This window comes from Enterococcus viikkiensis (assembly GCF_005405345.1).
GTDB lineage: Bacteria > Bacillota > Bacilli > Lactobacillales > Enterococcaceae > Enterococcus_A > Enterococcus_A viikkiensis.
In genome coordinates this window covers 1-115343 of record NZ_BJDW01000006.1, presented here as the reverse complement: position 1 = coordinate 115343, position 115343 = coordinate 1, and the positions used below count along the sequence as shown (strand labels likewise).

Annotated in this window: 119 protein-coding genes and 2 pseudogenes (1 of these 121 running past the window's edge); 106 read left to right on the top strand and 15 right to left on the bottom strand. The window is 40.2% G+C overall.

The genetic code is table 11. The features are described 5' to 3' along the window. From FFM67_RS05035 to FFM67_RS04915, 25 genes are all read left to right on the top strand, one after another. Positions 1-374, top strand: the 3' portion of a protein-coding gene (locus tag FFM67_RS05035) for an SAM-dependent methyltransferase (RefSeq protein WP_137613500.1). It extends 790 nt beyond the left edge of the window; the window shows 374 of its 1164 coding nt (coding positions 791-1164); its start codon lies beyond the left edge, outside the window; its stop codon occupies positions 372-374. A gap of 260 nt (positions 375-634) precedes the next feature. Then, positions 635-1075: a fatty acid biosynthesis transcriptional regulator FabT gene (gene fabT, locus FFM67_RS05030; RefSeq protein ID WP_137613499.1), complete on the top strand. Its 441-nt coding sequence runs from the start codon at positions 635-637 to the stop codon at positions 1073-1075. After that, entirely contained in the window at positions 1072-2031 is a 960-nt protein-coding gene (locus FFM67_RS05025) for a beta-ketoacyl-ACP synthase III (RefSeq protein WP_137613498.1), read from the top strand. Before fabT ends, FFM67_RS05025 begins: the two co-directional genes overlap by 4 nt. A gap of 52 nt (positions 2032-2083) precedes the next feature. After that, positions 2084-2311 carry an acyl carrier protein gene (locus FFM67_RS05020; RefSeq protein ID WP_071860953.1) on the top strand — a complete coding sequence of 76 codons (228 nt, stop codon included), beginning with the start codon at positions 2084-2086 and terminating at the stop codon, positions 2309-2311. A gap of 64 nt (positions 2312-2375) precedes the next feature. Then, positions 2376-3302 carry an ACP S-malonyltransferase gene (gene fabD, locus FFM67_RS05015; protein ID WP_137613497.1) on the top strand — a complete coding sequence of 309 codons (927 nt, stop codon included), beginning with the start codon at positions 2376-2378 and terminating at the stop codon, positions 3300-3302. A gap of 45 nt (positions 3303-3347) precedes the next feature. Beyond that, entirely contained in the window at positions 3348-4079 is a 732-nt protein-coding gene (gene fabG / locus FFM67_RS05010; RefSeq protein ID WP_137613496.1) for a 3-oxoacyl-[acyl-carrier-protein] reductase, read from the top strand. Between the two features lie 17 nt (positions 4080-4096). Beyond that, positions 4097-5323, top strand: a complete 1227-nt coding sequence (gene fabF, locus FFM67_RS05005) for a beta-ketoacyl-ACP synthase II (RefSeq protein ID WP_137613495.1) — start codon at positions 4097-4099, stop codon at positions 5321-5323. Positions 5324-5325: 2 nt separating this feature from the next. Further along, positions 5326-5784: an acetyl-CoA carboxylase biotin carboxyl carrier protein gene (gene accB / locus FFM67_RS05000; RefSeq protein ID WP_137613494.1), complete on the top strand. Its 459-nt coding sequence runs from the start codon at positions 5326-5328 to the stop codon at positions 5782-5784. Positions 5785-5806: 22 nt separating this feature from the next. Beyond that, the gene (fabZ, locus tag FFM67_RS04995) at positions 5807-6229 is read left to right on the top strand and encodes a 3-hydroxyacyl-ACP dehydratase FabZ (RefSeq protein ID WP_137613493.1); all 423 of its coding nucleotides are present in this window, start codon (positions 5807-5809) and stop codon (positions 6227-6229) included. A 6-nt stretch (positions 6230-6235) separates the two neighbouring features. Beyond that, complete coding sequence (locus FFM67_RS04990) at positions 6236-7600, top strand: acetyl-CoA carboxylase biotin carboxylase subunit (protein WP_137613492.1); 1365 nt, start codon at positions 6236-6238, stop codon at positions 7598-7600. Between the two features lie 11 nt (positions 7601-7611). Beyond that, positions 7612-8481 (top strand): acetyl-CoA carboxylase, carboxyltransferase subunit beta, encoded by an 870-nt coding sequence (gene accD, locus FFM67_RS04985; RefSeq protein WP_137613491.1) that lies wholly within the window; start codon positions 7612-7614, stop codon positions 8479-8481. After that, positions 8478-9263: an acetyl-CoA carboxylase carboxyl transferase subunit alpha gene (locus FFM67_RS04980; RefSeq protein WP_137613490.1), complete on the top strand. Its 786-nt coding sequence runs from the start codon at positions 8478-8480 to the stop codon at positions 9261-9263. Before accD ends, FFM67_RS04980 begins: the two co-directional genes overlap by 4 nt. A gap of 157 nt (positions 9264-9420) precedes the next feature. Beyond that, complete coding sequence (locus FFM67_RS04975) at positions 9421-10227, top strand: transporter substrate-binding domain-containing protein (protein ID WP_137613489.1); 807 nt, start codon at positions 9421-9423, stop codon at positions 10225-10227. A gap of 165 nt (positions 10228-10392) precedes the next feature. Then, complete coding sequence (locus FFM67_RS04970; RefSeq protein ID WP_137613488.1) at positions 10393-11235, top strand: transporter substrate-binding domain-containing protein; 843 nt, start codon at positions 10393-10395, stop codon at positions 11233-11235. 11 nt (positions 11236-11246) lie between these two features. Then, positions 11247-11936, top strand: a complete 690-nt coding sequence (locus FFM67_RS04965) for an amino acid ABC transporter permease (RefSeq protein ID WP_137613487.1) — start codon at positions 11247-11249, stop codon at positions 11934-11936. Between the two features lie 18 nt (positions 11937-11954). After that, the gene (locus FFM67_RS04960) at positions 11955-12689 is read left to right on the top strand and encodes an amino acid ABC transporter ATP-binding protein (RefSeq protein ID WP_137613486.1); all 735 of its coding nucleotides are present in this window, start codon (positions 11955-11957) and stop codon (positions 12687-12689) included. Positions 12690-13127: 438 nt separating this feature from the next. Further along, on the top strand, positions 13128-13652 hold the full coding sequence (locus FFM67_RS04955; RefSeq protein ID WP_071860965.1) for a YqeG family HAD IIIA-type phosphatase: 525 nt from the start codon (positions 13128-13130) through the stop codon (positions 13650-13652). After that, positions 13653-14762, top strand: coding sequence for a ribosome biogenesis GTPase YqeH (yqeH, locus tag FFM67_RS04950; protein WP_137613485.1), 1110 nt, complete (start codon positions 13653-13655; stop codon positions 14760-14762). A 37-nt stretch (positions 14763-14799) separates the two neighbouring features. Continuing rightward, a complete protein-coding gene (yhbY, locus tag FFM67_RS04945) occupies positions 14800-15111 on the top strand; it encodes a ribosome assembly RNA-binding protein YhbY (RefSeq protein ID WP_137613484.1) in 312 nt (103 codons plus the stop codon). A 90-nt stretch (positions 15112-15201) separates the two neighbouring features. Beyond that, positions 15202-15783 (top strand): nicotinate-nucleotide adenylyltransferase, encoded by a 582-nt coding sequence (locus FFM67_RS04940; protein ID WP_246042935.1) that lies wholly within the window; start codon positions 15202-15204, stop codon positions 15781-15783. Further along, positions 15773-16369 carry a bis(5'-nucleosyl)-tetraphosphatase (symmetrical) YqeK gene (gene yqeK, locus FFM67_RS04935; RefSeq protein ID WP_137613525.1) on the top strand — a complete coding sequence of 199 codons (597 nt, stop codon included), beginning with the start codon at positions 15773-15775 and terminating at the stop codon, positions 16367-16369. Before FFM67_RS04940 ends, yqeK begins: the two co-directional genes overlap by 11 nt. Positions 16370-16402: 33 nt before the next feature. Further along, positions 16403-16759, top strand: coding sequence for a ribosome silencing factor (gene rsfS / locus FFM67_RS04930; protein ID WP_281279091.1), 357 nt, complete (start codon positions 16403-16405; stop codon positions 16757-16759). Continuing rightward, positions 16759-17490: a class I SAM-dependent DNA methyltransferase gene (locus FFM67_RS04925; protein ID WP_137613481.1), complete on the top strand. Its 732-nt coding sequence runs from the start codon at positions 16759-16761 to the stop codon at positions 17488-17490. Before rsfS ends, FFM67_RS04925 begins: the two co-directional genes overlap by 1 nt. Before the next feature lie 61 nt (positions 17491-17551). Further along, positions 17552-18691, top strand: coding sequence for a nucleotidyltransferase (locus FFM67_RS04920; RefSeq protein WP_137613480.1), 1140 nt, complete (start codon positions 17552-17554; stop codon positions 18689-18691). A gap of 72 nt (positions 18692-18763) precedes the next feature. Continuing rightward, the gene (locus tag FFM67_RS04915; protein WP_071860973.1) at positions 18764-19483 is read left to right on the top strand and encodes a YebC/PmpR family DNA-binding transcriptional regulator; all 720 of its coding nucleotides are present in this window, start codon (positions 18764-18766) and stop codon (positions 19481-19483) included. 51 nt (positions 19484-19534) lie between these two features. Here the strand turns inward: FFM67_RS04915 and helD are convergent, their stop codons facing one another. The 3 genes from helD to FFM67_RS04900 all read right to left on the bottom strand — a co-directional run bounded on the left by helD (position 19535) and on the right by FFM67_RS04900 (position 23263). Continuing rightward, on the bottom strand, positions 19535-21814 hold the full coding sequence (gene helD, locus FFM67_RS04910) for an RNA polymerase recycling motor HelD (RefSeq protein WP_137613479.1): 2280 nt from the start codon (positions 21812-21814) through the stop codon (positions 19535-19537). 157 nt (positions 21815-21971) lie between these two features. Next, positions 21972-22835: a VOC family protein gene (locus FFM67_RS04905; protein WP_137613478.1), complete on the bottom strand. Its 864-nt coding sequence runs from the start codon at positions 22833-22835 to the stop codon at positions 21972-21974. A 17-nt stretch (positions 22836-22852) separates the two neighbouring features. Then, positions 22853-23263 carry a VOC family protein gene (locus FFM67_RS04900; RefSeq protein ID WP_137613477.1) on the bottom strand — a complete coding sequence of 137 codons (411 nt, stop codon included), beginning with the start codon at positions 23261-23263 and terminating at the stop codon, positions 22853-22855. Positions 23264-23408: 145 nt separating this feature from the next. Between FFM67_RS04900 and FFM67_RS12245 the strand changes: the two genes are divergently transcribed. The 8 genes from FFM67_RS12245 (at position 23409) to FFM67_RS04865 (ending at position 31175) form a co-directional block, all read left to right on the top strand. After that, complete coding sequence (locus FFM67_RS12245) at positions 23409-23582, top strand: transcription termination/antitermination protein NusG (protein WP_170177988.1); 174 nt, start codon at positions 23409-23411, stop codon at positions 23580-23582. 78 nt (positions 23583-23660) lie between these two features. Continuing rightward, positions 23661-23837 carry a 2-hydroxymuconate tautomerase gene (gene thmT, locus FFM67_RS04895; RefSeq protein WP_071860977.1) on the top strand — a complete coding sequence of 59 codons (177 nt, stop codon included), beginning with the start codon at positions 23661-23663 and terminating at the stop codon, positions 23835-23837. A gap of 479 nt (positions 23838-24316) precedes the next feature. Further along, entirely contained in the window at positions 24317-26263 is a 1947-nt protein-coding gene (gene thrS / locus FFM67_RS04890) for a threonine--tRNA ligase (RefSeq protein WP_137613476.1), read from the top strand. A gap of 429 nt (positions 26264-26692) precedes the next feature. Continuing rightward, the gene (locus FFM67_RS04885) at positions 26693-28816 is read left to right on the top strand and encodes a penicillin-binding transpeptidase domain-containing protein (protein ID WP_137613475.1); all 2124 of its coding nucleotides are present in this window, start codon (positions 26693-26695) and stop codon (positions 28814-28816) included. Positions 28817-28892: 76 nt separating this feature from the next. After that, the gene (locus FFM67_RS04880; protein WP_137613474.1) at positions 28893-29366 is read left to right on the top strand and encodes a glutathione peroxidase; all 474 of its coding nucleotides are present in this window, start codon (positions 28893-28895) and stop codon (positions 29364-29366) included. Positions 29367-29488: 122 nt separating this feature from the next. Beyond that, positions 29489-29638, top strand: a complete 150-nt coding sequence (gene rpmG / locus FFM67_RS04875) for a 50S ribosomal protein L33 (protein WP_010740369.1) — start codon at positions 29489-29491, stop codon at positions 29636-29638. A 425-nt stretch (positions 29639-30063) separates the two neighbouring features. Beyond that, positions 30064-30447 (top strand): hypothetical protein, encoded by a 384-nt coding sequence (locus FFM67_RS04870; RefSeq protein ID WP_137613473.1) that lies wholly within the window; start codon positions 30064-30066, stop codon positions 30445-30447. Then, positions 30444-31175 carry a DUF6681 family protein gene (locus FFM67_RS04865; protein WP_137613472.1) on the top strand — a complete coding sequence of 244 codons (732 nt, stop codon included), beginning with the start codon at positions 30444-30446 and terminating at the stop codon, positions 31173-31175. The genes FFM67_RS04870 and FFM67_RS04865 overlap by 4 nt, the downstream gene beginning before the upstream one ends. Positions 31176-31235: 60 nt before the next feature. Here FFM67_RS04865 and FFM67_RS04860 read toward each other — a convergent pair whose 3' ends face one another. After that, a complete protein-coding gene (locus tag FFM67_RS04860; protein WP_137613471.1) occupies positions 31236-32162 on the bottom strand; it encodes an ABC transporter substrate-binding protein in 927 nt (308 codons plus the stop codon). Positions 32163-32321: 159 nt separating this feature from the next. Between FFM67_RS04860 and FFM67_RS04855 the strand changes: the two genes are divergently transcribed. The 11 genes from FFM67_RS04855 (at position 32322) to FFM67_RS04805 (ending at position 42143) form a co-directional block, all read left to right on the top strand. After that, positions 32322-33110, top strand: coding sequence for an ABC transporter ATP-binding protein (locus tag FFM67_RS04855; RefSeq protein ID WP_137613470.1), 789 nt, complete (start codon positions 32322-32324; stop codon positions 33108-33110). Between the two features lie 3 nt (positions 33111-33113). After that, complete coding sequence (locus tag FFM67_RS04850; protein ID WP_137613469.1) at positions 33114-34097, top strand: FecCD family ABC transporter permease; 984 nt, start codon at positions 33114-33116, stop codon at positions 34095-34097. After that, a complete protein-coding gene (locus tag FFM67_RS04845) occupies positions 34094-35074 on the top strand; it encodes a FecCD family ABC transporter permease (protein WP_137613468.1) in 981 nt (326 codons plus the stop codon). Before FFM67_RS04850 ends, FFM67_RS04845 begins: the two co-directional genes overlap by 4 nt. A gap of 49 nt (positions 35075-35123) precedes the next feature. Then, entirely contained in the window at positions 35124-36119 is a 996-nt protein-coding gene (locus FFM67_RS04840) for a GDSL-type esterase/lipase family protein (RefSeq protein ID WP_137613467.1), read from the top strand. A 55-nt stretch (positions 36120-36174) separates the two neighbouring features. Beyond that, positions 36175-36711 carry a 5-formyltetrahydrofolate cyclo-ligase gene (locus FFM67_RS04835; RefSeq protein ID WP_137613466.1) on the top strand — a complete coding sequence of 179 codons (537 nt, stop codon included), beginning with the start codon at positions 36175-36177 and terminating at the stop codon, positions 36709-36711. A gap of 33 nt (positions 36712-36744) precedes the next feature. Further along, the gene (locus FFM67_RS04830) at positions 36745-37413 is read left to right on the top strand and encodes a rhomboid family intramembrane serine protease (RefSeq protein ID WP_137613465.1); all 669 of its coding nucleotides are present in this window, start codon (positions 36745-36747) and stop codon (positions 37411-37413) included. A gap of 247 nt (positions 37414-37660) precedes the next feature. After that, positions 37661-37867: a YqgQ family protein gene (locus tag FFM67_RS04825; protein ID WP_137613464.1), complete on the top strand. Its 207-nt coding sequence runs from the start codon at positions 37661-37663 to the stop codon at positions 37865-37867. 1 nt (position 37868) lies between these two features. Next, complete coding sequence (locus FFM67_RS04820) at positions 37869-38825, top strand: ROK family glucokinase (RefSeq protein ID WP_137613463.1); 957 nt, start codon at positions 37869-37871, stop codon at positions 38823-38825. Positions 38826-38850: 25 nt separating this feature from the next. Continuing rightward, positions 38851-39252, top strand: a complete 402-nt coding sequence (locus FFM67_RS04815) for a rhodanese-like domain-containing protein (RefSeq protein WP_137613462.1) — start codon at positions 38851-38853, stop codon at positions 39250-39252. Positions 39253-39432: 180 nt separating this feature from the next. Beyond that, the gene (gene yidA / locus FFM67_RS04810) at positions 39433-40242 is read left to right on the top strand and encodes a sugar-phosphatase (RefSeq protein WP_137613461.1); all 810 of its coding nucleotides are present in this window, start codon (positions 39433-39435) and stop codon (positions 40240-40242) included. A 128-nt stretch (positions 40243-40370) separates the two neighbouring features. Further along, positions 40371-42143, top strand: a complete 1773-nt coding sequence (locus FFM67_RS04805) for an FAD/NAD(P)-binding protein (RefSeq protein ID WP_137613460.1) — start codon at positions 40371-40373, stop codon at positions 42141-42143. 42 nt (positions 42144-42185) lie between these two features. On the opposite strand, the gene FFM67_RS04800 is transcribed toward FFM67_RS04805, so the two are convergent. After that, positions 42186-42353 carry a DUF3042 family protein gene (locus FFM67_RS04800; protein ID WP_137613459.1) on the bottom strand — a complete coding sequence of 56 codons (168 nt, stop codon included), beginning with the start codon at positions 42351-42353 and terminating at the stop codon, positions 42186-42188. Positions 42354-42500: 147 nt separating this feature from the next. Here FFM67_RS04800 and galE point away from each other — a divergent pair, with 147 nt between their 5' ends. The 10 genes from galE to FFM67_RS04750 all read left to right on the top strand — a co-directional run bounded on the left by galE (position 42501) and on the right by FFM67_RS04750 (position 53490). Beyond that, entirely contained in the window at positions 42501-43490 is a 990-nt protein-coding gene (galE, locus tag FFM67_RS04795; RefSeq protein WP_137613458.1) for a UDP-glucose 4-epimerase GalE, read from the top strand. Positions 43491-43501: 11 nt separating this feature from the next. Continuing rightward, positions 43502-44983 (top strand): UDP-glucose--hexose-1-phosphate uridylyltransferase, encoded by a 1482-nt coding sequence (gene galT / locus FFM67_RS04790; protein ID WP_137613457.1) that lies wholly within the window; start codon positions 43502-43504, stop codon positions 44981-44983. A 12-nt stretch (positions 44984-44995) separates the two neighbouring features. Next, positions 44996-45979, top strand: coding sequence for a LacI family DNA-binding transcriptional regulator (locus FFM67_RS04785; protein ID WP_137613456.1), 984 nt, complete (start codon positions 44996-44998; stop codon positions 45977-45979). A gap of 189 nt (positions 45980-46168) precedes the next feature. Then, a complete protein-coding gene (gene tsaB, locus FFM67_RS04780) occupies positions 46169-46876 on the top strand; it encodes a tRNA (adenosine(37)-N6)-threonylcarbamoyltransferase complex dimerization subunit type 1 TsaB (protein ID WP_137613455.1) in 708 nt (235 codons plus the stop codon). Then, positions 46860-47420, top strand: coding sequence for a ribosomal protein S18-alanine N-acetyltransferase (gene rimI, locus FFM67_RS04775; protein WP_137613454.1), 561 nt, complete (start codon positions 46860-46862; stop codon positions 47418-47420). The genes tsaB and rimI (FFM67_RS04775) overlap by 17 nt, the downstream gene beginning before the upstream one ends. Then, positions 47421-47861, top strand: coding sequence for a ribosomal protein S18-alanine N-acetyltransferase (rimI, locus tag FFM67_RS04770; protein ID WP_137613453.1), 441 nt, complete (start codon positions 47421-47423; stop codon positions 47859-47861). It abuts the gene before it with no gap. Continuing rightward, positions 47854-48876 carry a tRNA (adenosine(37)-N6)-threonylcarbamoyltransferase complex transferase subunit TsaD gene (gene tsaD / locus FFM67_RS04765; protein ID WP_137613452.1) on the top strand — a complete coding sequence of 341 codons (1023 nt, stop codon included), beginning with the start codon at positions 47854-47856 and terminating at the stop codon, positions 48874-48876. Before rimI (FFM67_RS04770) ends, tsaD begins: the two co-directional genes overlap by 8 nt. 173 nt (positions 48877-49049) lie before the next feature. Further along, a complete protein-coding gene (gene argF / locus FFM67_RS04760) occupies positions 49050-50063 on the top strand; it encodes an ornithine carbamoyltransferase (protein WP_137613451.1) in 1014 nt (337 codons plus the stop codon). Positions 50064-50623: 560 nt separating this feature from the next. Continuing rightward, positions 50624-52315 carry an arginine--tRNA ligase gene (argS, locus tag FFM67_RS04755; RefSeq protein WP_137613450.1) on the top strand — a complete coding sequence of 564 codons (1692 nt, stop codon included), beginning with the start codon at positions 50624-50626 and terminating at the stop codon, positions 52313-52315. 122 nt (positions 52316-52437) lie between these two features. Beyond that, complete coding sequence (locus FFM67_RS04750) at positions 52438-53490, top strand: BMP family lipoprotein (RefSeq protein WP_137613449.1); 1053 nt, start codon at positions 52438-52440, stop codon at positions 53488-53490. A 76-nt stretch (positions 53491-53566) separates the two neighbouring features. Here FFM67_RS04750 and FFM67_RS04745 read toward each other — a convergent pair whose 3' ends face one another. Next, positions 53567-54043 (bottom strand): arginine repressor, encoded by a 477-nt coding sequence (locus FFM67_RS04745; RefSeq protein WP_137613448.1) that lies wholly within the window; start codon positions 54041-54043, stop codon positions 53567-53569. A gap of 325 nt (positions 54044-54368) precedes the next feature. On the opposite strand from FFM67_RS04745, the gene rpsB reads away from it, so the two are divergent. The 18 genes from rpsB (at position 54369) to ribF (ending at position 76281) form a co-directional block, all read left to right on the top strand. Continuing rightward, positions 54369-55166: a 30S ribosomal protein S2 gene (rpsB, locus tag FFM67_RS04740; protein WP_071861007.1), complete on the top strand. Its 798-nt coding sequence runs from the start codon at positions 54369-54371 to the stop codon at positions 55164-55166. Positions 55167-55244: 78 nt separating this feature from the next. Continuing rightward, entirely contained in the window at positions 55245-56129 is an 885-nt protein-coding gene (gene tsf, locus FFM67_RS04735; protein ID WP_137613447.1) for a translation elongation factor Ts, read from the top strand. Positions 56130-56258: 129 nt separating this feature from the next. After that, a complete protein-coding gene (pyrH, locus tag FFM67_RS04730) occupies positions 56259-56981 on the top strand; it encodes a UMP kinase (RefSeq protein ID WP_071861009.1) in 723 nt (240 codons plus the stop codon). A 1-nt stretch (position 56982) separates the two neighbouring features. Then, positions 56983-57540: a ribosome recycling factor gene (gene frr / locus FFM67_RS04725; RefSeq protein ID WP_137613446.1), complete on the top strand. Its 558-nt coding sequence runs from the start codon at positions 56983-56985 to the stop codon at positions 57538-57540. A 565-nt stretch (positions 57541-58105) separates the two neighbouring features. Beyond that, the gene (gene uppS / locus FFM67_RS04720; RefSeq protein ID WP_137613445.1) at positions 58106-58909 is read left to right on the top strand and encodes an undecaprenyl pyrophosphate synthase; all 804 of its coding nucleotides are present in this window, start codon (positions 58106-58108) and stop codon (positions 58907-58909) included. A 54-nt stretch (positions 58910-58963) separates the two neighbouring features. Continuing rightward, positions 58964-59758 carry a phosphatidate cytidylyltransferase gene (locus FFM67_RS04715; RefSeq protein ID WP_137613444.1) on the top strand — a complete coding sequence of 265 codons (795 nt, stop codon included), beginning with the start codon at positions 58964-58966 and terminating at the stop codon, positions 59756-59758. Between the two features lie 145 nt (positions 59759-59903). After that, positions 59904-61172, top strand: a complete 1269-nt coding sequence (gene rseP / locus FFM67_RS04710) for an RIP metalloprotease RseP (RefSeq protein WP_137613443.1) — start codon at positions 59904-59906, stop codon at positions 61170-61172. Between the two features lie 99 nt (positions 61173-61271). Beyond that, positions 61272-65615: a PolC-type DNA polymerase III gene (locus tag FFM67_RS04705; protein WP_137613442.1), complete on the top strand. Its 4344-nt coding sequence runs from the start codon at positions 61272-61274 to the stop codon at positions 65613-65615. Positions 65616-65781: 166 nt separating this feature from the next. Beyond that, positions 65782-66255 carry a ribosome maturation factor RimP gene (gene rimP, locus FFM67_RS04700; RefSeq protein ID WP_137613441.1) on the top strand — a complete coding sequence of 158 codons (474 nt, stop codon included), beginning with the start codon at positions 65782-65784 and terminating at the stop codon, positions 66253-66255. A gap of 210 nt (positions 66256-66465) precedes the next feature. After that, complete coding sequence (nusA, locus tag FFM67_RS04695) at positions 66466-67653, top strand: transcription termination factor NusA (RefSeq protein ID WP_137613440.1); 1188 nt, start codon at positions 66466-66468, stop codon at positions 67651-67653. A gap of 18 nt (positions 67654-67671) precedes the next feature. Next, on the top strand, positions 67672-67968 hold the full coding sequence (gene rnpM, locus FFM67_RS04690) for an RNase P modulator RnpM (protein ID WP_071861045.1): 297 nt from the start codon (positions 67672-67674) through the stop codon (positions 67966-67968). After that, positions 67961-68263: a L7Ae/L30e/S12e/Gadd45 family ribosomal protein gene (locus FFM67_RS04685; protein ID WP_071861024.1), complete on the top strand. Its 303-nt coding sequence runs from the start codon at positions 67961-67963 to the stop codon at positions 68261-68263. The genes rnpM and FFM67_RS04685 overlap by 8 nt, the downstream gene beginning before the upstream one ends. Positions 68264-68275: 12 nt before the next feature. Beyond that, positions 68276-70891 (top strand): translation initiation factor IF-2, encoded by a 2616-nt coding sequence (gene infB, locus FFM67_RS04680; RefSeq protein ID WP_137613439.1) that lies wholly within the window; start codon positions 68276-68278, stop codon positions 70889-70891. 97 nt (positions 70892-70988) lie between these two features. Continuing rightward, a complete protein-coding gene (gene rbfA, locus FFM67_RS04675; RefSeq protein ID WP_071861026.1) occupies positions 70989-71336 on the top strand; it encodes a 30S ribosome-binding factor RbfA in 348 nt (115 codons plus the stop codon). Between the two features lie 546 nt (positions 71337-71882). Further along, on the top strand, positions 71883-72173 hold the full coding sequence (locus FFM67_RS04670) for a hypothetical protein (protein ID WP_137613438.1): 291 nt from the start codon (positions 71883-71885) through the stop codon (positions 72171-72173). Between the two features lie 4 nt (positions 72174-72177). Further along, a complete protein-coding gene (locus FFM67_RS04665) occupies positions 72178-74253 on the top strand; it encodes a cation:proton antiporter (protein ID WP_137613437.1) in 2076 nt (691 codons plus the stop codon). Positions 74254-74412: 159 nt separating this feature from the next. Continuing rightward, complete coding sequence (gene truB / locus FFM67_RS04660) at positions 74413-75336, top strand: tRNA pseudouridine(55) synthase TruB (RefSeq protein WP_137613436.1); 924 nt, start codon at positions 74413-74415, stop codon at positions 75334-75336. 3 nt (positions 75337-75339) lie between these two features. Beyond that, positions 75340-76281, top strand: coding sequence for a riboflavin biosynthesis protein RibF (gene ribF, locus FFM67_RS04655; RefSeq protein ID WP_137613435.1), 942 nt, complete (start codon positions 75340-75342; stop codon positions 76279-76281). Between the two features lie 89 nt (positions 76282-76370). On the opposite strand, the gene FFM67_RS04650 is transcribed toward ribF, so the two are convergent. Continuing rightward, positions 76371-76757 (bottom strand): hypothetical protein, encoded by a 387-nt coding sequence (locus FFM67_RS04650; RefSeq protein WP_137613434.1) that lies wholly within the window; start codon positions 76755-76757, stop codon positions 76371-76373. A 338-nt stretch (positions 76758-77095) separates the two neighbouring features. On the opposite strand from FFM67_RS04650, the gene FFM67_RS04645 reads away from it, so the two are divergent. Continuing rightward, positions 77096-78262, top strand: coding sequence for a pyridoxal phosphate-dependent aminotransferase (locus FFM67_RS04645; RefSeq protein ID WP_137613433.1), 1167 nt, complete (start codon positions 77096-77098; stop codon positions 78260-78262). Between the two features lie 80 nt (positions 78263-78342). Here the strand turns inward: FFM67_RS04645 and FFM67_RS04640 are convergent, their stop codons facing one another. Next, positions 78343-78543 (bottom strand): DUF4649 family protein, encoded by a 201-nt coding sequence (locus FFM67_RS04640; RefSeq protein WP_137613432.1) that lies wholly within the window; start codon positions 78541-78543, stop codon positions 78343-78345. Positions 78544-78831: 288 nt separating this feature from the next. On the opposite strand from FFM67_RS04640, the gene FFM67_RS04635 reads away from it, so the two are divergent. Next, positions 78832-79710 carry a phosphate ABC transporter substrate-binding protein PstS family protein gene (locus FFM67_RS04635; protein ID WP_137613431.1) on the top strand — a complete coding sequence of 293 codons (879 nt, stop codon included), beginning with the start codon at positions 78832-78834 and terminating at the stop codon, positions 79708-79710. A gap of 53 nt (positions 79711-79763) precedes the next feature. Here the strand turns inward: FFM67_RS04635 and FFM67_RS04630 are convergent, their stop codons facing one another. Both FFM67_RS04630 and FFM67_RS04625 read right to left on the bottom strand, forming a co-directional pair. Further along, positions 79764-81500, bottom strand: a complete 1737-nt coding sequence (locus FFM67_RS04630; protein ID WP_137613430.1) for a sensor histidine kinase — start codon at positions 81498-81500, stop codon at positions 79764-79766. Continuing rightward, a complete protein-coding gene (locus FFM67_RS04625; protein ID WP_137613429.1) occupies positions 81497-82192 on the bottom strand; it encodes a response regulator transcription factor in 696 nt (231 codons plus the stop codon). Before FFM67_RS04625 ends, FFM67_RS04630 begins: the two co-directional genes overlap by 4 nt. A 293-nt stretch (positions 82193-82485) precedes the next feature. Here FFM67_RS04625 and FFM67_RS04620 point away from each other — a divergent pair, with 293 nt between their 5' ends. The 6 genes from FFM67_RS04620 (at position 82486) to FFM67_RS04595 (ending at position 87499) form a co-directional block, all read left to right on the top strand. Next, complete coding sequence (locus FFM67_RS04620; protein ID WP_137613428.1) at positions 82486-82947, top strand: 2-thiouracil desulfurase family protein; 462 nt, start codon at positions 82486-82488, stop codon at positions 82945-82947. Continuing rightward, positions 82947-83285, top strand: a complete 339-nt coding sequence (locus FFM67_RS04615) for a putative DNA-binding protein (protein WP_137613427.1) — start codon at positions 82947-82949, stop codon at positions 83283-83285. The genes FFM67_RS04620 and FFM67_RS04615 overlap by 1 nt, the downstream gene beginning before the upstream one ends. Before the next feature lie 58 nt (positions 83286-83343). After that, a complete protein-coding gene (ffh, locus tag FFM67_RS04610; protein ID WP_137613426.1) occupies positions 83344-84759 on the top strand; it encodes a signal recognition particle protein in 1416 nt (471 codons plus the stop codon). Positions 84760-84859: 100 nt separating this feature from the next. Further along, the gene (locus tag FFM67_RS04605; RefSeq protein WP_137613425.1) at positions 84860-85426 is read left to right on the top strand and encodes a DNA-3-methyladenine glycosylase I; all 567 of its coding nucleotides are present in this window, start codon (positions 84860-84862) and stop codon (positions 85424-85426) included. Between the two features lie 76 nt (positions 85427-85502). Then, on the top strand, positions 85503-86912 hold the full coding sequence (locus FFM67_RS04600; protein WP_137613424.1) for a C69 family dipeptidase: 1410 nt from the start codon (positions 85503-85505) through the stop codon (positions 86910-86912). Positions 86913-86986: 74 nt separating this feature from the next. Continuing rightward, positions 86987-87499 (top strand): dihydrofolate reductase family protein, encoded by a 513-nt coding sequence (locus tag FFM67_RS04595; RefSeq protein ID WP_137613423.1) that lies wholly within the window; start codon positions 86987-86989, stop codon positions 87497-87499. Between the two features lie 30 nt (positions 87500-87529). Here the strand turns inward: FFM67_RS04595 and FFM67_RS04590 are convergent, their stop codons facing one another. Continuing rightward, complete coding sequence (locus tag FFM67_RS04590; protein ID WP_137613422.1) at positions 87530-88177, bottom strand: GNAT family N-acetyltransferase; 648 nt, start codon at positions 88175-88177, stop codon at positions 87530-87532. A gap of 92 nt (positions 88178-88269) precedes the next feature. Continuing rightward, complete coding sequence (locus FFM67_RS04585) at positions 88270-88824, bottom strand: NADPH-dependent FMN reductase (protein ID WP_137613421.1); 555 nt, start codon at positions 88822-88824, stop codon at positions 88270-88272. A 224-nt stretch (positions 88825-89048) separates the two neighbouring features. On the opposite strand from FFM67_RS04585, the gene rpsP reads away from it, so the two are divergent. The 20 genes and pseudogenes from rpsP to FFM67_RS04485 all read left to right on the top strand — a co-directional run. Continuing rightward, positions 89049-89324, top strand: a complete 276-nt coding sequence (gene rpsP / locus FFM67_RS04580) for a 30S ribosomal protein S16 (protein ID WP_137613420.1) — start codon at positions 89049-89051, stop codon at positions 89322-89324. A gap of 11 nt (positions 89325-89335) precedes the next feature. Next, positions 89336-89581 (top strand): KH domain-containing protein, encoded by a 246-nt coding sequence (locus FFM67_RS04575; protein ID WP_137613419.1) that lies wholly within the window; start codon positions 89336-89338, stop codon positions 89579-89581. 79 nt (positions 89582-89660) lie between these two features. Continuing rightward, entirely contained in the window at positions 89661-90509 is an 849-nt protein-coding gene (locus FFM67_RS04570; RefSeq protein WP_137613418.1) for a hypothetical protein, read from the top strand. A 23-nt stretch (positions 90510-90532) separates the two neighbouring features. Beyond that, a complete protein-coding gene (rimM, locus tag FFM67_RS04565) occupies positions 90533-91057 on the top strand; it encodes a ribosome maturation factor RimM (RefSeq protein ID WP_137613417.1) in 525 nt (174 codons plus the stop codon). Continuing rightward, positions 91047-91781 (top strand): tRNA (guanosine(37)-N1)-methyltransferase TrmD, encoded by a 735-nt coding sequence (gene trmD / locus FFM67_RS04560; RefSeq protein WP_137613416.1) that lies wholly within the window; start codon positions 91047-91049, stop codon positions 91779-91781. Before rimM ends, trmD begins: the two co-directional genes overlap by 11 nt. An 80-nt stretch (positions 91782-91861) precedes the next feature. Next, positions 91862-93127 carry a TIGR00341 family protein gene (locus tag FFM67_RS04555; RefSeq protein WP_170177987.1) on the top strand — a complete coding sequence of 422 codons (1266 nt, stop codon included), beginning with the start codon at positions 91862-91864 and terminating at the stop codon, positions 93125-93127. Between the two features lie 141 nt (positions 93128-93268). Then, the gene (rplS, locus tag FFM67_RS04550; protein WP_137613414.1) at positions 93269-93616 is read left to right on the top strand and encodes a 50S ribosomal protein L19; all 348 of its coding nucleotides are present in this window, start codon (positions 93269-93271) and stop codon (positions 93614-93616) included. A 370-nt stretch (positions 93617-93986) separates the two neighbouring features. Then, on the top strand, positions 93987-94649 hold the full coding sequence (locus FFM67_RS04545; protein WP_061724797.1) for a hypothetical protein: 663 nt from the start codon (positions 93987-93989) through the stop codon (positions 94647-94649). Between the two features lie 81 nt (positions 94650-94730). Next, on the top strand, positions 94731-97958 hold the full coding sequence (gene fss3, locus FFM67_RS04540) for a fibrinogen-binding MSCRAMM adhesin Fss3 (RefSeq protein WP_137613413.1): 3228 nt from the start codon (positions 94731-94733) through the stop codon (positions 97956-97958). A gap of 113 nt (positions 97959-98071) precedes the next feature. Next, positions 98072-98386, top strand: a complete 315-nt coding sequence (locus FFM67_RS04535) for a YdcP family protein (protein WP_010708789.1) — start codon at positions 98072-98074, stop codon at positions 98384-98386. A gap of 12 nt (positions 98387-98398) precedes the next feature. Further along, positions 98399-98773 carry a YdcP family protein gene (locus FFM67_RS04530; RefSeq protein WP_104866909.1) on the top strand — a complete coding sequence of 125 codons (375 nt, stop codon included), beginning with the start codon at positions 98399-98401 and terminating at the stop codon, positions 98771-98773. Beyond that, complete coding sequence (locus tag FFM67_RS04525) at positions 98774-99127, top strand: type II toxin-antitoxin system RelB/DinJ family antitoxin (RefSeq protein ID WP_097529477.1); 354 nt, start codon at positions 98774-98776, stop codon at positions 99125-99127. It begins immediately after the preceding gene. Between the two features lie 68 nt (positions 99128-99195). Further along, on the top strand, positions 99196-100563 hold the full coding sequence (locus FFM67_RS04520) for an FtsK/SpoIIIE domain-containing protein (RefSeq protein WP_104866910.1): 1368 nt from the start codon (positions 99196-99198) through the stop codon (positions 100561-100563). Positions 100564-100608: 45 nt separating this feature from the next. Then, the gene (locus FFM67_RS04515; RefSeq protein ID WP_069017683.1) at positions 100609-101751 is read left to right on the top strand and encodes a DNA cytosine methyltransferase; all 1143 of its coding nucleotides are present in this window, start codon (positions 100609-100611) and stop codon (positions 101749-101751) included. Next, complete coding sequence (locus tag FFM67_RS04510) at positions 101741-102031, top strand: hypothetical protein (RefSeq protein WP_061724789.1); 291 nt, start codon at positions 101741-101743, stop codon at positions 102029-102031. The genes FFM67_RS04515 and FFM67_RS04510 overlap by 11 nt, the downstream gene beginning before the upstream one ends. Before the next feature lie 256 nt (positions 102032-102287). Beyond that, complete coding sequence (gene mobT, locus FFM67_RS04505) at positions 102288-103472, top strand: MobT family relaxase (RefSeq protein WP_104866911.1); 1185 nt, start codon at positions 102288-102290, stop codon at positions 103470-103472. Continuing rightward, positions 103469-103606 (top strand): DUF3789 domain-containing protein, encoded by a 138-nt coding sequence (locus FFM67_RS04500; protein ID WP_086269450.1) that lies wholly within the window; start codon positions 103469-103471, stop codon positions 103604-103606. The genes mobT and FFM67_RS04500 overlap by 4 nt, the downstream gene beginning before the upstream one ends. 4 nt (positions 103607-103610) lie before the next feature. Further along, the gene (locus FFM67_RS04495) at positions 103611-103832 is read left to right on the top strand and encodes a hypothetical protein (protein ID WP_061724786.1); all 222 of its coding nucleotides are present in this window, start codon (positions 103611-103613) and stop codon (positions 103830-103832) included. Positions 103833-103844: 12 nt separating this feature from the next. Next, a complete protein-coding gene (locus tag FFM67_RS04490) occupies positions 103845-104348 on the top strand; it encodes an antirestriction protein ArdA (RefSeq protein ID WP_069017679.1) in 504 nt (167 codons plus the stop codon). A gap of 64 nt (positions 104349-104412) precedes the next feature. After that, a pseudogene (locus tag FFM67_RS04485) lies at positions 104413-104751 on the top strand (abortive infection family protein); the annotation flags it as partial. A 61-nt stretch (positions 104752-104812) separates the two neighbouring features. Here the strand turns inward: FFM67_RS04485 and istB are convergent. Both istB and istA read right to left on the bottom strand, forming a co-directional pair. Beyond that, positions 104813-105574 carry an IS21-like element helper ATPase IstB gene (gene istB / locus FFM67_RS04480; protein WP_003129321.1) on the bottom strand — a complete coding sequence of 254 codons (762 nt, stop codon included), beginning with the start codon at positions 105572-105574 and terminating at the stop codon, positions 104813-104815. Between the two features lie 10 nt (positions 105575-105584). Next, positions 105585-106811 (bottom strand): IS21 family transposase, encoded by a 1227-nt coding sequence (gene istA / locus FFM67_RS04475; RefSeq protein ID WP_005237732.1) that lies wholly within the window; start codon positions 106809-106811, stop codon positions 105585-105587. A gap of 104 nt (positions 106812-106915) precedes the next feature. On the opposite strand from istA, the pseudogene FFM67_RS04470 reads away from it, so the two are divergent. Then, positions 106916-107416, top strand: a pseudogene (locus tag FFM67_RS04470) (abortive infection family protein); the annotation flags it as partial. A 6-nt stretch (positions 107417-107422) separates the two neighbouring features. Here FFM67_RS04470 and FFM67_RS04465 read toward each other — a convergent pair. Continuing rightward, the gene (locus tag FFM67_RS04465; protein ID WP_061724782.1) at positions 107423-108151 is read right to left on the bottom strand and encodes a hypothetical protein; all 729 of its coding nucleotides are present in this window, start codon (positions 108149-108151) and stop codon (positions 107423-107425) included. 63 nt (positions 108152-108214) lie between these two features. Between FFM67_RS04465 and FFM67_RS04460 the strand changes: the two genes are divergently transcribed. From FFM67_RS04460 to FFM67_RS04440, 5 genes are read left to right on the top strand one after another with little or no spacing between them, the layout of a single operon-like run. Further along, positions 108215-108604, top strand: coding sequence for a conjugal transfer protein (locus FFM67_RS04460; RefSeq protein WP_061724781.1), 390 nt, complete (start codon positions 108215-108217; stop codon positions 108602-108604). Further along, complete coding sequence (gene tcpF, locus FFM67_RS04455; RefSeq protein ID WP_061724780.1) at positions 108591-111038, top strand: conjugal transfer ATPase TcpF; 2448 nt, start codon at positions 108591-108593, stop codon at positions 111036-111038. The genes FFM67_RS04460 and tcpF overlap by 14 nt, the downstream gene beginning before the upstream one ends. Before the next feature lie 4 nt (positions 111039-111042). Then, positions 111043-113166, top strand: a complete 2124-nt coding sequence (locus tag FFM67_RS04450; RefSeq protein ID WP_104866912.1) for an FUSC family protein — start codon at positions 111043-111045, stop codon at positions 113164-113166. Next, on the top strand, positions 113163-114167 hold the full coding sequence (locus FFM67_RS04445; protein ID WP_137613412.1) for a bifunctional lytic transglycosylase/C40 family peptidase: 1005 nt from the start codon (positions 113163-113165) through the stop codon (positions 114165-114167). The genes FFM67_RS04450 and FFM67_RS04445 overlap by 4 nt, the downstream gene beginning before the upstream one ends. Positions 114168-114185: 18 nt before the next feature. After that, complete coding sequence (locus tag FFM67_RS04440) at positions 114186-115097, top strand: conjugal transfer protein (RefSeq protein ID WP_104866913.1); 912 nt, start codon at positions 114186-114188, stop codon at positions 115095-115097. Positions 115098-115343 lie beyond the last annotated feature (246 nt).

The following is a 115343-nucleotide window of genomic DNA, read 5'->3' as shown; positions in this document are numbered from 1 at the left end:
GAACCGCACTGATTCACGGAATTAGCCGCCAACAAGGTGGCGCAACAAATGCATGGATCAACCAATACATTTTCCCTGGTGGCTATATTCCTGGCGTGACAGAACTCGTTGGACATATTACTGAAAATAATTTGCAATTGATCGATCTAGAAAGTTTGCGCCGTGATTATCAATTGACGTTGGAACATTGGACACAAAATTTCCACCAAGTCGCTGCACAAGTGATGGAACAAAAAGATGAAGCCTTTTATCGAATGTGGGATTTGTATTTACAAGCCTGCGCCGCTTCATTCCAAGCCAGCAATATTGATGTTATTCAGTATTTACTGGTTCGTCCAAATAATAATAGTATTCCGATGCATCGGAATGTCTAATTTTAAAAAAAGAAAAGTCAGCTGTGTTCCGACAGCTGACTTTTCTTTTTTTTTAAAGGTGGGAATAATCACTCAATAAAGCCAAACTATCCAACAATATACTTTGATTGCCAAAGTATTAGAATAGACGACTATTAATTGATCGTTTGTTTAAATCATTAATTTTTAATTAATTAAAAAAATCTTGTTGCATTCAGAAAAAAAATAAGATATAGTTTGAACATCAAATGATTTGATAATCAAACTAATTAGGTGATGACATGGAAAGAAACTGGGAAGAACTGAATACCTATTTAGTTTCAATTTTCAACGACGTTTTGTCGATTGAAGAAAACGAACTAAAGAAATCGCAATTTAGCGATTTGACGATTACTGAGATGCACACCATCGACGCTATCGGGATGTATAAGAAGAAAACGACAACCGAAGTCGCTAGAGAATTACTGGTGACAGTTGGTACACTTACAACCTCGATCAATCGTTTAGTAAAAAAAGGATACGTCGAACGAATCCGTAGTGAAGATGATCGCCGGGTAGTGAAGTTGGGCTTAACTAAAAAGGGCAGACTCGTATTTCGGGTTCATCAGCATTTTCATCATGAGATGGTGAAACGTGCCATCAAGGATCTGGACACGGATGAGCAGGAAGTATTCTTAAAAGCTTTAGTTAATCTATTTAGTTATTTAGAGGAGATAAAATGATGAGCTTCGGAAAAATTCGCGCGACAGCCCGTTATCTACCTGAAAAAATGGTCACGAATGACGACTTAGCTAAATGGATGGATACCTCAGACGAATGGATTCAATCACGCACGGGGATCAGACAGCGACATATAGCAGAGGCTGAAAATACTTCGGACTTGTGTTTCAAAGTGGCGGAAAAACTGATTGCCAAAACGGAAATTGATCCGTTGAGCTTAGACTTTATTATCGTGGCTACAATGTCACCGGATTATACCTCACCTTCTGTTGCTTGCCAGGTGCAAGGTCAATTGGGTGCGAAAAATGCGATGGCCTTTGATGTATCTGCAGCTTGTGCGGGCTTTGTTTATGCGTTAGCGACTGCGGAGAATTTCATGCGTGGTGGGATGCAGCGAGGAATCGTGATTGGTGGCGAGAAAACATCGAAGCTTTTAGACTGGCAGGATCGGTCTTCAGCCGTTCTTTTCGGTGACGGAGCCGCAGGTGTTTTATTGGAAGCCAGTAAAGAAGCTTCTATTATAAAGCAAATGTTGCGAGCGGATGGGGAACGAGCGAATGCGTTGACTGCTGGTTTTCGTCTGAACAATAATGTTTTTCATGAAAGTCCTGAAATTAGTACAGCTTTAGTCATGGATGGCCGCGGAATTTGGAATTTTGCCTTAAATGATGTGACTAAAAGCTTGAAAGAATTTATCGGCGAAGATTCTGTAGATTACTATCTACTGCATCAAGCCAATAAACGAATCATTGAGAAAATCGCTCGCAAAACGAAAGAACCGATTGAAAAATTCCCGATGAATTTAATGAACTACGGGAACACTTCAGCGGCGAGCATTCCGATTCTATTGGATGAGCTCGTTGAAGCAGGGACTCTAAGTTTAAACAGCAATCAAAAAGTGGTATTGACAGGCTACGGCGGCGGATTGGCATGGGGCAACCTATTGATCCAGCTGTAAGTTTGTTAAAAATATAAAACTAAAACTTAAAAATTATCGGAGGAAACAACTTATGACATTCGAAAAAATTCAAGACATCATCGTGGAAGAACTAGGAGTAGAGAAAGACGAAGTAAAATTGGAAACGAACATCCAAGAAGACTTAGAAGCAGATAGCTTAGATTTATTCCAAATCATCAACGAAATCGAAGACGAATTTGACGTGAAGATCGAAACAGAAGACGGCATCAAAACAGTTAAAGATTTAGTTGAATACGTTGAAAAACAACAAAACGCTTAATTAATAAAATTTTGGGAAAAGGCTAGGCGTAAGGCCTGGCCTTTCCTGCTATTAGGAGACGATCATGAAAACAGCATTCTTGTTCAGCGGGCAAGGCGCGCAATATGTCGGCATGGGTAAAGAGTTATATCAACAAGAAAAACGTGTAAAGGAAACTTTTGAAGAGGCCAGTGACCTTTTAGGCTTTTCAATGGAAGATTTGTGTTTTGAAGAAAACAATCGGCTAAATGAAACTAAGTACACGCAGCCAGCAATCTTGACAGTCAGCACCGCCTTTTTACGGGTCTTGAAGGAAAAAGGTTTCCATGCGGATGCCGTTGCTGGCCTAAGTTTAGGGGAATACACGGCTTTAGTTGCCTCAGGTGCATTAGCCTTTAGCGATGCTGTTCAGCTAGTTCATCAGCGGGGACAATTTATGAGTGAAGCAGCCCCAACTGGTAGCGGGAAAATGGTAGCGGTCATGAATACAGACGCTGAGGTGATTGAAGCGTGTTGTCGTGAAGCTTCGGCTTTAGGAATTGTTTCACCAGCAAACTATAATACTCCGCAACAGATCGTGATTGGCGGCGAAGTAGCCGCAGTCGAGAAGGCGGAAGAATTATTGCAAGCGGCAGGAACAAAACGGATGATCCAGCTAAATGTCAGCGGTCCATTCCACACGGCATTGTTAGAGCCAGCCAGCAAACGATTAAACGAAGTTTTGCAGACGATTTTGTTTAAAGAAATGGAAATTCCAGTCATTTCAAATACTACTGCAAAAGTGATGCCTCAAGCAGAAATTGTTTCATTGCTGACGAAGCAAGTCATGTCGCCAGTACGCTTTAGTGATAGTGTTCAAACCTTTAAAGAACTTGGTGTGACGCGATTAATTGAGATCGGTCCAGGGAAAACATTAACTGGCTTTATCAAAAAAATTGACCGTAGCTTAGCTACTAGTCGAGTAGAAGATGCCAAAACTTTGGCTGAGACGATCGACTTTTTAACTGAATGATTGATCGAATGATGAGAAGAACACTGAATGAATTAGGAGGTCCGAATGGAATTAACCAATAAAACTGTCTTTATTACCGGCAGCAGTCGTGGAATCGGCTGGGGCATTGCAAAAGCTTTCGCCAAAACCGGAGCGAATATTGTTTTGAATGGTCGGAAAGAGATTCCGGCAGAAAAAATCGCTGAGATTGAAGCCTTAGGAGTGAAATGTACGTCTATTTGCGGCGACATCAGCTCTTTTGAAGACGCAGGGAAAATGATCAAAGACTGTGAAACCAATCTAGGGACGATCGATGTCTTGATTAACAATGCAGGAATCACAAAAGATCAATTGCTTTTACGGATGAAACCGGAAGACTTTGATGCGGTATTAGACATCAACTTGAAAGGGACATTCAATATGACCCAACAAGTTTTGAAACAAATGATGAAAAAACGTGCTGGTGTGATTATTAATCTTTCCAGTGTTGTCGGTTTGATTGGTAATGTTGGTCAAAGCAACTATGCCGCCAGTAAAGCCGGTGTGATTGGTTTTACTAAAGCTGTCGCTAGAGAAGTCGCCCCTCGTGGGATCACATGCAACGCGATCGCTCCTGGATTTATCAAAACAGATATGACAGATGAATTGAATGATAAAGTTAAAGAACAAATGGAAGGTCAAATTCCGCTGAAATGCTTCGGCAGTGTGGAAGACGTGGCAAACGCTGCGTTGTTCTTAGCCCAAAACAGCTACATCACCGGTCAAGTCTTGAACGTTGATGGCGGAATGGTCATGTAAAGAAAGGACGGAAGAAAATGAATCGTGTCGTAATTACAGGCTTTGGTGTTGCCTCACCAATTGGTAATGATGAAGAAACATTTTTAAAGAATTTAAAAGCAGGAAATCATGGTTTTGGACCAATCACACGCTTTGATGCCAGTGAAACAGGTATTACTTTAGCTGGTGAAGTCAAAGAATTTCCTTTAGAAAAATATTTTGTTAAAAAAGATACGAAACGGATGGAAACATACTCACTGTATGCCATCTATTCAGCGCTTGAAGCGTTAGAAATGAGCGGCATTAACACGGAAGAAGAAAATATGGAACGTTTCGGCGTGATGATCGGTTCTGGTGTTGGAGGTTTAGGAACGATTCAAGACCAAGTCATCAAAATGGATGCTAAAGGACCAGGTCGTGTTTCACCAATGTTCGTACCACTTGCTATCGTGAATATGGCGGCTGGAAATGTCGCGCTACGAATTGGAGCAAAGGGAATTTGTACTAGTACCGTAACGGCTTGTGCTAGTGGAACGCATTCTATTGGAGAAGCCTTCCGTAATATTAAACACGGTTATTCTGATGTGATTATTGCCGGCGGAGCGGAGTCTTGTATTAATAAAATCGGGATTTCTGGCTTTGCGGCTTTAACGGCTTTAAGCACCTCAGAAGATCCAACACGTGCATCGATTCCTTTTGATAAAGAGCGTGATGGCTTTGTGATGGGTGAAGGTGCTGGCGTTTTAGTGCTTGAATCATTAGAGCATGCCCAAAAACGCGGGGCAACTATTTTAGGCGAAATTGTTGGTTATGGCGCTACTTGTGATGCCTACCATATGACGGCCCCATCACCAGATGGTGAAGGCGCAGCACGAGCAATTAAAGAAGCAGTCAAAGAAGCGGGGATCGAACCAGCAGAAGTCAATTATGTAAATGCCCATGGTACGAGTACCCAAGCCAATGACAAAGCAGAAAGTAAAGCAATTGAAGCAGCTTTAACAGAAAATGCATATGTCAGCAGTACGAAATCATTGACCGGCCATTTATTAGGCGGAGCCGGCGGTGTGGAAGCCGTAGCATCACTGATGGCACTGCAACATCAATTTATTCCGCCAACTGCAAATATTCAAGAAGTCGATCCAGAAGTCAAAGCCAATGTTGTGGTCAATGAAGCTAAAGAAACGGCAGTTAATTACGCAGTAAGCAATTCTCTAGGCTTTGGCGGACACAACGCTGTGATCTGCTTGAAACGCTGGGAGGCATAAGTATGGAAATCAATGAAGTCAAAGAACTGTTGAAGCAGTTTAATGATTCAAACTTAACCGAGTTTGATTTGCGCGAAGGCAGCTTTGAATTGTATATGAATAAAAATCAAACGAGTCGACAAACAGCGACACCTGTACAACCGGAGTCGGTTACTGAGACCGTAGCAGCACCAGTTCCAGCAACAGAAACGGACAGCGCGCCGCCGACTGTAAAAAGCACTGAGGAGGGGCAAGTGATTACGTCACCAATCGTTGGGATCGTGTATTTGCAACCTTCACCAGAGCAACCAGCCTTTAAATCGGTTGGTGAGACGGTAAAACAAGGTGAGACCGTTTGTATCATTGAAGCAATGAAATTATTGAATGAAATCACCAGTGAATTCGATGGAACGATTACCGAAATCTTGGTTGAAAACGAAGATGTAGTTGAATACGGACAGCCTTTGTTCCGTATTAATTAATTCAGATTGGAGCAAATAAGATATGTTAACGATTGAAGAAATTAAAGAAATCATCCCACATCGCTATCCGATGTTATTGATTGATCGTGTTGAAGAATTAGAAGCAGGAAAAAGCATCAAAGCAAAGAAAAATGTTTCCGTCAATGAACCATTTTTCCAAGGCCATTTTCCTCACGAACCTGTGATGCCGGGTGTGTTAATCGTCGAAGCGATGGCTCAAGCCGGTGCGGTTGCTTTGTTATCAATGGAAGATTTTAAAGGGAAAACCGCTTATTTTGGCGGGATCGATAAAGCGAAGTTCCGTAAAAAAGTAGTACCTGGCGATACTTTAGTCTTAGAAGTTGAATTAACAAAAGTCCGTTCTTCAGCAGGTTGCGGCAAAGGCATCGCCTATGTCGATGGTAAAAAAGTAGCCGAAGCAGAACTAACTTTTATGATTGGATAGATGCCGATGTTTTCAAAAATTTTGATCGCCAACCGTGGCGAGATCGCTGTACGAATTATCCGTGCTTGTCGTGAATTGGGAATTCAGACAGTAGCGGTTTATTCTGAAGCGGATAAAGAAGCGTTACATACGGAAATGGCCGATGAAGCGATTTGCATTGGGCCTGCCCGTTCGAGTGAATCTTATTTGAATATGCAAGAGATTTTAAGCGCAGCAATTGTGACCAATGCTGAAGCGATCCATCCAGGTTTTGGGTTTTTGTCCGAAAATAGTTTATTTGCGACGATGTGCGCCGAATGTAATATTAAATTTATCGGGCCTAGTGAAAAAACCATCGATGCGATGGGAAATAAAATTCATGCTCGTCAATTAATGCAAAAAGCCAGTGTTCCAGTAATTCCTGGTAGCGATGGCGCAATTGCCACACTAGCTGAAGCCGAAATACTAGCCGAAAAAATTGGTTATCCGGTGATGCTAAAAGCAGCAGCTGGCGGTGGCGGAAAAGGGATTCGTAAAGTTCCGACTAAAAGCGAACTTGAAAAAAATTTCTTGTCTGCAAAATCCGAAGCAAAAGCGGCTTTTGGTGATGACTCAATGTACATGGAAAAAATTATTTATCCAGCACGTCATATCGAGGTTCAAATTTTAGGTGATCAACAAGGCGACGTGATCCATTTAGGAGAACGGGATTGTTCATTGCAACGGAACAATCAAAAAGTCTTGGAAGAAGCGCCCTCGGTAGTCATTGGCGAAGAAACCCGTAAAATGTTGGGGGATATCGCTGTCAAAGCGGGAAAAGCCGTAAATTATGAAAGTGCCGGAACGATTGAATTTCTACGAGATGAAAATGGAAATTTTTATTTTATGGAAATGAATACGCGAATTCAAGTCGAACATCCGATTACGGAAATGGTGACTGGAATTGATATTGTCAAAAAACAAATCAAAATCGCAGCTGGCGAACCATTAGGTTTGAAACAGTCTGATGTGAAATTTCAAGGCCATTCTATCGAGTGCCGCATCAACGCAGAGAATCCGGCCTTCAATTTTGCACCGTCTCCTGGTAAAATCAAAACGTTGCTATTGCCAAGTGGTGGTTTAGGTTTACGGGTGGATAGCGCGATGTACAGTGGAGTGACAATTCCACCATATTATGATTCAATGATTGCAAAGATCATCGTTCATGGCGAAGACCGGTTTGATGCGTTGATGAAGATGCAGCGGGCATTAGGGGAATTCGTTTCAGATGGCGTGATTACAAATGTGGAATTTCAAATGGATCTAATCAGTCATCCAAGCGTCTTGTTTGGCGATTACGATACCAGCTTTTTACAAAAAACATTTTTACCTGAGTGGCAACAAAGCGAGTAGGAGGAATTTAAGTGGGACTTTTTAATAAGAAAAAAAACTACATTCGGATCAATCCTAACCGCGATAGTGCGCCGACAACGAAGCCAACTGTACCAGATGATATGTGGGCGAAGTGCCCGAATTGTAAACGGACCTTGTACAAAAAAGAAATGGGTGCCGAAAAAGTTTGTCCGCATTGCGGCTACAGTTTCCGGATCAGTGCTTGGGAACGTTTGGCGCTAACGATTGATGAAAAAAGCTTGATCGATTGGAACAACGACTTACCTCAGAAAAATCCCATTGATTTTCCGGATTATTTAACCAAGATCGAAAAGACTCGTGAGACAACCGGTTTGGACGAGGCTGTTCTGACAGGAAAAGCCTCGATCAATGGTGAAACGGTCGCTATCGGTGTGATGGATGCCAACTTCATTATGGGAAGTATGGGTACCGTCGTAGGGGAGAAAATAACTCGCTTATTTGAACAAGCTGTCAGTGAAAAATTACCAGTTGTACTCTTTACGGCTTCTGGTGGTGCCCGCATGCAAGAAGGGATCTTTTCTTTGATGCAGATGGCAAAAATCTCTGCGGCTGTGAAACGTCATAGCAATGCGGGGCTTTTATACATCACGGTCTTAACTGACCCAACAACTGGTGGGGTAACAGCCAGCTTCGCAATGGAAGGTGATATCATTCTTGCTGAACCGCAAACTTTAGTCGGTTTTGCTGGACGTCGGGTTATTGAACAGACGATTCGCCAGCAATTACCCGATGATTTTCAAAAAGCGGAATTTTTATTGCAGCATGGATTTATTGATCAAATCGTTCCTCGTTTAGAGCTACGGGACCGTTTAACACAATTATTAGCACTTCATCAACAGAAAGGCTGGGGTGAAAAATGAGTCTGACTGCTGGAGAAATTGTAAAATTAGCGCGACACCAAGAGCGCTTAACCAGCCTTGATTATTTCGAAAAAATCTTTACTGATTTTCAAGAATTTCATGGGGATCGCTCCTTTGGCGATGATCCTGCAATTGTTGGCGGAATAGCTAAGCTGGCGGGAAACCCAGTGACGGTCGTTGGCATCCAAAAAGGCGCAAACCTGAAAGAAAACATGGATCGCAATTTTGGTCAACCGAATCCCGAAGGTTATCGTAAGGCATTACGCTTGATGAAGCAGGCGGAGAAATTCAATCGTCCGGTGATTTGCTTTGTCAATACACCAGGTGCCTTTTGTGGGGTTGAAGCCGAAGAGCGGGGAGAAGGCGAAGCGATTGCACGTAACTTGATGGAAATGTCCGATTTACGCGTACCAATCATTTCGATTGTGACTGGTGAAGGCGGCAGTGGTGGCGCATTAGCTTTAGCTGTTGCTGACGAAGTTTGGATGATGGAATACAGTATTTATGCGATTTTATCGCCAGAAGGCTTTGCCTCGATTCTTTGGAAGGATGGCAAGCGAGCCGATGAAGCAGCCGAGCTGATGAAAATCACCGCTGCTGAATTATTGGAGCTAGATGTGATCGATCGAGTGATTCCCGAAACGCTAAAAGGTAAAAAACTTAGCGAAGACAAAATCATTCGCATGATGCAAAAGGCTTTAATTGAAAAGCTGACGGAGTTAGCACGATACTCAAAAGAAGAATTAATCGAGAAACGTTACCAACGTTTTCGTAAATTTTAAGCGACGGCAGAAGCCGTCGCTTTTTTAGGCGTCAAAATGAATATAAATCTAATCATGACTATCTTTTTTGCGAAAATTTAAATAAATATTCATTTATATCTGTAAATAGTGAAATAATATGCTATACTGTTTTCAACATAGTAATGGAGGTCTGTAAATGAAAAAAATGATGAAGGTTGTTTTAGCGGGAGTAATTTTATTGTCATTAGCGGCCTGTGGCAGTAAAAAAGAAGCGGACAAATTGGATACGATTAAAGAAAAAGGGGTCATTAAAGTCGCTACGTCCCCGGATTACGCACCCTTTGGTTTTCACACGACGATTAACGGGAAAGATAAGATTGTCGGGGCGGATATAGAAATGGTTGAAGCGATTGCTAAAAAAATGGGCGTCAAAGTGGATTGGGTCGATATGAGTTTTAATGCAGTTTTGGCAGCGGCCAAAGAAGGCAAAGCCGATATCGCCGTCTCAGCTATCTCGGTAACCAGTGAGCGGGAAAAGAGCTTTGATTTTACGACGGATTATTATACTTCTCCACAAGTAATCGTGATTAATAAGAAAAATGCTGATAAACTAAACTCAATCGAAAGTTTTGCTGGGAAACAAGTTGGGGCGCAAAAAGGAACGATCCAAGAAAATATCGTAAAACAGCAAATGAAAGACGCAAAATTAGTCTCAATTGAAAAGCTGCCAAATATTTTTCTTGAAGTGAAAAAGGGTTCGCTAGATGGACTCGTTGTAGAAAAAACCGTAGCTGATGCGTATGTGAATCAAAATCCAGAGTTGATGATCGCTGAAATCCCATTAAAAAGCATGAAGGAAGACTCTTTGTGCATCGCAGTGCCAAAAGGAAACGAGAAACTGGTGAAGAAGCTAGATAAATATATCAAAGAAATGAAGTCAGATGGAACGATCGACAAAATGGTAGAAGAAAACAATCAGTTAGCACAAAAAGGCGGAGAATAAAAATATTTATTCATTAGTTTGCTGCATATATACAGTAAAAATCGATTAATTTCATTAGCTATCGATATTTATACACTTTTTACTTGTTTTATGAAAATTTCATGCTATAATAAATTCATTGAAATAAGCTTTCAAAAATAGTGACCTATATTAGGAGGAACCAGGATGAAAAAGATTACCGGCATAGTTATGACATTAATAGCATTATTTACTTTAGCAGCATGTGGTGGGGGCAGCGATAAAACTGCAGATTCCTCATCAAATGCAAAATCTGAGGACCAATTAGCAGCAATCAAAAAGGCGGGCGTCTTAAAAGTCGCTACATCAGCTGACTACGCACCGTTTGAATTTCATACCATGGTAGATGGTAAAGATAAAATTGTTGGGGCGGATATTGATTTAGTGAATGCGATCGCCAAAGAATTAGGCGTGAAAGCGGAAGTTTCGGATATGAGCTTTAATACAGTCTTAGCTTCATTAAAAGAGGGCAAATCAGATATCGCGATTTCAGCAATCTCAGCAACAAAGGAACGGAAAGAACAATTTAACTTCACAGATAACTACTACAATCCACCACAAGTTTTGATCATCAACAAAAAAAATCAAGACAAGTTTACGAGTGTTGATGCATTGAAAGATAAAAATGTTGGTGCCCAAAAAGGTTCAATTCAAGAAGACATCGTCAAGACACAACTTAAAGATGCGAAACTTGTTTCAATCGAAAAAGTACCGAACATGGTGATTGAAGTCAATAGTGGCTCTTTGGACGCGATGGTTGTCGAAAAAACAATCGCTGAGTCTTACGTAGAACAAAATCCAGATTTAATGATTGCTAACATTGATTTAAAAGCCTCTAATGATGAAGCTTTTGCCATTGCATTACCAAAAGGCAGTGATCAATTCCAAACGGAGTTAAACAAAATTATCAAAAAATTGAGTGACGAAGGCAAGATTGATGAATTTGTAAAACAAAACCATGAACTAGCCGAAAAATCAGCAAAAGAATAGAGGTATAAGCTTTGGATTTTTCATTTTTAAATAAATACGTATCTTACTTCATTTCCGGCGCGGGAATCACTGTGGGTATTTCACTGGTGACTGTTTGCTTAGGGACACTGATCGGTTTGGTCATGGCTTTGTTGAAATTGTCGAAGCACAAACCACTAAACTGGCTGGCAAATATTTATATCGAGGTGCTGCGTGGCACTCCGATGTTACTACAAATTACAATCGGGTTTTTGATCTTACAAGGTTTCTTTCCTTCGAAGGATTTAGATGTGGGAGTTCTATCGGTTAGCGTCAATCGATTGTTTCCTGGGATGATTATTTTATCATTGAACTCAGGAGCTTATGTGGCGGAAATCATTCGTGGTGGGATTACCGCAGTCAATTTTGGTCAAACAGAAGCGGCCCACTCATTAGGGCTGCGTCCTGCTCAAACAATGCGGTATGTCATTTTGCCACAGGCGCTAAGAAATATTTTACCTCCTCTAGGTAATGAATTTGTTACCTTAATCAAGGATTCGTCTTTACTGGCAACGATTGGAATTAATGAATTGATGGGCTCAGCTCAAATCGTTGTATCAAACTCCTATATTCCATTAGAACCATTGATTGTGGCGGCGGGACTTTATTTTGTGATGACCTTCATCACCTCGCGTCTGCTGAACTTATGGGAGAAAAAACTTGGCAAAGGCTACCAACGATAAGTGTAGAGGTGAATAATAATGACAGAAGCATTGATTCAAATAGAACATTTAAATAAAAAATTTGGTGACAATGAAGTGTTGAAAGATATTTCAGCAGAAATTACACCAGGTGAAGTGGTCGTAATTATTGGTCCTTCTGGATCGGGGAAAAGTACCTTTTTGCGCTGTGTCAATTTATTAGAGGTTCCAACTTCTGGTTCAATCAAATTTGAAGGTACGGATATTACAGATAAGAAAAATGATATTTTTAAGACGCGGGAAAAAATGGGAATGGTTTTCCAACAGTTCAATCTATTCCCTAATATGACGGTGTTAGACAATATTATGTTGTCACCAATAAAGGTCAAAGGTTTGGCGAAAGCAGAAGCAGAAGTCATTGCTAAAGAATTATTGGAAAAAGTCGGCTTGTCAGAAAAAGCAGATGCCTATCCACAATCGTTATCCGGCGGACAGCAACAACGAATCGCGATCGCACGAGCGTTAGCGATGCAGCCAGACGTAATGCTTTTTGATGAACCCACATCAGCACTTGATCCTGAAATGGTCGGGGATGTTCTGGAAGTTATGCAACAGCTGGCCAAAGAAGGCATGACCATGATGATTGTGACTCATGAAATGGGTTTTGCCAAAGAAGTCGGCGACCGTGTGATCTTTATGGACGGTGGCGTGATCGTTGAAGAAGGGACTCCAGAAGAAGTCTTTGACCATACCAAAAATTCACGAACCATCGACTTTTTATCCAAAGTATTATAATAACCCCGAGACTAGGCAAACAAAGCCTAGTCTTTTTTTTTTGCGAGCTCCACTTTGCGCTGTAGTGCAACTAGTGGAATCGTATGTGTACGAAGATAGAGAATTTTTTGATATTTTAAAAATTTAACTTTATTTATGAACTAGGGGTCAGTTCTTTTTTTAGTTAAAAGTAGTAACGAGTAAAAAACTATAGCTGGACTTAACTGTTTAACAGAATGATCGAGTGACGAAAATAAGTGTGAATTGTTGCGAATCTAAAAAATCTACTCTTCAAGCTAATTTTTCTTTGATAATAAGCCCCAATTTTTGTTTAATACGCAAAAAGCTCGAGGGTTCATAAAGTCTTTCTAAAACCTTTGTAGTCAAATGTAGAGATTTCTGAAAAATTGCGTTATAATCAGGTTTTGTAGATGTATAAAAAAAGTGATAGGAGTTGCCATGTTAGATAAATTCAAACCAACGTGGATGGTCGAAGCCATTTATCAAATTACCCCAGAACAATTGAAGGCTCATGGCTTTAAAGCTGTGTTGACAGATTTGGATAATACCTTAATTGCTTGGAACAATCCTAACGGGACCAAAGAGCTGATTGATTGGTTAAAAATGATGGATGACGCCGGGATTCCAGTTGTTGTTGTCTCAAATAATAAGGCGAGTCGGGTGGCTAAAGCGCTGGAAAGTTTTCAGTTGGACTTTGTTTCGCGGGCGATGAAACCTTTTTCTGTAGGAATAAAAAATGCGCAACAGCAACTTGGTGTTTCAAAGGATGAAATAGTTATGATCGGTGATCAAGTTATGACGGATATCCGTGGTGCTAGTGCTGCTGGGATTCGCAGCATTCTGGTACGCCCAATTCTTGACACGGATGGTTGGAATACACGAATCAATCGTTTTTTTGAACGTCGTGTGATGCATATTTTATTACGCAATGACCCTGAGATGAAATGGAAGAGTGAATTATAAATGGAAGAAGAATTATATTGTATCGGGTGCGGTGCGAAGATTCAAACGAATCATCCCAATGAATTAGGCTATACTCCGCAATCTGCTTTAGAAAAAGGGTTGGAAAACGGCGAAGTATATTGTCAACGTTGTTTCCGCCTGCGTCATTACAACGAGATTCAAGATGTTTCATTAACCGATGACGATTTTTTACGCTTGTTAAATGAATTAGGAAAAGCAAATGCGTTAATCGTGAATGTCGTGGATATTTTTGACTTTAACGGTTCGTTGATTCCCGGCTTGCACCGTTTTGTCGGCGACAATCCGGTCTTGTTAGTCGGAAATAAAGTGGATTTACTGCCAAAATCGTTGAAACGCGGTCGCTTGACCCAATGGATGCGTGAACGTGCCCATGAGGAAGGCTTGCGGCCAGTAGATATTTTATTGACTAGCGCTCGCAAACCCCATGAAATGGAAGAGCTATTAGCGAAAATTGAGGAATATCGTGAAGGTCGCGATGTGTATGTGGTTGGGGTGACTAATGTTGGGAAATCCACGTTAATCAACCAAATCATTAAGCAAACGGCTGGCGTTCAAGATTTGATTACGACGTCACAGTTTCCGGGAACGACTTTAGATAAGATCGAAATTCCACTGGACGACGGTCAGTACCTATTTGATACACCAGGAATTATTCATCGTCATCAGATGGCGCATTATCTTGGTAAAAAAGATTTGAAAATCATCGCCCCTCATAAAGAAATCAAGCCGAAAGTCTATCAGCTGAATGAAGGGCAAACCTTGTTTTTAGGTGGCTTGGCTCGTTTTGATTTTATCCAAGGAGAGCGGGCATCTTTTGTCGCCTATGTCTCCAATGATATCGAACCGCATCGGACGAAACTTGAAAAGGCTGATGCATTTTATGAGAAACATGTGGGAGGCTTATTGCAGCCGCCGCGGCCTGATGAAGTTGCAGATTTTCCTGAATTAGTGCGTTTTGAATTTTCAATTAAAGAAAAAACCGATATCGTATTCGCCGGATTAGGCTGGGTAACGGTATCAAAACCGGCTGTTGTGGCTGGTTGGGCACCAAAAGGAGTCGATGTATTGACTCGTAAGGCACTCGTTTAAGACATAAAAATACGAAGATCCAAATAAGGGGAATATAATGGAATTAAGAGGAAAACAAAAACGTTTCTTACGCAGTCAGGCGCATCACTTACAACCGATTTTTCAAATCGGCAAAAATGGTCTGAATGAAGCAGTGATTGTTCAAATCAATGAAGCGTTAGAAAAAAGAGAATTGATCAAAGTCAATTTGTTACAAAATACTGATGAAGTGGCTGAAGAAGTCGCCCATGTTTTAGAAGCGAAAATCAACTGTGAAATTGTTCAAATCATTGGACGAGTATTGGTATTATATAAAGCGTCAAGCAAAGAAAAATATCAAAAGATCTCAAAAGAAGTGCAAGCAATCTAATACTAAATACGTTCAAATACTAAGGAGGAATGACGGGTGTATTCAGATGTCTTAACGATTCCAAAGGTTGAACCGCTAACGGTTTCCACAATGCCAAAAAAACAAGTGGGCCTATTAGGCGGAAATTTTAATCCAATCCATCATGCGCATTTAATGATTGCGGAACAGGTGGGTCAAAAAATGGGATTTGATGAAGTACATTTGTTGCCGAGTTATTTACCGCCTCATGTGGATGAAAAGAAAACGATCGACAGTAAGCAGCGATTGGCGATGGTGAAGCTGGCAGTCGAAGATAATTCCTTTTTGTCGGTGGATACGAGAGAATTGGCACGTAAGGGAAAGAGTTATACGATCGATACGATGTTGGAAATGACTGCTGAAAATCCGGATACGGAATATTATTTCATTATCGGCGGCGATGAAGTGGCCTATTTACCAAAATGGCATCGAATCGATGAATTGATTCGGCTGGTGAATTTTGTCGGCGTGAAGCGGGCAGGGTTTACACCGGAAAGTCCTTATCCGATTATTTGGGTCGATGTTCCTGAGATTCAGCTTTCCTCGTCTTACATTCGTAAACAAGTAAAGCAAGGATGTTCGATTCGTTATTTAGTCCCTGATCGGGTACGAGAATATATCGCGGAAGAAGGTTTATATCTTGATGAAGTATAGTGCTGAGTATACGGCGATGGATCGTGAAGCTTTGATGCAGGCTGTTCAAATGCGAATGAGCGAACGACGCTTCAAGCATGTCCTTGGAGTAGAAGAAACCGCAGTCGCTTTGGCTGAACGTTTCGGTGAATCACCGGAAAAAGCCAGTATCGCAGCTTTGACTCATGATTATGCCAAAGAGCGTTCAGACGAAGAGTTTCAACTAGCCATCGATCAAGGAAACTTTGAAAATAAAACAGAATTATTAAAATATGGGAACGCCATTTGGCACGGACTTGTCGGTGCAGATTTCGTTGCGCGGGAGCTAAGTATTACTGATGAGGAAATCTTAAATGCGATCCGTCTGCATACGACGGGATCTGCGGAGATGACGTTGTTAGATAAAATTATTTATGTGGCAGATTATATCGAGCCGGGCCGGAATTTTCCTAGTGTAGAAGATGCTCGTGTGATCGCTTTTAGTGATCTAGATCAAGCTGTGGCTTTTGAAACAAAACATACGCTAGCACATTTAGTTGAAGGTGAAAGTCCGATTTATCCTAAAACGATAGAAACCTATAATCGTTGGGTTGCAGGAATAAAATAATAAGTAAGTTGTACAATTATAAGGAGGAGAATTATCATAGATAGTAAAAAAATGTTAGAAATTGCAGTAAAAGCAGCTGATTCAAAACGGGCGGTGGATATTGTTGCCTTGGATGTTACACAAGTCTCTTTATTAGCCGATTATTTTATGATTTGTTCCGCTAATTCAGATCGTCAAATCAACGCAATCGTTGATGAGATCATTGACAAGGAAGAAGAAGCGCAAGTAGAAGTGAAACGAGTAGAAGGAAAAGATGGCGGAAAATGGGTTTTGATCGACTTAGGCGATTTGATCGTTCACGTGTTCAGTCCTTCAGAGCGAGAATTTTATAACTTAGAAAAACTATGGTCTGATGCACCGCTAGAAAACATTGAGGCTTGGATCGACTAATGGCATACGAAACATTTGCTTTTGTTTATGATGAAGTGATGGATGATTCGTTGTATCAGCAATGGTTAGCCTTTTCACTGAAACACTTACCTCAAGGGACCAAGCAGATTTTAGAGTTGGCTTGTGGAACGGGGGCGTTAGCTGTTGAATTTGCTAAGGCAGACTTTGAGGTGACGGGTCTGGATCTATCGGAGGAAATGTTGACGCTGGCTAGTGACCGGGCAATCCAAGAAGATGTTTCAATTAATTGGATCGCTGGCGATATGCTGGATTTGACTGATATCGGGGATTATCAGGCCGTGACCTGTTTTTCTGATTCTCTTTGCTATATGCAAGACGCGACGCAAGTTCAACAAGTTTTTAGCGGCGTGTATCAGTTGTTGAAAGAAAAGGGTAGCTTTATTTTCGATGTGCATTCAACCTATCAAGTGGATGAAGTCTTTCCTAATTATAGTTTCCATGATCAGACAGAAGATTTTGCATTTTTGTGGGATAGTTATCCCGGCGAGGTTCCTCATAGTATCGAACATTTTTTAACCTTTTTCGTCAAAGAAGCCGGAGAAAAATTTGAACGATTTGATGAACTTCATCAAGAGCGAACCTATCCCCTAGAAATGTATCAAGACATGCTGACAGAGGTGGGCTTTAGCAAAGTTGAGGTCTTTGCGGACTTTACGGATGAACAACCAAACAAGACAAGCAAACGCTGGTTTTTTGTTTGTCAAAAATAGCCGAGAGAAATCTCGGTTTTTTTGTTGAAGACAGATTTTTTTGATTAAAGGGGGAATGGCTTTGCGAAGTTGCGGGATAGTTGTGGAATATAATCCGTTCCACAATGGGCATAAATATCACGCTCAAAAAGCGCGGGAACTAAGTGGAGCAGATGTAGTTGTAGCGGTGATGAGCGGGAATTTTTTACAGCGTGGAGAGCCGGCGATTACAGATAAATGGTCGCGGGCCGAAGCAGCATTGAAAAATGGCGTTGATCTCGTTGTGGAGTTGCCATTTGCTTGGGCCGTTCAATCAGCGGATTATTTCGCGAAGGGTAGCATCAAGTTGCTGCAAGCCTTGAATTGCGATGCTTTATGTTTCGGGACGGACAATCAGGCGACGTTTGATTACGCTGATTACGGCCGTTTTTTTATGGAAGAGCAAACAGCAATCGATCAGTTGTTTCATGAATTGCCGGTTGGCTGGAGTTATCCTGAAAAAATGGCGGAGGCCGTGTCACGACTCTATCCAAAGGCGAAAGATTTTCCGCCAAATCATATTTTAGGGTTAAGTTACGCTAAGGAAAATGCCTTTTACGATCATCCGATGGAAATTTTCCCATTACCTCGCAAAGATCAAGGCTATCACGATGAGTCACTGGTGGATAATCAATTTGCCAGTGCTACTGGCATCCGACAAGCGGTCTTAGCAGGAGAAGCGGTGTCAGACTTTGTCCCTGTTGAGACACGACGCGCGTTGCAAAGCACACACATTTCTTGGTCTGATTTTTGGCCCTTGCTGCAGTATCAGCTGCGGGCTACTTCGTTGAAAGGGCTGCAAGAGCTTTATCAAATGAATGAGGGCTTGGAGCACCGCTTGACCAGTCAGAAGGCGGCTAATTTTTCCGATTATTTACAAGCAATTATTACGAAACGCTATACGCAGCCACGGTTGCAACGTTTACTTACCTATGTCTTACTACAAATTCATGAAGCCGAAATAAAAGCGGAACAAGCAGATTCACTGTTACATATTTTAGGTTTCACGCAAAAAGGACAAGCGTATTTAAACCAAAAGAAAAAGCAGTTTGCATTGCCAGTTGCTGCGAAAATAGGTCAAAAGGAACGAGAACAGCATTTTCTAACGTATCGTGCTGATCAAATTTATCAATTGATTTGTCCCACTGAACAGACAAGTGGGCGATTTCCCATTCAAGTTTAAAAAAGACTTTCCAAAGTACAGGGGAGTCGTTATAATGAAAAAGTAAAAAATTAACGGAAGTGAAGTGAAAACATGGGACGTAAGTGGGCGAACATCGTAGCTAAGAAGACTGCGAAGGATGCAAACAATAGTAAAATTTACGCAAAATTTGGGATCGAAATTTATGCAGCAGCAAAATCAGGAGACCCTGATCCGCATGCCAACCAAAAGCTGCGTTTTGTTATTGAACGGGCGAAAACCTATAATGTGCCAAAACATATTATTGATCGTGCAATCGAAAAAGCAAAAGGCTCTGGCGACGAAACGTTCCAAGAACTACGCTATGAAGGCTTCGGACCGAATGGTTCAATGGTCATCGTTGACGCCTTGACGAATAATGTCAATCGGACTGCGTCTGATGTCCGCGCGGCCTTTGGTAAAAATGGCGGAAACATGGGTGTCTCTGGTGCGGTTGCTTATATGTTCGACAATACTGCTTTATTCGGCTTTACCGGTGCTGATGCGGATGAAGTGTTGGAATATTTAATGGAAAAAGAAATTGATGTTCGCGATGTTGTTGACGAAGATGGACAAATTATCGTCTATGGCGAACCAGAAGATTTCAATGAGATCCAAGCAGCTTTGAAGGAGAAGGGCATTACAGAATTCTCGATGGCTGAAATGCAAATGATTCCGCAAAACGAAGTGACATTGACCGGGGATGACTTAGAAAAATTTGAAAAAATGATCGACGTATTAGATGAATTAGAAGATGTTCAACAAATTTATCATAACGTTGAGTTAGACGATTAAAAAAGAAGAAGGCAAGGAAATTATGTTTCCTTGTCTTCTTTATTTTTTTACTTAAATCGCTTTTTCTTGATAAAGTGTTTCGGGTATTCTTTCTAATAAGGGACTCTTTTGATCAACGACTAATAGGTTTAGTTCATGCATCGCACGGGTGCAGACGGTGTATAAAATCAGCTTGTCTTGTTCCGTGTGATAATTTTCTGGTGAGACGTTCCATGCAAAGACGCGATCAAATTCCAACCCCTTGGCTAAGTAAGTAGGAATAATGAGCAGACTCTTCTTCATGAAGTCCTCACCATCTGTTAGTAGCTGGACGTGGTCTTTTTGCTCAGGCGTCAATTGGTTATAAAGGTCTTGGCACTCTTCTACGGTTTTCGCAATGATTGCGGTGCGCCAATACTTTGCCAGTTCCTTTGTTTCTTCGATTTGTTGAACCAACCCGTCGATCATTTGACGTTTTTCATTGGCATAATAAATATTCGGTAAATCGCCTACGCGAGCGGTAAGTTCTACCCGATTTTCTTGGGTCAAAAATTGATTGGCAAAATTAGTGATCTCCTCAGTGGAACGATAACTAGTTGTCAGCTCAAAATGCGTCAATTCTTGCTCAGGGAAAATCTCTGTCAATGAATGGACCATACTTTCATTGCCAAAAACTTTTTGGTTCAAGTCCCCGCATAATGTGTAGGTAGCTTTGGGATACAAATGTTTCAACAAAGCGACTTGTGCCGGTGAAAAGTCCTGCATCTCATCAATGAAGATAAAACGGGCCTTTTGTCTGACATCGAGTGGATGGATTGCCTTCATTAATAGAAATAATAAGGTGCCATCTTCCAAGCTAATGTCTTTCCGTTTGAAATCTTGCAGTAATTCCGTTTGCATCGTTTTCCAATGTTCTTCTGTCAGTTGATAGTGTTTTAATAAACTATCGGGAACCTGTTGTAGAAAATGCAGGTATTGCTTCGCATAATTGATAAAACCGAAACGATTGATTTGGCGGCGTATAGGACGGAATTTCTTTCGGACAATTTTTTGTGTCATTTGACGACGCAATCGACGCTCCGCCTTTTCAGAATCTTCCATATCGGGATTATTGACAAAAACCGCATCGACTAATTCGTCGGCCGCTTTCTTCGCCCAATCCTTTTTCATCTCATCCTTTTCCAAGCCGCCTAATTTCTTCAAAAGTTTCGTTTGTAACAGTTGCATTCGTTGATACATCGGTAAACTAGGATTGGCTTCTTGGTACCAGTTACGGATTTGCTGTTTAGGAATCAATACATCTTGCTTTAGCTTTAAATCACGGAACAAGGGACCAAAATCAGAAATTTGTTTCACGTAGCGATACAGGGATTGAACGATGGCAAAACTACTTTTCGCTCTCAAGACACGGTCATCTTGACCAGAAAGGAAGACTTCTTCATGACTTTCCTCCGTATGAATCTGATAGGTCGGCAATAATGCGGCTAAGAATGTTTTGAAGGTTTCCGTTGGTATCCCACTTTCACCAAGAGAAGGTAGGACAGTCGAAATGTAATCTGAAAAAATATGGTTTGGCGAGAATAGCAATACTTGTTCGTTATCTAGCCATTTGCGATTATGATAAAGAAGGTAGGCAACTCGCTGCAACAACGCAGAAGTTTTTCCGCTGCCGGCGATTCCTTCCACGACTAAAACTTTGCTTCTCGTATCGCGAATGATCTCGTTTTGCGAACGTTGGATCGTCGCCACGATATTTTTCATATGGTTCGAAGAGGCTTCATCTAAAATTTCTAATAAGAAATCATCATTGATTGCTTCGGAGGTATCCACCATTGATAAAATCTGACCTTCACGAATTTTGAATTGTCGTTTCAATAATAATTCGATGGGAATGATCGCGTCATGAGCTTCATAATGGGTTTGACCTAGTGTGCCTTCATAATAAAGATTGGCGATGGGGGCCCGCCAGTCAATGACGATCGTTTCTTCTTTTGTATCTCTTAAAGAAGCGATTCCTAAATAAAGTGTCTCCGCTTCTTGGTCTTCTTTAAAATCGATCCGAGCAAAGTAGGGATTTTGCCCCATTAGTTTAAGCACTTTTTGACGTTTTTCTTGTGAAGCGAAGGTTTGATAGCGTACTAACAACTCTTGCTCATGTTGGCGCGTTTCCGCCATCGTATCAGCTAATGCTTCAAAGGAACCGGCTTGAATCTTTTGACCGGCATTTTCCAACATGTCGGTATCAAATTTTGACTTTGTTTCTTTTTTTTGATTGTCCAAAAAAGCAATTTCTTGTTGGATTAAGGTGCTTGTCTGTTGGACGTGCTCTTGTTCGTACTCTCTAGCGTTCATTGAGCATCCTCCTTTGTTTTTTCCATCAAACTGTTTTTAACAGCATAATAGTATAGCACAGAAGGACTGGGAGAAGCAAAAGGCTGAATTGAACAGAAATCAGCAAGAAGAAGGACAATCAGCTAACATTGCTGATTGTCCTTCGTTGTCGCTACTATCAACTGCCATCATGAGCTCGCTGCATCTTAGCAAGATCAATTTTTTTCATTTCATACATTGCCAATGTCGCACGCTTGGATTTTTCCTGATCAGGATCACGAAGCATGTCATCAAGCTGGCTACTTGCTGTTTGCCAATAGACGCCGTATTTATCTTCCATCCAACCGCAAGGCCATTCTTTGCCTTCTTTTGTAATCGCCGCCCAAGCTGCATCAATATCTGCTTGGTCTTTGTAATATAAATAGAATGAATTTGCCATTGAAAAATCAAAAGCTTGTTTCTCGGGTCTATCCATAATAATTAAATCTTGTCCTCGAAGCTGAAAGCCGGCTGCTCGTAAACGTTCTTCTTTTCCTTTGATCATAAAGTTTAGTTTGCCACCAAAAATTTCGATCCATTCATCAATTGCGGCTTGCGCTAAGCCATAATTCTGATTGGCGAACATGATACAAGGGAGGATGGTTTGTAAATTATCCCATAGCCGAACTTGCCAAGAAAATCCGAAGCGATCAGTTGTCCAGCCAAATTTTCCAAGTTCAGGATAATCGGTCAAAGGCATTAACGTTTCACCTGGACTATTCAACCGATCCCAGACAAATTGTAGTTGTTGTTCATTCTCACAATTGACAACATAGGAAATTGCTGGCGTTGGTTTGAATGTATCGTCACCGTTCAATAGCATGATCTCACAGCCAGCCAACTCCAAAGTAATAGTCAGTGTATCTCCAATTTTTCCGTGGTCATCTGTTACATAATAGAAGGTTTCTTTTCTGTGACTATCTTCAAACGTTTCTAAGTAAAATTCTGCAGCTTCTTCAGCATTGTGATCAAACCAAAGACAGCAGCCAAATTGATGCTCCATGATCGTTCATCCTTTCTCTAATAGAGATTGATATGCCACATGACACCGTATTGATCCTTGACCATTCCATATAATTTTGCCCAAAAAGTTTTTTCCAACGGCAACAAAATCGTTCCTTTTTCAGTGAGGCGATTGAAGATTTTCGTTGCTTCTTCAGCAGTGGTGGCATTAAAAACTAAAGCGACATTATTTCCAACGACAATTGGCGGAGCCATCCCTTCTGGACTATCTGAAATCATGACATTTGTATCATTAAGCTTAAGGTTAGCATTCAGAACCAAGTCTTTGAACCGGTCATCTAATGGGTTCTCTTCATCCTGAGGCATTTGCCCAAACGTCATGATTTGAGCGGGCTCGGTTTCAAAAACTTCTTCATAAAACGCAATTGCTTCTTTCGCCTGATTCGTAAAATGTAAATAGATATCCATGTTCCTTCCTCCAGTCTTATTGTTTTACTTTACCATGAAGAAAGGGCTATCAATAATGATTTGACTTTGACGAAGCTTCTGATTGACGAATGGTTTCTTTTTTTTTATGCTTTAGTAAAGTCGAAGAAATGAGGGAGGAATAAAGGTGGAAAAATTTAAATTGGGTGAGAGCGTTACAGTAACTACAGGACCTTTTAAAGGGATTTTTGGTATCATCGTTTTTTATGATACCAAACAAGAAAAATATTTGGTTCGTTTTACAGGGCAACAGCAGCTGTATTTCAGTCCCGATGAGATTATTTTGTGGTCAAAAAAATAGGGCTACGATGATCTCTTATTCTTTATTTAATTGTGTTAAAATTAAGCGAAGTAATAAAAATAAGAGGAGTGATTCAGCATGCCATTTGTACACATCGAATTAGTAGAAGGCAGAACACAAGAACAGTTAACTAAAATGGTGGAAGAAGTAACGGAGGCGGTGTCTAGAACAGCTGGTGCACCCAAGGAAAACATCCATGTCATCATTAATGAAATGCAAAAAGATCGCTATGCGCAAGGCGGTAAGTGGAAATAATAAATGTTGTACTTGCTTTTTAAATCAATAAGTGTTTATAATGTGTTTGTAATTGATTGATGAAGAAAGACACCTGAACTTGAAAGCTGTTTAGCAGAGAGGAAGAGCACGGCTGAAACTTTTCCAGACAAGCGCGAGGGATGACCACTTTCAAAAGACTCCTGTTAAATGCAGGGGCGGACAGCGCCGTTATCGCTTGTGAGGGACAGAAATTCTGTCCAAAGATTAGGTGGAACCACGTTTATTCGTCCTAGTACCGTTACGGTACTAGGACTTTTTTGTTAGTTCTACTTTCAGCTTTCGCCGAATTAGTAGAACGATAGGTATATCAGATCCTGGTTGAAGTTTTCTATTGAAAATCCAACCATTATTACCGATTCCGCTTAGCCGTGGGTATCTAAACGTCACTTGCCTAACAAAAAAACGTGTTTAAGAATCCTTTTTTCTATCAATCAAAACTAATAAGGGGGAACTACAGGATGGTAAAAATTTCATTTCCAGATGGATCAGCAAAAGAATTTGACAATGGTGTGACTGGTTTAGAAATCGCAAAAAGTATTTCTAGCTCATTAGCCAAAAAAGCCTTAGCCGTTGTAGTGAACGGTCAATTAGAAGATTTGAATCGCGGGATTGAAGAAGACGCGGAATTAAAAATCGTCACTGAAAGTGATGAAGAAGCCCTACCATTAATGCGTCATTCAAGCGCTCATTTAATGGCACAAGCGATCCGTCGTTTATTTCCTAACATGCACTTTGGTGTAGGTCCAGCCATTGATTCTGGGTTCTACTATGATACAGATAATGGAGAAGGCGACCAAATCAGTGAAGAAGACTTCCCGGCAATCGAAAAAGAAATGAAGAAGATTGTCAAAGAAAACTTACCGATCGAACGCAAAGTCATGAGCCGCCAAGAAGCGCTAGATTTCTTTAGCTATGATCCTTACAAAGTAGAATTGATTACTGATCTACCAGAAGATGAAGTGATTACAGCCTATACACAAGGTGAATTCACTGACTTATGTCGCGGACCACACGTTCCTTCAACTGGAAAAATCAAAGTCTTCAAATTATTATCAGTAGCGGGCGCTTACTGGCGTGGAAATTCTGATAACCAAATGATGCAACGAATCTATGGAACAGCCTTCTTTAATCAAGCGGATCTAGATCATTTCTTGAAGATGCGTGAAGAAGCCAAAGAACGTGATCACCGTAAATTAGGGAAAGAATTAGATTTATTTATGATCTCACAAGAAGTGGGTTCAGGCTTGCCGTTCTGGTTACCAAAAGGGGCCACTATCCGCCGCGTGATCGAGCGATACATCGTTGATAAAGAAATTTCAATGGGCTATGAACACGTTTATACGCCAGTTCTTGCGGACACTGGCTTGTACAAAACTTCTGGTCACTGGGATCACTACAAGGATGATATGTTCCCAATCATGGATATGGGAGACGGTGAGGAATCATTAGTCTTACGTCCAATGAACTGTCCACATCACATGATGATTTATAAAAATCACATTCACTCATACCGTGAGTTGCCAATTCGTTTAGCTGAACTTGGGATGGACCACCGTTATGAAAAATCTGGTGCTTTGTCTGGGCTACAACGTGTTCGTGAAATGACGATGAATGATGCCCACATCTTTGTTCGACCAGATCAAATCAAAGAAGAATTCCGTCGGACGTTAGACTTAATCTTAGAAGTGTATAAAGACTTTGGTTTTGAAGATTATCGTTTCCGTTTAAGTTACCGTGATCCTGAAAATACTGAAAAATACTTCGATGATGATGAGATGTGGGAAAACTCACAACGGTTATTAAAAGAAGTAATGGATGAATCAGGCTTTGATTACTTTGAAGCAGATGGTGAAGCAGCCTTTTATGGACCTAAATTGGATGTCCAAGTCCAAACAGCCTTAGGAACAGAAGAAACATTGTCTACGATCCAATTTGACTTCCTATTACCTGAACGTTTTGAATTGTCTTACATTGGTGAAGATGGGAAAGAACATCGCCCAGTTGTTGTTCACCGTAGCGTCGTTTCAACCATGGAACGCTTCACTGCCTACTTAATTGAACAATACAAAGGGGCATTCCCAACTTGGTTGGCTCCAGAGCAAGTAGCGATCTTACCGGTATCTCCAGAACACCATGGCGATTATGCCTATGAAGTGAAGGACCGTTTGATGCGCGAAGGCGTTCGAGTGGAAGTGGATGACCGCAATGAAAAACTTGGCTACAAGATTCGTCAAGCACAGACACAAAAAATTCCTTATCTATTAGTTATTGGTGATAAAGAAGTGGAAAGTGCGACAGTCAATGTTCGTCGCTACGGTAGCGAGGACCAAGAAGTTCAAGAATTGAATCTATTCGTTGATGCGATCAAAGACGATATCGATAACATGAGTCGTAACCAAGGTTAATCGTATACGAGACATATGTGATCCGGTGAGGAAACTCATCGGATTTTTTGTGTAGTAATCAGAAGATGACAACGATCATTTAATAGAAGAAAAAAGCCAATTCGTAGTGCGAATTCATTTGTGGAAAACTTTTTAAAGAAAATGCGTCAAACTCGCTTTTTAGAACCCAAAGTTTTCCACAGAAAAATCAGTTGAAGAATGTTTCACGAAAAATTAGTTTTTTGTTAAGTGGAAACGAGGAATTTTAGCGGATTAATTTGTCAAATAAAAAAATTATCATATCGGCGTGAAACACTCTCTGTTTTTTCTCCTATAAAAAGTGATGGAAGTTTTTAAACTATGGTAAAGGTCATACGATTAATCCTTTTTAAAAAACATATTTTCGGCTACAATAAGACAAGTAACTGTCGAAATGGAAGGAACGTATGAATGAAACCAACGAATCCATTAAAAAAATTTTTTGAGAAACTAAAACTCGGGGACGAAAAAGGCCGCAATCAAAATCGAAGTCATATTCCTTTTAGATTGAATTTTTTATTTTTTGTCATCTTTGGACTCTTTGTAATTCTAATCACCCGACTAGGATATTTGCAAATCGTTAATGGTGATAAAATGAAAGCAGAGATGAAGTCTTCTACGACTATTACAGTCAAAGAAAATGCACCTCGTGGGGTAATCTATGATGCAAAAGGGGTCGCGTTGGTCAATAATCAGGCAAACCCGGCGATCACATTTACCCGGAGAAACATGATGGAAGGCAAGGATATTCGTGAGTTGGCAGATAAGCTAAACACGTGGATTAATGTTCCAGCAGATGAAGGATTGACGGCACGAGATAAAAAAGACTATTGGTTAGCAGATCAGAAAAATTTGGAGACTGCCGAGGAGCGGCTTTCTTTTAAAGAAAAGAATCTAGATACGTCAAATGAATACTTAAAGCTGGTTGATAAAGTAAAAGATAGTGAGATTCAGTTTGATGAGAATCAATTAAAAGCAACGACAATCTTTAAACGGATGAATGCGGCATCGGCTCTTAGCACAGTTTTTGTGAAGAACGAGGGAGTTACCGATGAAGAATTAGCAGTTGTTGCTGAACATGCCGCTGATTTGCCAGGCGTTTCTACTGGTACCGACTGGGATCGCTCTTATAATGATGACTTAGATGGCTCGCTAAAAAGTATTTTAGGAAATATTACGACTGAAAAAGAAGGGCTGCCAGCTGAAGAAGCAGAGGCTCTACTTAAAAAAGGGTACGCTCGAAACGATCGGGTTGGTAAGAGCTATTTAGAAAAACAATACGAAGAACAGTTGCAAGGAAAAAAAGGCGAATACAAAGTAACCTTGAATCAACAAGGCAATATCGAGAAGCAGCAAGAGGTCAAAAAAGGTGAGAAGGGTTCAAATCTTGTCTTGACCATTAATACGGAGTTCCAGAAAAAAGTTGAAGATATTCTACGGAAACATTTTCAAAGTTTAGTTGATAGTGGTGTCGCTAAGTATTCACCAGGTGCGTACGCGGTAGCAATGAATCCGAATACTGGGGAAGTTTATGCTATGACCGGTTTCGAACATGATGTGAATAGCAAGACATTGACGGAAAATACACTAGGCACCATTACGAATTCTTTTGTTCCGGGTTCTGTGGTTAAAGGCGGAACGATTACTGCTGGTTACGAATCAGGAGCAATTAGTGGCAATGATACCTTGATTGATCAACCAATCAAGTTGGGTGGAACATCTCAAAAAAGTTCTATATACAATAAAGTGTTGGGAAATCAAATTCCCCTGAACACTGTCCAAGCTTTGGAAATTTCTTCTAATGCTTACATGATGCAGATTGTCTTGCGGATGTTAGGTGTACAATATCAATACGATATGACGTTGCCGGAAATTGCCTCATCTAAAGAAATGTATGAAAAATTACGAAAAGGGCTTGCGGAATATGGCATGGGCGTGAAGACTCAGATTGACTTGCCGAATGAATCACCTGGTTTAGTGAATGATCAATTTGGTACAGATCAAGCCCCCGGTGCAGGGAATCTACTAGATTTATCGTTTGGTCAGTATGATACGTATACACCAATGCAATTAGCCCAATATGCGGCGACAGTCGCTAATGGTGGGACGAGAATCTCACCTCACGTAGTCAAAGGAATTTATGGAAACAATGACAGTGGTGGCTTAGGTTCACTACAACAAGAGATTACAGGTAAGAAATTGAATCAAGTAAATATCACGCCTGAGCAAATGAGTATTATTCGAGAAGGCTTTTATCAAGCGGTCCATGGCACAAATCCTTATACCACTGCCAGAGATCTTGCTTCAGCTAAGTTAGATCCCGCAGCAAAGACAGGGACAGCTGAGACAGTTCCAGATGGACATCCAGATGTGAATACGATCAACAGTAATCTTGTCGCTTACGCACCTCATGATAAACCGCAGATCGCGATTAGTGTGATGCTGCCGAACTTAGACGAAGACCACGATGATACTAATAAAGCAATTGCGAAAGACATAATAGATGCGTTTGCTGATACTTATGGCGTACAATAAACTAAGAAGCTTAGCTTCTTAGTTTTTTTTTACGATTGAACAAATCGTGTAAACATAATAGTTAGGAGTGGAAATAATGTCAGTATATGACTTTGAGGTAAAACAAACAGATGGAACAGAAAAAGAACTTTCGGATTATCAAGGAGATGTCTTGTTGATTGTCAATACAGCAACAGGCTGCGGTTTTACACCACAATATGAAGGACTGCAAAATTTATACGACGATTATAACGAGCGCGGATTTGAAATTCTAGACTTTCCATGCAATCAATTCGGCAATCAAGCTCCCGGCAGCAATGTGGAAGTTGCAGAATTTTGCCAATTAAAATACCATACGACTTTTCAAACTTTTGGTAAGATCGATGTCAACGGTGAAAATGAAGCCCCATTGTACGCCTACTTAAAGAGTGCGCAAGGTGGTTTACTTAACAAAGCAATTAAATGGAATTTCACCAAATTTTTGGTAGATCGCCAAGGAAACGTGGTAAAACGCTACGGATCGCAAACAAAGCCAGAAAGTATTGCTGCTGATATTGAGGCGCTATTGTAAAACGTCAAGTAGAACTACTTAACAAAATTGGTAAAAAGACTAGTCAAAGAATTCAAAACATGATATGATATCAAAGTCTGAGAATTATCTTGGAAAACTGGTTATATTAGGGAGGGAAAATCATGCGCGTAAACATCACTTTAGAATGTACTTCTTGTAAAGAACGTAACTACCTAACAAACAAAAACAAACGTAACAACCCTGATCGTTTGGAAAAAATGAAATATTGCCCACGCGAACGTAAAGTTACTTTGCATAAAGAAGTAAAATAATCGCCTTATAAAGCCAGTGATCATCCAACGATCACTGGCTTTTTTTGTCAGTTATGCTTTCTGCGGTATCTGTAGTTTGAAAACTAAAATATGCTGATTTTACTAGTAGGAATAGGGCTGTTTAGCATAATGATACGTCGCAGAAAAAAGAATAAATTTTGTCAAAATTTACAGTTCTTTTAGTCGGAGTTGGCTGCGAGTTTTTCTTCCTACTCAGCGGGCTAGAAAAATCGTATGCGAAATGAGGATGAGATTACTTTTTTAAAAAAAGTAATCTCTTTATACACATTAATGTTGAAGTTTTCTGCCATATTCTGGCTATTTTTAAAATCTACATAAAAACTTCATAGAATCCTAAATAAAAGCTAACTTTCTAGTGGTAAAACTAGTTACAAAATAGAATTAGAATAGAAAGGAAGGTTCAGATGCGTAAAGTTCCACCCATTTTAAAACCCATTGCTTTGCTGACGCTATCCATTTTGATTGCGACAACGACTGGAATTTTAAATAATTCTAGTTATCGTCAGACGAAAGCAACGCCAACTACTGAATCGACCACACAAGAACCAACTGCCAGTTCTTCAGAGAATCAGACAGTGACGACTCCTGAAACAAGTTCTACTATTCAACAGACACCGAATACGATAGAAGAACAGCCAGCAGAAACTAGTCAAGACGAAAACAGTCCGACCACTAGTGAGATTTCTTCGTCAATACCTCCATCATCGACAGAAGTTTCACAAACTGAACCAACGCAACAACCAGCAGAGGCACCCGCTGCTGTGCCAGAAACGAGTGATAATCAATGACCTTACTTTTAGATATTATCAATGGATTAAATAAATTTTTAGGCTTTTTAGACATTAGTCCAAAATATTCAAATCGGGCCTATACGCTTTTGAGTATTCTTCCGACGGTGTATATTTTGCGAATTGTTTATGGGCTGTGGCTAAACCATAATTATTTACAATTAGCTATTTATAGTTTGGTTTTTCTGATATTGGTCTATTTCTTTGTATTGAATTTCTTTTATTACTTTTTGGACAAAAATGTAAAGGCGGATATTACACAATTATTTGTCAAATACTTGCCAGATGATGCTTTTAATATTCAAAATGAACAGCCTAAAAGGGCAAAAAAAGTTTTCGAACAAGCAGAAGAAGTTTCTGTGGATTTCGTAGAAGATTATCAGTTGAGGTTGGCGGAAGACGTTCAGGAATTGATTGCAGGAGGAGAATTGACTACACGAGATCTGACTAAAGAGGAAGGCTTTTTGATTGAGGAAAACACACTGTACCCTTATTACTATGTGAAGCAAATTGCCTCTCAGCACTATCAGTTGCAAATTGGAAAAAATTATCGCGAGTTAGAAACCATTGGAACGATTCAACCTAAAGAAGCCTTGAAGCCGATCGGATTGTTTATTGTTGGCGGTGATTTTGTTAAAGATGGGGTTCGTTATCATGAGCCTTATCGGTTAAAATTTCTAGTTAAGAAAGAAGAGGCGACCACTAGAAGTCGCCGCAGAAAAAAATAATGCCGACTGATTGGAGATTTCGCCAAACAAGCAAAGTCTCCGATCAGGTCGGCATTTTTATTATTTTAAGACATCACGGATATTTTCGACCATTTTGGTATAGGCAATTGGTCCGTTGTATAGCCAGCTTGATTGATTATCAAATTCAAATAGATGATTGTTTTTAACAGCTGGAATATTGCTCCATAGTGGATCTTTAAACATCGCAGCACCCGTGTCGCTATTAACTAAGAAAATGTAATCCGCATCAAGTTGTGACAGACTTTCCAATGAGACTTGCGAGAAGTCGGCGGTTGCTTTTTTGCTGATGTCTTTAGTCAGCTGAGGGACTTCGAAACCTAGTTCGTGATAAAGTAACTGGCCGCTAGAACGATTGTCAGCCACCATAAAGGCTGAGTTATTAGTCACCCATAAAACAACGGCAGATTTACCATCTATTTTGTCTTTATATTCTTTTTTAGTTTGATCGACTAATTGGTCGTACTCTTTTTCAACTTTTTTTGCTTGATCTTCTTTGTCAAAAACCTTACCAATGTCTTCTAGTTGGTCACGCCAAGTCACGTTTTCACCGTTTTTAACAACATAAGTTGGCGCAATTTTTTTGTATTCTTTATACTTTCCGCCTTCAAGTGTGCCGTTGGAACCAATGAGTAATAGATCCGGTTCAAATTTTAACACGTCTTCGTATGGCAGGTCATAGTTGATTGTTGGAACACCTTTTAATTTGTCTTGCAAATAGTGTTGAATCTTGCCTTCTCCGACAGTCCATTGAGCCACGGGCTTTTCATCCAGGGCAACTAAATAATCCTCTAAGTAGGAAGCGATGACACGTTTTGGTTTTTGGGGGATCTCGACTTTGTGATCTTGTGCGTCAGTCAGGGTACGCATATCTTTATTTGTATCATTACTTGGACTGCTTTGCCCACAAGCAGCCAAGCTGAATAATGCCAACATTGAAGCGGTACCTAAAATAATTTTTTTGAACATAAAAAAACTCCTTCAAGTTTAATTGAGAAATATTCTCAATTGCTATTATTACCGAAAGCTGTGAAGGTGTCAACAATGATTTTTCTCTCATAGATAGTTGACGTTGATGAAAAAGAGCGTCATAATTGAGAACGATTATCAAAGAAATGAGGAAGGTCAATGACCAAATTAAATACGACTGATCTTTCAATCGGCTATGAAAAAAAAATAGTTGTGAATGATATAACGGTGGAGATTCCTGCTGGAAAAATTACCAGCTTGATTGGACCAAATGGCAGCGGCAAGTCTACTTTTCTAAAGGCCTTGGCGCGTATTCTCGAACCCGCCAAAGGAGAAGTATTGATCGATAACGAAAATGTACAGCGCTTAGATACCAAAGCTGTTGCACAAAAAATTGCTTCTTTGTCGCAAGGAAGTTCACCAGTCAGTGGCTTGACCGTGGCGGAAATTGTCGCCTATGGTCGTTATCCATATCAAAAAGGTTTTTCTGGATTGAAAGAGCCGGATCGCCAGCTGATTCGCTGGGCATTGGAGGCGACAAATTTAACAAAGCTGCAAGATCGGACGTTGACTACCTTGTCAGGCGGACAACAACAACGTGTTTGGATCGCGATGGCTTTGGCACAAGATACGGATATTTTGATTTTGGATGAGCCAATCACTTTTTTAGATCCGGCCCATCAATTAGAAATTTTGGAATTATTGCAAACAATCAATCGACAAGGCAAGACAATCTTAATGACGATCCATGATTTGAATCACGCTTCACGCTTTTCTGATTATTTATTAGGAATGAAGCAAGGTGAGTTGATTTTCCAGGGCCCGCCAAAAGAAATTTTTACTGCAGAGAAGTTGTTGAATCTTTTTGATATCCAAGCGACTTTTGCAACGCTGCCGAATAGTGATAAGCCGATTGTCATGGCTTATGATTTAGTGAAGGAGCAGTAAGAGATGAGAAAACGGAGAATTTTTTTCGTGCTTGTGATTGTTTTGCTTTTCATTGCGATGCTCTTTTCTTTACGTTATGGTGCGGTGACTAGTAAATGGTCAGATGTTACGCAGGCGTTGTTGCAATTTGATCCTAGTAATCAGGGGGAACAGTTGGTTCGGTACTTACGCGTTCCACGGATGTTTAGTGCAGTGCTTGTCGGTGCCGGCTTTGCGATTTCTGGTGCATTGATGCAAGGGATCACGTCAAATCCAATCGCAGATTCTGGACTGTTAGGGATCAACTCTGGCGCCGGTTTAGGATTGGCCTTAGTTTTTGCACTGAATGGGAATCCTTCGCCAACTGCTGGAATAATGGGTTCTTTATTAGGCGCGTTGGTTGCAATCCTTTTGATTTATCTCGTTTCGACGAGAGTCTCATTTGGACTTTCGCCCGTTCGCATTGTTTTGTTGGGTGCGGCGTTAAGTGCCTTCTTTGCATCTATTAGTCAAAGTATCAGTTTGATCTTTAATTTGAATCAAAATATCACTTTTTGGTTTATCGGTGGCACTGGGAATGTTTCAATGGAGCAGTTAAAAACCGTTTTTCCATTGATTTTAGTTGGTATTTTAGGAGCTTGTTTAATTAGTCCTCAGGTAACGTTGTTAAGTTTGGGAGATGAAACGGCGATTGCACTGGGAAAAAAACCAAACAGGATTCGTCAATGGAGCATGCTGTTTGTCTTACTTTTAGCAGGGACCTCAGTAGCCTTAGTTGGGACGATTGGTTTTGTTGGGTTGATTGTTCCCCATGTGGTTCGTTTTTTTGTTGGACATGATTATCGTTATGTGATTCCGGCTTCGGGTATTTTTGGTGCCTTATTTTTTTCGGTAGCCGATATTGCTTCTCGCTTGGTAGCACCTCCTTTGGAAACACCAGCTGGAGTTATTATTACCATTATTGGTGTACCATTTTTACTTTTACAAATTAGGAAGGGAAGCTTATGAGAAAAAAAATCGGCTGGTTCAGCTTACTTTTCTTACTTATAATTGGGATTACGTTGAGTTTGACGGTAGGAACGATTCCGCTTTCGCTCAAAGATCTAATGGATGTTTTCCAACAAAATGCGAGTGCCAGTAAAGAATTGATTGTCTTTAATTTTCGCTTTCCTCGATTGCTTGTCTCATTGTTGGCAGGTGCAGGCTTAGCTGTTTCAGGTTATTTGTTCCAAACCGTTACCCACAATGATTTGGCTGATCCAGGAATTCTCGGTATCAACGCCGGCGCGGGACTAACAGTGTTGATCTATTTAGGTTTCTTTGCTCGTGGAGAAAATAGTTGGTACTTACCATTGATCGCGTGTGTCGGTAGTTGTGGAGCGACTTGTTTAGTTTATTATTTTGGACGTCAAGCAGAGCGGATCACGCCGAATCGTTTATTATTAGCCGGTGTGGCAGTCAATGCGGGTATCTCGGCTTTGACCTTGATTGCAACGATTCGTGTGTCAAAAGATAATTATCAATTTGTGACTGCTTGGCTTGCCGGAACGATTTGGGGAACGACGTGGCAACATGTCTTTCTATTATTGCCGTGGCTCATCTGTTTGATTCCGGCCGTCTTATTGCGCGGTCGTGCGTTAGAAGTGTTGGAGTTGGGGGATGAAATAGCTGTTGGTTTAGGCGTGAGGTTGAAACGCACGCAATTATTTATTTTGATTTGTGCAGTTTGTTTAGCAGCAGCTAGCGTTTCAATCGCCGGTAGTATTAGTTTTGTCGGATTGATTGCCCCTCACATCGCGCGCCAGTTCACAGGAAAGAAGAACAATCAGACGTTGGCAATGACAGCTTTAATCGGTGGGATTTTATTGTTATTCAGTGATATTTTAGCTCGAGTAATTTTACCTAGCGGCGAAATGGCAGCAGGGATCATCGTCTCATTGATCGGTGCGCCGTATTTTATTTTACAGTTGTTGAAAAAGAGTTAGCTGTCGACGCGGATTATACAGAAAAAGGCCACGAACAGGGGGAAAGCCAATGGTCTGGACAACGATTTGGAGTCATGCTCAGCGTGGGATTGCTCGCTATGCTTCTTCAACAAGCGGAACGATCCAATTAATGATGCGGCAAATTGTGCCGGCAAAAAAAATTCGTTTGGTTTTTGCGAATGAATATGGTGGAAAAATTCAGCACATCCAAAACCTTTCTTTTAAAACAAAGGACCAGATACAAAAGTTTCCTGATTTTTCTATCCAGCCAGCGGAGGTTTTTAAAACAACGGCGATTAGGATTGATCCATCGGCAAAAAAATGGCAGCTATCCTTTCAAACAGATTCATGTGAAAGCGGCTTTGCCTTTAATGATGCGGATTTTTTCCCAAGTGCTCAGACCGCCGTTTTTTGCTCTGGCCTAACAGCGATTGAAGCTGAAATTGATGGGAAGTGTATCATCGCTTTAGGCGATTCACTGACCGAAGGAGCTACTTGGACAGCCCCGCTGCAACGACAGTTACGGAAACAATCAACTTTTTTGGTGAATCAAGGGGTCAACGGTAGTTACTTACTCCATGCCGGTAGTGACCAGCCCGCCTCAAAGCCCTCAGAGTATTTCTACGGCTTTGACAGCTTGACACGCTTAAGGCATTGTCTGAAAAGTCATAGTAACGTTAGTAAGGTGATTTTATTTTTTGGCACCAACGATTTGATCGAAGGCCAGCTGACGTTAGAAAATTTTCAAGTTAAAATCAAGGAATTGATCGCTGTTTGTCAGGAGCAAAAAATTGACTATCAATTGTGCACTCTAGCACCTTGTTTAGGTTATCCGGGAATGGATGGAGAAAAAGAATGCTTACGACAAAAAATTAATCAGTGGCTGAGAAGTGAATCCACTGAGTTGTGGGATTCTGCGGCAATGGTGGAGGAACAAGGAAAATTAAAGCCAGTCTTCGATAGTGGCGATCATTTACATTTTAATGCCGCAGCTGGTTTGACGATCGCGCGTCAAATTTCTAGTGATTTCGTTAAAGGGGAGTAATCCTCTTTTTATTTTGGGTGGATTTTGTTAGTATTTCTGATAAGAAGGTGAAGGAATGGAGAAAAAGAAATTACGTCAGCTTGCGATTCAGCGTCTGACAGCGTTAGTCAATAGCGACGAGCGACAAACACAGGTAAATAGTATTTTAACGCAATTATATTTGAGCTCGTTTTGGCAAGAAGCGACTAGCATCGGTGTAACTATGGCAACCGATTTTGAATTTCCAACATCTGAATTGATTCAAGCGGCTATAGCAGCTGGGAAAAAAGTGGCAGTCCCTAAATCGTTACCAAAAGGTGAAATGGTTTTTCATTGGATCGATCCTGAGACCCCGTTTTATATGACGAAGTTTGGAGTGGAAGAACCAGTTGTTGAAAACATCGCTGTCTCAACAGAACTGGATCTTTTGATCGTTCCCGGCTTAATCTATAATCACGCAGGTTTTAGGATTGGTTTTGGCGGCGGCTATTATGATCGCTATTTGGCGAATTATCAAGGAAAAACAGCGAGTTTAGTTTTCAAGGAACAATTGGTAGAAGAGTGGGCGATTGAACCCTTCGATCAACCGATCCAGCAATTATTTCTTGCTTAGAAAAGAATACATTAAAGATGAAAGAGGTATCCAATGAGAAAAGACAAGCCTTACGTGACCTATGCTTTTTTTGCCATCAATACGGTGGTTTTCGTGCTGCAATATGTATTGCCTAGTTTAGGAATTGAAAATCAATTAGGGATGTTCTCGCCAGCTGTGATTTTGCAGCATCAATATTGGCGGTTTGTTACACCGATGTTCATTCATTTCGGGTTGATGCACTTTGCCCTGAACAGTGTCGTGCTTTATTACATGGGCCAGCAATGTGAAGCCATCTTTGGTCATTGGCGCTTTGGTATAATTTATTTACTTGGCGGTATCATGGGGAATTTCGCCAGTTTTGCTTTTAATCAGCCGACAACTTTATCAGGAGGAGCTAGCACGGCGATCTTTGGTTTATTTGGGGCCTTTCTAGTGGTCGGGCTCCATTATCGGGATAACGGTGCGATCCAAGCGTTGACACGGCAATTTGCGTTGTTCATCTTAATGAATTTAGTTTTTGGCTTGTTTGATTCAACCATTGATATTTGGGGCCATTTAGGCGGATTGACCGGGGGGGCTTTAGCAGGTTGGGCGTTAGCTGTTCCGTTTGGTCAAGATCGATTTACAGTGCGGGCGCGGGTCACCGCAGGATTATTTTTTATTTTTGCCCTCGTACTGATGGTCTTCTTTGGTTTAAGAAAATTTGGTTTGTATCTATAAGTTATACTAGGAGCTGTGACAAAATGCTTGTCACAGCTTTTTGCCTTTGAATAACGAGTCGTCCACTAGCAGTTTTTATCACGGATTATTAGACAATAGAAAAATTATATTTCATGCAACCTGATTTTGTTATAAGATAAGAAATGTTCAGTACCTGACGTATAATGAAATAAAAGTTTTAAAAGGAAATCACGATTAGGCTATAAAAAAATTGATTTTTTCTGTATAATACTGGGGATGTGGTTTAATGGAAAGTTTGTATGATGTACAGCAGCTGTTGAAGCAATTTGGCATTTATGTCTATGTGGGAAAGCGTATCTATGACATCGAATTGATGCAAATTGAATTGAAGAATTTGTATGAGGGACGTGTGATCGATCGCGATACCTATCTACAGGGCTGGCGTATTTTAAGACGAGAGCATCACATTGAAGAAAGTCGAGAAGGTGACTAGGATGGATAAAAAATTATTAGGAATTGACCTAGGCGGTACAACAGTAAAATTTGCAATTTTAACTGAGTCTGGTGAGGTTCAACAAAAATGGAGTATTGAAACAAATATTTTGGATGATGGTTCCCACATCGTACCGGATATTATTGATTCGATTAATCATCATTTATCTTTGTATAATATGACACCGGAACAATTTATCGGTATTGGAATGGGGACTCCTGGTAGTGTCGACATTGAAGCCGGGACTGTAATTGGTGCGTACAATTTAAACTGGACGACCTTGCAGCAGGTTAAAAAAGAAATTGAAGCAGGAACGAAGATTAAATTTACAATCGATAATGACGCGAATGTGGCGGCTTTAGGTGAACGTTGGAAGGGTGCCGGGGATAATGAACCGGATGTTATTTTCATGACCTTAGGAACAGGTGTTGGTGGAGGAATCGTCATGAACGGTGAATTGCTTCACGGTGTTGCTGGTTGTGCAGGTGAAGTTGGTCACGTAACCGTGGATCCTAACGGTTTTGAGTGTACTTGTGGAAAACGTGGCTGTCTTGAGACCGTTGCCAGCGCTACTGGTGTTGTCCGAGTAGCACGTCAGTTGGCAGAGGAATACGCAGGCGATTCGCTTCTAAAAGCTCGTTTGGATAATGGGGAAGATATTACTAGTAAAGATGTTTTTGAATTGGCTGAAAAAGAAAATGATGACTTGGCGCTAATGGTAGTAGACAAGGTTACTTTCTATTTAGGACTTGCTTGCGGAAATCTTGGAAATACATTGAATCCTTCAACAATCGTAATCGGTGGCGGCGTGTCAGCGGCGGGTGAATTCTTACGTAGCCGAATCGAAACGTATTTCAAGGAGTTTACGTTCCCACAAGTTCGTGAAAGTACAAAAATCAAACTTGCAGAATTAGGCAATGAAGCTGGCGTCATCGGGGCAGCTTCACTAGCAAAATAGAAAAGGTAAGAGAGGAAACTAATGTATGTCAATTTGGTGGAAAATAAATATTGTTCTGATTTCATTAATCGCTTTGTATGCTCTATATGAGCTATACGTGCGAATTATGATGAAGCGTTCAGCGAAAGTTATCTCACAAGAAGAATTTCAAGCGGGGATGCGTAAAGCGCAAATTATCGATGTGCGTGAACGGGATGAATTCAACGCAAAACACGTTTTAGGTGCTCGCAGTTTCCCTTACAGCATGTTAAAAGAATCAATGGGCTCTTTGCGAAAAGATCAACCAATCTATATCTACGATCAAAACAAAACGATCAGTGCCCGTGCCGCTAATTTATTGCGGAAAAATGGCTACCAAAACTTGTTCATTCTTAAAGGTGGTATGCAAGATTGGACGGGGAAAATTAAACAGAAAAAAGTCGATTAAACTGGTTTGGACTTGTCAGAAGTGTGCAGCTTCTGGAACACCGGCTATTCGTAAACAGATACTGTGACAAGAGATTTTTGTCGCAGTTTCTGTTTTTTTAGTAGGTAGATGGTGATGTTCGATTGACGGAATATTAACTTCCACTTATGATGGACGTTGAGAACTTTTTTGGAGGTAAGTATGAGTATAAAATTAGTCGCCATCGATTTAGATGGAACATTGTTAAATGATCATCATGAAATCAATCAGCCAGTCGTTGATTGTATCAAAGAAGCGCGTAAGCAGGGGATCTACGTGGTCCTTTCAACCGGACGGCCCTTGTCTGGAACAAAGAAACAGATAGAGACATTAGGGTTGAATCAGCTGGACGATTATATTATCACCTATAATGGCGCTCTCGTGTTAAACACGAATACTTGGGAAATCATTGCCGAACATGGCTTAACCCGAGAAAATTATTTGGAAATCGATCATTTGGCCCGTTCATTGAATGTTCATTTGCACGTTGCGGACAAAGAAGCGATGTATACAGCCAACCGTGATATTAGTCCTTATACTATTTTGGAATCTTACTTGGTGAATTTACCGCTGCATTATCGGACACCAGAGGAAATCGCCAAAGAAGTGTTACCGACTAAAATGATGATGATCGATGATCCCGAGCTTTTAAGTGAAGCCTTCAAAAAAATTCCAGCCGAGTTTTTTGAAAAATATACCATCGTACGCAGTACGCCGTTTTTTATTGAAGTATTGAATCCAAATACTAGTAAAGGTTTGGCATTGAAGGAATTAAGCGAACATTTAGGCATCCAGCAAAGTGAAGTCATGGCGATTGGGGATGCTGAAAATGACCTTTCAATGATCGAATTTGCCGGTACAGGTGTAGCAATGGGAAATGCGAGTGAAACAATCAAAGCTGCCGCGGAGTATACTGTGGCTACGAATTTAGAAGATGGTGTCAAAGAAGCATTTGAAAACTGGGTACTTTAAAAATTTAAACTTCCGTTAGCTTTTTTTGCTACGGGAGTTTTTTTATAATTGCATATTCGATGATTTTTCTCTACTCTTAACTATAAAGATAAGAAGTTATCAGAATCTTAGAATAATGGAGAATCTATATGAAAAAAATTGCGATTATTGGTGCCGGTCCTTATGGCTTGATCGCTTTGGAACGGCTGATCAGGCAAGCTGCGGTCGATGAAGAAACAACCATCCTGCTTTTTGATCCCTTAGGTCCTGGTGGCGAAGTCTGGCGTAGCGAGCAAAGTAGTCAAGTGATTATGAACACAGTTATGCAACATGTGACAGTCTTTGCAGAAGACCAAGGGCCTAATCTGGCAGAGTGGAGTCGAAAGTACGCTAAAGAGTATCTAACAACAATTGGGGTTCCATCCTCTTCGGACCTCTTTGCAGAAACGAACTTAGGAAAAAATGAGTATTGCCAACGGCGGTATTATGGGATTTATCAGCAATGGTTTTATCATGAGATGGTCAAAAATTTACCTACTCACATAACCGTTTCTTTGATTAAGGAATATGTCGATGATTTGACGTTAGAAAACAATCAGATCATTCTTTCTGCGGACAAAACACAGGTCGTGACGGATCTGATTTTAGCCACCGGTCATGGTGGAAATTTTCTCAGCAGCACAGAAGAAAAAAACCAAAAATTCGCTAATGCCCATAAGCTCTTCTATCAAGGTCCGATTAATCCGGCAGATATGCCACTTGAAGCTATTAAAAAGAATGAACCAGTTATCTTACGAGGCTTAGGCTTGAGTTTTTATGATTATATCGGGTTGTTCGTCGACAAGTGGGGTGGAACATTTAGTGAAGTAGCTGGTCACTTGATCTATCAAAAAACGGGCAAAGAAAATACCCTAGTCGTCGGTTCTGGCCGAGGTCTGCCTTATCACACCAGACCTAAAAATCAAAAAAATGCCGGAGAAGACGCTGAACCGAAAATTCTGACGAAAGAATTTATGAAAACTTTTAGTGGGACTGTGGAAGAACTAATTGATTTCTTAAAAAAAGAAGCAGAATTGGTGTATTACCAGCATCAGCTAGTAAATAATCCAGTTCTTGAAGCTTTTTTAAGGGACTATCAGTCGGGGGATCGGCAAAAAGTGTTAACGAAGTATCAAATTCCAGTTGCGGACCGATTCGATTGGAAGAAATTAGTTGATCCTGCGAAGGATATCACTCCACAGGATTTTCCCAGCTTCATCAAAACCTATCTTGCCCAGGATATTGCGGAAGCGGAACAAGGCAATCGCAACGGAGCAATCGCGGCTGCTTTGGATACGTTTAAGGAACTGCAAGAACCTTTTAATTATATGCTAGACCATGAAAAGTTTAAGCCAAAAGAATATTTCGAAGATTTTTTCGGCAACTTCAATCGCAATTATAGCTTTCTAACGATTGGTGCACCAGTGATCCGTCAAAAGCAATTATTAGCATTAGCAGAAGCAGGAATTATTGAATTTTTGGCACCTAATATGAAAGTCGAGCAAAAAGAAGAACAGTTTCATGCGTATAGTAAGCAACGGACAGAGCGACAGTTTTCAGCAAGTTATTTGATTGAAGCCCGCTTGCCGGCAACGAGTCTCAAGCGGACAAAAAACAAATTATTGATTCAGATGCGTAAAAAAGGTTATTTGAAATCTCACGGCGTTTTTTATGACGGAAAGTTTCACGAGACGGGTGCATTGCAAGTAAAACGCGAGACGCATCAAGTAATCGATAAAAACGGACAAGTTTTGCCTCATATTTTTTGCTACGGCATCCCTCTTGAAGGATTGGACTGGTTGAATGCCGCCTCACCACGCCCGAAAAGTCACGACCGGGTGTTCCAATTGGCAGAACAGATTGCAAGAAATATATTTAAATAAGCTGATAGGCAAAAAAAAAAGAAAGCCAGGGCTTTCTTTTTTTTAGCGAGCGATTCTTCTCCGACGAGCTTTTTTACGATTTTCATCGATCTTTGATTCTTTTTCTTCGATGGGATCAATAACTTTCTTTTTAACGCCCATCACCACACCAGCAACAACGGCAGCTGCCGTTAATGTACCGGTAAAAAATCCTGAAGCAAATTTACGCATAATCCTCACTCCTTTACCTGATACCTTCATTATGAAGCAAAAGTAAAAAAATAGAAAGTTTTACGAACGGAAAAGCTCTTGCAAATATTTAGTAAACAAACTATAATTTATTTACTAAATAAACTTAATATGAATGGAGTCGATCAAATGGCAATTTTAGTTCTTGGAGGAGCAGGTTATATTGGTTCTCATACTGTTGATAAGCTCATAGCGCAAAATTATGATGTAGTCGTGGTAGATAATTTATTAACGGGACACCGTGGAGCGATTCATCCGAAGGCAAGATTTTATGAAGGCGATTGTCGCGACAAAGAATTTTTAGCCAGCGTATTCAAAAAAGAAACGATCGAAGGTGTTGTTCATTTTGCAGCTAGCTCATTAGTCGGCGAGTCGGTAGAAAAGCCCTTAAAGTATTTCAACAATAACGTAATCGGCATGGAAATTTTACTGGAAGTAATGGAAGAATTTGGCGTGAAAAATATCGTCTTTTCATCAACCGCAGCGACCTACGGTGAGCCTGGCGTTTCTCCAATTAGTGAAGAGGTTCCAACAAATCCGAAAAATCCTTACGGCGAAAGCAAGTTAATGATGGAAAAAATGATGAAGTGGTGTGACAACGCCTATGGCATGCGGTATGTCGCATTGCGTTACTTCAATGTTGCAGGAGCCAAGTCTGATGCTAGCATCGGCGAAGACCATGATCCAGAGACCCATTTAGTACCGATTATTTTACAAGTCGCTTTAGGTCAAAGAGATCATTTGACGATTTTTGGCGAAGATTATGACACACCAGACGGCACATGTATCCGTGATTACGTTCAAGTTGAAGACTTGGCAGCGGCACATATCTTAGCGTTGGAATATTTGAAAGCCGGTAACCCAAGTAATTTCTTCAATCTAGGATCAAACAATGGCTATTCCGTAAAAGAAATGTTAGATGCGGCGAGAGAAGTGACTGGAAAAGATATTCCCGCAGAGATCGGTCCACGTCGTGCCGGCGATCCTAGCCGTTTAGTGGCGTCTAGTGACAAAGTCAAAGAAACATTAGGTTGGAAGCCAGAATACACTGATGTAAAAGCGATTATTGAAACCGCGTGGAATTGGCATGTTAGTCATCCCCACGGCTATGAGGACTAGGAGGAAGTAAGATGGCAATCAGTCAAACGGTCAGAGACTTTATTACGTTGGCTATTCAATCCGGCGGTTGGATGGAAATGGATCGGATTTATTTAGAAAATCGGCTCATTGCATTAATCGGTGAGGATTCTCTTGAAACGTCAGAGCTTCGCTCAGTTACGGTCAGTTCGGTGGAATTGATGGATCAATTATTAGATCAAGCTGAAAAGAATGGCTTGATTGCGGAAGTACAACCAGAGCGAGACATTTTAGAAGGCCAGCTAATGGATCTAATGACGCCACCGCCCTCTGTGGTGAATGCGTATTTTGCTCAATACTATTCGAAGGACCCGATCCAAGCAACGGATTATTTCTTCAAACTAAGTAAAGACAATGATTATATTAAAACCAGAGACATCGCTCGTAATATTATTTTCCCAGCCGAAACAGCCTACGGGACATTAGAGATTACGATTAACTTATCAAAACCAGAAAAAGATCCGAAACAAATTGCGGCTGAGCGGACTGCGGTAAAAGTCGATTATCCAAAATGCATGTTATGTATGGAAAATGAAGGCTACAAAGGTCGGATGAATTATCCTGCCCGCACCAATCATCGAATCATCCGCATGAATTTAGATGGTGAAAGCTGGGGGATGCAATACTCGCCTTACGCTTATTACAATGAACACTGCATTATTTTATCTGAAGAGCATCGTCCGATGACGATCACGCGCGACTCTTTCAAACGTCTGCTGAAGATCACTGAAGTATTGCCTCATTATTTTGTGGGCTCGAATGCTGATTTGCCGATCGTGGGTGGCTCGATCCTTTCTCATGACCATTATCAAGGAGGACGACATACCTTCCCAATGGCGGTGGCTGAGATGGAGCGTACCTTTGAACTGAAAGATTTTCCAATGATCAAAGCAGGTATCGTTAAGTGGCCACTATCGGTGATTCGACTGCAAAGTAAGACCACAAAAGAATTGGTAGCTGCGGCAACAATGATTTTAGAAAAATGGAAAAACTATTCTGATGAAGCCGTACAAGTGGTGGCGGTGACTGAAGATGGGACACTCCATCATACGATCACACCGATTGCTCGCAGAAATGGTGAATTGTTTGAATTGGATCTCGTCTTGCGGGATAACAATGTTTCTGAAGAATTTCCTGATGGAATTTTCCATCCGCATCCAGATGTTCAACACATTAAAAAGGAAAATATTGGTTTGATTGAAGTGATGGGCTTGGCTGTATTGCCTCCACGCTTAGCGACTGAATTAAAAGAAGTCGAAAACTATTTATTAGACGAAAAAAATGAGATTGCAGATTGCCATATTGAATGGGCTGATCAGCTTAAAATAACGGAAACGATCACGGCCGAAAATGTGACCGAAGTTGTCCAAAAAGCCGTTGGGGCAGTATTTGCTCGCGTGCTGGAAGACGCAGGTGTCTTTAAGCGGGACGTTGAAGGTCAAGAAGCCTTCACTCGCTTTATTAAAACGTTGTAGAAAGGAATTGCCATGGCAACGATACGGGATATTGCAAAAAAAGCAGGCGTTTCACCGGCGACCGTTTCTCGCGTCTTGAATTATGATCCAGAGTTATCCGTGGCGCAAGAAACGCGACAACGCATCTTTGAAGTGGCAGAAAAATTAAATTATACGAAGCACAAGCGTTCACCTAAAATGGGAAAGGCGCTGATTCGTTTGGTTCAGTGGTACGACGAAGCCGAAGAGTTAGCAGATTTGTATTATTTGTCGATTCGCTTAGGAATTGAGAAAAAGGCCGAAGAATTAAATCTTCAAATCCGTCGCGAAACCCTAAATGAACTTTCTGATTCTCAAGTGACGGGAACGATTGCATTAGGTAAATTCGATGCGGAGCAGATTCGACAATTAAAACAATTAGATGATAATTTATTGTTTGTTGATTTTGATGCCATGCCGTTGGGCTTAAATTCACTAGTCGTCGATTTTGATCAAAGCATGAATTTAGTGATTGATCATTTTATTCAACAAGGGCATCAGAAAATCGGCATTCTCTCTGGAGAAGAAATGACCAAGCATAATTTGCAGCCAATTGAAGACCCCCGCATGTTATCTTTTAAAAAAAAGTTGGAGCAGCTCAATCTTTTCCGACCAGACTTAGTAATAACCGCACCTTTTTCCATGGAAGCGGGAAAAACGGCTGTAAGTGAATTTATCGCTGAGAGTAATGATCTGCCGACAGCCTTATTCGCTTCCAGTGATGCCTTAGCGATCGGTGGTATGCAGGCAATTCAAGCTGCCGGGCTGCGGATTCCAGAAGATATCTCGGTGATTGGTTTCAATGACGTTAGTGTTGCCAAGTATGTCTCGCCCGCCTTGTCTACGGTTAAAGTGGAGACTGAATGGATGGGGGAATTAGCCGTCACGACGCTTTTGGAATTAGCGAAAGAATATTCTCCTGTCCCACGAAAAATTATGCTGGGGACTGAACTGATCCAACGAGCGTCAACCAATTAATTTCAAGTATTGGTTAAAAAGATCTTCTTCTCAAAAGAGAGGGAGGTCTTTTTGTAATCGGAGATTTAAATAAAAAGAGTGGATAGAGGCTACTAGAACAAGAAAAAGAGAATTATCTACCAGTTAGTAGGAAAGCATTTGTGGTTTATGTTAAAATATGGCTATCTTAAATGCGAGGAAATGACTTTTATGAAATTATTAGCGATGGATACATCCAATCAAACATTAGCAGTAGCGGTTTTAGAGGACACCAAACTGTTGGCGCAGTTCCAATTGAATCGGAAAATGAATCACAGCTTAACTTTGATGCCCGCGATTGAATCGGTAATGCAGGCAAGTGGCCTAAAACCTAAAGAGTTGGATCGCATCGTAGTAGCCCAAGGTCCCGGCTCGTATACGGGTATTCGGATCGCGGTCACGACTGCGAAAACATTAGCCGAAACCTTGCAGTTGGAACTAACCACTGTTTCAAGCTTGGCAGTGTTAGCGGCTAATAGTCAAACGGATAAATTAATCGTTCCACTTATGGATGCTCGTAGAAACAATGTTTATGGTGCGGCTTATCGGTGGGAAAACCAACAATTAGTTAATGTGATCGCCGACCAACACATTCCTTTAGCAGATTTATTAAAAAGAATTAACGAACCGGCAATTTTTGTGGGTGAGACCGAAAAATTTCGTGCAGAGATTGCTGAATCACTCACGACTGCGGAGATTTGCACATCGGATAGTTTAAATTTACCTAATGGTCTTGTTTTAGGGAAGCTTGGTCTTTTAGCTGATCCGATTGAAAACATTCATGGCCTTGTGCCAGAGTATTTGAAACGAGTGGAGGCAGAAGAAAAGTGGCTAGAGACGCATCAACCCGGGGACGAGAATTATGTTGAAAAGATTTAGCGGTTTAGTCAAAACAATCTTGTATGGAAAGCAATATCCTTTCAATACCAAAACAGTGACGCTTGGGGACCAACCGTTTTTATTGCGAAAAATCGTTGATCAGGATATTAAAGAACTGATTGCGCTGGAGCGGAATGTTTATTTTGGAGAGGCGCCTTGGACCAAGAGTGCTTTTTTATCAGAGATTCATTCGCCGATTCCACATCTGTATCTGTGTATCGTCACGCGGGAGAACGAAATTGCGGGTTTCATTGGGAGTCGATTGATTGGAGAGGATACGCATATTACGAATATTGCCGTCGCTACGTATTTCCAAGACCAAGGGATCGGTAGTCTATTGATTGACGAAGTTGAAAAATTCGCTATAATGAACGATTGTGAAACCCTTTCGCTAGAAGTTCGGTTAAGTAATACCGATGCGCAAAGGCTTTATCGCCGCTTAGGGTTTTCCTCACGAAATATTCGGAAAAACTATTATACCGAAAATAGTGAAGACGCATTAGACATGGTGAAACATTTGGACGTGAAACTAGGTGGAAAATAGTTGGATAGACCAGTAGATAAAGAGTTAGCAAGACAGTTTTGGGAGATTAGTCAAAAGGCGTACACCTACGATTCTCCTTGGACAGCGGAACAATTTGCCAGTGATCTGGCCCAGGCCCACAGCCATTATATTACGGAGGCAGCAGAAATTGTCGCCTTTCTTGGATTTCATCAAGTCTGTGATGAAATTGAGATCACCAATATCGCAACAGCAGTCAAAGGACAAGGCGTTGGCGGTAAATTAATGAGACGATTGATTCAGTACGCAAAATCGCAAGAAATGGCGAGTATTTTTTTGGAAGTACGTGCTTCGAACCATGAGGCGCGGCTTTTTTACGAAAAATTTGGCTTCCAAGTGATTGGAACAAGGAAAAAATATTATCAGCATCCAACAGAAGATGCGGTGTTGATGAGTTTGAAAGTAGGAAAAAGACATGAGTGAGACCGAACTGATATTGGCAATTGAAAGTAGCTGTGATGAGACTAGTGTCGCTGTAATCGAAAATGGAGAAAAAATTCTTTCAAATATTGTTGCTTCCCAGATTAATAGTCACAAACGTTTTGGTGGTGTGGTACCAGAAGTGGCGAGTCGTCACCATGTCGAACAAATTACGATTTGTATCGAAGAAGCATTGAATGAAGCACAGGTAACAGCCAATGATTTACGTGCTGTCGCCGTTACATATGGTCCCGGACTTGTGGGGGCGTTATTAATTGGCTTGAGTGCCGCGAAAGCTTTTGCCTGGGCGAATGGTTTGCCTTTGATTCCAGTGAACCATATGGCTGGCCATATTTATGCCGCACGTTTAGTGGAACCACTAGAGTTTCCGTTGATGGCTTTATTAGTCAGCGGAGGACATACTGAGCTTGTTTATATGGCAGAAGATGGCTCCTTTGAAATTATTGGCGAGACACGAGACGATGCGGCTGGTGAGGCCTATGATAAAGTTGGACGAGTACTAGGTCTGAGCTATCCAAGCGGAAAAGAAATTGATCACTTGGCTCATCAAGGCGAGGATACATACAATTTTCCACGGGCGATGATCAAAGAAGACAATTTTGATTTTAGCTTCAGTGGCTTGAAAAGCGCGTTTATTAATTTGACCCATAACGCCGAGCAACGTGGGGAAGCACTTGATCATAATAATTTGGCAGCTAGTTTCCAAGCTAGCGTGGTGGAAGTTTTAGTTACGAAAACCATCAAAGCCTGCAAAGTCTATCCAGTAAAACAGTTAATCGTGGCTGGTGGAGTGGCGGCCAATCAAGGATTACGGGAAAAAATGTCAGCGACGATCCAAGCAGAACTGCCGGATTTAAAATTGATCGTCCCACCATTACGATTGTGTGGGGATAATGCAGCGATGATTGGGGCAGCAGCGCATGTAGAATTGCAAAAACATCATTTAGCTGGAATGAGCTTGAATGCTAATCCAAGTTTGGCTTTTCAACATATTTAGAGATAGAAACCTATTTATCGTAAGACGACCCATAGATTTAATTCTATGGGTTTTTTTTATGCAAAATAGGTTGAATAAATGCTTGATGATTTTTAAATATTCAGTTATTATGAATAAATGCAACTGACTAATGACTTCGAACGGATGATTATTCAGAAAATGGAGGGGTTTAGATGGAAAACATTTTTTATGGGAAAAGTTTTTTAAAGGAAATTGATTTTACGAGAGAAGAGCTGCTGTATTTAATTGATTTTGCGGCGCATTTAAAAGAATTAAAACAAAAAAATATTTCTCATCGCTATTTGGAAGGTAAAAACATCGCCTTACTATTTGAAAAAACATCGACCCGGACCAGAGCAGCATTTACGACCGCAGCAATTGATCTTGGGGCCCACCCAGAATACTTAGGAAAGAATGACATTCAGCTAGGTAAAAAAGAATCAGTAGAAGATACGGCAAAAGTTTTAGGGAGTATGTTTGATGGGATCGAGTATCGAGGCTTTTCGCAAAAAGCCGTCGAAGCATTAGCCGAATTTTCTGGTGTTCCAGTCTGGAATGGACTGACGGATGAATGGCATCCTACTCAAATGTTGGCGGATTTTTTAACCATCAAAGAACATTTTGGCAAACTCGAAGGATTGACGTTGGCGTATGTTGGCGATGGTCGCAACAATGTAGCCCATTCTTTACTGATTACGAGCGCGATTCTAGGCGTAACTATTTCGATCGTCACGCCAGAAGAACTTTTTCCAGAGAAATCATTGATTGACTTGGCAGATAAATACGCAAAGCAGTCACAAGCCAAAATTTTAGTGACTGCGGATATTGACCAAGGTGTCGCCGGAGCGGATATTATTTATACAGACGTATGGGTGTCAATGGGAGAAGAAGCGGGCTTTAAAGAAAGAATTGATTTACTGCTGCCATACCAAGTCAACCAAAACTTGATGGCAAAAACAAAAAAAACAGACACAATCTTCTTGCATTGCTTGCCAGCTTTTCATGATTTAGCAACTGAAGTCGGCGAAGAAATCAAAGAAAAATATGGCTTAACTGAAATGGAAGTAACCGATGAAGTCTTTCGCAGCAACCAAGCGCTACAATTTCAACAAGCAGAGAACCGAATGCACACGATTAAAGCCATGATGGCCGCAACGCTAGGGGAACTCTTTATTCCAAAAGTATAAAAATCGCTGCTTTGACTAGTCAGATGAAGAATTTTCTGGTAGTATGATGCCAGAATAATTATTTCATTAATGACAAAGAGAAATCTATTGGCTGTTTTTTAGCGAGTTCGGGCAGGTGGAAGCCGAATAAACAAAAGTAGATGGCGCACTTTCGAGATGAATCGGCAGCTACCGTTATAGCCTGAGTGGGTCGTTTTTTACGACAAAAAGAGTGGTACCGCGGGAAATCTCGTCTCTGATGTTTTTAAACATCAGGGACTTTTTTTGTGAGTTATACTTTTTTTAGTTCGTCAGGCTTGAAGCTTATTATGAATTTTAGCGAAGTGGATGAAAGTGGTTTTAATGATAAGGCAACGAAAATTTATAGTCTTATTGCTAGAGTGACTGTGAATTTTGCTTCTCGCTTTGGCGGGTTGGAGACATTGTATGCGTACAAGAAAATCATTTTTCTGTATTTTAAAGAAATGTTACTATGAGATCGAGCTAACTTTTAGCTAGGAATTGTCCCTTTGCTGAGCGAATAAGTATCTTAAAATGAGGGTTAAATAGGAGGAATTGAAATGAATAATCAAGAAATCGTGGCACAAGCAGTTTTTGAAGTGGTCAAAGAAAATTTAACGTTGCCAGAAGTGGCGCGTTTATTAGAGAAACCGAAGTCCGTGGACCATGGCGATGTGGCTTTCCCAGCCTTCGCATTAGCGAAAGTTTTTCGCAAAGCACCACAACAAATTGCGGCAGAATTAGCCGAAAAAATCACTCCTGATGCTTTTGAAAAAATTGAGGTAGTGGGTCCGTATTTGAATTTCTTTATGAAAAAAGAAGTTATTTCCAGTATGGTCTTGAAGCAAATCGCGAAAGAAGCGAATCAGTTTGGTAATAGCAATATTGGCAATGAAGGGAACGTAACGATTGATATGTCCTCACCAAATATTGCAAAGCCAATCTCAATGGGACATTTGCGTTCAACAGTCATCGGGAATTCTATCAGCTTAATTTTGAGTAAGATTGGCTACCAGCCAATCAAGATCAATCACTTAGGTGACTGGGGTACACAATTTGGGAAATTAATCGTGGCATATAAAAAATGGGGTTCAGAAGAAAAAGTCAAAGCAGAGCCAATCAATGAATTGTTACGTCTTTACGTAGAATTCCATGAAAAAGCTGAAGAAGAGCCAGAATTAAATGACGAAGCTCGGGCTTGGTTCAAGAAGCTAGAAGAAGATGACAAAGAAGCTCTAGAATTATGGAAATGGTTCCGCAGCGAATCATTAAAAGAATTCAACAAAATTTATAGTATGCTGGAAGTTGAATTTGATTCTTATAATGGCGAAGCCTTTTACAACGATAAGATGGATGAAGTGGTAACGATGCTGGAAGAAAAACATTTGTTGCAAACCAGCGAGGGTGCGGAGATCGTTAACCTTGATAAATACGATTTAAATCCAGCCTTAATCAAAAAATCGGATGGTGCGACGTTATATATTACCCGGGACTTATCCGCGGCACTTTTCCGGAAACGTGAATACAACTTTGTTAAGTCACTTTACGTTGTTGGAAATGAACAAAGTGGACACTTTAAACAATTGAAAGCTGTCTTAAAGGAAATGGACTTTGATTGGTCAGATGAAATGGTGCATGTTCCATTTGGCTTGATCACAAAAGATGGAAAAAAATTATCGACACGTAAAGGGAAGATCGTTTTATTAGAAGAAGTATTAAATGAAGCGAAGGAATTAGCTTTCAAACAAATCGAAGAAAAAAATCCTGATTTGCCAAATAAAGAAGAAGTGGCGCATCAAGTCGGTGTCGGCGCAGTAATCTTCCATGACCTGAAGAATGATCGTCTGAATAATTTTGATTTCAATTTAGAAGAAGTCGTACGTTTTGAAGGGGAAACGGGGCCGTATGTCCAATATACTCATGCTCGTGCGATGTCAATTTTGGAAAAAGCTGAGTTCACCGTTGATCCAGAAGCAGTCTATGCCTTAAAAGATGCCGATAGCTGGGAAATCATCAAGCTGTTACAAAGCTACCCAGAAATTGTGATGCAGGCGGCAGATCAATATGAACCATCTGTAATCGCAAAGCATGCAATCAGAGTAGCCCAAGCCTTCAACAAATACTACGCTCATACAAAAGTGTTGGTTGATGATGAAGAAAAGAACGCGCGTCTAGCTTTAGTCCATGCGGTCACTGTCATTTTGAAAGAAGATTTACGTCTACTAGGCGTTCACGCACCAAATAAAATGTAAAATGAACTCAGACAAGTTTTAAACTTGTCTGAGTCTTTTTTTAATAAATCCGCATGTTCAAAATCAGTATGGTATACTTTTTACGGCACGATGTGTCAAGACACATGTGGAGGAGTGATAGTATGAAAAAGCTATTTTTAGGATTAGGTTGTTTAGGTTTAATCGGATTATTAGTAGGTTGTGGGCAAAGTCAAGCTGAAAAAAACACTGCAGAAAATCATCACAAATTGGCGTTGATTTTAGGCTTCGGGGGTGTCGACGATCGTTCGTTTAATCAAGCAGGCTGGGAAGGTCTTGAAAAGTGGGGGAAAACTAAAGGCTTAACAGCCAAAAAAGATTTCACTTATTTAGAGACCAATGATCCGCAAGAAAATAGTACAAACATCAGCCAAGCGGTTGAAAATGGCTTCACTACAGTCATTAGTTTAAGTTACTTACAAGCAGATGCGATCAAGGAAGCGGCAGAACAACATCCAAAACTAAATTTTGCTTTAATCGACGGTGACATTACAGGGTTGAAAAATGTCGTTTCAGCAACATTTAAAGATCAAGAAAGTGCCTATCTTGCTGGAATAGCTGCTGCTTACAGCACAAAGCAAAATCACGTCGGTTTTATTGGGGGAATGGAAGGCCCTGTGATCCAACGTTTTCAAAGTGGTTTCGAAGCTGGGATAAAAGCTGCTGGGAAACAGTTAGGAAAAGAAATCAAAATTGAAGTGCAATATGCAGCCTCTTATGATGCACCAGACAAAGGAAAGGCGATTGCTGCATCCATGTATAAAGAGGGAGCAGACATTCTTTACCAAGCTGCCGGCAGTACGGGGGCTGGTGTTTTCCAAGAAGCGAAAGCGCAGAACGAGAATAATCCTAGTCAAAAAGTTTGGGTGATTGGTGTAGATCGCGACCAGGCTGATGAAGGGAACTATCAAATGGCTGATGGTAAGACAGGGAATTTCACGTTGACTTCCACTAAGAAAAATGTAGGTGCGGCTGTGACTGAAATTGCGGATGCGGCTTACAAAAATAAATTTCCTGGTGGCAAGCACTTAGAATTTGGATTAAAAGAAGGCGGCGTTGATTTAACCAAAGGGCAGTTGTCGGAAGCGACTGATAAAGCAGTTGCGACTGCGAAAGAACAGATTAATGAGAGGAAATTGACCGTTCCGGAAGAATAAAAAAATCAGAAGCAGCGCTCATTACGAGTTCTGCTTCTGATTTTTCTGAGAAGGAGCCTTGTTGTAGAATTGAGTTTTAGAAAATAGAAGTGCTGGTTGGATCTTCTAAAAAGGCCGCGACGCGTTGTGCGTCTTCTGGCGTTCTTGAGATAATAATAATCGTATCAAAACTAGCCATCGTAGCGACAATCAAATCACTCGAAAGATCATCCAATACAGAAGCCAACAAGTGCGCATTGTCAGGGAGTGTGCTAACAATCGTCATAAATTGAATGGCTTCAATTTTCACGATAACTTCTCCAGTCATTCGAATCAAGCGCTTAATGTCGTCATCTTCTGTAGGGGTTGCATGCTCTTGAAATAGTTCAAAACGGGGTTTGCCACTCTCGTCAATCGTCTTCACGATTTTTAAGTCGCGAATATCTCTTGAAATCGTCGCTTGGGTTGCGGAAACCTCGTGGATTTTTAAATGATCCATCAATTCGTTTTGATTGCGAATCGGATTTTCTGAAATGATTTGTTTAATTAATTCATGACGGTCTTTTTTTCGCATAAGAAAACTCCTTAATTGTTGTAGTAGCTGTTTAAATTCCCTGCTAGTCTCGACAAGCAAGGAAAAAATAATAATAATTATGCACTCAGTATAGCAGAAAAAGTTTTTTTAAACAGTATCCCTTAATAATTATTAATCCTACAAAAGGAAATAAAAAAGATTGATTTATCAAGAGGGTTCTTGTATAATTACTAATTGTGTGTAGGAGACTGCTCACAAAAAAATCCACATTCTGACTTGATTCATAAGGCGGTGCTGCTTGTCAGTTCCTTATGAAGAAGAGAGCAGAAGAGGAAAACAAAAAAACCAATTGGAGGAAACACAAATGTCAGTATTGTCTATGAAACAATTACTAGAAGCCGGCGTACACTTTGGTCACCAAACTCGTCGCTGGAACCCAAAAATGAAGAAATATATCTTCACAGAAAGAAACGGCATCTACATCATTGACTTGCAAAAAACAGTCAAATTAGTAGACGCAGCTTACGACTACATGAAAAATGTTGCTGAAGACGGCGGCGTTGCTTTATTCGTAGGTACTAAAAAACAAGCACAAGATGCTATCAAAGAAGAAGCAATCCGCGCTGGTCAATACTATGTAAACCACCGTTGGTTAGGCGGAACTTTGACTAACTGGGATACAATCCAAAAACGTATCGCTCGTTTGAAATCAATCAACGCTATGGAAGCAGACGGTACTTTCGAAGTATTGCCTAAAAAAGAAGTTGTTGGTTTAAACAAAGAACGTGAACGTCTTGAAAAATTCTTAGGCGGTATCGCTGATATGCCTCGCATCCCAGATGTTATGTATATCGTTGACCCTCGTAAAGAACGTATTGCTGTTCAAGAAGCACAAAAATTGAACATTCCAATCGTTGCTATGGTTGATACAAACTGCGATCCAGATGAAATCGACGTAGTTATCCCTTCAAATGATGACGCTATTCGCGCCGTGAAATTGATCACTGCTAAAATGGCTGATGCATTCATCGAAGGAAACCAAGGTGAAGATCAAGTAGCAGAAGCAGACTTCGCAACTGAAGAAGGCGGACAAGCAACTTCAATCGAAGAAATCGTTGATGTAGTAGAAGGCGACAACGCTTCTACAGAATCAGCTGAATAATTTCGTAGCATATGCTGCTTCAAAGTAAATAACTACCTTTGAAGCAGCTTTTTTAGAAAAATTAAGGAGGCCGTTAAAATGGCAGATGTAACAGCTAAATTAGTAAAAGAATTACGCGACATGACTGGCGTAGGGATGATGGATGCAAAACGTGCGTTAGTAGAAGTAGAAGGCGACATTGAAAAAGCTGTCGATCTTTTACGTGAAAAAGGCATGGCTAAAGCAGCTAAGAAAAATGACCGGATCGCTGCTGAAGGTTTAGCTTCAGTTGCAGTGAAAGGAAACACTGCTGCAATCGTTGAAGTAAACTCAGAAACAGACTTCGTTTCTAAAAACGAAATGTTCCAAGACCTAGTGAAAGAAATCGCAGAATTAGTTGCTGAACACAAACCAGCTGACATGGACGCTGCAATGAAATTGACAAATGCTAAAGGTGAAACGTTAGAAGCGGCTTTAATCGAAGCAACGCAAGTAATTGGTGAAAAAATCAATTTCCGTCGTTTTGAAGTTGTTGAAAAAGAAGACAACGCTGCATTTGGCGGCTACCTACACATGGGTGGACGGATTGCTGTTTTAGCATTACTAGACGGCACTACTGACGAATCAGTTGCCAAAGATGTTGCGATGCACGTTGCGGCAATTAACCCTCGTTATGTAAATGAAAGCCAAATTCCTGAATCAGAATTAGAACATGAAAAAAATGTTTTAACTGAACAAGCGTTAAACGAAGGCAAACCAGCGAATATCGTTGAAAAAATGGTTATCGGCCGTTTGAACAAATTTAAAGCCGAAATCGCTTTGGTTGACCAACCGTTCGTTAAAGATCCTGATATGACTGTTGAAAAATATGTATCTTCTAAAGGTGCTACAGTTGTCAGCTTCGTTCGTTTCGAAGTCGGCGAAGGTATCGAAAAACGCGAAGATAACTTTGTTGAAGAAGTTATGAGCCAAATCAAAAAATAATTCTGTTTAATAAACAGTTGGGAACGCACGAAAAATGTGCGCTCCCTTTTTTTAAGCAAATTCAAATTTGAGTGGCGTCAGAAGCAGAGTATGCTAAAATATCAATAGAGTGACAGTGGAGGTATTGAAATGGATGAACCAAAGTATAAACGCGTAGTATTGAAACTTAGTGGAGAAGCCTTAGCAGGTGATGAAAAGTTCGGTATCAATCCACCAGTAATCAAAGATATCGTAGAAGAAATCAAAGAAGTTCATGATTTAGGAATTGAAATGGCAATCATCGTCGGTGGCGGAAATATCTGGCGTGGACAAATCGGTGCTCAAATGGGCATGGAACGTGCACAAGCTGACTATATGGGCATGTTAGCAACTGTGATGAATGCTCTAGCTTTGCAAGATGCGTTAGAAAATATTGATGTACCAACTCGTGTTCAAACATCAATTGAAATGCGTCAAATTGCTGAGCCTTATATTCGTCGAAAAGCAGAGCGTCATCTTGAAAAAGGTCGGATCGTGATTTTTGCTGGTGGAACTGGAAATCCTTATTTCTCAACAGATACAACAGCGGCATTAAGAGCGGCAGAAGTCAATGCGGACGTGATCTTAATGGCGAAAAATAATGTCGATGGGGTTTATTCAGCGGATCCGAAGCTTGATGAAAATGCCGTGAAGTATGAGGAATTGACTCACTTAGATGTCATCGCTAAAGGCCTTCAAGTGATGGATTCAACTGCAAGCTCATTAAGTATGGATAACGATATTCCACTTGTTGTCTTTAATTTAAATGAACCAGGAAATATTAAACGAGTTGTACTCGGCGAAAATATCGGGACGACTGTAAGGGGGAAATAATATGGCAGATGTAGTAATGAATGAAGCAAAAGATAAAATGAAGAAGGCGCAAGAAGCCTTACAACGTCAATTAGGCCAAATTCGTGCCGGACGTGCGAACGCAAGTCTTTTAGACCGTATTACTGTGGATTACTATGGTGTCCCAACACCGGTGAATCAAATGGCGTCAATCACGATTCCAGAAGCACGTGTATTGATGGTAACACCCTTTGATAAAAATATGATCGGTGATGTTGAAAAAGCGATTCAAGCAAGCGACATCGGGTTGAATCCTGCAAACGACGGCAATGTGATTCGTCTAGTGATTCCACAATTGACGGAAGAACGCCGGAAAGAATTGGCTAAAGAAGTGAAAAAAGAAGCAGAGGGCGCGAAAATTGCTGTTCGTAATATTCGCCGTGATGCGATGGACGATTACAAAAAACAACAAAAAAATGGCGACTTGACCGAAGATGATTTGCGTGATGTAGAAAAAGACATCCAAACATTAACAGATGACAATATTAAAGCCATTGATCAAATCATTAGCGAAAAAGAAAAAGAATTATTAGATGTGTAATTCAATGACTGGTGTACGAGATTCGTACACCAGTTTTTTTTATCGTTTTTTTTTTCAATATTTCGTGATGAATGAAGGACGCTGGCTTCCATTTTAATTATTTTATTTTTTTGGGATTCATTGGCCGTTTGAAAAGTTATCTATTGATTAAACTATTTTTCAAACAGGCCAAATGCTGAACTAAAAAAGTGGCTTAAAAGAGTCAGAGCTTGATTATTTTTTAACTAAGAGAACTAGTTATTGACTGAAAGTTGAAATGAAAAACGCGCAAAGAGCACGAATTTTGAAAATTAGTTGAGTCAATGTTTGAAATTATTTAAATACCTATTAATATTCATAGGCAAGCATTTAGATTATTGCTATAATGGCTGTTGAATCTAAATGCTTGTTTATTTCTGATAAATTAACAAATCACTTGCGAAATAATCCATAGCAAAAGAATAAATTCATTAAGCTGAACTCAGAAAGTACGAACACTTTAGCGAAATGATAGGCGTGGCGGGAATCACACTGATTTTTCGCAATTTGAAGAATGAATACATAAATACGAGATAGGAGTGAAAACATGGTCTTACGTTTTTTTCCACAAAAAGAAAAATATACACCTGAAGAATCGGACGTTGTGTTTGATCCAGAGGGTGCTATTCCAAAACATGTCGCAATTATTATGGACGGCAACGGACGTTGGGCACAAAATCGTCGACTGCCACGAATTGCCGGTCATAAAGAAGGCATGGAAACGGTCAAAAAAATTACGAAGGAAGCCAATCGTCTTGGGGTAAAAGTTTTGACTCTCTATGCTTTTTCGACGGAGAATTGGAAACGGCCCGACGATGAAGTCAAGTTTCTGATGCAGTTGCCGGTTGATTTTTTTGATACTTTCGTTCCTGAATTGATTGAAGAAAATGTTCAAGTTCACGTGATGGGCTACGAAGAGTATTTGCCAGACCATACACAGGATGCAGTAAAGCGAGCTATTGAACAGACGGCTGACAATGATGGCTTGGTTTTAAATTTCGCCCTCAACTACGGCAGTCGAGCAGAAATTATTTCTGCTATGAAACAGATGGCGCAAGAAGTGAAGGATGACCGATTAACAATCGATGCTATTGATGATACAGTTATGGGGGATCATCTGATGACTGGCTTTTTGCCCTATGAGCTACGCGATCCAGAGTTGGTAGTGCGTACTAGTGGGGAAGAAAGGATCAGTAATTTCTTACTATGGCAATTAGCGTATAGCGAATTATATTTTACTAAAGCGTTATGGCCTGATTTTGATGGTGCCCATTTAGAAACGGCGATTGCCTCTTTCCAAAATCGTAACCGTCGTTTTGGTGGTTTGAATAAAGGAACCAGCGCTACTTAACGATTTTTACAGGAGTGGCCTGAAAAATTAGTAACTGAATTAGGAGGAAAAAGTGTGAGACAGCGAGTAATTACGGCTGTCGTTGCCTTAGTGATTTTTATCCCTATCTTGTATGTTGGGGGAATCGCGGTAGAAATAGCGGCGGCAGTATTAGCAGGAATTGGTGTATACGAATTATTTCGTATGAAGGGCTTGGCGATTTTAAGTTTTGAAGGGGTGCTTTCGATATTGGGCGCCGTTTTTCTTGTCTTGCCAGCGGAACGTTGGATGCCTTTTTTAAGTGGCAGCAATAGTAATTTCTTATTATTTTATTTGACAGTAATGGTTATCTTAGGTTTTTCAGTCGTTTCAAAAAATACGTATACGATTGATGAAGCAGGGTTTCCTGTAATTGTCAGTTTATATGTTGGCGTTGGCTTTCAAAACCTCGTGACGGCGCGCGACAGTGGATTAGCTATTTTATTATTTGCCTTTTTTGTTGTTTGGGCAACTGATATTGGTGCGTATATGGTTGGACGGCAAATTGGGAAGCGAAAGCTTTGGCCTGAAATCTCACCAAATAAAACGATTGAGGGTGCGCTTGGAGGAATCGTTAGTGCGGTTGTTGTAGCAGTCATTTTCTTTTTAGTACAACCACAAGTATTCCAACATAATTTAGTGACGATGATCCTTTTTACGATTATCTTTTCTATCGTTGGTCAATTTGGCGACTTAGTGGAATCAGCCATCAAGCGTCATTATGATGTGAAAGATTCAGGAAATATTTTACCAGGCCACGGTGGCATCTTAGATCGCTTCGACAGTATGTTGTTTGTCTTTCCAATGATGCATTTGTTAGGTGTATTTTAAAAAGAGCGGAAACGCTCTTTTTTTCGTTTGAAGTTTGAAGAATTTCAGAGTTTTTTTAATTTTCTATGAAAAGAACGAGAAAGAGCTCTATTTCTACAAGACTGTGATAAACTATCCCTAAGAAAATAGTGAAGGTAGGGAAATTATGCGCACTGTTATTACGTTTTTAATCGTTTTTGGCGTTTTAGTGATTGTCCATGAATTCGGACATTTTTTCTTTGCAAAACGTTCAGGAATTTTAGTTAGAGAATTTTCGATCGGCATGGGCCCCAAGCTGATTGCTCATATGGGAAGAGATGGCACCACCTATACATTACGATTATTACCAATTGGTGGTTATGTCCGAATGGCTGGACTAGAAGATGAAGAGACAGAGTTAAGTCCTGGGACACCGCTTTCTGTTGAGCTGACTGAAAAAAATGAAGTTCGTCGAATCAATGTCAGCAAAAAAGTCCAGCTACCTAATAGTATTCCAATGGAGCTGATCGCGGCTGATTTGGTGGATGACTTAACTATCAAAGGGTATGTAAATGGTGACGAGAGTCAAGAGACGATCTACAAGGTTCTACATGATGCTACGGTGATTGAAGAAAGCGGGACGGAAGTTCGAATTGCCCCACGGGATGTCCAATTCCAATCAGCGAAATTGAGTTCACGGATTCTAACGAATTTTGCTGGACCAATGAATAATTTTATTTTAACGATTATTTTGTTTATTGCTTTAGCCTTCCTTCAAGGTGGGGTAGCGGATTACAACACGAACCAGATTGGCTCGGTTGAAGCTGGTAGTCCAGCAGCACAAGCGGGTATGAAGGATCACGACGCGATCGTGTCTATCGAAGGAAAGCAGGTCCACTCGTGGGAAGACTTGACCAAACCGGTTACTAGTAGCCCTGGAAAAGAATTATCGGTTGTGATCGAACAGAACGGCAAGCAAAAGACGATCGAGATGACCCCTAGAAGTGTTGAAAGCAATGGTCAAAAAGTTGGTCAAATCGGTGTGACACCGTATCTTCGGACGGGATTTTTTGATAAGATTATGGGCGGCTTGACTCAATCGTGGGATATGACGAAAAATATTTTCAGTGCATTAGGTTCGCTGTTCACTGGTTTTAGTTTAAACAAGCTAGGTGGTCCGGTGATGATGTTCAAGATGTCTGAGGAAGCCTCGCAACAAGGCGTGAAAACCGTCATTTATTTAATGGCCTTACTCTCTATCAATTTAGGAATCGTGAACCTTTTACCGATTCCGGCATTTGATGGTGGGAAAATTTTATTGAACGTGATTGAAGGTATTCGCGGCAAGCCCCTTGACCCTGAAAAAGAAGGCTTGATTACGATGATCGGTTTTGGCTTCATCATGTTGCTAATGATTATGGTGACCTGGAATGACATTCAACGTTTCTTCTTTTAAAATGAAAGGATCGAAATTTTTTCGGTCCTTTTTCTAATGCAAACATAAAAGAAAACAGTTATACTGAAACATACTTGAAAAAGTGAAGGAGATGTCCATTTGTCTAAAAATCGTGAGTTATTCGAAAACTTATTACGACAAATTGAATTGGCAGATGAAGAGCAACAACACCCAATGATTCAAGCAGCAGAGATCAAAGAAGTTGTTGTTCATGAGAAATCACGGGTCTGGGAATTTTTTATCCAAACACCGGAGATTCTTCCTGCAAAATTATTTTATGCGTTCCACCAAAAATTAATGCTTGCTTTCCAATCCATTGCGCAAGTGAAAGTACATATTATTCCAGAAGACAATCAATTTGTGGAAGAAACTTTACAGAATTATTGGCAGCTTGCTTTAAGTGAACAAGCTTGTGATACGCCGCTAGTCAAACAAGTATTAAGCAAACCTTTGCCAGTGATTCAAGGAAATCGGATCGTTTTATTAATCGACAATGATTCAGTGATTCCGGTCTTGAAGCAGCAATACTTACCTTTAATCGAAGAAAATCTCGTTTCTTTTGGCTTTCCTCATTTACGTATTGATCCTGAAGTGGACAAGGAACAAGCCGACAAAAAATTGCAAGAGTTTGAAGTTCGCAAACAAGCACAGGCACAAGCAATGCAAGAGCAGGCGGCTGCTAGCATCGCGCAGTACGAATCGAAGAAAAAAGAGAAGAAGGAAAGCGCCGCTCATTTTGACGGTCCAATTCAGATGGGACGAAATATTCCCGCTGACGAAGCGATCACGCCGATGGGGAACATTATTGAAGAAGAACGGCGCATCACGATCGAAGGCTTTATTTTCGATAAAGAAGTCCGAGAATTGCGTTCTAAACGAAAAATTTTGATCATCAAGATGACGGACTACACGTCTTCTTTCGTCGTGAAAAAATTCTCCAATGGCGAAAAGGACGAGGCTATTTTTGATGCGATTGAAAATAAAAGCTGGATCCGTGTACGGGGAAGTGTGCAAGAAGATACCTTTATGCGGGATTTAGTCATGAATGCGCAAGATATCCAAGAGGTAAAACATCCAGAACGAAAAGATACAGCGAAAGAAAAGCGTTCTGAATTACACTTGCATACCAACATGAGTACGATGGATGCTATTAACAACGCCAGTGACTTAGTTGCACAAGCTGGAAAATGGGGCCATAAAGCAATTGCGATCACCGATCATGGCGGGGCCCAATCATTTCCTGAAGCTCACGCGGCTGGGAAAAAAGCGGGTGTTAAAATTTTATATGGTGTGGAAGCCAACGTGGTGTCCGACGGTGTACCAATTGCCTATAACGATGCCCATGTGGCCTTGACGGACGCGACTTATGTTGTATTTGACGTGGAAACCACCGGCTTGTCGGCGGTTTATGATACGATCATCGAATTAGCGGCAGTGAAGATGCATAAAGGAAATGTCATTGAGACTTTCGAAGAATTTATTGATCCGGGACATCCTTTATCAGAAACGACGATTAATTTAACCGGGATTACAAATGAAATGGTCCGTGGTTCAAAACCAGAAAAAGAAGTCATGGAATTGTTTGAAAAATTCTGTGAAGATTCGATCCTGGTCGCTCATAATGCGACTTTTGATATTGGCTTCATCAATACGACTTATGTTCGTCACAATATGCCGGAAACACCTAATCCAGTGATCGATACATTGGAGTTAGCTCGCTTTTTATACCCTGAATTCAAACGATTTGGGTTAGGTGTGTTGACGAAAAAATTTGGGATTAATTTGGAACAGCATCACCGTGCGGTTTATGATGCGGAAGCAACGGGTCATCTAGGTTGGCTGTTTGTCAAAGAAGCGATTGAAAAACACGAGATGAATTACCATGATCAATTGAACGATCATGTTGGCGAAGGCGATTCTTATAAACGAGCACGGCCTTTCCATGCAACAATCTTGGCAAAGAATCAAGCGGGCTTGAAGGATTTATTTAAATTAATCTCTATGTCAAATATCAATTATTTCGAGCGGGTGCCACGGATTCCTCGTTCGCAATTAAATAAATTGCGAGAAAATTTATTAGTCGGCTCCGCTTGTTCCCAAGGGGAAATCTTTGAAGCAATGATGCAAAAAGGGGTGGAAGAAGCCAAGAATCGGGCAGCCTTTTACGACTATATCGAAGTCATGCCTAAAGCGGTCTATGCGCCACTAATCGAACAAGAGTTAGTGAAAAATGAAGCAGACTTGGAAGATATCTTGCGGAATCTGATCCAAATTGGAAAAGAGTTGAACAAAACAGTCGTCGCAACTGGCGATGTTCACTATTTGAATAAAGAGGACGCTATTTATCGCAAAATTTTGATCAGCTCGATGGGTGGAGCGAATCCATTGAACCGTCATAGCTTACCGGATGTTCATTTCCGGACAACCGATGAAATGTTGCAGGCCTTTAGTTTCTTAGGTCCTGAGTTGGCCAAAGAAGTTGTTGTTGACGGACCCAATACGATCGTGGATACTTGCGAAGAAATTATTCCGGTTAAAGATGATTTATATACGCCAAAGATCCCTGGTTCTGAGGAAGAAATCAAGGATTTAAGTTATAATCGCGCGCGGGAATTGTATGGTGATCCACTCCCTGATATTATCGAGAAGCGGTTGGAGAAGGAATTGACTTCGATCATCGGAAACGGGTTCTCTGTGATTTATTTAATCGCACAAAAACTGGTGCATAAGAGTAACGCTGACGGTTATTTAGTTGGCTCACGGGGATCAGTAGGGTCCAGTTTTGTTGCGACGATGACAGGGATCACTGAGGTTAATCCTTTGCCGCCTCATTATTATTGCCCAGAGTGTCAATACTCAGAATTTTTCGAGGACGGTTCCTATGGGTCAGGTTTTGATATGCCAGAAAAAGCGTGTCCCAAATGTGGCGCGCGACTAAATAAAGACGGTCATGATATTCCATTTGAGACTTTCTTAGGCTTTCACGGAGATAAGGTTCCCGATATCGATCTGAACTTCTCAGGCGATTATCAAGCAGAAGCGCATAACTATACAAAGGTCTTATTTGGTGAAGAGTATGTCTATCGCGCAGGGACGATTGGTACGGTTGCGGATAAGACGGCTTATGGTTTCGTTAAAGGCTACGAACGTGATCATAATTTGCATTTTCGGAATGCCGAAGTCGATCGTCTAGCAAAAGGTGCGACGGGAGTGAAACGCACGACCGGACAGCACCCAGGGGGGATTATCGTTATTCCCGATTATATGGATGTTTATGACTTTACGCCAATTCAATTTCCAGCCGATGATCAAAATGCGGAATGGAAAACGACCCACTTTGATTTCCACTCGATTCATGACAATGTGTTGAAGCTAGATATTCTGGGACACGATGATCCAACTGTGATTCGAATGTTGCAAGAGTTATCAGGGGTCGATCCTAAAACAATTCCCACCGATGATCCGGAAGTGATGAAAATTTTTGCTGGTCCACAAGTTCTAGGCGTTGAGGCGGATCAAATTTATTCGAAGACTGGGACCTTGGGGATTCCTGAATTTGGAACGCGCTTTGTGCGGGGGATGCTGGAAGAAACAGGACCGACAACCTTTGCGGAATTGCTGCAAATCTCTGGTCTGTCACATGGAACCGATGTTTGGCTAGGCAATGCGGAAGAATTAATCAGTCGTGGCGAAGCCAACTTAGCAGAAGTAATCGGTTGTCGGGATGACATCATGGTTTATTTGATCCATGCGGGACTTGATAGTGGGATGGCCTTCAAAATCATGGAGACCGTACGTAAAGGTCAATGGAATAAAATTGATGACGAGTTACGCGAGACCTATCTGACGGCTATGAAGGAAAATAATGTGCCAGATTGGTACATTGATTCTTGTTCTAAGATCAAATATATGTTTCCGAAAGCCCATGCGGCAGCGTATGTATTGATGGCCTTGCGGGTGGCGTATTTTAAAGTGTATTTCCCAATTCTTTATTACTGTGCGTATTTTTCTGTACGGGCGGATGACTTTGATTTAGTCGCAATGGCGAAAGGCAAAGACGCAGTCAAAGCAGCGATGAAAGCCATCACGGATAAAGGAATGGATGCTTCTACCAAAGAAAAAAATCAATTGACGGTGTTAGAATTATGTAATGAGATGTTGGAACGTGATTTTCACTTTGGCATGATCGATTTGTATAAGTCTGACGCACAAGATTTTGTGATTGATGGGGATACATTGATTGCACCTTTCCGAGCTGTACCCGGACTTGGTTTGAACGTGGCGAAACAAATCGTTGAAGCACGTAAAAACGGAATCTTTTTATCAAAAGAAGATTTGGCCTCACGTGGGAAAGTTTCTAAGACACTGATTGAATATATGGATACTCATGGCGTTTTGAAAGATTTACCTGATGAAAACCAACTTTCATTATTTGATATGTAAAGAAAAAGATAAATTCAAGCTTTAAATGAAAGAAAATTTTGTTGTGAAAATGACACGGTTGAATTTTCAATAGAATTATGCTACTATAATAATGTAATCAAAGACTGATGGTGAGTGAGCGGATTTTTCGCTCACTCTTTTTAATGGATAAAAGGAGGCTGACAGTTTGAGCAGTGTAGTCGAAACAGTGACTGATCTAGTAATGCCAATCTTAGATGAACAACATTTTGAATTAGTGGAAGTTGAGTTTGTCAAAGAAGGGAAAAGTTGGTTTTTAAGAGTGTATATCGATAAAGAAGGCGGCATTGATATTGAAGAATGTGCCTTTGTTAGTGAAAAACTTAGTGATAAGTTGGATGCGATCGATCCTGATCCAATTCCCCAAGCTTATTTCTTAGAGGTTTCTTCTCCAGGGGCGGAACGTCCATTGAAAAAAGAAGAGGACTATCAAAAAGCAATTGGGCAATACATCAACATCTCGCTTTATCAAAATATTGATGGCGAAAAGCAATACCAAGGATTTTTGAAAGAACTGACTGACGATGAATTAACATTGACAGTGAAAATCAAAACACGGACGAAAGAGATGGTTTTCGAACGTAAAAATATCGCCAAAGCCCGTTTTGCGATTGAGTTTTAAAAATCAGCCCTATTTTCTTTAGAAAATAGATTCGTTAATATGAACTAGGATGTCAGTCCAACTTTTAGCAGTTTCGTCTAGCAAGAAATGGATTTAGGTTTATCCAAAAAAAATATGCGATCTGCGTAGTTGGATGATATACGTGGTGAAAATCAACCCTATTTTCTTTAGAAAATGGATTCGTTAATATGAACTAGGAGGAAAGAAAAAATGAGTAAAGAAATGCTGAATGCGTTGGATACTCTCGAAGCAGAAAAAGGTATTTCAAAAGAAATCGTCATCGACGCGTTAGAGGCAGCGCTAGTTTCTGCCTATAAACGTCATTATGGACAATCACAAAATGTTGAAGTGGAATTCAACGAAAAGAAAGGCGATATCCACGTTTACGCTGTGAAAGAAGTAACCGAAGAGGTCATGGATTCACAACTAGAAGTGTCATTGAAAGAAGCGATGGAAATCAATCCAGCTTATGAAATTGGTGATACGATTCGTTTTGAAGTGACACCAAAAGATTTTGGTCGGATTGCTGCACAAACAGCGAAACAAGTAATTTTGCAACGTGTTCGTGAAGCAGAACGCAGCATTATCTATAACGAGTACAGCGCGTATGAAAAAGATATCATGCAAGGCGTTGTTGAGCGTCAAGATAATCGGTATATTTATGTGAACTTAGGCAAGATCGAAGCGGTTCTTTCGAAGCAAGACCAAATGCCTAATGAACATTATCAACCGCATGACCGAATCAAGGTTTACGTCTCTCGTGTTGAAAACACATCAAAAGGCCCACAAGTTTTTGTAAGCCGTAGTCATCCGGATTTATTGCGTCGCTTATTCGAACAAGAAATTCCTGAAGTATATGACGGAATTGTGGAAATTGTAAGCATCGCTAGAGAAGCCGGTGATCGAGCAAAAGTTGCGGTACGTTCAACGGACCCTAATATCGATCCAGTCGGCACTTGTGTCGGACCAAAAGGTCAACGTGTCCAAGCCATCGTCAATGAATTGAAAGGCGAAAACATGGATATCGTTGAGTGGAATGAAGACCCGGCAGTCTTTATCGCAAACTCTTTAAATCCTGCTCAAGTGGAAGATGTCATCTTTGATATTGACAATCCAAAAGTTTGTACGGTAGTCGTCCCCGATTATCAATTATCATTAGCAATTGGTAAACGTGGTCAAAATGCTCGTTTAGCAGCCAAATTAACGGCTCACAAAATCGACATCAAATCTGAATCAGATATGGAAGAATTTTACGCCAATTATGATGAAGCAGAAGTCGAAGAAGTAGAAAACGAAGAACCAACAGTTGAAGCAACAGAAGAAAATTTGGATGAAATTACTCCTGATATGACAGCAGACGACATCGAGAACGTTGCTTTCGATCAAGAGGAAGAGTAATTTATGGGAGGACAGCAAATGAAAAAAAGAAAAATTCCTTTGCGCAAATCGGTTGTTTCCGGTGAAATGTTCCCTAAAAAAGAATTAATTCGGATCGCTAAGTCAAAAGAAGGCGAAGTTTCCATTGATCCTTCAGGTAAGAAGCCTGGGCGAGGTGCTTATATCGCGTTAGAGCCGGCGGAAGTTGAAGAAGCTTGGAAAAAGAAAATCTTAGATCGCAATCTTGGAACAGACTTAAGTGATGAATTTTATCAAGAACTACTCGATTATGTGAAGCACCAAAAAGCCAGAAAAGAGCTCTTTGGCGATGAATAGAGAAAAGGCCTTGAACATGTTAGGCCTTGCAATGCGTGCAGGCAAACTGATTACAGGGGAAGACCTGACAATCAACGAGATTCGCAGAAATAAAGTGAAGCTCGTGATCGTCACAACGGATGCGAGTGAAAACACTCAGAAAAAAGTATCTGATAAAAGCAAGTATTATCAAACGACATGTTTTGTCGAATTTACTCAAGGAGAAATTTTAGGCGCGATTGGCAAACCTCGAAAAGTGATCGGGATTTTAGACCAAGGCTTCGCTAACAAAATCATGACGTTAATAAAAGGTTAGGAAGGTGATTGCATGGGAAAAAAAAGAGTATACGAATTTGCCAAAGAAGTGAACCAATCAAGTAAGGATGTTGTAGAGAAAGCAAATGCTTTAGGAATTGACGTAAAAAATCATATGGGTTCATTGTCTGGGGACGATGAAACAAAATTAAAGCAGGCTTTTACTGACAAATCACAAGCAAATACTCAAGCAAAACCATCAGCTAACCAGCACGAAAAACCAAAATTCCATGGAAAGAGCTCTAAGAACAACCCAAATTTCCAGAATAGAAAAGGAAATAAAGAATTGACACAAACTAATAATCAGAACAACTCAGCGAACGCAAACCGTTCGAACCAAGGACAACAACGTCCACAAAGCAATACAAACAATGCACAACGTACAAACCAAGGACAACAACGTCCACAAGGCAATACAAACAATGCACAACGTACAAACCAAGGACAACAACGTCCACAAAGCAACACAAACAGTGCACAACGTCCAAACCAAGGACAACAACGCCCACAAGGCAATACAAACAATGCACAACGTCCAAACCAAGGACAACAACGTCCACAAGGAAATACAAACAGTGCACAGCGTCCAAATCAAAACCAAGGTCAACGTCCAGCGCAAAACGCTTCAAATACACAACGTTCGAACCAAAGTAGCAACACACAAGGTCAACGTTCAAACCAAAGCAGCGGCGGACAAGGACAAGGCGGCAACCAAAACCGCAATAAAAATAATTATGGCAATCAAAATCGTGGGAACGGCTTCGGTGGCAATCAAAACCGTAATAAGAACCGCTTTAATAAAAAAGGCAAAAAAGGCAAACAGCAACAAAGTAACAAGCCTGCTGTGCCACCACGTAAATTCCGTGAATTGCCTGAAGTATTAGAATATACGGTTGGTATGAATGTGGCGGATATTGCTAAAAAGATCCATCGGGAACCAGCTGAGATCATCAAAAAATTATTTATGATGGGCGTTATGGTCAATCAAAATCAACCATTAGATCAAGATACGATTGAATTATTGGCAACGGATTATGGCATGGAAGCAGAAGAGAAAGTTCAAATTGATATTGCTGATATCGACCGTTTCTTCGATACAGAAGAAGTGAACGAAGACAACTTAGTTTCTCGTCCGCCAGTTGTAACTATCATGGGACACGTCGATCACGGGAAAACAACATTGCTTGATACTTTACGTCATTCACGTGTAACTAGTGGAGAAGCCGGTGGGATTACACAGCATATCGGTGCTTACCAAATCGATATCAATGGCAAACCAATTACGTTCTTAGATACTCCAGGACATGCGGCCTTCACAAGTATGCGGGCCCGTGGTGCAAGTATCACCGATATCACAATCTTAGTTGTCGCAGCCGATGATGGTGTAATGCCGCAAACAATCGAAGCAATCAACCATGCGAAAGCGGCGAAAGTGCCGATCATCGTAGCGGTGAATAAAATCGATAAGCCAGGTGCAAACCCACAACACGTGATGCAAGAATTAAGTGAATACGAATTAATCCCTGAATCATGGGGCGGCGATACGATCTTTGTTGAAATTTCAGCGAAATTCAACCAAAACATTGAGGAACTATTAGAAATGATTCTTTTAGTTGCTGAAGTGGAAGACTTGAAAGCTGATCCAACACAACATGGGATTGGTACAGTCATCGAAGCACGTCTTGATAAAGGCAAAGGACCAGTTGCAACATTGTTAGTACAACAAGGAACGATGAAAGTCGGCGATCCAATCGTTGTCGGAAACACTTATGGTCGCGTTCGTGTTATGACGAATGATATTGGTCGTCGTGAAAAAACGGCTGGCCCAGCAACTCCAGTTGAAATTACTGGGTTGAATGATGTACCGCAAGCGGGCGATCGTTTCGCAACCTTTGATGATGAAAAAACAGCTCGAGCTGCTGGTGAAGAACGTGCAAAACGTGCGTTGTTGGAACACCGAAACTCAAATGCACGTGTAACCTTAGACAACTTGTTTGAATCGCTTAAAGAAGGCGAATTGAAAGAAGTCAATGTTATTATTAAGGCAGACGTTCAAGGTTCTGCAGAAGCATTAGCTGCATCCTTGCAAAAAATCGACGTGGAAGGTGTTCGTGTGAAGATCGTCCATTCAGCTGTTGGTGCAATCAACGAGAGCGATGTAACTTTAGCCGCTGCAAGTAACGCGATTATTATCGGGTTCAACGTCCGTCCTACACCGCAAGCTAAACAACAAGCTTCTGCTGAAGAAGTGGACATTCGCTTGCACCGGATCATTTACAAAGCAATCGAAGAAATCGAAACAGCGATGAAGGGTATGCTTGATCCTGAATACGAAGAAATCATCACTGGTCAAATGACTGTTCGTGAAACGTATAAAGTTTCTAAAGTTGGAACAATCGCTGGTTGTTACGTTAACGAAGGCGTTATCCAACGAGATAGTGGCGTACGGATTATCCGTGACGGTATCGTTATCTACGAAGGCAAGCTAGCTAGCTTGAAACGTTTCAAAGATGATGTGAAAGAAGTTAAAATGGGCTTTGAATGTGGTGCCATGATTGAAAACTTCAATGACATGAAGGTTGATGACGTGATCGAAGCCTTCGTTATGCAAGAAATTAAACAAAAATAATTGGTTCAGCAAAGTAGTTTAGGGTGTGCGATGTTTTACCACATGCCCTAAGCTATGGTGATACCGAATTTATAAGTAAAGACAGGAGGCCATCGTTATGCCAAATTATCGCGATCGTCGTCTAGCACAAGAAATCTTAAAAGAAGTCAATGACATCTTACGTAAGAAAGTTCGCGACCCACGAGTCCAAGATGTGAATATTACTGATGTTCACGTGACTGGCGACTTGCAACAAGCGACGATTTATTACAGCCTATTATCTGATAAAGCTTCGGATAAACAAAAAGCGCAAGAGGGATTGAACAAAGCAACTGGTTTAGTTCGTCGTGAACTAGGCCAAGCGTTGTCGATCTACAAGACGCCCGAATTATTTTTTGAATTAGATGAATCAGTTGAATACGGTTCTAAGATCGATCAAATGATCCGTGATTTAAATAAAGAATAATTTCCTTAGAACCTGAAGCAGACAGCCTCAGGTTCTTTTTGCGAGTTCTGCTTTTGGCAGTATAATTTGTTTGAATAGAATTTATTAATTCAATCAACGAAAACATGCAAACTGTTTAGCAGAATCGTATGCGCACGAGAATGATTTTTCGGTTTTTGAAAAATTTCCTTTAAAGCGAGCTAGCTGTCAGTCGCGCTCTTCACAGTTTATAGAGCCAAAGAGCGTTTTCGTGAGAGACTGAAAAGCTAAACTTAATTTGTATAGCGCGATGATACGTGTGGTGAAGATAAAATTTGTTTTTCGTGGGTTTAGAAAAATAAATACTTTGAATAGAGATAGCTGCGAGTTCTGCTTTTAACAGTATAATAATATGATCGAGGAAAGTTTGTTGAATCTCGCAACAAAGTTATAAAGACAAGTATAAAGTTTGAACCATTTATTTTCCTATTGCTTTGCGCCAATTGCATTATTTGCTAAATCCTGTTAGAGTATTGATGTTTGCAACTAATCCTTTTGCTGGATATTTTTCAAGGAGGCAAGGTCGAAATGACGACTGAATTTGAAGAACGGATGAAGGCTCTCCATAAAGAGTTTGAAAACTTGAGCCCGGAAGAAAGAAAAGCCGTTAAACAAAAAATTAAACGAGTAAATGTTTTAACTGCGCGTAAATTGGAACGCATGAAGCATGAATTATTGCGGATGGAAACCAAACGAGCGCAGCTCTCTTTGGATGATGATCCAGAAGAACTTTCTGAATTGGAAGATCGAATTATTGGTAAGAAACGCGAATTTTTAAAATTATTTTGTAAAGCGAAAGATACTTGTTCTAAGAGGTGATTGAATGGGCTTAATTGAGATCATTATCATTTTAGCCATTGCCATTACCTTATCCAATGTTTTAGCAAAAGTTTTCCCATCTTTTCCGATTTTTATGATTCAAATTATTACCGGAATTATCCTCGGACTAACTGAGGTCGGTAGCTCAATTAATTTTGAACCAGAAGTTTTTCTGGTAATGATTATCGCCCCGCTATTGTTTCGAGAAGGTGAAACTGCCGATATTCCGTCTATATTGAAACACTTTGGTTTAATCTTACTCTTAGCCTTTGGCGGCGTTTTGTTCACGATTTTTGGGTTAGGTTATGTGTTGCACAGTATCTTGCCGGCGATTCCAATCGCGGCTTGTTTAGCTTTTGGAGCTTCTCTTGGGCCGACCGATGCGGTAGCAGTGAGTTCGTTGGCCAAGCGTTTAAATATTCCAGAGTCAGTGATGCACGTATTAGAAGGCGAAGGGTTGATTAACGACGCGACAGGCGTTACAGCTTTCCAGTTTGCGGTAGCGGCCTTATTGACGGGGCAGTTTTCTGCGGCGGATGCCTCGATCTCGTTACTTACATCGAGCCTCATTGGCGCAGTAGTTGGATTTGTTGTTGTCTGGATTAAAAATGAAGCAATTAAAATCATTGAGCGAATTTCGGCACAAGATGTTTCCGCCTATTTATTGATTGAATTGATTCTGCCTTTTGCCGCTTATTTCATCGCAGAAGTCTTCCATGCTTCTGGAATCATCGCCGCTGTAGTTACCGGGGTCTTACAAGCAACCGGCTTCCGCCGTGTGACTCTATTTGACGCTCAGTTATCCAATGTGACTGAAAGCTCTTGGAGTACGATTAGCTTCACATTGAATGGGTTAGTCTTTATTTTCCTAGGAATCGAATTGACACAAGTCTTTTCACCAATTTGGAATAGTCGTAATTATTCGAATATGCACCTCTTTTCAATCGTGTTACTTTTGACATTGTTGTTGTTTGTTCTGCGTTTTCTCTTTGTGAGTGCTTTTTATTTTGTGACACAAGGCTGGAAAAAAAGTCATGCACAATTAAGAGATCGTTTATTATTAACGTTTGGTGGCGTCAAGGGGACAGTCAGTATCGCGACGATTTTCATTTTGCCAACAACGATTAATGGCATGGAGTTTCCTGAGCGATCCTTACTATTATTTATCACCGCCTGTGTCACTTTTTTAACTCTCGTAGTAGGAATGATCGTGCTGCCACTATTGTCAGACGGTGAAGTTGTGCCGCCGACGGATCAGAAGTCGATGCTGATTTTCCGTGAAGTTATTAGTGAATTGTATGATGATATTGAAAATCGGGACCTCAGTGAAAAAGAACGTTTTGCCTTGCAAGCTGTGATCGCGAATTATCAGAATCGAATTCAGTTAGTCTTTAATAACTCCATGCCGGAAAGTGCTCAGCAGGAATTCCAAGAAATTCAAGCATTGATTATTTCAGTAGAGCGAGATGGTTTAGATGAAAGCTTCCGCCGTCATCAAATCAATTCTGGCGCCTATCGGTTATATTCTCGATTTATCTCGAATGTCTCTGAATCAGTCACGAAACAGATGCTTTCTTTACTGAGCTTCTGGTTGATCTTTGTTCGTCGGATCATTCGTGTGATTATGCATCCTAAAATGTTTTGGCAGCGTCGTGAAAAGCGCCGTGAAACGGTGGACAATGAAGACATCACCTCCCTCAGAAAAATCTTCATGCGCAACAGCGAAGCAATTTTAGATAGTTTAGAAAACTTACGAGATGTTTATGATGAAGAATTGATTGATTTTTTTGTTGATGAACGGAAAAATTTAATGCGTCAAGTGAGTAGTCATGGATTATTTGGCACGTATCTCATTCAGCAGGACCCCTTGTACACCAAAGAATTGGTGCGTGGCTATTATTTAGAACGAAAAAAGATTGACGAGTTCGAAGTGAACGGCGATATTTCAAATTATGCGGCTAATAATTATCGTCATCAAGTGAATCAATTAGAATCATATGCGATGCAGCAGCCTGCTGATCCTAGCATTCGCTTTGTTATCAACCGTCAACGTAAGAAAAAAAAGAAATTAAAAGATTAATGCAGACCATCGTCAGATTTGGCGGTGGTTTTTTAGCGACTATTTTTTTAAAATACGTCAAAAGCTTTTCCATTTTATCTGATGAGCCAACGTACCAATTCTTTAAGCAGCTGTGATATAATGGCAACGTTGAGTAAAAATTGAAATGAGGGACAAGCAATGGACGGTATTTTACCGTTATGGAAAGAGCGAGGCATGACTAGTCATGACTGCGTCTTTAAATTAAGAAAAATTTTGCAGACTAAAAAAGTCGGTCATGGCGGCACCTTGGATCCAGATGTGGATGGCGTCTTACCAATCTGCATTGGTAAAGGTACGAAGGTAATCGAATACCTGCAAGATAATGGAAAAATATATGAAGGCGAAATCACCCTTGGATTTTCTACTACTACAGAAGATGCAAGTGGTGAAGTAGTAGATCAGAAAGCCGTAGTGAGCCCTTTGACAGCAGCTGAAATCGACCAAATGATGGCGAGGTTTATCGGAACGATTGTTCAAGTACCGCCGATGTATTCTGCTGTTAAAGTGAATGGCAAGCGCTTATATGAATATGCGCGTGCTGGTGAGACGGTGGAGCGGCCAAAAAGGAAAGCAGAGATTGAGCGTTTTGAACGGATTACGCTACCAATCTATCATGAAGCGACACAAACTCAAAGCTGGCGTTTTCGTGTTGCTTGCGGTAAAGGAACCTACGTCCGTACGTTAGCAGTAGATCTTGGCGCAAAGCTAGGCTATCCAGCTCATATGTCTGATTTGACCCGGCTGGCAAGTGGCGGCTTTGCAGTCGGCCAAGCGGTAACGCTGGCACAAGTTAGTGAGTTAATGGAAAGCGGCCAAATCGAACAGGCGCTGCGTCCCATTGAAGAAGCAATGAGTGCCTTTCCCCGGATCGATTTAAGTGATGATGATTGGCAAAAAGTAAAAAACGGACAGTTGATGCCGCTGAAAAATTTTGGTTTAAAAGAAGATGTTGCAGGCTTGTTGGCTTTTTTCTATCAAGATCAATTAGTCAGTCTGTATGCACGACATCCCGAAAAAAAAGGGCTTTTGAAGCCTAGTAAAGTGATTCGAAACGAGGTATAACAGATGGAAATTGTAAAATTACGTCACCCGTATCAACCAGCAGAAATTCCAGCTGGCGACTGCGTATTGGTTTTAGGTTTTTTTGATGGTGTTCATCGCGGGCATCAGGAAGTGATCAATACGGGCAAGAAAATTGCGCAGGAAAAAAATTTGAAATTAGCAGTGATGACCTTCAATCAGCATCCAGCAGTCGTCTTTCAAAAGGTTCAAAGTACACCAATTAAATATTTATCAACGCTAAAACAAAAAGAAGAACAGATGGCAAAACTGGGCGTTGATCTTTTGTATGAGGTGGCTTTCACCTCAGGATTTGCAGCTTTAGACCCACAAACGTTTGTCGATCAATATATCGTTGGACTGCATGGGAAAGTTGCGGTGTCGGGCTTTGATTATAATTTTGGCAAGGATCAATCAGCGGATGCCAAGTATTTGCCAAAATATGCGAAAGACCGTTTTGAAGTCGTTACAGTGGCGAAAAAAACCGAAAAAAATGAAAAAGAAAAAATCAGTTCTTCCCGAATTCGCCGACTTTTATCTGAAGGCCGTTTAGAAGAAGCAAACCATCTATTAGGCTATATCTATGAAGTCAGTGGCACGGTGATTCATGGGGAAGCACGTGGCAGAACATTGGGCTATCCCACTGCCAATATCCAAGTGCCAGAGGATATGAATTTGCCGAAAGAAGGCGTCTATGTCAATCAAATCAAAGTGGGCGACCAGTGGTATCCAGCAATGGGGTCGATTGGTCATAACGATACTTTTGGACCGAATCGCATGCTGACGGTTGAGATCAATATTTTAGATTTCGATCAAGAAATTTATGGTGAAAAGGTCAAAGTACGTTGGTACCATATGTTGCGTGGACAAGTTGCCTTTGAATCCGTTGACGGCTTAGTGAAACAGTTAGAAATTGACGAACAAGCAACGAGAGATTATTTTAACTAGTATTTCCGTAAACCAGTGGAAGATCATTTCTTTCACTGGTTTTTTTGCAAATCTTTCGGCAAAGGAATAAACAAAAAACTTCGGATCGTCTAGCGATCCGAAGTTTTTTTGTTAAGTGTTAAGCTTGATTCTTTTATAAAAAAACTACCCCAAAAAATTCCGGTAATTTGTGAAATCAAAAAAAGGACGCATAAGGGAGCGATCGCCGTCAATGGTGAGGAGGAATGATAGAGATTCACCAACGGACTTTTTTGCAGAATCAATAGACCGCTTAATAAAATATTGATGATATTTCCAATCACCAATAAAGGCAGCTGCTGCGTTCGCTTCGCAAAAAAACCAATAATAGCGGTCACCAATACAAAGAGGAAAATACCAACAATGGAATCAAACAAATAGTCCATCGCCAATGATAGGTGAATATATGGAATTAAAAAGAAAATAAAAGGAAATCGTTTGATTCGTTCTTTGTTCATGCTCAGTCAGCTCCTTCTAAAAACATTTGTATAAGGTTATTTTATGACCGATAAATAGTCAATACAACAGCGACCAATTTATTTTGATTAATAATGAAGATTATTTTATGCTGTTATCAACAAATCATAAGGGGATTGCCGATAAATTATTTTATTTTCGCAATAAGGAAGGGGTTTTCTGAGAAAAAAATTCTAGCTTGATTGTATCTTCTTAAGAAAGATACGGAATTTAACAGCTTTAAATTTTACTATCCCTTTCTAACAAGAAAAATAAGCGAAATATTTTCCCTTTACTATCTGGAAGATTGTGATAATATGATTAGAAATGGAGGGGTTATATGAACAAATTACAAGATCAATTTAACAAAAATGTTTATCAAATCACCGTCTCGTTGATTCGTCAATTTGATGAGAAGGTTTCTGGGATTCCTAATATGTTGAAGCTGACATTAGGCGAACCAGATTTTAATACCCCCGAGCATATAAAAGAAGCGGGTCAGCAGGCAATCAAAGAGAATTTTAGCCATTATACTGGGATGTCCGGTTTGATTGATGTTCGTGAGGCCGCCAGCCGTTTTTTATCTGAAAAATATGCGGTTAATTATGAAGCAGCAACGGAAGTTTTAGTGACGGTCGGAGCGACCGAGGCCCTGTCTGCCGGCTTGCTAGCAATCCTTGAACCTGGCGATAAAGTATTATTACCCGCACCGACGTATCCAGGCTATGAACCGCTGATTTTATTAGCTGGGGCTGAGCCCGTTTATATTGATACCCGTGCAACTGGTTTTGTTTTAACGCCGGAACAAATTGATCAAGCGATGACGGAACATGGGGATAAAGTAAAGGCAATCATTATCACTTCGCCATCCAATCCAACTGGGGTTGCCTATAATGAAGCAGAAGTTGCCGCGTTAAGTGAAACCTTGAAGAAATACTCGATCTTCGTGATTAGCGATGAAATATATAGTGAGTTGAACTATGAATCTAAACATGTGTCCTTTGGGAAATATTTGAGAGAACAGACAATCGTAATCAATGGCTTGTCAAAATCTCATGCCATGACCGGTTGGCGGATCGGCTTTATTTTCGCTCCGGCAGAGCTAGTCGCGGAAATTATCAAAGTTCATCAATATTTAGTGACAGCAGCCTCAACGATTTCACAAAAGGCTGCCGTACGCGCATTGGTCCAAGGAATCTCAGATGCAGAGATCATGCGAGAAGAATATCGCGTGCGAAGGGATTTCGTGTATCAGTCGATGACCGACTTAGGGTTTGACGTTGCACGACCATCAGGAGCCTTTTATATATTCGCCAAGATCCCAGCTGGCTACATTCAAGATTCAATGGCCTTTTGTATTGATTTAGCAGAGAAAAACCAATTAGCTTTGATCCCGGGAATTGCATTCGGACCAGAAGGAGAAGGCTACGTCCGTATTAGTTACGCCGCTTCGCTAGAGAATTTGGAAGAAGCGATGAAACGTTTAACGAACTATCTAAATAAATAAAAAATCAGGGTCGCCACTCGATAGAGAGTGGTGAACCTGATTTATCTTTAGTCTGGAAAGGATCTCATGTGGGTCCTTTTTTAGTTATTTAAGTAGTTGAATAAGCCGCTGATTGTTTTGTCGTCTAAGTTGATTTCTTCACCGTCAACGGTTGCTTTGACTACGTGATAATAATCAGGTAGATCAGGTACTTCCTTTAATTGTGCACCGACAAAATCACTGGCAGCAGTATAAGTTTTTTCTTTTTCTGAGCCGTTCAATTCATAAGTAATAACTAGCATGTTAATCGCTTCTCTCGTTTAAATTTTTGGATTCATCCGTATTGTACCGCAAAACTAATAAAAAGTAAGCTGTTTTACCTTTACCAAAGCTTTACAGTTCTTAACCAATCATTTACATCTGCTAAACAGCATATTTACGTTGGGTTGCTAAAGTAAACATGTACTAAAAATAATGAAATCGAAACCTGAACTCATTTGATATGACAGGATAAAAATGACTTTAGGAATCAAAAATAGGATAAGTTGCTTATTGGAATTTATTCTTTAACTGGAGAAGGAGAGTATAACATGAAGAAAATTATTTTTGCTTTAGCTTTATCAGGAGTTTTGTTAGCAGGCTGTGGTAGCGGTAGTGGGGCCAGTAAAGATTCTTCAGAAGCAGGAAAAAATGAGACAGCAAAAATCACGGCGGTAGGTTCAACGGCTTTGCAGCCATTAGTTGACGCAGCGCAAGAAAGTTATACACAAGAACACCCCAAAGTACAAATTTCTGTTCAAGGAGGCGGTAGTGGTACCGGATTAAGTCAGGTAGAAAATGGCTCCGTTCAAATTGGAAACTCAGATGTCTTTGCGGAAGAAAAAGACGGCGTAGATGCCTCAAAATTAGTTGATCATAAGGTTGCAGTAGTTGGTTTTGTTCCAGTAGTAAATAAAGATGTGGGTGTCAAAGATATTACGAAGCAGCAATTAATCGATATTTTTACTGGTAAGCTTAAAAATTGGAAAGAACTTGGTGGGAAAGACGAAGCGATTCAAGTCGTCAACCGGGCTTCCGGTAGCGGAACGCGCGCAACTTTTGAAAAGTGGGGATTGGATGGAAAAGAACCGATTCAGTCACAAGAACAGGATTCGTCAGGAACGGTTAAAAAAATTGTGGCGCAAACACCAGGGGCCATCAGCTACTTAGCACTTTCGTATGTAGATGACAGCTTACAAGCATTGGATCTAGATGGCGTCAAAGCGACTGATAAAAATATTACGACCAATAAATGGCCAATTTGGTCATACGAACACATGTATACTAAGGGCAAACCAGACAAAGCATTGGCTGACTTCTTAAAATACATGACCACTGATGAAATCCAAAACGGACCAGTCAAAGAATTAGGTTACTTACCAATCACCTCCATGAAGGTTGAACGTTCAGCGGACGGTACCGTTAAATAAAGCTAAAAAAGGATCGCGGAGACTTTTTCCGGGATCCTTTTTTATTTAAAAAATTAATTTAATGGCAAACGCACCGTAAAGGTCGAACCTAGTTGTGGATGACTATCAACGGTCACCGTACCGCCAAGAATCTCACTGTATTCTTTTACAATCGCAAGTCCTAATCCGGTACCGCCTGAATGCCGGCTGCGAGCCTTATCGATACGATAAAAGCGCTCAAAAATACGCTGCTGATCAGCCTCATTCATGCCAATACCATGATCACTAACAGAGATTACCAGTTCCTTAGCAGATTGATAAGAAATTTCGATTTGACTGCCTTCTGGAGAATACTGAATCGCGTTTTCCAAAAGATTTTTAATGATTGGTTGGAAGAAAGGTAGACGTGTCTGGTAAAAATAATCGCTTTGTCCGGCGATTGTCACAGTAATTCTTTTTTTCTTCAGCAAATGTTGGAAGAGACCCACTTGCTGCTGGATAAATGACCTCAATTCAACGGTCTGATGGTCCTCAGCCAAATCATTTTTGTCTTTTGATAATTCAATAATGTCTTGGATTAAATGTTGTAGACGTTTAGCATCATTTTGCATGATCGTCAAAAATTCAGTGGTTAACTCAGGATCTTCTTTTGCACCGTCAAGCAGCGTCTCAGAAAAGCCTAATAAAGAAGTTACCGGTGTTTTTAATTCATGAGAGACATTTCCTACAAAGTCACGTTGAATTTTTTCTAGTTCCCGGACGTGAGTCAGGTCATAAACCGTGCCCATGATTTGATCTCCTCTTACCTCGTTTTCTAAGTAGCGCAGACGAATATCTAAATTCATCGCCGCTGGCAATTTAGTGGAGATCTCTTGGTGGACTTGATTTTTTTCAACTAAAACTTGTTGGATCAATTGAATGAAACGATTGTCCTGAATGACTTGCCAATAATGATGCTGACTGGCACCGCCAAATTGTAAAAGTTCCTCCATCGCTGGATTAATCATAACAAAGCGTCCATCCATATCAATGATAAAAACGCCGATGGTCAACTCGTGAAACAGAGTTGAAAATTGTTCCTCGGTGGAAGTATAAGCGGCATAGGTCTCATTCAATTGTTCGCTAATTTGATTGACCGTGACATAAAGCTCCTGCCATTGAGGAGCATTCTGCATGACATAATTACTTTTTTCCGGCTCTTTCAGCATTCGTTGCAAGACTGGTAGGACCGTTTCGATCGGGCGGTTTCGTTGATAGATCAAATAGCAGATAATTAAATAAATCAGAGCATAAAAAATCACAAGAATGATGGCGATTGATTGCTGGAAGTTTCTCGTTTTTGGCTGAAAGGCGGAGGTTCTTTTGGCCACTCGTAAAATGCCGATAGTTTCATCTGCTCCCCGAATTGGTTGAGCGGTGTAGAGCAGCTCACTCTTTAGCGTCGAGCTGTAGCGGACCGAAGAACCAACATCGTTGTTTTTCAAGACCATTTTTACTTCCGGCCGATTTTCGCGGCTGCCGGAAAGATTGGGCTCGGAGCTGTCAAATAAAATCGTGCCGTTTTTATCTAGTAAGGTGATCCGATCATGCGCCTCTTGGGAAAATGTTTCGATTGCTTGTTTGTTGGTGGCTGAATTAAGCTCAGTGAGATCCAGATGATGGAGCAGCAGTTCGCCGTTACTGGTCAAAAATTCTTCTTGCTGTTCTAATAATTCCTTATTATAAAAATGATTTGCTAATTTCCAGCTACCAAAAAAAAGCAAACAGACAAACACTAGCGGCATAATATAGTCTAGTTGTTTTCGTTTCATTGATCTGGCACCTGAAATTTATAGCCAAAGCCGCGAACGGTTTGCAAATATCGTGGGTGCTTCGGATCAACTTCGATTTTTTCCCGCAAATGGGAGACGTGAACATCCACGATCCGACTTTGACCGGAAAAGTCATATTGCCAAATGCGATCCAATAATGTGTCGCGGTCAATCACTCGTTCTTTCCGCTTCATGAAGTAAATTAGCAACTCGAATTCCTTCGGTGTCAATTCGATTTTTTTGTCGCGAACGGTAACTTGATAGTTGGTTAAATCGGCGTTAATCTCGCCTGCCGATAAAAATTCATGCGTCACTTGTTCCTGACGGGGCTCGATGCGCCGAAAAATGGCTTTCATTCGTGCCAACACTTCTCTTGGTGAAAAAGGTTTCGTTAAATAATCATCGGCGCCAATCTCTAACCCTAGAATGCGATCGATGGTATCGTCTTTTGCCGTTAACATCAAAATCGGTGTCTCCACTTTTTCCTGTCGCAGTTTTTTAGCGATCTCCAAACCATCCATTGAGGGCAGCATCACATCTAAAATAATAAAATCAAACTTTTCGTTTAAAGCTAGTTCAAAGCCTTCTTGCCCATCCTCTGCGGTGGTAACTAAATAGCCTTCTTTCTCTAAATTGAAACTTAATAATTTCACGATCGATGGTTCGTCGTCTACTACTAATACATGTTTCATAACTATCTCCCTTCCTAAAAAAACTTCATACTTTGATTACTCCCGTTGAACCTTCATATCTACTAAAAAGGAGACCGTATTTTTATTGTTTTGCAGTTTTGCAAAACAAGGTTCTTGCCTAAATAAAACTGAAATTTGATCCGTTCTGTCAATTGCTTAGCGTCTACAAGAATCTGTGTAGCTTTTCTTAATAAGAACATTTGCGAAGGACTATTTCAATACTTGAATAAATGGTATAATGTGAAAGCAGTTTTGTCACCTATTTTCTTTTTAAAATGATGGGAGAAGAATAGATGTTAGGAATTAGTGCCTGTTTAGGCGGCACAGCTTGCCGCTATGACGGTCAGTCGAATACGATCCCGGAGTTGCGTCAGTTAGTCGATGACGGGCTGGCAATCATGATTTGTCCAGAAGTTTTAGGGGGCTTGCCGGTCCCACGAAGACCAGCGGAGATTCAAAAAGGCGATGGTTTTGACGTGTGGAGAAATCAAGCGCGGGTCGTAGATACTGATGGTGAAGATGTCACCGAACTGTTTAAACAAGGGGCAGTTAAAGCTTATAATGAAATAGAAAAACTGCAGATCAGCGGACTGATTTTAAAAGAAAGAAGTCCTTCCTGCGGCAGCGGTTTGATTTATGACGGCAGCTTCTCGGGTAACCGGATCGCGGGCGTTGGGGTGGCGACCGCTTATTTTATTCAACAAGGCTTGAAGGTATATTCAGAAGAAAATTGGCGAGAAATGAGGATAACGTAATGGAGATCGAAAAAACCAATCGAATGAATGCGTTGTTTGAATTTTATGCGACGCTATTGACTGAAAAACAAATGAATTATATGGAACTGTATTACGCAGATGATTTTTCTTTAGGAGAAATTGCGGAAGAATATCAGGTGAGTCGTCAGGCAGTTTATGATAATATCAAAAGGACAGAAAAAATTATCGAGGAATACGAGCGCAAGTTGCATTTGTTTTCGGATTATATCGTACGAGAAGAACAGCTAGATAAGCTGGCGCAATATGTCACCGAACACTATCCAAAAGATGAAGTGTTAGCCGAGGTAATTAGCGGCTTGCAAGAGTTGGATGAATAGTATGAAAAGAATGCTTTAAGCATGTGTTGTATCTGATTAGGAGAAAGGAAAGTAAGCAATGGCATTTGAAAATTTAACGCAGCGTCTACAAGCTGCGATGGGAAAATTACGTAAAAAAGGAAAAGTTACAGAGGCTGATATCACAGAAATGATGCGTGAGATTCGTTTGGCTTTATTAGAAGCCGACGTTAACTTGCAAGTCGTGAAGCAGTTCACCAAAGAAGTTCGGACTCGAGCATTAGGGGCAGAAGTTTTAGACAGCTTATCTCCAGCTCAACAAATCGTAAAGATCGTTGATGAAGAATTAACGAAAACGCTGGGTTCGGAAGCTGTTGGAATCGAAAAATCACCGAAGATCCCAACGGTCATTATGATGGCTGGTTTACAAGGGGCTGGTAAAACGACCTTTGCCGGAAAATTAGCGAATCAATTAATCAAAAACGAAAAGGCCCGACCATTAATGATCGCTGGCGATATCTATCGTCCAGCGGCTATCGATCAATTAAAAGTATTGGGTCAACAATTAAACGTTCCTGTTTTTGATCTGGGAACGGAAGTCAGCCCGGTTGAGATCGTGCGTCAGGGGATGGAACAAGCCCGTCAAAATAAAAATGACTATGTCTTAATTGATACGGCAGGGCGTCTGCACATCGATGAAGCATTGATGGATGAATTAAAACAAATCAAAGAAATCGCTCAACCAAACGAAATTCTGTTAGTTGTCGATGCCATGACCGGACAAGATGCGGTCAACGTGGCGCAAAGTTTCAATGAACAGTTAGGAATTACCGGGGTAGTTATTACTAAATTAGATGGGGACACTCGTGGTGGTGCGGCTCTATCTATTCGAGCGGTGACAGGGGCACCAATCAAATTCATCGGATCAGGCGAAAAATTAACGGATCTTGAAATTTTCCACCCGGATCGGATGTCCAGTCGTATCTTAGGAATGGGCGATATGCTGACCTTGATCGAAAAAGCCCAACAAGATTATGATGAGAAAAAAGCCGAAGAACTTGCCCGCAAAATGAAGGAAAATAGTTTTGACTTCAATGACTTCATCGAACAATTGGATCAAGTCATGGGGATGGGACCGATCGAAGATCTATTAAAAATGATTCCGGGAATGAATCAAATGCCAGGCATTGAAAATGTCAAAGTCGATCCAAAAGATGTGGAACGGAAAAAAGCGATGGTCTTCTCGATGACCCCAGCGGAGCGGGAAGATCCTGATTTGTTAAATCCAAGTCGTCGCCGCCGAATTGCAGCAGGTTCTGGGAATTCAGTTGTCGAAGTCAATCGTATGATCAAACAATTCAAAGAATCTCGCAAAATGATGCAGCAAATGAGCAAAGGCAGTATGCCGGCAGGAATGGATCAAATGTTTGGTTCAGGTATCAAAGGCAAGATGGGTAAAATGGCGATGAACCGAATGGTCAAGAAAACCAAGAAGAAGAAAAAGAAACGGAAATAAAAAATAAGTGTCTGTCTCAATAGAGATAGGCACTTTTTTCTGCTATACTGAAGGGGAGCGTATGTTCGATTTTTGTAAATAAAAATTAAGGAGTGTTGAAATGGAAAGATGCGAATGGGCGGGTAGTAATGAGAATATGCAGGAGTATCACGATACTGTTTGGGGAGTACCAGAATACGATGATCAACGTCTTTTTCGTAAATTAGTGCTAGATATGAATCAAGCTGGATTAAGTTGGCAAACGATTCTGAATAAGATGGAGAACTTTGATCAAGCCTATGAACACTTTGTGCTTGAAAAAGTTGCGGCCTTTGATGAAGCAAAGGTTGAATCCTTGATGCAAGATGCGGGTATCATTCGGAACCGTAGAAAAATCGAAGCAGCGATCACTAATGCTCAAAAAGTGTTGGATATGCAGGCGAGTGGGTTGAGTTTCTCGGATTATTTGTGGGGCTTCGTGGGCCATCAAGTGATTGATGAGAAAAGAGCTTCGATGGCGGATGTCCCGGCCAAAACAGAATTATCTGATGCGATTGCGAAGGATTTGAAAAAGCGCGGGTTTAAGTTTGTCGGCAGTACAACGATTTATGCTTTTTTACAGGCGGTTGGAATCGTCAATGATCATAAAATTACTTGCTTCCGCTATGAGGAATTGAGCAAAAAGTAAACGGTTTAGGTTTTCTTTGGTCTTTTTTTTCGATCAGCGTTATAGTTGATTTGTAAGAAAAAAGGAGGCCTTTATAGTGGCTTGTACAACGATCTTAGTAGGGAAAAAAGCTTCAACAGACGGTTCAACAATGATGGCGCGGAACAACGATATGTTCGTGGCGGATACGCCGCAAAAAATTCAAGTGATTCCAAGCAAGGACAATCAAACAGGAAAATACGTATCGAATAAAAATGGTTTTACTTTTGATTATCCGAAGAAAGCGTATCGTTATCAAATAGTGCCAAACGTAAATGTTGAAAAGGAAGGGATTTTTGGCGGTAGCGGCTTTAATGAAAAAAATGTCGGCATCAGCGCGACGGAAAGTGTCTACGCCAATGAACATGTTTTGGCTTTTGATCCGTTAGTAAAAAATGGAATCGCAGAAGATTCAATGGTCGTCGCGGTCTTACCGTACATTGATTCCGCTAAACATGGGGTAGAATATTTAGGCGAGATCATCAAAAATTCTGGCTCACCGGAAGGAAATGGGGTAGTCTTTAGCGACAAAGATGAGGTGTGGTACATGGAAATCGTTACCGGTCATCATTGGGTAGCACAACGTATCCCAGAAGACCACTATGCGGTGATTGCCAACCAAGTTGCTCAAGAAGAAATCGACTTTAATGATCCAGAAAACTTTATGTGGTCAGAAGGCATCCAAGAATTTGTCGAAAAAAATCATTTGAATCCTGATCACGAAGGCTTTAATTTCCGTCATATTTTTGGTACGGATACGGAAAAAGATCGTTATTACAATACGCCACGGGTGTGGTTTGGCCAACGCTATTTCAATCCTGAAATCGATCAGAGTCCAGTCTCTTCTAAGCTACCGTTTTTACAAAAAGCGAATCGTAAAATCAGTTTGGAAGATATCGCCTATATTCTAGGTTCTCATTACAATGAGACCGTCTATGATCCTTACGGCAAGGGATCTGAACGTGAAAAACATTTGTATCGCCCGATCGCTTTGAATCGGACACAAGATTCACATATTATGCAAGTTCGTAATCACGTACCAGAAGAGCTTTCAACCATTATGTGGGTCTGTTTAGGGGTACCAGCCTTTAATCCACATCTACCATTCTATGGCAATGCAACAGATTCAGACCCAAGCTTCAACGATACGAAGTTGGATTGGAATTTAGCAGACGGCTATTGGATGTATCGGACGATCACTGCTTTAGTGGAAGGCCACTATAGTGAACTAATTGAATCTGATCGTGATTTTGTCAAAGATTGTCGTGAGAACTTGATTCGTCTAGTGGCAGAGACGGATAAACAGGCCCAACGGTTGCAAGGAGCGGAACTCACTGAATACTTAACCAAACGTAATCATGAAATCGTCGGTGCGATGAAAGAAAAAGCGATGAAGTATATTGGAGAGTTAGTAAAAAGTAGTATTGATTTATCTAAGTTAACGTACAAAATGGATATCAATTTATAAAGATCGAGGCTTCCTTTTTTGTTGAGGAAGCCTTTCTTTGATATCATGATAAAAATAGAACGAGGAGGGATTTGGTGGCACGAGCAGTGTTTTATGGAGCGATCAGTCTGGATGGCTATTTAGCTGATAAGCAGGATCAATTGGACTGGTTGTACAATCAACCAGGCGGAAATTTGGTCCCTTATGATCAATTTTATCAAGGAATTGACTATACGATGATGGGACGACGGACGTATGAAGTGGTGAAGCGGGATGCACCAAAGGAGATCCTTTATCCTGAAAAAGAGAATTTTGTTTTTAGTCGTTCAAAGGTAAATTTGGATGATAATCTGAAACGGATGGATGAGGACCCGGTGGCTTTTATCCGGCGATTGCCTGAAGAGAAAACAATTTGGGTCGTAGGTGGCGGAATGCTTCTGCAACCAGTGATCGAAGCTGGTTTGATCGAAGAATGGTGGATCCAAGTTGTACCGATCTTGTTAGGTGAGGGAGTCCCCTTATTTTTACCGCAAAGTCATCAGCAGAAATTACAATTGATCGATACAGAACAATTTGGGCAATTTGCTCAATTACATTTAAAAAAATAAAAAAGTTTTGAGCAACAGCTCAAAACTTTTTTAATACGCATTGTTATCAATTTCATTGACGGCTGCTTCAAATTTTGCTTGAAAAGGCAAAACGTTCTTTTCTTTAGGCGGGAAGGTTTCGTCAAAGCTTGCCAAGTGAGCTTGGTCAGGATACATCCCCTCGGAAAAAATGATTGTACCTGTCACTTGATCCAATGCTCCTTTTTTTAATGGTAATGCCATGATTCCGGTGTAATATTTGCCATCAGGCATCGAGATACCGTATTTTTTTGTCCCGACAAAGCCATAAGTATGATAATGATACGGAAAGCCGCCGATTACGATAGCAAGATAGCCCAACCGTTTTGCTTCGGCAATGCCGTGTTCAATTAGCATCCGACCATAGCCTTGGCGATGATACTTAGGCGAAATGCTAACAGGTCCAAAGGAAATCACCGGAAAGTCTTTCCCGGTTTCATCTTTGATTTTAGCATGACTGAAAAAGATGCTGCCAATGAGTTCTCCGTCTTTTTCAATCACAAAGGTCAATTCTGGGATAAAATCAGGATGTTTCCGCAAAGTGTGGGCAATATAGTGTTCTTCCGCTCCAGGCACATATAAATTCCAAAATGCCTCTCGGGTTATTTCTTCTACTTGTCGGTAATCCTTTTCTTCTTCCAAACGAATCGTAATGGTCAAATAATCCCTCCTAAAAATGGTTATTTAGTAATAAGTATACCATATTAAAAAAATGACTTACGAAAAATCGTAAGTCATTTACGTGGACGTAATTATTTGGTTAATTTATTGAAGAATTCAATATACTGATCAGTGATCGTCTTGAAGAATTTAACGGTGCCGTCAGCCAGGTGACCATCATTATCCACTAAGTTCATGATGCCACCGATATATGCTTCTGGTTGTTGCAAAGTGGGAACATCTAAAAAGACTAATGATTGACGTAGGATATGGTTTGCACCGAATCCACCAGGGCCACCAGGTGATACAGTCACAACTAGGCCTGGTTTGCCACCCCAAACACTGCTACCCATTGGACGCGAACCAACATCTAACGCATTTTTTAAAGCGGCTGGAATGGAACGATTGTATTCTGGCGTAACGAAGTATAGTCCGTCGACACCTTTAACATCTTCACGCAAACGAGCCCAAGCTTCAGGAATTTGTCCTTCAACCTCTAAGTCTTCATTATAGAATGGAAGATCATCAATTTTAATAAATTTTGCTTCAAAGCCTTCAGGTAATAATTCCGCAAATTGTTTTGCGACGATTTTGTTATAAGAATCTTTACGTAAACTTCCTACTAAAATACCAATAGTTTTTGTCATAGCTATTCCTCCTAAGTAAATTACATGTTATCTACTTTTTAATCTTACAAAAAATAAGTAATGGATGCAAAAGATACGACTTATGATTTTTATTCCAGCCGTTTTTCGGGATAGGATTGCTGATTAGAAAGAAAAAGAAGCTGTAAAGAAAAAACTCTTTACAGCTAATCAAAAGCGTGTTAGACTACATCTTGTGATTAATTATATGGAGGTGTAGTTATACAATGGCAGTTAAAATTCGCTTGAAACGTATGGGTTCTAAAAAGAAACCTTTCTACCGTATCGTTGTTGCTGATTCTCGTTCTCCTCGTGATGGACGTTTTATCGAAACTGTGGGTACTTACAATCCTTTGAAAGACCCTGCAGAAGTAGTCTTAAAAGAAGAAAATGTTTTAAACTGGTTACAAAAAGGTGCACAACCTTCTGATACAGTTCGTAACATTCTTTCTAAAGAAGGCATCATGCAAAAACACCACGACGCTAAATTCACTAAGAAGTAAGGTGATCAATTATGCAAGATTTAACTAACCTTGTGTTGACCATTGTTCGTCCATTGGTGACGAAACCAGAAGAAGTGAAATTAGAGATTGAAGAGTCTAAAGATTTCTTAGAGTACAACTTAGCGGTTGCACCTGAGGATATCGGTAGAATCATCGGAAAACAAGGCCGTGTCGCAAAAGCGATCCGTACGATCGTATACAGTGTTCGGACAAATGGACCGAAAAAAGTTCGTCTAAACATCGTGGATGGTAAATAAAATTGGAACACTCGAGTCAGTTTGATTCGGGTGTTTTTTATGTAGATGTGGGGTAGAATGAGGGTGGAGGTGGTTCATCATGAAAAAATTTTTAGTATTGTTTAGTACATTGTTCGCACTCGCCGCCTGTAACTCTGCAACCAATGATTCAAAAGATAGCACCACAAAGTCGATGGAGACAGCTACAACGAAGTCCCACTCGACTACCAACCTATCACGTTCGCAAAGCAGTAAACCAAGTAGCGCAAAACCAGCGTCAACTGTCGCTTCAAGCACAAAGATGGCTACAAGCGCCATTGGTACCGACTCGACCCACGCTAATCAGACCATGACCGCACTAGAAGAGCTGAAAGCCAAGTATCCAAATGAAAAATTTCCTGATCCGTCCACGATTAGTGGTGGGAAAACAATTGGAATGACTGCTTCTGAAGCGCAAGGGACGTTGAAAGTGACTTATTATGTTGTCAATGAAGAGACACCTTTTAATGATTCAAGTTTAAATAGCCAAACACCAGTGGCACAATTTCAACGCCATACCTTTGATTCAACGGAAACGGCTCAAAATGAAGTTGGCCAAATCTATGATCCAAACGGGCAGCAGGTTGATTTAGGCCATAATATTACCGGCTACCAAACAGCCGGCGCTGGCTCAAGCTTTTTAGGTTGGAAAGAAGGCAATTGGAGTCTTTTAGTTCGTGCCAATAATTTGGAACAAGAGGATCCGAAACCGTTGGCTAAACAAACGGTTGAATATTTGGAAGAGGCCTTTTTACCAGCACCGCAAAGGGCCGGTCAAATTTCCTTACAGGTGACTCCAAGCGATTTCCAATCCAATACGGTCGTTTGGCAAAACAATCAAACGGTTTATACACTAATGAATGCAGATGCTATGAACAGCTTGAAGATGGCTGTTTCGATGGCATCCTAGAGAAAGCAGAAAGAGGGAAGTAAGTGACTAATTATTATAAAGTCGGGAAAATCGTCAATACCCACGGAATCCGTGGCGAGGTTCGCGTAATCTCAAGCACAGATTTCACGGAGGAACGCTATCAAGTTGGAGAAAAACTTTTCTTGTTTAGAGAAGGCCAAGAGGTTTTACCTTTAACGATAGCTAGCTATCGTCGCCACAAAAACTTCGACTTGTTAAGTTTTGAAGGCTATCCCAATATTAATCAAGTCGAGGCGTTTCGTGATGGAATTTTGAAAATATCTGAAAAGCAATTGACTGAATTGAATGAACATGAATACTATTATCATGAAATCATCGGTCTGACGGTTATTGATGAAGAAGAGCATGAAATTGGGAGAATTACTGAAATATTATCGCCAGGGGCAAATGATGTTTGGGTGATAAAACGTAAAGGTCAGAAAGATGCTCTGATTCCGTACATTGAATCAGTTGTGAAAGACATCGATCTTACTGAAGGTGTCGTTCATGTAGAGCTTCCGGAAGGATTGTTAGACGATGCGGATTGATGTACTGACCCTCTTTCCTAAAATGATCGAAGAACCATTAGGCGAATCAATTATCGGCAAAGCGGTGGAAAAAGAATTACTGGAGATTAATGTTCATGATTTCCGTCAGTATTCAGACAATAAGCATAAGCAAGTCGATGACTATCCCTATGGTGGCGGTGCTGGGATGCTGTTAAAGGTTCAGCCGATCTATGATAACTTGAAGGCGATTGAGGCTGAAACAAGCAATCAGTCAAAACGGGTGATTTTACTGGATCCGGCGGGAAAACCTTTTAACCAAAAAATGGCGGAAGAATTTTCTCAAGAGGAACAGCTGGTTTTTATTTGCGGACATTATGAAGGATATGATGAACGGATTCGCTCTTTGGTGACCGATGAAGTTTCTTTAGGCGATTATGTGTTGACTGGTGGCGAGCTTGGAGCAATGGTAATGATTGATGCGACGGTCCGTTTATTACCAGATGTGCTTGGCAACCAGACTTCGGCGAAAACGGACTCTCATTCGACGGGCTTGCTTGAACATCCTCAGTATACCCGACCTGCAGAATTTGAAGGGATGGGAGTGCCGGAAGTTTTGATGAACGGCAATCATCGTCTGATTGAGGAATGGCAATTAAAAGAATCGTTACGCCGCACCTACTTGCGTCGTCCGGACATGCTTGAAAAAGTAGAGCTAACTCAGGAGATGCAAAAATTATTAATTGAAATCAAGAACGAAGAATAAACGAGCTTGAGTGACTGCATATTTTTTCAGTCATTCAAGTTTTTTTGCTACAATTAAAAGAAAGCGAGGAAGTGAGAATCGTGGATGATCCATCAATACTAACAAATCAAGAACTTTACGATAAAATTTATGACGGAATCACACCAAAGAAGGAGAATGTCCTGATTTTGGTGTGCGCGATTGTGATTGCTTCGATCGGGTTAAATATGAATTCACAGCCAGTAGTAATCGGTGCGATGTTGATTTCGCCGATCATGGCCTCGGTCCAAGGTCTAGGGATGGGGCTTGCGACTTTTGATTCCCGGTTGACGATTAAAGCGTTGAAATTATTATTATTGGAAGCTGGGTTTGCTATTATTGCGGCAGCAATTTATTTTTTTCTTTCCCCGATTACCTATGCCAGTTCGGAAATTTTAGCTCGCACCCAGCCGACGATTTGGGATGCAATCATTGCTATTTTTGGTGGGATTGCGGGTATGATTGGCGCTCGGAAAAAAGAGATGAATAACATCGTTCCGGGGGTCGCAATTGCAACGGCTTTGATGCCACCACTGTGTGTGGTAGGTTATGGGATCTACGAAAGAAATCTAGATTACTTTTTAGGTGCCAGTTACTTGTTTCTCGTCAATGTTTCTTGTATTATTTTGACATCCTTTATCGTACTGCAAATTTTTCGGATTTCCACCCGTAAAGTGGTGAAAAAAGGTGAGGAAAAAAAGAGAAACTATGCTATGATCCTCATTGCTGTTTTAGTATTACTGCCGAGTATTTTTTCAGCGGGTTCCTTAGTAAAAAAACAAGTAGACGAACAACAAGTCAAAAAATACGTAGCCAACGAGTTCTCTGATTATTATGTTTTAAATCAAGACATAGACGCAGAGAACCATCAGCTATCCATTGATATCATCGGATCGGAACTGACGAAATCAAAGATTACACAGTTGCAAAAAAAGTTAGCAGATTATCGGCTGAAGAATTATCAATTAAGCGTCCGCCAAGTCGCAGACAGTGAAGCGCTGAGTTTAAAGGATTTAGATCGTTATTTAGAAAATCAACAAGAAAATACTCCGGAAGCTAAAACACAGCGCTTAACAAACGCCGCAAGCGATCATTCGTTGTATCAGGAAATGGAACAAATCAAAGAAAAACTGTTCACTGATTTTCCTAACCGAATTACGAGCATCTCCTTAAAAGAGCAAGAAACTAAGAAAGGAGAGCAAGCCGGTGTGATTGAAATCATCACTCAGAAAAATCTTTCAGAGACAGAACAAAATAAAATCAAACGACAGGCCGAGAGTTATATCAAGCAGCAAGAGAAAGAAATTTCTATTAAGCTAGAAGATTAAACTTACATGACAAGAAATTTATCTTTACAGATGCTTTTTATTTGTGGTAGAATGTTTTGGTGAGTGCAACGCTCATCAATTATACAATATTCCGCTGGGGCACTAGTCCTAAGAATGTTTGGAATAAGGAGAATGATAAATATGAATCCATTGATTCAAGAACTAACTAAAGAACAATTACGTACTGACATCCCAGCATTCCGTCCTGGGGACACTGTTCGTGTTCACGCGAAAGTTGTCGAAGGAACTCGCGAACGTATTCAGTTATTCGAAGGCGTAGTAATCAAACGTCGCGGAGCTGGCATTAGCGAAACGTATACTGTACGTAAAATCTCTAACGGTGTTGGTGTGGAACGTACTTACCCACTACACACGCCACGTGTTGCAAAAATCGAAGTAGTTCGTTATGGTAAAGTGCGTCGTGCAAAACTTTACTACCTACGTGCATTACACGGAAAAGCAGCTCGTATCAAAGAAATTAGAAGATAAACACGGAAAACTTCCTTGGAAATCTGAAATTTGTGAAAAGTCCTTGTATATCAAGGGCTTTTTCTTTTTTCTCTATCACAGTTTTATGCCATTTTTGGCTGTTTTGGACCATTTTTCACTCATATTCCCCTAAAATGTCCTAGATTGTCCGATATTGACTATCAGTGTCGTCAAAATAGGGCAAAATTTAGTAGTCAGTCTGACTGCAAATTTAATACGAAAAATACCAAAACATTTACCGAATTTAGCAACTTTTGAACCCGAGTTACTAAAAAGGTTGACTTTTTTCAAAAAAGACAAAACATGTACTTTTCTACTAAAAAGTTGATGTGATAGGTTTCTATCTAAATAATTCTTAGGAGTTTTTATCGTGAAGCAAGATGATGGACGAATCGTATGGAAAAATTTGAGTGATCTCAAGCTAATTTTGCTAATCAATCAATTCATCGAAAAACACGGAATAAAATCTAGTCGTCAGTACCAGAAAAAATTATCAGAGAATCCAAATTCTGCACCAAGTATGTGGTTTATTAATCAAAAATATGGATCATGGGAAAATTTATTGGTTAGTGTTGGTCTGGAGAATACAGAATATGGGAAATGGTCAAAAATATCAGAAAAAAAATTATTGGAAATAGTAGAGTCCTTTATTGTGGCTGAGAAAATAACTTCTCAGCGTAAATATGAACAAAAATCAGTGGGAAAAGATGTTCCTTCATTAAGTACATTGAAAAAGAGGCTTGGAGATGTAAAACCTCTATTCAGAAAGAAAATAGAGAAACCTTCACTTACTGATTTTGAACTGATGCTTGAACTAAGAAATGAAATAATCCGACTAAAATTACAGGATGATTTATCAATGACAAAATTTCGGAAACTTGTCCAATCCTCGAAACTTCCGTCAGTTGATACAATTATGAAAAGAACAAATAAAAATTGGGAGGAATTGATGGCAGAAATAGGATTTGATTATCGAAGAATCAAAATCTATAAACAAAGAAATAACTTATCTCAAACAAAGAAAACTAAATAGTAATACGAGAGATTAGACGTTCAAAACTAAAAATTTGAACGTCTTTTTTTATTTCTCAAAAACGAAAGGAGATTTTATTTTATGAAAAAGCTGAGATTTAAAAATTGGCGATTATTTGCGACTTTAGCTCTGTTGGGTCAAACAATTGGCGGAGCGATTGGTCCTACGATTGCCTTTGCTGATGAAATTACTCATCCGCAAACAGTGACTGTGCACTGCGATTTGTCGCACTTATATTCGGTCGAAGGGACGTTCAGTGATGGTCGAACATTATCTGAGGTAACTGTTCCTCACTATGCTATCTATAATGGGGAGAAACAAGATATTTTCTGTATCGAACCGGGAGTGCCAATTTACAATGAGTTCACGCCAGGTTATGAGAAAAATCCATTGCCTGATATGTCGGAGAAAGCCAAATTAGTTTCAGTGTTATGGAAAAACGCCGGTACAGATATTGATACACAAATGGTTGCTCAAAAGATGATCTGGCAGGAGGTCAATGGGTATACGCTTCACTCTATGAAGCATCCAGATGGCAGTGCCGTAAATATCCCAGCTATTGAGGCAAAAATTAATCAAGCCATTGCCGATTATCAGAAGAAACCAAGCTTCCATAATAGCACGGCTAAAACAGTGTTAGGTCAATCAACTACTGTAACGGACACGAATAATTTGAATTTGTCAGAGTTCGATGATGTTGTGGAAAACACCGCAAATATTGATTATCGTGTCAATGGCAATCAATTGGTTATCACACCTAATACCAATTCAAAAGAAAGCGGTGTGTTGACGCTTAAGAAATCTGCTGGAACTGGAACACCGGTAGCTTACAAGATGGCTGGACAACAGACCTTGATGGCCGGGGCAATTGATAAACCGAACACTTACACGATCAAAATTGATGTGGAAACTAAGGGTTCTTTAAAGATTAAAAAAGTCGATAAAGAATCAGGTGATGTTGTACCAGGAACGATTTTCCATTTAGAATTTGGAAAAACTTTGCCTGCAAAAGACGTGACTACTGACAAAGAAGGCATTGCTACCTTAGATGGGATTCCTCACGGAACAAAAGTAACCATTACTGAAAAATCGGTGCCGGCGCCTTATACGATTGATACCACACCTATGACTGCCATGATTAAAGCAGGTGAAACCATTTCTGTGACTTCAAAAAATACGCGAGAAAAAGGTCAAATCATTCTGGATAAAACGGGAGTTGAAACAGGGAATGATCTTTGGAACGACAATTATTCTTTAGCTGGCAATACGTTTGCCATTCGCAAAGACAGTCCAACTGGTGAAATTATTCAAGAAATGACCACGGATGAAAAGGGTCATGCGGAAACACCAAAAGAGATTGCTGACGCGTTGGAATTGGGAACCTATTATGTGACAGAAACCAAAGCAGCTAATGGCTTCGTGAATACTTTCAAACCAGTAAAAGTTGAATTGGAGTATGCCAATCAAACGGTAGCCCTTGTGACCAGTAACGTAAAAGGGCAAAACCAGGAAATTACTGGTGAAACCACTTTGACGAAAGAAGACAAAGATACCGGTAATGAGACTCAAGGGAAAGCGGAGTTTAAAGGAGCTGAATATACTCTCTTTACTGCAAAAGATGGTCAAGCGGTTAAATGGGGTGAGGCTTTTAAACCAGAATTAGTGAAAGGAACGAAGGCTTCTGATGAAACGGTGACTTTGACTTTAGATGAAAAGAATCAAGCTGCCGTTAAACACTTAGCCATCAACGAGTACTACTGGCAAGAAACCAAAGCACCTGAAGGGTATACCTTGGATGAAACGAAGTATCCTGTATCCATCAAAAAGGTGGATGATAGCGAAAAAAATGCTGTGATTACTCGAGATGTTACGGCAAAAGAACAAGTGATTCGTTTTGTCTTTGATTTCTTCAAATTTGCTGGATCAGCTGCGGGCACTGCCGAAACTGGGTTTAATGACTTAACCTTTAAAGTATCGCCATTGGAAGGAACCAATGAAATCACAGGCGCTGAAGATGAAGCGACCACAGCTTATAACGAGCAACTAGGTTTTGATGGCTATGGCAAGTTTGAAAATCTTCCTTATGGGGATTATTTACTTGAAGAAGTAGAAGCCCCAGAAGGATTTCAAAAGATTACACCATTAGAAATTCGTTCTACTTTTAAGGAAAATAAAGAGGATTACACCAAGAGTGAATACATGTTTACCATTACCGAACAAGGTCAAAAACAACCAATTAAAACGGTGACCGTTCCTTACGAGAAGCTGACGAGCAAAGAATTCTCCGTTAGTTTGAATCGTTTAATGCTCTATGATTTGCCTGAGGAAGAAGATAGTCTAACTTCTCTTGCGACCTGGAAAGACGGAGACAAAGAATTGACTACTCTTGATTCTACCGAGCTAGTTGATAAGTTGAGCTATAACTTGCATGAAATTAAAGAAGACTGGTATATCGTAGCGCAAGCCATTGATGTGGAGGCGACAAAAGCTGCTCAAGAAAAAGATGAAAAAGCCAAACCAGTCGTGATTGCCGAAACGACGGCCACCTTGGCGAACAAAGAGAAAACAGGAACTTGGGAAATTCTGCATAAATTAACCGCCGAACAAGTTTTGGATAAAACCATCGTCTTATTCAACTATGTGTATGAAAACAAGGAAGCCTTTGAAGCAGGTGACGAGCCAGTAGCGAAGGATGCTAGCTTGAATAATCAAGCCCAAACTGTCAATTGTGCAGTGGAACGTCATGTTTCCATCCAAACCAAAGCCCACTTAGAAGACGATTCTCAGACCTTTACTCATGGTGACGTGGTGGATATGTTTGATGATGTATCGATTACTCATGATGTACTAGATGGCTCAAAAGAAGCTTTCGAAACAATTCTGTACGCCTTATTACCGGATGGTACGAACAAAGAGATTTGGAAATCTGGCAAAATTGATTACGAAGTGAATGACAAAGAATTTACCAAAACCGTACTTGCAGAAAAAGTGGACACAAGTAAATATCCAGAAGGCACAAGTTTTACCTTTAAAGAAATTAACTACGACAAAGATGGAAACGTGAATGGAAAACACAATGAGGATCTAAAAGAAAAATCTCAAACCTTAACACCAAAAGAAGTGCCAACTACACCAAGTACGCCAGAACAACCGGAAACACCAACTATTCCAAGTGACTCTCAAGAATCTAGCCCTACAGTGAAGAAATTCCCACAAACTGGGGAGAAAAATTCCAGTGTGTTACTGTTCATTGGTTTTACTTTAATCTTTGCGACGGCTGGCTATTATTTATGGAATCGCCGGAACTAAGGTGATGAGGTGAAACAAGTAAATAAGAAGAACCGACGTGCGCGACCGCCTCCTAAAAAAAGTGGTCGCGCTATTTTTGTATCCAAAACTAACAATGAAAAGAGGAAAAGAATATGGAATTGAAATTTGTTGTGCCAGATATGACCGAAACCTTTGGAAAGATCAGTTATGCCGGAGAAGGCGAAGTTTTAACAGAAGGATATGGTCGGAATACTACAGTAATTGGTCGTAGTTACCATTTGTATTCCAGTAAACAGCGAGCCGATGATATTGAGGTGGTGGTAGCTGCGGAAGCCGGTGAAAAGGATTTTGATCAAGACCAACCGCTAAAAGCCGTGAATCCCCACTTGGTTGCCAAAGGGTATGAGATTGAGAATCGTGGGTTTACTGATTACGTGTTGTATGTCGATGATTTAGTGAAAGCATAGGAGGAAAAGAAGATGAGATTAACAGAAGGTATTGTCGTAGATTCAGGATTAACGTTTGGGAAGTTGCGCTTTTCCGCATTACGTCGAGAAGTACGGAAACAAAATGAGGATGGAACGGTTAGTAATGAGGTAAAAGAACGGACCTATAATTTGAAATCCTCTGCGCAAGGTCGAATGATCCAAGTTAGTATCCCAGCAAATGTACCCTTACGCGAGTTTGCTTATGATGCAGAGGTAGAGTTGGTCAATCCTATCGTGGATACAGTCGCCAATTATGTTTTTCGAGAAGGGACCACTGTTAATTGGTTTATCAAGGCAGATGATTTAGTCTTGAAACGACAACCGAATCAAGGAAATCCTACGAACCAAAATGATGGAAAGAAATAGGTGAAAAGAATGGAAATTAATGTGGAACATATTTTAGACTGTCTCGATCAATATGGCAAAGGTGAGTTAACTGAGGAACAACTCACTAAAGCATTAACCTATGATGAAAAAATGTTTCTGATTATGCATCAAGGGTTACTGGGAGTAGGTAACGATGCCGAAGAAGACTTTGATGTACTGAATTGGTTAGAGGAAGAAGAGTCGTTCTTTATGGTTGTCGAAGTAAATGAAAACTTATGTCGGCAGGCGGAATCTGTCTTGGAAGAAATCGGTGTGGAGATGCCGGATGCCATTGAAGGTTTTTTAACACAAGTGATAGAAACGAAACAACTTCCCGTGTCAGTAAATGACTAGCATAACTTTTTGAAATTGCCTGATAAATTCTATTGGGCAATTTTTGATTGGAGGTGGAAACCATCAAAATGTACAACGGGCATCGCATACGTGCAGGAGATCAGCACTTGGTTTATCACTTTGTTCTTGGCTGGATCATTGCTTTGTTCATTGGTTGGATGAGCGTCTTTTATTTTCATGAGCTTAGACAAGTTGAGATTTCTAAGCTATCACTTTCCACTAGTAAAATCGTTTGGTCTATAAAAGATTTAGTATGTCTGCTTGGGAGTTTTGTTTTGTCAGGAAGTATGATGTTGCTTTATATTCATTTTTTTCCTGATCATTGGCGAAGTTTATGGCATCGACAAAAGCTAGCCCGGATGATTCTAGAAAACCATTGGTATGAAGTAAAACAGACGCAAAGTGAAGGTTTTTTCAAAGATTTGAATAGTAGTAAAACTAGAGAGACTATCAGTTACTTCCCCAAAATTTATTATCGAATGAAAGATGGCTTACTTTCCATTCGCGTTCAAATTTCACTGGGAAAATATCAAGATCAGCTTTTAAAGTTGGAAAAGAAGTTAGAAAGCGGACTGTATTGTGAGTTAGTAGAAAAAGAGCTTAAAGACTCCTATGTGGAATACACCTTGTTTTACGATATGATTGCCAATCGAATTGGGATAGATGAAGTAGTAGCAAAAAACGGAGCTCTGCAATTGATGAAAAATCTAGTATGGGCCTATGATTCCTTGCCTCATATGTTAATTGCAGGCGGTACAGGTGGTGGAAAGACTTACTTTTTGCTCACCATTATCCAAGCTCTCTTGAAGTCAGATGCCGAGCTTTATGTTCTTGATCCCAAAAATGCAGACCTTGCCGATTTAGGTACGGTGATACCTCACGTATACTTCCAAAAAGAAGAAATTTCTGCATGTGTGGAAGATTTTTATGAACGCATGATGGACCGTAGCAAGGCAATGAAAGAAATGCCCAACTACAAAACAGGAGAAAATTATGCGTATCTCGGACTTCCGCCCAACTTTTTAATCTTTGATGAATACGTGGCTTATATGGAGATGTTAACGACGAAAGAAAGTGCGGTGATTTTGAATAGACTCAAACAAATTGTGATGTTAGGCCGTCAGTCTGGTTTCTTCCTGATTTTGGCTTGTCAAAGACCAGATGCGAAATATTTAGGAGATGGGATTCGCGATCAGTTTAATTTTCGTGTGGCTTTGGGCCGTATGAGTGAACTCGGGTATTCCATGATGTTTGGTGAGGTTGATAAAAATTTCTTTATGAAACGTATCAAAGGACGAGGTTATGTAGATACAGGAGGGAGTGTGATTAGCGAATTTTATACGCCACTTGTACCAAAAGGGTATGATTTCTTAAAGGAAATTAGCAACATTGCTGGATTAACCGTTCATATGGAAAGAGAAAATAATAGTATGTAGCCTGGGGATATCAATAATCCTCGGCTTTTTTTATTGAGGTGATTTATGACATTTTTAGATTTATTCGCTGGGATTGGTGGCTTTCGCTTAGGTATGGAACAAGCGGGTCACCAGTGTATCGGCTTTTGTGAAATTGATAAATTTGCTCGGAGGAGTTATAAGGCAATCCATGATACAAGGAAGGAGGTGGAAATGCATGACATCACAAGTGTATCAGACGAGTTTGTTCAATCCCTCGGATCAGTGGATATCCTTTGCGGCGGATTTCCGTGCCAAGCTTTTTCAATTGCGGGAAAGCGGCAAGGATTTTCCGATACTCGAGGTACTTTATTCTTTGAAATCGCTCGGTTCGCCACTCTTCTCCAACCTAAGCTTTTATTCCTTGAGAACGTCCGGGGATTGCTCAATCACGAAGGAGGGGCTACGTTCGAGACGATCCTCCGAACGTTGGATGGATTGGGGTATGATGTGGAATGGCAAGTGCTTAACTCAAAGGCCTACGTTCCCCAAAGCCGTGAGCGGGTCTTCCTTATCGGACATTCTCGAGACGCACGTACCGAACAAGTATTTCCTATCATTGGATCGTCTCCAACATCTGATCAAAACATCCGAAACTTGTTAAATATCAATCCTTCCAATCGAGGAATGGGTGGCCAAGTCTATGGTTCAGATGGGGTTGCCCCAACCTTAACCGGTGATGAAGGAATCAAAATCGCATTGCCGGTAAAGGATGGGATTTCTGTAGCGGGTATGTTACCGGGAAATTTTGAACAAGGCAATCGAGTTTATGAGGTAACTGGCACTGCCCCCACTTTGTCAACGAAACAAGGGGGAACGAAAATTATGATTCGAAAAAATGAAACAGAATATCAAGAGGTGAAGCCAGGGGACAGTGTGAACTTGGCTTTTCCTAATTCCACAAGTCGTCGAGGCCGTCTGGGAAAACAAAGTGTGCATACTTTACTAACAGGTGACCAACAAGCAGTTGTCACGGATCAGTATCAGATTCGGAAGCTAACACCTAGAGAGTGCTGGCGACTTCAAGGCTTTCCCAATTGGGCTTTTGACCGAGCTTCTCAAGTTAATTCAGATAGTCAGTTGTATAAGCAGGCAGGAAACTCAGTAACAGTTCCGGTCATTTTTGATGTTGCCAGAAGATTAAAGGAGGTAAAAATAGATGATTTATGATGAGTTGATTGGAGAAATCTACTGGGTGATTGGCAAGATTCAGTCAGATCTGGAATTGGAAGAAGAACTGTACCGGCTCAATTTTGATATTCGAAAAAATGGGGTGAAGGTCCCTGGTGATTCATATGTAATGGATGAGGAAACCGATACTCGAATTGAACTAAATCAAGTAATCACGGAACTTGAACGGATTGCGGACCTTGCGAAAGAACCGGATATCCGTCAATACTTGTTCGAGATAAAAGCAGAACTAGAAATTGAGGGGATTACCTCGGAGTAACAGGTAAATAAACCAACTGATAGGCGCTGACCGCGGGGGATTTGCGAAGCAGAAATCCTCCGTGGTGCTGTGCCTGTTCATGGACGGCGGCAGCCGGCCATGATGTCTCACCCCCCGTATCTAACAGGGGGGTACAAAAACACAAAAAATAAGCAAGCAATCATTAAGAATGCTTGTTGTATCAAGGATAGTAAGTAATTTGTATAGGTGTTAACTCATTTGAAAAAGTTAACACCTTGAATTTGGAGGCGAGAACTTGGCACAACGGAATTTAGATTACCGGTTATTAAAAGACCGACGCAACGAATATGGTGTTTCGCAAAATAAATTGGCTACGGCTTGCGGGCTTAGTCGTCCCTATTTAAATCAGATAGAAAACGGTGGCGTAACACCATCCGCAAAGACCATGAGAAAAATTTTTGACCAACTGGAAAGTTTCAATCCCGATTTGCCTTTGACGTTACTGTTTGACTATGTAAGGATTCGTTTCCCCACAACGGATGTACGGAAAATTATTCAAGAAATTCTCCATTTAAAATTTGAGTATATGCTCCATGAAGATTACGCCTTTTACTCCTATCAAGAACAATACGTCATGGGAGATATAGTGGTGATGTTGTCTCATGAAGAAGATAAAGGTGTTCTTTTAGAATTAAAGGGTCGTGGTTGTCGGCAATTTGAAACTTTTTTACTCGCCCAAAAGCGTAGTTGGTACGACTTTTTCGAGAATTGTCTAAAAGCTGGTGGCGTAATGAAACGCTTGGACTTGGCAATCAATGATCGAGTGGGGCTATTGGATATACCTGAGTTAACGAAAAAATGTCAGAAGGAAGAATGTATCTCCTTGTTCCGTACCTTTAAAAGTTACCGTTCCGGGGAACTGTTGAAAGCTGATGAAAAGGATGGCATGGGAAATACTTTATATATCGGTAGCCTCAAAAGTGAGGTTTATTTCTGCCTGTACGAAAAAGATTATGAACAATATATCAAGTTAGGGATTCCATTAGACCAGACTGAGACGAAAAATCGTTTTGAGATTCGACTGAAAAATGACCGTGCTTATCATGCGATTCAAGATTTGTTAAAAGGTCGTAGCATTGAGAGCACCACGTTTTCCATTATCAATCGTTACTTGCGATTTGCGGATAAGGTGGAAGGAAAACGGCGAACCAACTGGCCCTTGAATGAACAATGGGGGCGCTTTATTGGACGGAATCGGAAGGAAATTCAATTAACTTCTGAACCGAAACCTTATGCTATCGAACGAACCTTGAATTGGCTTGGACGCCAAGTCGCCCCTACGTGGAAAATGGCTAAGGAGTTGGATCGATTGAATCAAACAGCGTATATCCAGGATATGGTACAGAATGCGCGGTTATCAGACCGGCATAAAAAGATTTTGGAGCAACAAAGTATGGCAATTGAAGACTTGATTATATGAAAAGAGGAATTTTGATGGGAATTGTAAAAGATATGTTATTGGTATTTGGTGGCAGTCTACTTGGTGTTACTGTGATGTGCTTGATGAACGCAAGTGCAGCAGCGGATCGAGCAATGGAAAAGAAAGGAAAGTGACAAGATGAATTTCGGACAAAATTTATATCAATGGTTTTTAACCAATGCTCAATCTTTAGTCTTACTAGCGATTGTGGTCATTGGTTTGTTTTTAGGATTTAAACGTGAGTTTTCCAAACTGATTGGCTTCTTGGTGATTGCCTTGATTGCGGTAGGTCTGGTCTTTAATGCTTCTGGTGTGAAGGATGTCTTGCTTAATTTGTTTAACCGAATTATCGGTGCGTAAGGGGGATTCACGATGGAACAGATGCGTGTTTATATTGCGAACCTTGGAAAATACAATGAAGGTGAATTGGTGGGGGCGTGGTTTACCCCACCTATCGATTTTGATGAAGTGAAAGAACGGATTGGATTAATTGACGAATATGAAGAATATGCGATTCATGATTATGAACTGCCTTTTGAGATTGATGAGTATACACCAATTGAGGAAATTAATCGGTTATGTGGTTTAGCAGAGGAATTAGAAGGAACGCCGATTGGCGAGGTTGCTTTAGAGATTCAGCACGCTTTTTTCAATTCTTTTGAGGAGATGGTGGAGCATGTGGATGATATTATTTGTTATCCCGATTGTAATGATATGAGTGATGTAGCGTATTACTTGATTGTGGAAGCTGGTGATTTTGGAGAAGTACCGGAACATTTGAAGACGTATATTGATTTTGATGCGTGTGGTCGAGATTTGGAGATTGGAGGCAATTATTTGGTTACGAGTCGTGGGGTCTTTGAGCTATGTGAGTGAGAGTATATTGAATACTGCCCTTAAAGATACTACAATAGAAAATATCGAGTAGTATTTCAAAGGAGTGGAAGTGGTGAATATTGATGAGGCTAAACAGCTTGCAAATTATTTTTCAGACGGCTCTCCTGGATATATATTGGAGTTCAGTAACCTCGAATGGGATCTATATACTAAGAAAATAGTTGGATTTGGAATTCAAGAAAGATTTGGTGGCTCTAAAGGAAATTCCTTCAAAGAATTTCTTGTCTCAGAGGATATTAGTGATCACATAAAGTTCAAATTAATATATTCATTAAACGAAACTATGAAGCAAATCACCGCCATCCGCCAATTTGAAAATCCAAGCGATTATAAACCGCCTAAAATGAATCCAATTGTAACCCTATTGATTGAAGAGGCATATCTGTCAAGGGCCATAATAAAATGTTGGTTTTGGGCCATTGAAATTGTAGGTAGTTTTCTCTTTATCGTTTCGTTTCTTTTCCTTTCGTTTCACTATAACTTTTCATTCGATAGGAAGGTCCTGTAATTTGAATAATTTTAGAATGATGGACCAATCGGTCCAATAAAGCATTAGTCAATTTCTTATTACCAAAAATTTCGGACCATTGAGACAGAGGAATATTCGTTGTAATAATCGTTGATTTTCTTTCGTATCGCATATTAATTAGTTGAAACAGTAAGTTAGATCCTTCTTTTGAGAAGGGGAGATACCCGACTTCATCAATAATTAATACAGAATAGCTCGCATATTTTTTGAGCATGGTATCACTTGTCCCACGTTTATGTGCCCGGATAAGTCGATTAACCAGTTCTGTACTAGTGATAAATAAACAGCTCTGCCCTCTATCAATACACTCTAAACCAATTGAAACGGCTAAATGGGTTTTTCCAACACCGCTATTTCCAATGAATAAAAGGTTGTCATACGTGTCTAAAAAGCGTAATGTCACTAAATCTTGAATTTCACTTTTTTTGATTTTGGGTTGAAAATCAAAGTTAAAATCATGAAGGCGTTTATGATAGGGAAACATTGCCCGTTTTAAAATTTTTCTTTGGGTCTCCTTTCTACGATAGCTAATTTCTTGATGTGTTAATTCAAATAAAGAATCAACTAGAGATTGTTCATTTTTAGCTACTTCATCTAAATGGGCAGGTAAAATTTCTTTGATACAGGTAAGATTTAAATCTGATAATTGATTTAATAACTGATGGTAATTTGACATATGAGCCTCCTTATAATTCATCGTAAGCATCTAAATTTTCTTCTACAAAGCGCTCCAACTCTTCGTCTTCTAAGTATTTGAAGACATCAGATCGAAGAATCTCAAGAGAGTCATCACGTTGATAATTTAAGGTTTTTTTGCTTAATGGGTGCGAGCGAATACATTGATGGCCATACCAAATGAATAGACTGTCCTTACGGACATCTAAAGTTACCTCTTTACCAATATATTTCACGGGAACAGAATACTTTGAGTTTTGATATTGGACCATGGATTCAATGGAAACTTTTCTAATTACGTGTTGGGTTCTAGAAACATATCTGACTAATTCTAAACGATTGAAAGGACGCAACACCGATTGTTCATCTATAAGAAGCTTAGAGGGATGATTATTCACTGCTTGAGAACGTTCATTATTTAAGTCATTCATAAACTCATAGACGATTCGTTTTAGCTCCTGCTCATTTTCAAACTCGTAGTTAAAGACCATTAAGCGGTTAACAGTACGAGCTAAAGCTTCAACTTTGCCTTTGGTTTGTGGACGAAAAGGGCGACAAGCAATCGGATTGAATCCAGCATCTTTAGCAAATTGACGAAATTTTTCGTTAAAAACGGTTTGACTAAATTGGCTTTTACTTCTATCAACAACTGTTTTCATATTGTCAAACCAAATTTCTTGAGGAACACCATTCCCGCAGTACTCAAACGCATTGACCAAACAATTGAAGACATTCGCTTGGGTTCGATCAAAGGTTACCTCTAAGTATTTCATGCGAGAATAGCCTAGAATATATAGAAAAAGATTGAAGTAAAAGACTTCACCATGTTTACTCACCATCTTAATATTTTCTTTCCAATCGACTTGAGCAGAAAGACCTGGCGTCGTTTCAATTCGAATGGTTGCTTTTTTTACACGCTTTTCTCGATAGTTCCGACAATATCGTTTGACGGTGGTATAGCCACCTTGATATCCTTTTTTCTTAATAAAATAATAAATTGAAGAAGCGGAACAGCTTAACTCCATTTTATCTTTAATAATTTCTTCAAAACCGCTTAATAAAAGAGGAGCAGAAGATTGTCTCTTTTTGATCTGTTCTACTTCCCCTTTAGTTCCAGCTTCATAGTAACGCTTGACTGTTCGGTAATCACAATTATATTGCTTGGCCATGGCTGCATAGTTAGGTTGAATATCGTTCATAATGTGTCGTAAGACTCCTTCTAAGACATCTTTTCGCATGAGTCACTCTCCTTGAATGGTTTCATGAAAAAGAATATCAGATTTTAAATCTAACCTACATTTTCGATGGCCCTTTTCCTACATTTTATCGTGGCCCTTTACAATATCAGAAGAAGGATAGCGTAAGATTAATTAATGGAACTAAATTTTCAAAGGAAGTCAGTTTAGAGTATATTCAACAACTTCCAACTCGTATAAGTAAGGACATCCAAAATGAAGATTTCGATTCTGTTTTGACAAAATCAAATACTATGATTGATGAAGTCTTGAAATATATCATCGAAAACACAAAGGGAAAAAAGATTGATAATAATATTGTAAGATCTAAAGATTTAAGAAATGAAGTCTTTGAGAGGCTAAATATAAAAATTGACAAAGATATGGATAAGAGAATAAAAGCTTTAGTTGGGGCTCTAAATACATTGTCAGATAAAATTCTTGAGATGAGAAATAGTCAAGGAGATGCCCATGCTCAGGGCTCTAAGAGGATTGCAATTAATGAAGAGGAAGCTATCCTTACTGCGAATTCAGCGATGATTCTATGTGAGTATCTATTTCGAAAGTATAAAAAGAGAAAAAGGTGTAGTGATGAAAAAGAGAGTTGATAAAAATCAACTCTCTTTTTCTATCTTTTCAATTTTTGCGAATAACTTCATAAGAATGCTAGTTTGTTCAATAACAAATTCTACTTCTAGATCAGTAAATGTCTGACTATGCTTAACATTTTCATTTTGATAGCTTATAAGTCCTTTGATAATTGAACGGACCAAATTGATTATTTCTTTTGGAAGGCCTTTTTTTCTCAATAAGGGTAGAAGTTCCCCATCGATAGGCTGGTTTTCTAAAGACTTTGAGTTTTTTAAAATATCCTGCATAAAAAACTCAAAGGCCAGCCTGATACTATCTAAAGTGTAACGGTTATAGATGCTGTTGTCGTATGACTGTATGGCCTTTTCAAACTCTTCTTTTGCTCTTGAGGAAGCAGCCAACCAAGTGTTAGTTTCATTGATGATATTTCTATCTATTTTATCACTAGAATAAACTGAACCATAATTTTTTAGTAACAGTTTTAAAACCTTAGCAACGTCTTTATTTGCTGGATTTTGAGTAAGCACTCTTTCACAAAGATCTTTTATAATTTTAAATTGCTGTTCTTCTGTGAAAGCTTGTAAATTATTTTGAATCGCGGTAGCCTTAGAAGTAAAGTTCGGAAAGGGAGTTGAGACAAAGGGAACAGAAGCGTTAAATTCTGCTCCATATTCAGCAAATAAAGTTGCAATCTCAGTTCCCGAGTAAGCTTCGTTAAGTGTTCCACTTGCCATTGTTACTAAGTTTTGCATATGTACCTCCTTAAAAAATTAAGCATGATGTTTATATTATATTAGAAAGTGAGCCAATTGAATATGAAAAAAATAAAAAGCTATACCAGTATTTGGGCAGTTGAAAAGGTCATTTATGCGATTAATGACTTTCAACTGCCTTTTCCTGTGACTTTTAACCAGATGGCTTGGTTTGTTTTATCCTTGCTGTTTGTCATCGTATTTGCCCATATGCCTCCGCTGTCTATGATAGAGGGGACATTTTTAAAATACTTAGGTATACCGGTGGCGGTTACTTGGTTCATGTCGCAAAAAACGTTTGACGGTAAGAAACCATTGGGATTTTTACGATCCTTTATTAGTTATCACTTGCGATTTAAGGTCACTTTTGCAGGAAAGAAAGTCAAAGAACAGAAGAAACGATGGGATGAACCCATTACTCTTGTAAGGAGTGTGAACTATGTACCCGATTAAGTATATTGAAAATAATCTTGTCTTTAATCAAGAGGGAGAATGTTTTGCCTACTATGAGTTAATACCTTACAATTACTCCTTTTTGTCACCTGAACAGAAGTATCAAGTACATGATAACTTTCGCCAATTGATTGCACAAAATCGTGAAGGCAAGATTCACGCCTTACAAATTGCCACGGAAAGTAGTATTCGTGCCACACAAGAGCGATCGAAAAAGGAAATTACCGGTAGACTCAAAGAAGTCGCGAAACAACGAATTGATTTACAGACAGATGCATTAGTATCCATGATTGGCGATAGTCAGATTGATTATCGCTTTTTTATTGGCTTCAAACTGATTGCCACAGATGAAGAAGTAAATCTAAAGAGTCTCAAGAAATCTTTCTTTTCTGGGCTTCAAGAATTTGTCTATGGAGTGAATCATCATCTAATGGGTGATTTTGTTTCCTTATCTAATGAAGAAATTCGCCGATATACCAAGCTTGAAAAACTAATGGAAAATAAATTGACTCGAAGATTTAAAGTCAGACGAGTCACTCCCAGTGATCTGACGTATTTGATTGAACATATCTATGGTGAAAAAGGTACACCGTTTGAAGAATATGAATTTCAGCTACCAAAGAAAAAGCTAAAATCCGAAACGCTGGTGAAACGTTATGACCTTCTACGTCCCAGTCGTTGCTTGATTGAAGAAAAGCCTCGTTACTTACGGATAGAACACGAAAATCATGAATCGTATGTAGCGTATCTGACAATCAATACGATTGTAGGGGAAATGGAGTTTCCTTCCTCAGAACTTTTCTATTACCAGCAACAACAATTTACATTCCCAATCGACACAAGTATGAATGTAGAGATTGTGACGAACAAGAAGGCATTAGCCACCGTTCGCAATAAGAAAAAGGAACTAAAAGATTTAGACAATCACGCCTATCAATCCGACAATGAAACAAATTCTAATGTTTTAGATGCGTTGGATTCTGTGGACGAATTGGAAACCACCTTGGATCAGTCGAAAGAATCCATGTACAAACTGAGTTATGTGGTTCGAGTAAGTGCCGAATCAGTAGATGAACTAAAACGCCGCTGTGATGAAGTGCTTGACTTTTATGATGATACCAATGTAAAACTAGTCCGGCCCTTTGGCGATATGATAGGGCTACATGAAGAATTCTTACCTTCAAGCAAACGCTACATGAACGACTATATTCAGTATGTTACCTCTGATTTTCTCGCCGGACTTGGTTTTGGGGCTACTCAGATGCTAGGAGAATTAGAAGGCATTTACTTTGGCTACAACGTGGACACGGGGCGAAATGTTTACCTGAAACCGGCCTTGGCTTCACAAGGGGTAAAAGGTTCAGTTACCAATGCGCTAGCCGCCGCTTTCCTTGGTTCACTCGGTGGCGGAAAGTCCTTTAGTAACAATCTCTTAGTTTATTACGCCGTCCTTTTTGGTGGACAAGCTGTGATTGTCGATCCAAAAGGGGAACGGGGTGGCTGGAAAGAAACCTTGCCAGAAATTGCGGATGAAATCAATATTCTCAACTTAACTAGTAAGCCAAAAAATCAAGGCTTACTTGATCCCTATGTCATCATGAAGAAAAAGAAAGACTCAGAAAGTTTAGCAATTGATATTCTGACCTTTTTAACAGGAATTTCTAGTCGAGATGGGGAGAAGTTTCCAGTGTTGCGTAAGGCCATTCGGACGGTTACCCAAAGCAATCAACGGGGATTATTACAAGTAATTAATGAGCTTCGAAAAGAAGGCTCACCAGTTGCGGAAAATATCGCGGATCACATCGAGTCCTTTACCGATTATGATTTTGCCCATTTGCTTTTCTCAGATGGTTCGATTACCCAGTCGATTAGTTTAGATAGGCAGTTAAATATCATTCAAGTAGCGGATTTGGTTTTACCAGATGCAGAAACCACTTTTGAAGAATATACCACCATGGAATTGCTTAGTGTTTCTATGCTAATCGTCATTTCCACTTTTGCCTTGGACTTTATCCATAGTAATCGAGAAATTTTCAAGATTGTGGACCTGGATGAGGCGTGGAGTTTTCTTCAAGTAGCGCAAGGAAAAACGTTATCGAATAAATTAGTGCGTGCTGGTCGGGCCATGAATGCCGGTGTTTACTTTGTCACACAAAACAGTGATGACTTACTGGATGAACGCTTGAAAAATAATATCGGGTTGAAATTTGCGTTTCGAAGTACCGATATTCATGAAATCAAGAAAACTTTGGAATTCTTTGGCTTAGATCAAGAAGATGAAAGCAATCAAAAACGTCTACGAGATTTGGAAAACGGTCAATGCTTGATGCAAGATTTGTATGGTCGAGTAGGTGTGGTCCAAGTTCATCCAGTCTTTGAAGAACTCTTCCATGCCTTTGATACCCGTCCGCCGGCTCAAGAGAGGATGGGGTGAGGGTATGAAAAAGAAACTTTTTCGGATTGTGGGGATAATCGCAATCAGTCTCTGTACCATGCTACTTCTTCTCAGTCTGATTGGAACGGTGGCCGAGGCAACGGGTCTGGTTGATGATACAGTTGAATCCGGAAATCTTTATTCCCAATATTCACTTGGTAACTATCAACTAGATTTCTTTGTGGATAGCTCTTGGGATTGGCTACCTTGGAATTGGGGGGATGGCCTAGGGAAGAGCGTAATGTATGGTCTTTATGCCATTACCAATTTTATTTGGTCCGTAAGTTTGTATTTATCGAATGCTACAGGTTATGTAGTTCAAGAAGCATATAAGCTGGACTTCATTTCGGATACGGCTGAAAGTATTGGAAAAAATATCCAAACCCTAGCCGGTATTACCGAAAATGGACTACAGACATCGGGATTTTACTTTGGGTTTCTATTATTAATGATTTTAGCTCTAGGAGTTTATGTGGCGTATACCGGATTATTAAAACGAGAAACCACTAAAGCAGTTCGGGCAGTGATTAATTTTGTGATGATCTTTCTGCTTTCAGGTTCCTTCATTGCGTATGCGCCTACCTATATTACAAAAATCAATGACTTTAGTTCAGATGTCAGTGAGGCGGCACTTAGCCTCGGCACGGAGATTGTTGTTCCTAATTCTGAAAGCCAAGGAAAAGATAGTGTGGATTTGATTCGGGATAGCTTGTTTTCCATTCAAGTCCAACAACCTTGGTTACTCTTGCAGTTTGATGATTCAAATATAGAAGAAATTGGGGAAGAGCGGGTCAACAACATACTATCTGTCAGTCCGGATGAAAATAAAGGGAAGGATCGAGAAGAAGCGGTTAAAGCTGAGATTGAAGACAATGACAATGCGAATCTAAGTATTACCAAGACCATGAACCGCTTAGGGACCGTGGTCTTTTTGGTATTGTTCAATATTGGGATTTCCTTCTTTGTCTTTCTTCTGACTGGGATTATATTGTTCTCGCAAATTCTCTTCATTATTTTTGCGATGTTTCTGCCAATTAGTTTCTTATTGTCTATGTTGCCGACTTATGAGAGTTTGGGCAAGAAGGCGATTATTCGTTTGTTTAATACAATTATGATGCGAGCGGGAGTTACTTTGGTAATCACGACTGCATTTAGTATCTCTACCATGTTTTTCAATATTTCCGCCACCTATCCCTTTTTTATGGTAGCTTTTCTGCAAATTGTGACCTTTGCCGGTATCTATTTCAAATTGGGTGACATTATGAGCATGTTCAATCTCCAAAGTAATGATAGCCAGTCAATGGGTAGACGCGTCATGCGAAGACCGCAAATGTTGATGAACCGTAAATTGCGACAACTCAATCGAAATGTGGGGCGAACTTTAGCTTTTGGTGGTGGTGCAACAGTTGGAAATAAGCTGGCAAAGGAACAATCAAAATCCAAATTTAAGCCATCCGATTCTTCTCTACGAAAGAACTCACGATTACCTAACGATCAAGAGGTACCGCCTGTCTCGAATAAGGAAAAGCCAATTTCAAATAATAAGAACCAGTCTCGAATGAATTTAGCCGGGAGAAAAGTCGGCAAAGTTCTGGATACCCAAGCTTTAGTGAAAGATAAGACTAAACAAGTAAAGGATCAAGTACGGAATACGCCGACCAACTTGAAATATAACCTCCATAAAGGAATCGAAAAGACGAAAAAAGCACCAGAAGAATTCAAGCGTGGACTTGTCCAAGAAAAAGCAAATCGAGCGGAGTTGCGAGAAAAACAACGACAACGAAGAAATGCGAAAATGGACGAAAAACGCAAGATACTGAGTGAAGCTACAAATCGTCAGGGAAAAAAAAGGGCGAATATTCCAATAGATAAAGCAGCTCAACCTCAGAAAGATATGACGCAGAAAAAAGAAGCATCAAAGCGGATTATGAGAGCAAATCTGAATCCTGAAATCAAACGAAAACTAGCTGGTCAAGAAATCATTTCAAAAGGAATAAACCAATCCTCAGGAAAGAAAAATTCTTTTCAACAAGTGAAACAGAGGTCTACTCTTCCAAAGCGGACCAATCAAAAAATACAAAAAAGAATGAACCCTCGTTCAAAACCAAGGTCAGGTGAGAAAAAATGAACTTGAAAAAATTGGGTGTCATTTCATTAACCTTCCTGACCATCTCATTTATGGGAATTTTGATGTGTGTGGGTTTGTTGTTTGGTGAAGACAGCGAAGGAAGTGGCAGTTCAGGTGCTTCTCCTGGGGGAACTAGTGTCTCAGAAGAAGTTTTGAAACACCGTGCAATGGTAGAAAAGTATGCCAAAGAATCGGATATAGCAGAGTATGTCCCGATTCTTTTGGCGATTATTCAAGTGGAATCTGGTGGCACAATGGAAGACGTTATGCAAAGTTCGGAGTCAGCCGGCTTACCACCGAATTCGTTAAATACCGAGGCATCCATCAAACAAGGATGCCTCTATTTTGCGTCTTTGGTTAAGCGTTCCAAAGAACTAGGTTGTGATCAAGATAGCATTATTCAGGCCTATAACTATGGTGGCGGGTATTTGGATTATGTCTCGGAAAACGGAAAGAAGCACAGTTTTGCTTTAGCAGAATCTTTTTCAAAGGAAAAATCAGGTGGTCAAAAAGTCGATTATCCTAATCCCATCGCAATCAAGGAGAATGGTGGGTGGCGGTATAACTATGGCAATATGTTTTATTGCTTATTGGTGAAACAATATCTGACCACCACACAGTTTGATGATAAAACAGTCCAAGGAATTTTTGACGAGGCGTTTAAGTATGAAGGAACGGCCTATGTATTTGGTGGCTCAAGTCCCGAAACGGGTTTTGATTGTAGTGGCTTGACCCAATGGTGTTATGCCAAAGTTGGTTTGAAACTTCCTCGGGTGGCTCAGGATCAATATGATGCCATGACTCATATTGATTTAAAAGATGCCAAACCAGGTGATTTGATTTTCTTTCATTCAACCTATGATGCCGGTACTTATGTGACTCATGTGGGGATTTATGCAGGAGAGAATCGCATGTTTCATGCAGGAAATCCAGTGGGCTGGACAGATCTAACAGAAAGCTATTGGCAGCAGCATCTTATCGGAGCTGGCCGCTACAAATAAGAGAAAAGAGGAATGAACATGAAGATAAAAATTGAACGAAACCAAAAGGAAAAGATCCCAAAAAAGAAGAAAGAACGAGTCATTTCAGTGGGCAAGCATCGAAAAATGGTGCTTGCCCTTTGGCTTTTATTGTCTTGTAGTCTTGCTTTTGGCATCTACAAAAATTTCACCGCCATTGATCAGCATACGACTCATGAAAAAGTGGTAGTGAAAGAGAAGGTGGTGAATACTTCTGGGGTTGAAAGTTTTACGGAGGATTTTGCGAAAGAATACTTTTCGTGGAAGAATAACAAGGAAGTAGTTGAAAAGAGAATGAATACTCTTGGACAGTACCTTACAGAAGAAGGTCTCGCTTTGAGTCAAGATATGGTTCGAGCGGATATTCCCACTAGTTCTGAAGTTAAATCTGTAAAAATTCTAGATGTTGAAAAGAATTCAGTAGAATTTGTTGTTTCGTTTTTAGTGGATCAAAAGATTACAGAAGGGAAAAAGACACAATCAATTTCCTCTGCATATCGAGTGACAATTTTTGAAGATGAAAAAGGGAATCATATTGTAACTAGTTTGCCGACAATGGTTGCAAAACCTGATAAGGCAAAATATGAGGCAAAACAAGTAGAAAGTGATTCGGAAATTGATGCCAAAACCACAGAAGAGATCACTGAATTTTTAGAGACATTTTTCAAGCTTTATCCAACAGCATCGGAAAAAGAACTTGAGTATTATGTTGAAAATAATGTGATTCAACCGATTAATACAAATCTTCAATTTGTAGAAATAACTAATCCTATTTATTTTGAAACAAAGGATTCGGTTCGAGTAAAAGTCATAGTGAAATATCTCGATGATGTTGAAAAGGTGACTCATGATTTTCAATATAACTTATTGTTATCTAAAGGAGAAAACTGGAAGATTACCAATTGCGAATAACGTTCTAAGATGAGTTCAAAAAGTATATAGGTAACCAATTATTGTAAACTTGTACAATATGTCGTAGTTGAGGCATAATAAAGAAGTAGTTGTATTAACAATTTCGATAAAGTCCTTGAAATATGAAACAACAGTTTTTTTAAAATTTTATCAACAGTAGAATTTTATCTCGCCGATTGTAAAATTAAGCTAGACAACTAAAAAAGCCATTTGTGCTACACTCAAAATAGTTCTGACCAAAGAATT

Coding starts and splice junctions, on each gene's coding strand:
- fabT (WP_137613499.1), top strand. CDS start 635: ATGGAAAGAAACTGGGAAGAACTGAATACCTATTTAGTTTCAATTTTC.
- FFM67_RS05025 (WP_137613498.1), top strand. CDS start 1,072: ATGATGAGCTTCGGAAAAATTCGCGCGACAGCCCGTTATCTACCTGAA.
- FFM67_RS05020 (WP_071860953.1), top strand. CDS start 2,084: ATGACATTCGAAAAAATTCAAGACATCATCGTGGAAGAACTAGGAGTA.
- fabD (WP_137613497.1), top strand. CDS start 2,376: ATGAAAACAGCATTCTTGTTCAGCGGGCAAGGCGCGCAATATGTCGGC.
- fabG (WP_137613496.1), top strand. CDS start 3,348: ATGGAATTAACCAATAAAACTGTCTTTATTACCGGCAGCAGTCGTGGA.
- fabF (WP_137613495.1), top strand. CDS start 4,097: ATGAATCGTGTCGTAATTACAGGCTTTGGTGTTGCCTCACCAATTGGT.
- accB (WP_137613494.1), top strand. CDS start 5,326: ATGGAAATCAATGAAGTCAAAGAACTGTTGAAGCAGTTTAATGATTCA.
- fabZ (WP_137613493.1), top strand. CDS start 5,807: ATGTTAACGATTGAAGAAATTAAAGAAATCATCCCACATCGCTATCCG.
- FFM67_RS04990 (WP_137613492.1), top strand. CDS start 6,236: ATGTTTTCAAAAATTTTGATCGCCAACCGTGGCGAGATCGCTGTACGA.
- FFM67_RS04980 (WP_137613490.1), top strand. CDS start 8,478: ATGAGTCTGACTGCTGGAGAAATTGTAAAATTAGCGCGACACCAAGAG.
- FFM67_RS04975 (WP_137613489.1), top strand. CDS start 9,421: ATGAAAAAAATGATGAAGGTTGTTTTAGCGGGAGTAATTTTATTGTCA.
- FFM67_RS04970 (WP_137613488.1), top strand. CDS start 10,393: ATGAAAAAGATTACCGGCATAGTTATGACATTAATAGCATTATTTACT.
- FFM67_RS04960 (WP_137613486.1), top strand. CDS start 11,955: ATGACAGAAGCATTGATTCAAATAGAACATTTAAATAAAAAATTTGGT.
- FFM67_RS04955 (WP_071860965.1), top strand. CDS start 13,128: ATGTTAGATAAATTCAAACCAACGTGGATGGTCGAAGCCATTTATCAA.
- yqeH (WP_137613485.1), top strand. CDS start 13,653: ATGGAAGAAGAATTATATTGTATCGGGTGCGGTGCGAAGATTCAAACG.
- yhbY (WP_137613484.1), top strand. CDS start 14,800: ATGGAATTAAGAGGAAAACAAAAACGTTTCTTACGCAGTCAGGCGCAT.
- FFM67_RS04940 (WP_246042935.1), top strand. CDS start 15,202: ATGCCAAAAAAACAAGTGGGCCTATTAGGCGGAAATTTTAATCCAATC.
- yqeK (WP_137613525.1), top strand. CDS start 15,773: ATGAAGTATAGTGCTGAGTATACGGCGATGGATCGTGAAGCTTTGATG.
- FFM67_RS04925 (WP_137613481.1), top strand. CDS start 16,759: ATGGCATACGAAACATTTGCTTTTGTTTATGATGAAGTGATGGATGAT.
- FFM67_RS04915 (WP_071860973.1), top strand. CDS start 18,764: ATGGGACGTAAGTGGGCGAACATCGTAGCTAAGAAGACTGCGAAGGAT.
- helD (WP_137613479.1), bottom strand. CDS start 21,814: ATGAACGCTAGAGAGTACGAACAAGAGCACGTCCAACAGACAAGCACC.
- FFM67_RS04905 (WP_137613478.1), bottom strand. CDS start 22,835: ATGGAGCATCAATTTGGCTGCTGTCTTTGGTTTGATCACAATGCTGAA.
- FFM67_RS04900 (WP_137613477.1), bottom strand. CDS start 23,263: ATGGATATCTATTTACATTTTACGAATCAGGCGAAAGAAGCAATTGCG.
- thmT (WP_071860977.1), top strand. CDS start 23,661: ATGCCATTTGTACACATCGAATTAGTAGAAGGCAGAACACAAGAACAG.
- thrS (WP_137613476.1), top strand. CDS start 24,317: ATGGTAAAAATTTCATTTCCAGATGGATCAGCAAAAGAATTTGACAAT.
- FFM67_RS04885 (WP_137613475.1), top strand. CDS start 26,693: ATGAAACCAACGAATCCATTAAAAAAATTTTTTGAGAAACTAAAACTC.
- FFM67_RS04880 (WP_137613474.1), top strand. CDS start 28,893: ATGTCAGTATATGACTTTGAGGTAAAACAAACAGATGGAACAGAAAAA.
- rpmG (WP_010740369.1), top strand. CDS start 29,489: ATGCGCGTAAACATCACTTTAGAATGTACTTCTTGTAAAGAACGTAAC.
- FFM67_RS04870 (WP_137613473.1), top strand. CDS start 30,064: ATGCGTAAAGTTCCACCCATTTTAAAACCCATTGCTTTGCTGACGCTA.
- FFM67_RS04865 (WP_137613472.1), top strand. CDS start 30,444: ATGACCTTACTTTTAGATATTATCAATGGATTAAATAAATTTTTAGGC.
- FFM67_RS04860 (WP_137613471.1), bottom strand. CDS start 32,162: ATGTTCAAAAAAATTATTTTAGGTACCGCTTCAATGTTGGCATTATTC.
- FFM67_RS04855 (WP_137613470.1), top strand. CDS start 32,322: ATGACCAAATTAAATACGACTGATCTTTCAATCGGCTATGAAAAAAAA.
- FFM67_RS04850 (WP_137613469.1), top strand. CDS start 33,114: ATGAGAAAACGGAGAATTTTTTTCGTGCTTGTGATTGTTTTGCTTTTC.
- FFM67_RS04845 (WP_137613468.1), top strand. CDS start 34,094: ATGAGAAAAAAAATCGGCTGGTTCAGCTTACTTTTCTTACTTATAATT.
- FFM67_RS04840 (WP_137613467.1), top strand. CDS start 35,124: ATGGTCTGGACAACGATTTGGAGTCATGCTCAGCGTGGGATTGCTCGC.
- FFM67_RS04835 (WP_137613466.1), top strand. CDS start 36,175: ATGGAGAAAAAGAAATTACGTCAGCTTGCGATTCAGCGTCTGACAGCG.
- FFM67_RS04830 (WP_137613465.1), top strand. CDS start 36,745: ATGAGAAAAGACAAGCCTTACGTGACCTATGCTTTTTTTGCCATCAAT.
- FFM67_RS04825 (WP_137613464.1), top strand. CDS start 37,661: ATGGAAAGTTTGTATGATGTACAGCAGCTGTTGAAGCAATTTGGCATT.
- FFM67_RS04820 (WP_137613463.1), top strand. CDS start 37,869: ATGGATAAAAAATTATTAGGAATTGACCTAGGCGGTACAACAGTAAAA.
- FFM67_RS04815 (WP_137613462.1), top strand. CDS start 38,851: ATGTCAATTTGGTGGAAAATAAATATTGTTCTGATTTCATTAATCGCT.
- yidA (WP_137613461.1), top strand. CDS start 39,433: ATGAGTATAAAATTAGTCGCCATCGATTTAGATGGAACATTGTTAAAT.
- FFM67_RS04805 (WP_137613460.1), top strand. CDS start 40,371: ATGAAAAAAATTGCGATTATTGGTGCCGGTCCTTATGGCTTGATCGCT.
- FFM67_RS04800 (WP_137613459.1), bottom strand. CDS start 42,353: ATGCGTAAATTTGCTTCAGGATTTTTTACCGGTACATTAACGGCAGCT.
- galE (WP_137613458.1), top strand. CDS start 42,501: ATGGCAATTTTAGTTCTTGGAGGAGCAGGTTATATTGGTTCTCATACT.
- galT (WP_137613457.1), top strand. CDS start 43,502: ATGGCAATCAGTCAAACGGTCAGAGACTTTATTACGTTGGCTATTCAA.
- FFM67_RS04785 (WP_137613456.1), top strand. CDS start 44,996: ATGGCAACGATACGGGATATTGCAAAAAAAGCAGGCGTTTCACCGGCG.
- tsaB (WP_137613455.1), top strand. CDS start 46,169: ATGAAATTATTAGCGATGGATACATCCAATCAAACATTAGCAGTAGCG.
- rimI (WP_137613454.1), top strand. CDS start 46,860: ATGTTGAAAAGATTTAGCGGTTTAGTCAAAACAATCTTGTATGGAAAG.
- tsaD (WP_137613452.1), top strand. CDS start 47,854: ATGAGTGAGACCGAACTGATATTGGCAATTGAAAGTAGCTGTGATGAG.
- argF (WP_137613451.1), top strand. CDS start 49,050: ATGGAAAACATTTTTTATGGGAAAAGTTTTTTAAAGGAAATTGATTTT.
- argS (WP_137613450.1), top strand. CDS start 50,624: ATGAATAATCAAGAAATCGTGGCACAAGCAGTTTTTGAAGTGGTCAAA.
- FFM67_RS04750 (WP_137613449.1), top strand. CDS start 52,438: ATGAAAAAGCTATTTTTAGGATTAGGTTGTTTAGGTTTAATCGGATTA.
- FFM67_RS04745 (WP_137613448.1), bottom strand. CDS start 54,043: ATGCGAAAAAAAGACCGTCATGAATTAATTAAACAAATCATTTCAGAA.
- rpsB (WP_071861007.1), top strand. CDS start 54,369: ATGTCAGTATTGTCTATGAAACAATTACTAGAAGCCGGCGTACACTTT.
- tsf (WP_137613447.1), top strand. CDS start 55,245: ATGGCAGATGTAACAGCTAAATTAGTAAAAGAATTACGCGACATGACT.
- pyrH (WP_071861009.1), top strand. CDS start 56,259: ATGGATGAACCAAAGTATAAACGCGTAGTATTGAAACTTAGTGGAGAA.
- frr (WP_137613446.1), top strand. CDS start 56,983: ATGGCAGATGTAGTAATGAATGAAGCAAAAGATAAAATGAAGAAGGCG.
- uppS (WP_137613445.1), top strand. CDS start 58,106: ATGGTCTTACGTTTTTTTCCACAAAAAGAAAAATATACACCTGAAGAA.
- rseP (WP_137613443.1), top strand. CDS start 59,904: ATGCGCACTGTTATTACGTTTTTAATCGTTTTTGGCGTTTTAGTGATT.
- nusA (WP_137613440.1), top strand. CDS start 66,466: ATGAGTAAAGAAATGCTGAATGCGTTGGATACTCTCGAAGCAGAAAAA.
- rnpM (WP_071861045.1), top strand. CDS start 67,672: ATGAAAAAAAGAAAAATTCCTTTGCGCAAATCGGTTGTTTCCGGTGAA.
- FFM67_RS04685 (WP_071861024.1), top strand. CDS start 67,961: ATGAATAGAGAAAAGGCCTTGAACATGTTAGGCCTTGCAATGCGTGCA.
- infB (WP_137613439.1), top strand. CDS start 68,276: ATGGGAAAAAAAAGAGTATACGAATTTGCCAAAGAAGTGAACCAATCA.
- rbfA (WP_071861026.1), top strand. CDS start 70,989: ATGCCAAATTATCGCGATCGTCGTCTAGCACAAGAAATCTTAAAAGAA.
- FFM67_RS04670 (WP_137613438.1), top strand. CDS start 71,883: ATGACGACTGAATTTGAAGAACGGATGAAGGCTCTCCATAAAGAGTTT.
- FFM67_RS04665 (WP_137613437.1), top strand. CDS start 72,178: ATGGGCTTAATTGAGATCATTATCATTTTAGCCATTGCCATTACCTTA.
- truB (WP_137613436.1), top strand. CDS start 74,413: ATGGACGGTATTTTACCGTTATGGAAAGAGCGAGGCATGACTAGTCAT.
- ribF (WP_137613435.1), top strand. CDS start 75,340: ATGGAAATTGTAAAATTACGTCACCCGTATCAACCAGCAGAAATTCCA.
- FFM67_RS04650 (WP_137613434.1), bottom strand. CDS start 76,757: ATGAACAAAGAACGAATCAAACGATTTCCTTTTATTTTCTTTTTAATT.
- FFM67_RS04645 (WP_137613433.1), top strand. CDS start 77,096: ATGAACAAATTACAAGATCAATTTAACAAAAATGTTTATCAAATCACC.
- FFM67_RS04640 (WP_137613432.1), bottom strand. CDS start 78,543: ATGCTAGTTATTACTTATGAATTGAACGGCTCAGAAAAAGAAAAAACT.
- FFM67_RS04635 (WP_137613431.1), top strand. CDS start 78,832: ATGAAGAAAATTATTTTTGCTTTAGCTTTATCAGGAGTTTTGTTAGCA.
- FFM67_RS04630 (WP_137613430.1), bottom strand. CDS start 81,500: ATGAAACGAAAACAACTAGACTATATTATGCCGCTAGTGTTTGTCTGT.
- FFM67_RS04625 (WP_137613429.1), bottom strand. CDS start 82,192: ATGAAACATGTATTAGTAGTAGACGACGAACCATCGATCGTGAAATTA.
- FFM67_RS04620 (WP_137613428.1), top strand. CDS start 82,486: ATGTTAGGAATTAGTGCCTGTTTAGGCGGCACAGCTTGCCGCTATGAC.
- FFM67_RS04615 (WP_137613427.1), top strand. CDS start 82,947: ATGGAGATCGAAAAAACCAATCGAATGAATGCGTTGTTTGAATTTTAT.
- ffh (WP_137613426.1), top strand. CDS start 83,344: ATGGCATTTGAAAATTTAACGCAGCGTCTACAAGCTGCGATGGGAAAA.
- FFM67_RS04605 (WP_137613425.1), top strand. CDS start 84,860: ATGGAAAGATGCGAATGGGCGGGTAGTAATGAGAATATGCAGGAGTAT.
- FFM67_RS04585 (WP_137613421.1), bottom strand. CDS start 88,824: ATGACAAAAACTATTGGTATTTTAGTAGGAAGTTTACGTAAAGATTCT.
- rpsP (WP_137613420.1), top strand. CDS start 89,049: ATGGCAGTTAAAATTCGCTTGAAACGTATGGGTTCTAAAAAGAAACCT.
- FFM67_RS04575 (WP_137613419.1), top strand. CDS start 89,336: ATGCAAGATTTAACTAACCTTGTGTTGACCATTGTTCGTCCATTGGTG.
- FFM67_RS04570 (WP_137613418.1), top strand. CDS start 89,661: ATGAAAAAATTTTTAGTATTGTTTAGTACATTGTTCGCACTCGCCGCC.
- trmD (WP_137613416.1), top strand. CDS start 91,047: ATGCGGATTGATGTACTGACCCTCTTTCCTAAAATGATCGAAGAACCA.
- rplS (WP_137613414.1), top strand. CDS start 93,269: ATGAATCCATTGATTCAAGAACTAACTAAAGAACAATTACGTACTGAC.
- fss3 (WP_137613413.1), top strand. CDS start 94,731: ATGAAAAAGCTGAGATTTAAAAATTGGCGATTATTTGCGACTTTAGCT.
- FFM67_RS04535 (WP_010708789.1), top strand. CDS start 98,072: ATGGAATTGAAATTTGTTGTGCCAGATATGACCGAAACCTTTGGAAAG.
- FFM67_RS04530 (WP_104866909.1), top strand. CDS start 98,399: ATGAGATTAACAGAAGGTATTGTCGTAGATTCAGGATTAACGTTTGGG.
- FFM67_RS04520 (WP_104866910.1), top strand. CDS start 99,196: ATGTACAACGGGCATCGCATACGTGCAGGAGATCAGCACTTGGTTTAT.
- FFM67_RS04515 (WP_069017683.1), top strand. CDS start 100,609: ATGACATTTTTAGATTTATTCGCTGGGATTGGTGGCTTTCGCTTAGGT.
- FFM67_RS04510 (WP_061724789.1), top strand. CDS start 101,741: ATGATTTATGATGAGTTGATTGGAGAAATCTACTGGGTGATTGGCAAG.
- FFM67_RS04500 (WP_086269450.1), top strand. CDS start 103,469: ATGAAAAGAGGAATTTTGATGGGAATTGTAAAAGATATGTTATTGGTA.
- FFM67_RS04495 (WP_061724786.1), top strand. CDS start 103,611: ATGAATTTCGGACAAAATTTATATCAATGGTTTTTAACCAATGCTCAA.
- FFM67_RS04490 (WP_069017679.1), top strand. CDS start 103,845: ATGGAACAGATGCGTGTTTATATTGCGAACCTTGGAAAATACAATGAA.
- istB (WP_003129321.1), bottom strand. CDS start 105,574: ATGTCAAATTACCATCAGTTATTAAATCAATTATCAGATTTAAATCTT.
- istA (WP_005237732.1), bottom strand. CDS start 106,811: ATGCGAAAAGATGTCTTAGAAGGAGTCTTACGACACATTATGAACGAT.
- FFM67_RS04465 (WP_061724782.1), bottom strand. CDS start 108,151: ATGCAAAACTTAGTAACAATGGCAAGTGGAACACTTAACGAAGCTTAC.
- FFM67_RS04460 (WP_061724781.1), top strand. CDS start 108,215: ATGAAAAAAATAAAAAGCTATACCAGTATTTGGGCAGTTGAAAAGGTC.
- tcpF (WP_061724780.1), top strand. CDS start 108,591: ATGTACCCGATTAAGTATATTGAAAATAATCTTGTCTTTAATCAAGAG.
- FFM67_RS04450 (WP_104866912.1), top strand. CDS start 111,043: ATGAAAAAGAAACTTTTTCGGATTGTGGGGATAATCGCAATCAGTCTC.
- FFM67_RS04445 (WP_137613412.1), top strand. CDS start 113,163: ATGAACTTGAAAAAATTGGGTGTCATTTCATTAACCTTCCTGACCATC.
- FFM67_RS04440 (WP_104866913.1), top strand. CDS start 114,186: ATGAAGATAAAAATTGAACGAAACCAAAAGGAAAAGATCCCAAAAAAG.